Raw genomic sequence first — 111,188 nt, 5'->3', positions numbered from 1 at the left:
TACTCGACGCCGGAGGTGCGCACAGCCCCTTCGACCGCCAGCACGAGGAACGGCAGCGCCACAAAGGTCTGCGCGAGCACGACGGCCGGCGTACTGAAGGAGATCCCGAGACCGCCGAACCACCCCGCCCGCCCGAACAGGTAGAGCAGGGCGACACCGCCGACCATCGGCGGCAGCACGAGCGGCACCGTGACCGCGGCCCGCAGCACGGCGGCCAGGCGGGGCCCGGAGCGGGCGATCGTCAACGCCAGCGGCACACCGATCACGATGCACAGCAGAGTGGCGACGAGGCCGGTGCCGAGCGACAAGAGCAGAGCCGAGCGCGCGGACTCCGACGTCACGTCGGTGATGAAGGTCGACCACTCGACACGGGCGACGAGCGCCGCGAGCGGGAGGATGAGGAACGCGAGACCGATCAGGGCGGGGATGGCCAGGGCACGCGGCGCGTATCCGTGTGAAGCGGCCGCAGTCACGGCGCTCCGAAGCCGAAGTCGGCCAGGATGCTCTGGCCATCATCCGACAGCACGAACCCGACGAACGCGTCGGCGGCCGCAGAGTTCGATGCCTCCGACAGCGTCGCGATCGGATAGTGGTTGACGACCTTGTCGGCACCGTCGGGCACGATCACCTCGACATCGTCGCGACCGACGTCGTCGGTGGCGTAGACGAGGCCCGCATCCGCCTCACCGGCTGCGACCTTGGTGAGCACGGCGGTGACGTTCTGCTCGAGGCTCGCGGCGTCGACCGCGACGCCGGCGTTCGAGAGCAGCGTCGCCGAGGCGGCGCCGCACGGCACCTCGGGGGCGCACAGCACGGTGGTGACGTCGGCCAGATCAGCGAGGGTCTCGACGCCACCCGGATTGCCCGTGGGAACGGCGATCACGAGCGTGTTGGAGGCGAACAGGGTCGGGTCGACCGCGGCATCCTCGAGCTTGTCCATGTTCGCCTCGTCGGCCGAGGCGAAGACGTCGGCCGGAGCGCCCTCGCGCAGCTGGGTGACCAGCGTCGACGATCCGTCGTAGACGCCGCTGAACGTCACATCGGGGTTCTCGTCGGTGAAGGCCGCACCGATCTCGTCGAAGGCGCCCGACAGCGATGCGGCGGCGTACACCGTGAGCTCGCCGCTGACGGCACTCTCCGGTGCATCTCCCGAGCTGGCAGGGGCCGGGGCTTCGGCGGTGCACCCTGTGAGGGCGAGAGCGGCGGCGGCCAGGACGACCGCGACGGTGCGACGCAGGGCGCGATTCATGTCAGCCCTTCGGCACTTCGACGACGACGTTGGTCGCCTTGACGGATGCGGTGGCGAGCGAGCCGACCTCCAGGTTCAGCTCGCGGGCGGCCTCGGCCGACATGAGCGAGACGACGCGGTGGGGTCCGGACTGCAGGTCGACCTGTGCCATGACTCCGTCGATCTGCACGCGCGTCACGATGCCGACGAAGCGGTTGCGGGCGCTCGAGAGAGCATGATCCGACGCCTGCGCCTCCTCGGCGAGCTCCACAGCGCGGGCGGCGAGAGCGTCACCGGGGATCTCGGCCGGGACGGCATCCGTCGTCGGTAGCAGGCCCTGATCGATCCAGCGCCGCACCGTGTCATCGCTCACTCCGAGCAGCTGTGCTGCGCGGGCGATCCGAAAGCTCTGCATGGGTGAACACTACCGCAGACGCGGATGCTGAAACACTAAATCACCGCATTCGCGGAAGCAACGCGCTCGCGCGGCATCCGTTCGCTGCGAACTCCGGACGAATACCCTCGCGCCCGCCGCAATCGCTCACCCCGGGCATAGCCTGGTGCAATGCAGCCGCTCGTCGCTCCCGCGCCCGCCCTCGACCCGGCCGAACTCGTCCGCACCGCCAGGCACGCGGTGCTCACGGGCATCGGAGAGGAGGGGCAGCGCCGTCTCGCCGCGGCCCACGTCACCGTGGTCGGCGCCGGCGGCATCGGCTCCCCCGTGCTCCTCGCACTGGCCGCGGCAGGAATCGGCAGCATCACGGTGATCGACGACGACGTCGTGGAGCTGACCAATCTGCAGCGCCAGCTCGCCCACCGTGTCGAGGACATCGGCCGCCCCAAGACCGTTTCGGCGGCGCGCGCGATCAGCGCACTGTCACCGGGTGCGGAGGTCGTGACGGCCTCCGAGCGACTCGACTCCGAGAACGCCGAGCGCCTGTTCGCCGGGGCCGACATCGTGGTCGACACGAGCGACTCCTTCGCGACCCGCCGCGACGTCGCCGCTGCGACCGAGAGCCTCGGCATCCCGCTCGTGTGGGGTGCCGTGCAGGAGTGGCACGCGCAGGCCACCGTGTTCTGGTCGAATCCCCCCGAAGGCCACACGCCCGTGGTGCTCACCGATCTCTTCCCGCTCGGCACCGAGGGCGAGCCGCCCAGCTGCGCGCAGGTCGGCGTGCTCGGGGCCCTGTGCGTGCAGGTGGGCGGGATGCTGGCGGGCGAGGTCGTGAAGCTCATCACCGGCGCGGGCGAGCCGCTGCTCGGCCGGCTCGCGATGATCGACTCCCTCACCTCGAGACAGCACGAGATCGCCATCCGTTCGGCGGTGTCGGCATGAGCGCCGCGGGCGGCGGCCGCCGATCCGTCGAGGATCAGCTCGCGCGGGTGCTGGATGCCGTACGCGCACTGCCCGCCGAGGCACGGGCGATCCGGGACGCGGCCCAGCGCACGCTCGCAGAGCCTGCGACGGCGGCGCACGACATCCCGCTCTTCGACAACTCCGCGATGGACGGCTTCGCCGTGCGAGCGGCGGATGTCGTCTCGGCATCCGACGAGAGCCCTGTCGCGCTCCGCGTCGTCGCAGATCTGCCCGCCGGGGTGTCGGACGACCCGGCACTCGGAGTCGGCGAGGCGGCACGCATCATGACCGGCTCGCCCGCCCCGACTGCGGCGGACGCGATCGTGCCTTTCGAGGACACCGTCGGCGGTCTCGCCGATTCGCTGGGCGAGGTGCGGGTGCTGCGCGCTCCGTCGACCGCAGGAGCGTTCATCCGCCGTCGCGGCGCCGACCTGCGCGCCGGTGACGCAGTGGTGCTCGCCGGCGAGCGCCTCGGAGCGTTCCAGCTGTCCGCTGCCGTCGCCGCCGGGGTCGAGAGCGTGACGGTGACACGCGCACCCCGGGTGGCCGTCGTATCGACCGGCAGTGAGCTGCTCGAGCCGGGTGAGCCGGCAGCGCGCGGCCGCATCCCCGATTCCAACGGTCCGCTGCTCGAGCTCCTCGTCGCCGATGCCGACGCCGAGGTCGTGCTCGTTGCCCGCGTCGCGGATGACGCCGATGCCGTGCGCACCGTCACGGCGACCGCCGTAGAACGCGGCGCTGACGTGATCGTGTTCACCGGCGGTGTGAGCGCCGGTGCATACGAACCCGTGCGCGGCGCGTTCGACGGACAGGGCGAGGTCGAGTTTGCGAGCGTCGCGATGCAGCCGGGCAAGCCGCAGGCGTTCGGCGTGCTCGACGCCGGCACTCTGGTGTTCGGTCTTCCCGGAAACCCCGTGAGCGTGGCGGTGTCGTTCGAGGTGTTCGTGCGCCCCGCGCTGCTGGCGCTGCAGGGTCGCTCCGAGATCCACCGCCCGCGCGCATCCTTCACCGCGGATGCCGCGTGGACCACCCCGCCGGGACGCCGTCAGTACCTGCCCGCCGTCGTCGACCTCGTGAACAGGACCGTGCGCCCGGCGACCTCGGGCGGCTCGGGATCGCACCTGGCCGGCGGACTCGCCCGCGCCCACGCGTTCGCCGTCGTGCCCGCTGAGGTCGAGGCCGTCGCCGTGGGCGATGCGATCGATGTCATGCTGGTCGGATGAGCTTCACGCATCTCGATTCGGCCGGCCACGCCCACATGGTCGATGTGACCGGCAAGCAGCCGACGGTCCGCACCGCCACCGCGCGCGGATTCGTGCGCTGCGGCACCGAAGTCATCGCTGCCCTGCGCGACGGCACCGCACCCAAGGGCGACGTGCTCGCGGTCGCCCGCATCGCCGGCATCCAGGCGGCCAAGTCGACACCCGCTCTGCTGCCCCTCGCCCACGTGATCGGCGTGCACCGCGCGTCGGTCGAGCTCGACATCGTCGACGACGGCGTGCACGTCGAGGCGACCGTGGGCACCGCCGACCGCACGGGCGTCGAGATGGAGGCCCTCACAGCGGTCTCGGTGAGCGCCCTCGCGATCGTCGACATGATCAAGGGCCTCGACCGCTCGGTCGTGATCGAAGACGTGCGCATCGTCGCGAAGTCGGGTGGGCGCTCGGGCGACTGGGTGCGCGAGGGAGAGACGTTGTGACCACCCGCGTCCGCTATTTCGCTGCGGCCGCCGAGGCCGCGGGCACCGACGCCGAGGACCGCGGCGAGCACTCGCTCGAGCAGCTGCGCGCCGCCGTCGTCGTCGACCATCCGGCGCTCGCCGACATCCTTCCGCGGTGCGCGGTCATGGTCGACGGTGTGCGCAGCGATGACGACCGTCCGCTCGACGACGCCCAGCTGATCGACGTGCTTCCCCCGTTCGCCGGGGGATAGGGCGCAGGCGAAGCGATGCCCGCGGGGCGTGCGCTTCGTGCGGCCGATCTGCGCGTCAGAAGGACGCGGATGCCGAAAACGGCCGTCAGAAGCGCGAATGGCCGCGTGAAGCAGCCGCGACTCGACTCAGCCGCCGATGCCCTTCCACGAGGTCGAGCCGTCCGACTCGACCTGGCGCTTCCACACCGGCAGCGACGTCTTGATGTCCTCGATGACCGCGCGGCACACCTCGAAGGCCTCAGCACGATGCTCTGCCGCGACCGCGATGACCACGGCCGCATCCCCGACGTCGAGGCGACCGATGCGGTGGCTCACGGCGACCACGACCCTGGCGTCGCCGACGGCATCCGCTGCCGCCTCCTCGGCGATGCGTCGCAGCGTCGGCTCCGCATCGGGGTGCGAGCTGTATTCGAGCCCGACCACCGGGGTCGTCGCATCGGGGTCGTTGTCGCGCACGCGCCCGATGAAGGTCGTGACCCCGCCCAGGGCCGGGTCGTCCACCGCAGCGAGATGCGCGTCGACGTCGAGCTTCTCCTCCGAGATCGCTGCGATCCGCACCTCGTTCACGAGTGATCACCGCCCTCGACCTGGTCGACGACGTGTCTGGCGACGGTGAGCACGACGGGAACACCGGATGCCACGGCCCGGGGCGACCCGGGAAGATTCACCACGAGCGATCCGGCCGGGTCGACGATGCCCGCCACGCCACGAGAGAGCACGGACAGCGGGGTGTCGGCGAGGCCGCTGCGGCGCAGTTCCTCGGCGATGCCGGGCACCTCGCGGGTGATCACCCGACGGGTGCCCTCCGGCGTCTCATCGCGCGGACTGACGCCGGTCCCCCCGGTCGTCACGATCAGCCTCACGCCGCGGGCCACCGCTCGGCGCAGCGCATCAGCGACCGAGGTGGCGCCGTCGGCGATGACCTCGGCATCCGGGCAGTGCCACCCGGCATCCCGCAGCAGCCCGACCGCGATCGGCCCTCCCCTGTCTTCGCGTTCACCCGCGAAGGATCGATCCGAGACAGTGATCACGCAGGCGGGGAGCGACGTCATGGCTCCCACACTAGGGCGAGACCCGGGGTCGCGCACCGGCATCAGGCGACGCGGATCAGCGACCGCTGCCACCCCGACGAACCGTTCGGCGCGATCGGCGCCCGCTCTTCGATCTGCAGGTCGCCGTTCTTGTTGATGGCTCGCACGGCCACGTAGTGCGTGCCCGGCGTGGCATCCCACTCCATGAACCACTGCACCCAGGTGTCCTCGTTGATCGGTGCCGACAGCGTCGCCGGCATCCAGTCGCCCTCATCGATGCGCACCTCGACCCGCTCGATGCCGACCGACTGCGCCCACGCGACGCCCGCGATCGGGATGCGGCCGGCCTTGACCGCCTCGCCGACCTTGGGAGTGTCGACGCGCGAGGCGAACTTGATCGGCGCCTCGGCGCTGTATCCGCGCGGGGTCCAGTAGGCCTCGTCCTTGTCGAACGTCGTCACCTTGAGCTCGGTCAGCCACTTCGTCGCCGAGACGTAGCCGTAGAGACCGGGAACGACCATGCGCACCGGGAACCCGTGCTCGATCGGCAGCGGCTCGCCGTTCATGCCCACCGCGAGGATCGCATCGAGGTTGTCGTCGGTCAGCGCCGACAGCGGCGTGCTCGCGGTGTATCCGTCGACGCTCTTCGACAGCACCATGTCGGCTCCGGACTTCACCCCTGCCTTCTTGAGAACATCGCGCAGCGGGACGCCGAGCCACTTCGCATTGCCGACGAGGTCGCCGCCCACCTCGTTCGAGACGCAGGTGAGGGTTATCGCATACTCGTCGAGCCCCATGTCGAGGATGTCCTGGAAGCTCATCTCGACGCGCTGATCGACCATGCCGTCGATCACGAGACGCCAGGTGCTGGGGTCGATCGTGGGCACGGTCAGCGCGGTGTCGACGCGGTAGAAGTCCTTGTTCGGGGTGAACAGCTTGCTCAGGCCCGGGATGTCGAGCTCGGCGCCCTTCGGCACCGTGACCGTCGACTTCGGCGCCGGGAGCTTCAGCGCCTCCCGGATCGACGCCACGGAGGCGACCGTCATGCTCACCGTGCGCGACGCGATGCCGACGACGACCGCCGAGACGCTCGCGATCCCGGCGAGGATGAAGAACTGCCGACGCCCCAGATCCTTCGGGGGCTGCGCGGCATCCTGGCCCACCGTCCCGGTGCCGGTCGCGGCGAGACCCTCGCCCTTGCGGTCGGTCATCACGGCGGGAACCGCCGAGGCCCTCCACGTCTTCAGACGGCGGATCAGGAGCACCATCAGGATCGACCCTGCGATGGTGCCGAGCACGGGAGGGAGGAAGGCGAGGGGCGTGACTCCCGCCCTCGTCACGATCGCCGCGGTGGAGAGCGCGCCCGCGACCACCAGGGCGATCACGCCGAGCGGGGGACGGAGCAGCTGAAGGATTCCGGCGATCGCCGACGCGATCACCACCGCGAGACCGAGACCGACCAGCAGCGCGATCTTGTCGTACTCGCCGAAGGTCGCGATCGCGAATTCCTTGAAGGGCTGGGGCACGATGTCGATCACGAAACCGCCGACCGCGAGGATCGGGCTCGCTGAGCGCGCGAAGATCAGCGCGAACAGCTCTGCGGTGGCCAGGAAGACGGCACCGCTGATCACACCCGAGAGTGCTGCCCAGAGGATGAATCGTCTGCCCTTGCTGCGCTGTGGGTCTTTGCTGCGCTGTGCCATGATCTGCTCCTTCGCACCGCCGACGGTGTGGTCAGCGGTTGTTCGGAGCGAAGGCGCGAACGGATGGTCGCGAGCGCCGGCGCGTCAGAGATGCCGCGCGGTGATGGTGTCGCGGTCCTGCAGCTGGCGCAGAGTGCGCAGGCACCGGGAGCACAGGATCTCGACGCGACGCGGGTGGTTCTCCCCGCAGACGCAGTCGACCGTGACGCGCCACTTGGCCTTGCATCCGCAGGCGGCATAGGCCTCGTCGTCGCCGTGGTCGCACTCGCACAGCTGGCGTCCTCGGTCGAGACCGGGGAGCTCGACGAGGGTGCGCTCGAGGTCGGCGACCGGGGGCTGCTGCGTTTTCACCACCTGCCGATGTTCCCAGGGGTGCGCGGCTGCGCGCAACACGGTAGCGCGGGCACCACACCGCGGTCCTCGCGTGCGCCGCCGTGCACGATTCAGCACGAAAGCCGCGCGAACGGCCAGAACACCCCCAGAACCGGCCCATTCGATGCGCTCATGCTGAATTGTGAACGAACCGCCTGCGCACCCATCGCGCGGGCGGCGTGTCAGACCTGCACGACGTGCGGCGGGGGCGGCGGCGCGAGCTGGCGCTGCGGCACCCCGTGTGCCTCGCGGTGCAGGCGCTCCATGCGGCTGTCGAGCTCGGCTGCGGCCTCGGCCGCGTCGGTCAGGCTCTCGACGAGGTGCGAGGGCACCTGATTCGAGAACTTGTAATAGATCTTGTGCTCGAGGCTGGCCCAGAAGTCCATCGCGATCGTGCGGAACTGCACCTCGACCGGCACTGACAGAGCTCCGGTCGACAGGAACACCGGCACCTCGATGATCGCGTGCAGGCTCTTGTACCCGTTGTCCTTGGGGTTCGCGATGTAGTCCTTGACCGTGACGACGGTCACGTCGTCCTGAGCAGTCAGCAGGTCGAACAGGCGATACACGTCGGCGACGAAGCTGCAGGTCACACGCACGCCGGCGATGTCGGTGATCTCCGAGCGGATGCGCGCGAAGTCCGGCTCGGCGATGCCCTTGCGGGCGATCTTCTCGACGATGCTGTCGGGAGTCTTCAACCGGCTCTTCACGTGCTCGATCGGGTTGTAGGCGTGATGGTGGGTGAACTCGTCACGCAGGATCGAGATCTTCGTCTCCACCTCCCGCATCCCGAACTCGTACTCGCGCAGGAAGCGCTGGAACTCATCGCGGAGCTCCCGAGTCTGCTGGATCGCATCGTCGGTGAGCTGAAGGGACGTCATGCATCCGACGTTACGCGTTCGTGATCGGCGCAGGCTGTGCATCGCCGATGAGAAATTCGGTCCGGCGCGGTCTTGACGATGTCGGAGGCCGGGTCTACAACGGACGACATGGCTACCGCAGGCGAGAAGTGGACAGAGGCGTACGTCGAGGCGTGGCGATCGAACGACCCGCAGCAGATCGCGGCGCTCTTCAGCGAAGACGCGATCTACCTCACGAGCCCCGACGCCGAGCCGCGGGTCGGTCGGGCCGACATCGTCGCCGGCTGGCTCGAGGACCTCGACGATCCGGGTACGTGGTCGTTCGAGTGGTGGATCGTCCGCGAGGATGACGACTTCGTGGCGATCGAGGGGCGCACGCAGTACCCGTCTGAAAGGGACTATCTCAATCTCTGGATCGTCCGACTGGATGCCGAGGGCCGGGCGACCGCGTTCACCGAGTGGTACATGCCGCGCCCTCATTCCGAGTGACCGCCTCGGCCGCGTGAGGATTCCGTTAGGGACACCGGGGCACCCGTAGGGATTCCGTGAGGAACGCGTGAGGAAGCCGTTCGCGGGCGTAATGTCGCCCGACGTGTCAGATGAAACCCGGGACAACCTCGACGCTCCTCCTCGCGTGAAGCGCATCCTCATCGGCGACCCGCTGACGAGCGCACAGGTCGACGATCAGCTGCTCCCGAAGAAGATGGCGTTGCCGATCTTCGCGTCGGACGCCCTGAGCTCGGTCGCCTACGCGCCGCAGGAGCTCGTGATGATCCTCCTCATCGGCGGACTGACGTTCCTGTCGTTCACGCCGCTCGTCGCGGTCGCGGTCGTCGTGCTGCTGATCGTCGTCGTGCTCAGCTACCGGCAGCTCATCAAGGCCTACCCCTCGGGCGGCGGCGACTACGAGGTCGCCTCGAAGAACCTCGGCGAGATCCCCGGCGTCATCGTCGCGGCCGCGCTGCTGGTCGACTACGTGCTGACGGTCGCCGTGTCGGTGGCATCCGGCGTCGACAACATCATCTCGGCGGTGCCGGGCCTCGATCCGCTGCGCGTCGAGCTGGCGGTCGGATTCGTGATCCTCATCATCCTGGTGAACCTGCGAGGAGTGCGCGAGGCCTCGCTCGTCTTCGCGATCCCGACCTACGTGTTCATCGCCTCCGTCGGCTTCATGATCGTGACCGGGCTGTTCCGCACCTTCCTCGGCGATGCGCCGGTCGCCTCGAGCGCCGAGTTCGCCGTGCACTCCGAAGACCTCGGCCAGGCCGCGGTGATCCTTCTGATCCTGCGGGCGTTCTCGAGCGGATGCTCGGCCCTCACCGGCGTCGAGGCGGTGTCGAACGGCGTGCCCGCCTTCCGCACCCCGAAGGTCCGCAACGCCCAGACCACGCTCGTGCTGATGGGTTCCATCGCCGCGTGCCTGTTCGCCGGGCTCACCGCCCTGGCCCTGATCACCGGCGTGCACTACGCCGAGAACCCGTGCGACCTGATCGGCTTCGACTGCTCGAACCCGCAGCCGAGCCTGATGGCGCAGATCGCGTCTGCGACGTTCGGCGGCGGCAGCATCCTGTTCTTCATCATCCAGGCGGCGACCGCCTGCGTGCTGCTGCTGGCGGCCAACACCGCCTTCAACGGATTCCCGCTGCTTGGCTCGGTGCTCGCCCGTGACGGCTACGCCCCCAAGTCGCTGAACACCCGCGGCGACCGCCTCGTGTTCTCGAACGGCATGATCGTGCTGGGGATCGCGGCGATCATCGTGCTCGTGGTGTTCCAGGCGAAGCTCACCACGCTGATCCAGCTCTACATCATCGGCGTCTTCGTGTCGTTCTCGCTCGGGCAGATCGGCATGGTCCGGCACTGGCGCCGCGTGCTGCGCGGGCCGCTCGAGACGACTCCCGGGTCGGGCGTCGACGGCGCCTCGGCATCCGACCGCCGCTCGGCGAAGATCGGGCTGGTCATCAACTCGGTGGGCGCCGCGATGACGGTGGCGGTGCTGCTGATCGTGACGATCACGAAGTTCACGCACGGCGCCTACCTGGTGTTCTTCGCGATCCCGGTGCTGGCGTTCCTGATGATGGGCGTGAAGCGGTACTACCGCGACGTCGAGCATGAGATCGCGATCGACGACACGACGAAGTTCGGCGCGACCGGCGACCTGGCGATCGTGCTCGTCAACCGCCTGCAGAAGCCCGTGATCAAGGCCATCGACTATGCGATCGCCGCCAAGCACGGCAAGACTCTGGCGGTGCACGTCGCCGTCGCATCCGACGATGCCGCGCAGCTGCAGAAGGACTGGGCAGACCACCTGGTGCCGATCCCGCTGGTGATCGTCGAGTCGCCGTTCCGGTCGTTCGCACAGCCGGTGACGCAGTTCATCAAGCAGTACCGCGAGAAGCACGGCTCGTCCGTGGTCACGGTCTATCTGCCGCAGTACATCGTGGGGCACTGGTGGGAGACGTTCCTGCACAACCGCCGCTCCCGCCGCCTGGCCAACCAGCTGATGCTCGTGCACGGGGTCTCGATCACGCTCGTGCCGTGGCTGCTCGACTCGTCGGAGCTGATCTACGGCCGACGCTCGCGCCCGCTGCCGGGGCAGGAGCGCGCAGGGAGACCGGTCGTCGTGAACGGCCGCCGCGCGCACCGCCCCGAGGGTCCGCCCGAGAGCTGACGCCGGTCAGGATGCCGCGAGCACACCGCCGAGGATCTCCGCCGCCTCGGGGAATCGCGTCGGGTCGGCGTTCGCGTAGTTGAGTCGCACATAGGCTCCGGAGGGCTCCGCGGGGAACCATTCGGATCCGGGAGAGATGATGAGGCCGCGGGTCTCGCATCCTCGGACCACGCCGACGACATCGGTGCCCTCCGGAAGCCGCACCCAGAGGTTGAGGCCACCGGCCGGCACCGTCTCGACCGTCGCGGTCGGGGCGTGCTCGGCGAGGCTCGCGAGCAGCAGATCGCGTCGCGCCCTCAAGTGGTCGCGGAAGCCACGCAGGTGGCTCTTCCACGCCGGCTGGGTCACGACGTCGAGCGCGGCAGCCTGCAGCAGCCCGCTCACGTACATCGACTCGGCGGCACGGTCGGCGAGGATGCGCTCGCGCGCCGGGCCCCGCACGATCACCGCGGCGATCCGCAGTGCGGGCGAGACGCTCTTGGTCAGCGAACGGAGATAGACGACATGGCCGTCATCGTCCATCGCCGCGACCGGACGCGGATCGCCGTCGATGGCCAGATCGTGCGCCCAGTCGTCTTCGATGAGGAAGGCACCGTGCCGCCGCACGCTCTCGAGAACGGCGAGGCCGGTCGACGCGGGCCACCTGGCGCCCGTCGGGTTGGCGAATGTGGGCTGCGCGTAGAACGCACGAGCGCCGGTCTCGACGAACGCCCGCTCGACGGCATCCGGATCGGGCCCGTCCGGCCCCGACGGGATCGGCACGAGCACCACCCCGGCCTGCTCGGCGGCGAGAAGAGCACCCCAGTAGGTGGGCGATTCGATCAGCAGAGGCTGCCCGGCCCCGACCACGGCTCGGAAGATGGAGCTCAGCCCGCTCTGACTTCCGGCGATCACGAGCGCATCCCTGGCGGATGCCGGTGTGACGTCTGCGGGGGCGGATGCCGCGAGCTCGGCCGCGAACCAGGCCTGCAGCTCCGGCATCCCGGCGGCGGGCGAGCGAGTGAGCGCTGACGAGGTGCGTGCCGCACGGGTGATCGCCTGACGGACCAGCCGCTCGGGAAGCAGGTCGACCGCCGGATACCCCGAATGCATGCCGATCGCGTCGGGAGCGACAGTCCGCTGCGTCGAGGTGAGCCCGGCGAGTCGCGCGGGAGGAGCACCGAGCGCAGATGTCTGCCAGCCGTAGTCGGCGGGGCGCGGCGTCTTCTGCGCGCGCACGAACGTCCCCGCGCCTGGTCGAGATTCGATCAGGCCCAGCCGGGCGAGGCGTCCCATCGCCTTCTGCACCGTCACAGGGCTCGCTCCGTACTGCGCGACGAGCGCTCGATTCGAGGGAACCCGAGACCCCGGAGGCGCCGCCTCGATCCACCGACGCAGTTCTCCTACGATCCGGTCACTGCTATCCTGACTCATGAAAGAACAGAGTAGCGTTATCACTCCTGCTCGCACAGCGCTATCCCGTGCGGGCCTCTGGTGGGGCCTCCTCGGCGTCGCCGCCTTCTCGTTCACCCTCCCCTTCACCCGCATCGCGGTCGGCGGCCTCTCGCCGCTGTTCATCGGATCAGGCCGCGCGGTCGTCGCTGCAGCACTCGCCGCCATCGCACTGGCGGCCACACGTCAGCATCCGCCGACCAGGGTGCAATGGTGGCGACTCGCGATCGTGGCCGGTGGTGTCGTCGCCGGGTTCCCCCTCTTGACGTCGTTCGCCATGACCGCCGCACCGGCGAGCCACGGCGCCGTGGTGATCGGCCTGCTCCCCGCAGCGACGGCCGTCATCGTCGTGCTCCGCACGCGCGAACGGCCGGGACGTGCGTTCTGGTGGTTCGCCGCACTCGGCGCCATCACGGCGGTGGTCTTCGCGTCACTGCAGAACGGGGATCTCGGCGCACTCCACTGGGCCGATCTGCTGCTGTTCGCCGCGGTGCTCGCTGCGGCTGTCGGCTATGCGGAGGGCGGCCTGCTGGCTCGGGAGCTCGGAGCCTGGCAGACCGTGTCGTGGGCGCTCGTGCTCGCCGCGCCGCTGATGCTCGTGCTGACCCTGGCCTCGGCGGTCGCCGACCCGCCGACGGCATCGCCGGTGCAGTGGCTCGCCCTCGCCTACCTCGGCGTGGTGAGCATGTTCCTCGGATTCTTCGCCTGGTACCGCGGGCTCGCGATCGGGCCCATGGCCCCGGTGAGCCAGATCCAATTGGTCCAACCCGTGATGAGCATCGCGTGGGCCGCGCTGCTTCTTCATGAGCAGATCGGATGGCCCACCGCGCTCGGCGGCCTGGCCGTCATCGTGTGCGCCGCGCTCGCGGTGCGCACCCGACTGATCCATCCCCGACCCACCACCCGCCCCCTGAACGAGGAGTTCTGATGCGCCACACACCCCGTTACCTGATGACCGACCCGCTCGAGGTGAAGCGCCTGATCCGCGGCAACCCGTGGGCGACCTTCGTGTCCCCCGCGAGCACAGGGCTGGTCGCTTCGCATTACCCCGCGCTGCTGATCGAAGACGAACACGAGATCGTGATCGCGAGCCACTTCGGTCGCCCCGACGAGCAGCTGCATGAACTGGGCGCGCACGAGGTGCTCGTGATCATCCAGGGCCCCCACGACTACGTGTCGCCCAGCCTCTACGCGCCGGGAGACCTGGTGCCGACCTGGAACCACGTCACTGCCCACCTCTACGGCACTCCCGAGATCCTCACCGAGGAGGAGAACTACGCCATGCTCGCGCAGCTCACCGACCACTTCGAGAAGGGAATGCCGCACGGGCGCAGCCTGTCGGAGGATGAGGCCGGCACCCGGCGAGCGGCGAAGGGAACCGTCGGGCTGAGGATGCGTGTCGACCGGTTCGACGCGCGCGCCAAGCTGAGCCAGAACAAGTCTCCCGAGGTGCGAGACACCATCACCGGGCGGTTCGACGTGACGAACGCGGCACTCGCGGCCGAGATGCGTCGAGTGTCCGGCCAGGCCCCTCAATAGGCTGGGGCGATGACCGATTCGCCGCACACCGACGTCTGGCCCGTCCGCACCGAGCGGCTGCAGATCCGGCCGATGACGGCACTCGACGTCGACGCCATGTGGGAGTGGCGTCGACGGCCGGAGGTGAACCGGTGGCTCGGACTCGCGCCGGCCACACTCGAGGAGTTCCGCGAGCGGTATCTCGACCCCGGCCGGCTCACGTCGATGTACCTCGTCGAGCTGATCACGGAGAACGACGGGCCCACGCCGATCGGCGACATCATGATCAGGATCGGTGACGGCTGGGCGCAGCTCGAGGTCGCTGATCAGGCGAGGGGCGTCGAGGCCGAGCTCGGCTGGGTGCTCGACCCCGCGCACACCGGTCGCGGCTATGCGACCGAGGCCATCCGCGCCGTGATCGACGTCTGCTTCGGTCCGCTGGGGCTGCGCCGGGTGCACGCCGGATGCTTCGCCGACAACGAGCCCTCGTGGCGTCTGATGGAGCGGCTCGGCATGCGCCGGGAGGAGTTCAGCCGCAAGACCGCTCTGCACCGGTCCGGCGAGTGGCTCGACGGGCTCAACTATGGCATCCTCGCGGAGGAGTGGACACCGACGCGTCAGAGTTCTGTGACCCCGTCGACCACGAACGTGTAGAGGTCTCTCACCAGATCCGTCGCTTCGAGGCGGTCGCGATCGCGCGCTGCGGCGACGAGCGCGTCGACGACCGATCGGAGCATGGCGGGGTTGCGGGGCCGGCTGAGCGAGCGGATGCCGAGCACCAGCGCCGTGCGCTTCGACGCGTGCAGGGCGCTGAGGTGTCGGTTGCGCGAGAACACCGCGAGCAGGTCGAGCAGTTCCCACAGCCCCTCCGCTCCGATGACCTGATCGCTCTCGTCCGACGCCCAGAGTTCGCGGACGGTCGCTGCCCGCTCGGCGAGATCGGCGATCTGCGCCTCGGTCGCCTCCGCGATGCCGAGGTCGGCCGCCGCGATCGACAGGCCGGAGCACTCAGCGGCGACAGCGACGAACCACGCGGGGGTCGGCGTCACGACGACCGACGCCCTGTTCAGACGGTGCTCGATCAGATGCATCGCTTCAAGGGTGCCGAGGGCTGATCGCACGGTCGCCGCGGCGACGGTGAGCCGCTGTGCGAGGGCGGTGACCGATAAGGGATCGCCGGGCGCCAGTTCGCCCGACTCGATCGAGTGCGCGAGCGAGTCGACGACGGCATCCGCGCGGGAGGTGATGACGGGCGTTGGCTGCTCGACCCCTCCCAGCAGTCGCGTGGAGTTCAGCCTGTCGATCCGCCGGTCGGGCATGTCAGTCCCCGGGTAAGAGGACGGCGGGCGTCGAGCCGGCGGAGACGGAGGCGGATGCCGCGGCGAGCGCCGCCGCCGCGCGGAGAGGTTCGATCGTCGATCTCAGGAACAGCGGTTCGATGAGGTCTCGTACCCCGACCCCGTCGCGCCGATCGAGCAGGGCACGCAGCTGATCGAGGGCCGCCCGCATGTAGTCGACGAGTTCGTCGGGCACGCGTTGCGCGGGCACGGTTCGGGTGAGGTGCAGCACCAGTTGACCGTCCAGGATGTCGATCATCGTCTGGTTGTGGGCGTTGAGCACGATCTCGCCCCACAGCGCGTACCAGAGGCTGAGCCCCTCGCGACTCGAGGTTCCCGCGAGCTCGGCCACCAGGAGTCCGTCGATCCTCTCGTGCAGAGAGGCGACCTGCTCGTCGGTGTAGGTCGGCACTGCTCTGACGGCGCAGTATCCGATCATGGCGACGGCGGTCTCGACACGTTCCGCCTGTGCCTCGAGGTCGACCGGCGCGACGCGTGTGAACCGGTTGGTGCTGACCTCGATGAGTCCGAGGTCGGCGAGACGGTTGAGAGCCTCGCGGATGGGCGTGCGGGAGACGCCGTATTCGGCCTGCAAGTCCTGGTCGCGAATCTCTTCGAGGGGTTGCATGCGCCCAGAGATGATCTCTTCGGCGAGCGTGGCGAAGACCTGGTCGCGGATCAGCTGCCGCGGCCGGATCGGCAGAGATGCGCTGATGTCGCCCACGGGCACACTTTATGCCGGTGTCATGCCGACGCACCATACATCAGGCACTGAAGTTTCACCGGATCCGACGGCATGTGCGTAGCGTGTGGAGTAGGGCAGCGACCCTCACCCGGCACACACTCCCCATGTCGTGCCGCGGACCTCCCCCAGATCCCGTGACGCGAGTCGCTGCCCTTTTCCCTCCCCTGCGGCCGGGATCGGGATGCCGGTCTCAACCTGCGACGAAGGCGAGCACGAGCGTGGCGACCAGCACCGTCGGCACGGCGACGATCGCTCCCCAGAGCATCAGGCTGCCCCAGCGGATCTCGACGCCCAGCGACACCACTCTGTGGTGCCAGAGCAGCGTGGCGAGCGATGCCCACGGGGTGATCAGCGGGCCGAGGTTCACGCCGATCAGCAGCGCCATGAGCGCGACCGGATCGCCGGCTGTGGGTTCGAGGATCAGGTAGGCGGGCAGGTTGTTGACCCCGTTCGCGGCGAGCGCGCCCGCCGCAGAGAGACGCAGCAGTTCTGCGGGCGCGTGGCCACTGGTCGCGAGAACCGACAGGAAGTCGAGGATGCCGTTCGCGTGCGCGGTCTCGACCACGACGAACAGGGCCGCCGCCAGGCCGATCGCTTGCCATGGCACGAGCGAGAGTCGCAGCACATGGCGACGCCGGATGCCGAACACGACGATGAGCACGAGCGCTGCGACCGTCGCGGGGATCCACACGTCATGGGTCACTGCGAGCAGCGGCATCAGGAGCAGCAGGATGCCGGACGCCGCCCAGAAGAGCACTCGGTCGGAAGGGTCACCGCCTGTCGGCGCCCGATAGGCACCGAAGAGCGTCCGTCGGTGTCGCAGCGTGAGGACCACGACGGGCACGAGCACCCCGACGAGGGTCGGCGCCCAGCTCAGCGCGAGGAACGCGAGCGGGTCGTCGCCGATCGACCGCGCCGCGAGCAGGTTGGTGAGGTTCGAGACGGGCAGTGCGAGGGATGCCGTGTTCGCCAGCCACACGGTGACGAGGGCGAACGGCAGCGGGGGGATGCCGACGCTCTGCGCGAGCACGACCACGACCGGCGTCACGATCACCGCCGTGGTGTCGAGCGACAGGAACACCGTGCTGATAACGGCGAGTACCACGACGGACAACCAGAGCAGGATGACGCGCCCCTGCCCCCAGCGCGCGAGGCGCTGCGCGACGACGTCGAACACCGCAGCATCCCGCGCCAGCTCGGCGACGATGGTGATCGCGATGACGAACCCGAGCACGGGCGCGATGCGTGCACCGAGCGCCCCGGCATCCGCGGGTGGCAAGACGCCCGTGACGATGCAGACGAGTGCGACGGCGATGAGCGCCAGGACGATGATCGTCCCCGCTCCCAGCCGCCGTCGCGTCGCACTCACTCGCTGAGTGTAGATCCGGGAGGGGTGTGGTCCTCAGTCCTCGTCCCAGGGGAGCTTGACCACCGGCAGGATGTAGACCCGCCCCATCACGGCGGTCGGATGCTTCGCCATGAAGCTCGCCGCCTCGTCGATCGACTCGGCGGTGACGATGTCGTAGCCGGCGAACCATTCCTTGAACTCCGGGAACGGGCCGTCGGTGACGAGCACCTTGCCGTCTCGCACCGCCACCGACTTGGCTTGGTCCGCCCCCGCGACGGGTGCGCCCTCGCCCAGGCTGCCGGCCGCCCTGCCCTCATCCGCCCAGTCTTCGAGAAGGCGCTGATCCTCTCCCTGCGGCATCGTGCCGCCGGTCGGGTCGGTCATGTGGATCACGAGGTACTTGTTGCTCATCTGCTCTCTCCATTCGTCGTGCGCCCGGGCTCCCCGGGTGCGAGGGGCGCCGCGAGCTCGTCGCGGCGTCGGGTCAGGTGGATGATCTCCGCGGTGTTGTCGGCGAGGGCGATCGCGCGCTCGTAGGCAGCCCGAGCATCGTCCGGCCGGTCCGCAGCGCGCAGCAGCTCTGCGCGCGTCACGTGGAAGGCATGGAACTGATCCAGCGCATCGCGCAGCGTCTCCACGATCAGCAGTGCTCGTTCGGGCGAGTCCCGCTCTGCGACGGCGACCGCCCTGCTGAGGGTCACGACCGGGCTGGAATCGATCCGCTCGAGCTGCTCGTAGAGTCCGACGATGCGCGCCCAATCGGTGTGCTCGGCATCCGTCGCCCGCACATGCACCGCGTTGATCTCGGCCAGCAGTCGGTGACGACCGGGGGCCGCGGTGGGTGGCTCGTCGAGCAGTGCGAGGCCTCGACCGATGAGCTCGTGGTCCCACGCGCCACGGTCCTGTTCGTCCAGGCGCACCAGCTCGCCGCCGTCGGTGACGCGTGCCGCGGCGCGCGCCTCGCTGAGCAGCATCAACGCCAGCAGACCCGTGACCTCCTCGTCGGCGGGGAGCAGCTCGCGGAGCAGTCCGGCGAGCCGGATCGCCTCGCCCGTCAGCTCGCGACGCAGTGCGGGCACTCCGGCCCCGGACGCGAAATACCCTTCGTTGAAGATCAGATAGAGCACTGCGAGCACTCCGTCGATCCGGATGCGGAGGTCGTCGGCAGCCGGCATCCGATACGGGATCCGGTCGGTCTTGATCTTCGCCTTGGCTCGGGTGATGCGCTGCCGCACCGCAGATTCCTGGATGAGGAAGGCCCGGGCGATCTCCTCGACGGTGAGCCCGCCCACGATCCGCAGGGTCAGGGCGACGCGCGCTTCGAGTGACAGCGCCGGATGGCAGCAGGTGAAGAGCAGACGGAGGCGATCGTCATCGATGACGCCCGTCGGCTCCGGCGGTTCGGGATCGTGCAGCATGAGAGCCTCCCGATGCTTGGCATCGCGGAACGACTCCCGGCGGAGCCGATCGATGGCCTTGCGGTAGGCCGTGGTGGTGATCCAGCCAGCGGGATTGGGCGGCACGCCCTCGTTCGGCCACCGCTCAGCGGCCGACGCGAACGCCTCAGCAGCCATCTCCTCGGCGAGGTCGAGATCACCGCATCGTCGGGTGAGACCTCCCACGATGCGCGCCCACTCGTCGCGATAGACCTGCGCGACGTGCTCTGCGACGTCGGTGTTCACCGAGAACCCTCGATTCGATTCCGGCGCCGCGTCACCTGTGGTCTCTCCGTCCGCTCGATCGAGCAGGTCGCGCTCCGATCCTGCCGTCAGGACGATCATCCCGGTTCCCCGCTTCCGCCGGAAGAGATGCGCGCCCAGAGGCGGCGAGCGCGCACACGGAGGGAAGGGCGCCGGATCAGACCAGGATGCTCGAGCGCCGTCCGACGTCGCACGATCTGCTCCTCGGCGTGCTCAGCCTCGAGCCGGTAGACGAGGTTCGCCACCATCGGGTCGTTGTACACAGTCACCACCGCACCTCTCGCGTCTCTCGCGTCTGAGGCCCCCCGATCGGGGACCTCCTACCCGAACCACGAACGACGAACGACGGATGCGACAACGCGTCGCGAGAAAGTCGGATCGACACCGAGATGTGAGCAAGTCGCATGCATCCCGCACGGCCCCGTAGGCAAAGCGTGAGGATCGCCATATGCCGGTCCGCACGGGAGTTGTATCGAGTCTCGTGCTCGACATCATCTACATCGCGCTGACTCTCGCGCTGTTCGCCCTCGTCTCTCTTGTCGCGAAGGGGGTGGAACGACTGTGATCGTCTTTGAGATCATCGCCGCCGCCCTCGCCGTGGCCGCCGTCGTCTACCTCGTGGTGGCTCTCGTCGCCCCGGAGAAGTTCTGATGGGCGCCGGCGCCGACCTCTGGTTCGGCATCCTGCAGGCCGCGGTCCTCATCATCGCCCTCGTGCTGCTGTATCGCCCGGTGGGCGACTACATGGCGCACGTCTTCAGCACCCCGCGCGACCTGAAAGCCGAGCGCGGCCTGTACCGACTGATCGGCGTCGACCCGGCATCCGAGCAGACCTGGCGGGCCTATGCCCGCAGCGTGCTCGCGTTCTCGGTCGTCGGCCTGCTGCTCGTCTACGGGCTGCAGCGACTGCAGGGCTTCCTGCCCGAGTCGCTGGGACTCCCCGCGGTTCCCGAGGGCCTCGCCTTCAACACCGCGGCCTCGTTCGTCGCGAACACCAACTGGCAGTCGTACTCGCCCGAGCAGACCATGGGCTACACGGTGCAGCTCGCGGGCCTGACGGTGCAGAACTTCGTCTCGGCAGCGGTCGGCCTGGCCGTGGCCGTCGCGCTGATCCGCGGCCTCTCGCGCCGCGGATCGACCACGATCGGCAACTTCTGGGTCGATCTGATTCGCGGGCTCGGACGCATCCTGCTGCCGATCGCTCTGATCGCCGCCATCGCCCTGATCGCGGGCGGCGTGGTGCAGAACTTCGCCGGGTTCACGGATGTGACGACGGTCTCGGGTGGCACGCAGACCATCCCCGGCGGACCGGTCGCCTCACAGGAGGCCATCAAGCTCCTCGGCACGAACGGCGGCGGCTTCTTCAACGCCAACTCGGCGCATCCGTTCGAGAACCCGACCGGCTGGACCAGCCTGCTGCAGATCCTGCTGATCCTCGTGATCCCGTTCTCACTCCCCCGCACGTTCGGTCGCATGATCGGCGACAACCGCCAGGGCTACGCGATCGCCGCCGTGATGGGAACGATCTTCCTGGTCTCGACCTTCGCCCTCTCCGCCCTCGAGCTGGCCGGCCGCGGCAGCGCTCCGGAACTCGCGGGTGCGGCGATGGAGGGCAAGGAGGTGCGCTTCGGCATCCTCGGCTCGACCCTCTTCGGCAGCGCCAGCACCCTGACCTCGACCGGTGCCGTCAACTCGATGCACGACTCGTACACGGCACTCGGCGGCATGATGCCGATGCTCAACATGATGCTCGGCGAGGTCGCCCCCGGCGGCGTCGGCTCTGGTCTCTACGGCATGCTCGTGCTCGCGATCATCGCGGTGTTCGTCGGCGGACTGCTCGTCGGCCGCACCCCCGAGTACCTCGGCAAGCGCATCGGCCCGAAGGAGATCAAGCTCGCGAGCCTCTACATCCTCGTGACGCCCACCCTCGTTCTTGTCGGCACGGCCCTGAGCTTCGCGATCCCCGGCATCCGCGCCGACGTCGAGGCGACCAGCATCCTCAACCCCGGCGTGCACGGCATGAGCGAGGTGCTCTACGCCTTCACCTCGGCGTCGAACAACAACGGCTCCGCCTTCGCCGGCCTCACCGCGAACACCCCGTGGTTCAACACCGCACTGGGCATCGCGATGCTGCTCGGCCGGTTCCTTCCGATCGTGCTCGTGCTGGCCCTGGCCGGATCCTTCGCCGCACAGCAGCGCGTGCCCGAGAACACCGGAACCCTGCCCACGCACCGACCGCAGTTCGTCGGCCTCCTCACCGCCGTCACGGTCATCATCACGGCACTCACCTACTTCCCCGTGCTCGCACTGGGCCCCCTCGCTGAAGGACTCGTCTGACATGACCCTCACCACCACGCCCTCGGAACAGCAGGATGCTCCGGCATCCGCCCCGACCGCACCGCCCCGCTCATTCGGCTGGGCACAGCTGACGCAGGCCCTGCCCGGCGCCCTGCGCAAGCTCAACCCCGCGTCGCTCGTGCGCAACCCCGTGATGCTCCTCGTCTGGGTCGGTGCCGCATTCACGACCGTGCTCGCGATCGCCGAGCCGTTCCTCGGCGGCCCGGCCGACTCCGGCGGAACACCCGTGCCCGCCCCCTTCACCTGGGGCATCGCGATCTGGCTGTGGCTGACCGTGCTGTTCGCCAACGTCGCCGAGTCCGTGGCCGAGGGCCGCGGCAAGGCCCAGGCCGCGAGTCTGCGCAAGACCCGCACCAGCACGATGGCCCGGCGCGTTGTGCGGTACGAAGCGACAGCGGATTCCACAGCAGAGCGCACCGACACGGTCGACGTCTCATCGGCCGAGCTGCAGCGCGACGACATCGTGATCGTCACGGCGGGCGAGCTGATCCCCGGCGATGGCGACATCGTGGCGGGCATCGCGACCGTCGACGAATCGGCCATCACCGGCGAGAGCGCCCCGGTCATCCGCGAATCCGGCGGTGACCGCAGCGCTGTCACCGGAGGCACCCGCGTGCTGTCGGATCGCATCGTCGTGCGCATCACCTCGAAGCCCGGCGAGACGTTCGTCGACCGCATGATCGCGCTCGTCGAGGGCGCCAGCCGTCAGCGCACACCCAACGAGATCGCGCTCAACATCCTGCTCGCGAGTCTGTCGATCGTGTTCGTCGTGGTCGTGCTCGCCCTCAACCCGATCGCGTCGTATGCCGCATCGCCCGTCAGCATCCCGGTGCTGATCGCCCTGCTCGTGTGCCTGATCCCGACCACGATCGGCGCCCTGCTCTCGGCCATCGGCATCGCCGGCATGGACCGTCTCGTGCAGCGCAACGTGCTCGCGATGTCGGGCCGCGCGGTCGAGGCGGCAGGAGACGTCACCACCCTGCTTCTCGACAAGACCGGCACCATCACCTACGGCAACCGCCGCGCCCACGAGGTGCTTCGCCTCGGCGGCGTCGACCCCGACGAGCTGCTGCGTGTCGCTGCCCTCTCATCCCTCGCCGACCCCACGCCCGAGGGCGCCTCGATCGTCGAGCTGGCGCTGAGCCGCGGCATCCGGGTCGACGAGCCGGCGGATGCCGTGGTCGTGCCGTTCACCGCGCAGACCCGCATGTCGGGACTGGACCTCGCCGACGGGACGCAGATCCGCAAGGGCGCAGGGTCGGCCATCGACGCCTGGCTCGGGCTCGACACGGATGCCGAACTCGCCGGCCTCGTCGACGGCGTCGCCTCGAGCGGCGGCACCCCGCTGGTGGTCGCCGTGAAGCGTCCGGCGGGATCCGGCGAGGTGCTCGGCGTCGTGCACCTCAAGGACATCGTGAAAGACGGCCTGCGCGAGCGGTTCGAGGAGCTGCGCAGCATGGGCATCCGCACGGTCATGATCACGGGCGACAACCCGCTGACCGCCGCGGCCATCGCGAAGGAGGCGGGCGTCGACGACTTCCTCGCCGAGGCGACACCCGAGCAGAAGCTCGAGCTGATCAAGCGTGAGCAGGAGGGCGGGCGACTCGTCGCCATGACGGGCGACGGCACGAACGACGCCCCCGCTCTCGCCCAGGCCGACGTCGGCGTCGCGATGAACACGGGAACGTCGGCCGCGAAGGAGGCCGGCAACATGGTCGACCTCGACTCGGACCCGACCAAGCTCATCGACATCGTGCGCATCGGCAAGCAGCTGCTCATCACTCGCGGCGCGCTCACGACCTTCTCGCTCGCGAACGACATCGCCAAGTACTTCGCCATCATCCCGGCGATGTTCATGGGGGTGTTCCCGGGCCTCGCGGCGCTCAACATCATGCAGCTGCACTCGCCGGCATCCGCCGTGACCAGCGCGATCATCTTCAACGCGATCGTGATCGTCTTCCTCATCCCGCTCGCGCTGCGCGGGGTGAAGTACCGCCCGGCGAGCGCCTCGCAGATCCTGCAGCGCAACCTGCTCGTCTACGGCCTCGGCGGAGTGATCGCACCGTTCATCGGCATCAAGCTGATCGACCTCGTCATCACCCTCATCCCCGGCTTCTGACCGGCGTCCGTCTTCGTCCTTCTCTCATCGAAAGGCACTCCATGTCCTCCTCCCGCACCGTCGCCCGCACCACCGGCGTCGCCATCCGCGCGATGCTCGTGCTCACCCTCGTGCTCGGCGTCGGCTACACGCTCGTCGTCACCGGCATCGGTCAGCTGCTGCTGCCGTTCCAGGCGAACGGCTCGCCGCTGGGCGACGACAAGGGCAGCTCGCTGATCGGTCAGTCCTTCACGGATGCCGACGGCGACGCGCTGCCCGAGTACTTCCAGGCGCGTCCGTCGGCCGCCGGTGACGGCTACGACGGGGCCGCGTCCGGCGGCAGCAACCTGGGACCGGAGAACCCCGACCTCGTCGCGGCGATCGACGAGCGCCAGGCGGCCATCGCCGAGCGCGAGGGTGTGAGCACGGATGCCGTGCCGGCCGACGCTGTGACGGCATCCGGATCCGGCCTCGACCCGCACATCAGCGTCGCGTACGCGCTGCTGCAGGTGCCGCGGGTGGCGGGCGAGCGCGACCTGCCCGCGCAGCAGGTGCGCGACCTCGTGGAGTCTAGGATTCAAGGGCGGGATCTGGGATTCCTCGGCGAAGAACGCATCAACGTCGCCGAACTCAATCTCGCGCTCGATGAGCAGGAGGGCTGATGACGGCAGAGCGGATGCCGCGGCGCGGCCGACTCCGCGTGCTGCTCGGCGCAGCCCCCGGTGTCGGCAAGACCTTCGAGATGCTGGTCGAAGGGCGTCGGCTGCTCGACGAGGGCCGCGACGTCGTGATCGCGATCGTCGAGACGCATGAGCGCGCGGCGACCGCCGCGCAGACCATCGGCATCCCCGAGGTCCCCCGTCGCACCGATCTGCACCGGGGCGTGCCGCTCAGCGAGATGGACCTGGATGCCGTTCTCGCACGCCGACCCGAGATCGCGCTGGTCGACGAACTCGCGCACACCAACACCCCCGGCTCGCAGAACCCGAAGCGCTGGCAGGACGTCGGTGCGCTGCTCGACGCGGGTATCGACGTCGTCACGACGGTGAACGTGCAGCACATCGAGTCGCTGAACGCGGTGGTCGAGAAGATCACCGGCATCGCGCAGCAGGAGACGATCCCGGATGCCGTGGTGCGCGCCGCCGACGAGATCGAGGTCGTCGACCTGGCGCCGCAGTCGCTGCGCGACCGTCTCTCCGCCGGACTCGTCTATCCGGCGGAGCGGATCGACGCGGCCCTGTCCAACTACTTCCGTCTGGGCAACCTCACGGCTCTGCGTGAACTCGCGCTCCTGTGGCTCGCCGACGAGGTCGACAGCGCGCTGCGCAGCTACCGGGCCGACCACGGCATCGAGGGCACCTGGCAGGCGCGCGAGCGCGTGGTCGTCGCCCTCACCGGCGGACCCGAGGGCGAGACGCTGCTGCGCCGAGGGGCCCGCATCGCCGCACGCTCGGCCGGCGGCGAACTGCTCGCCGTACATGTGGCTGCGCAGGACGGACTGCGCGATGAGACCCCCGGCGCCCTCGCCGCGCAGCGGTCGCTCGTCGAATCCCTCGGCGGCAGCTTCCACCAGATCATCGGCGACGACATCCCCGGCACGCTCGTCGAGTTCGCCCACGGGGCGGATGCCACTCAGCTCGTGATCGGTGTCAGCCGGCGTGGGCGTCTCGCGGCGGCGCTGACGGGACCGGGCATCGGCTCGGAGGTCATCCGCCGCTCCGGCGACATCGACGTGCACATCGTCACCCACGCCGCCGCGGGCGGCCGCGTCGCACTCCCCCGCATCACCGGCGGCGCCCTCGGCTGGCGACGTCAAGCGCTCGGGTTCGCACTGGCGCTCGTCGTCGGCCCGCTGCTCTCGTGGGCGATGTTCGCGTTCCGCAGCCCCGAGTCCATCACGGTCGAAGTGCTCGCCTTCCAGCTGCTCGTCGTGATCGTGGCCCTGGTGGGAGGCGTGCGGCCTGCCGTCTTCGCGGCGGTGCTGTCGGGCATCACCCTCGACTTCCTGTTCGTCGCCCCGCTCTTCACCATCACGATCGCGCACCCGCTGCACGTGCTCGCCCTCGCGCTGTACGTGACCATCGCCATCCTCGTCAGCATCATCGTCGACCAGGCCGCCCGACGAGCCCGCACCGCCCAGCGCGCCGCCGCTGAGGCAGAGCTGCTCGCGGCCGTGGCCGGCAACGTGCTGCGCGGCGACAACGCGGTGCTCGCCCTCGTCAGCCGCACGCGCGAGGCGTTCGGACTCACCGGCGTCCGCCTGCTCACCGCCGACGGCGAGGTGCTCGCCAGCGACGGCGAACCCGTGCCCGACGGACGCGCCACGACCATCCCGGTCGGTGCCGGAGGATCGGCACCCGCCGTGCTCGAGCTGCACGGCGAACCCCTCGACACCCCCGCCCGACGCCTGCTCGACGCGATCGTCGCGCAGCTGGCGGCGGCCATCGAGCACACCGACCTGCGTGCCACGGCGCGCGAGGTCGCTGCCCTCGCCGAGACCGACCAGGTGCGCAGCGCCCTGCTCTCGGCGGTCAGCCACGACCTGCGCCGCCCTCTGGCCTCGGCCGTCGCCGCGATCGGCGGACTCCGCGGGGCGCACGCGCTGTCGGCATCCGATCGGGAAGAGCTGCTCGCGACGGCCGACGAGAGCCTCGCGACCCTGTCGTCGCTCGTGACCGACCTGCTCGACGTCAGCCGGGTGCAGGCCGGAGTGCTCGCCGTCTCGACCATGCGGCTCGATGTCGCCGGCCCCGTGCTCGCTGCCGTCGACGAACTCGGCCTCGGGCCGTCGGATGTCGAGCTCGCGCTCGATGCCCGGCTGCCCGCCGTCTCGGCCGATCCGGTGCTGCTGCAGCGAGTGCTCGTCAACGTCATCGCGAACGCCCACCGTCACGCGCCCGCCGACAGCCGGGTGATCGTCTCGACGAGCACGATCGGCGACCACGCCGAGATCCGCATCATCGACCGCGGTGCCGGCGTTCCCGCCGAGAAGCGCGACGAGATCTTCCAGCCGTTCCAGCGCCTCGGCGACACCGACAACACCACCGGCCTCGGCCTCGGCCTCGCCCTCTCGCGCGGATTCGCCGAGGGCATGGGCGGTACCCTGACACCCGAGGACACCCCCGGCGGTGGACTCACCATGGTCATCTCGCTGCCCCTCGCAGCAGAGCCCGACATCATGCAGGAGGAGACGGAGTGAAGCTCCTCATCGCCGACGACGACCCGCAGATGGTGCGCGCACTGCGCATCACCCTCGCCGCCCACGGGTACGAGGTGGTGGTCGCCCCCGACGGCGCGGCCGCCGTAGCCGTCGCCGCACAGACTCACCCCGACCTCATCATGCTCGACCTCGGCATGCCGCGGCTCGACGGCATCGAGGTGATCCAGGCGCTGCGCGGCTGGACGACCGTGCCGATCATCGTCGTGTCGGGTCGCACCGGGTCCGCCGACAAGGTCGAGGCCCTGGATGCCGGAGCCGACGACTTCGTCACCAAGCCCTTCCAGGTCGACGAGCTGCTCGCGCGGCTGCGGGCGCTGTCTCGTCGGGCGGTGCCCGCGGGCGGGGAATCCACCGTCGGATTCGGCGATGTGGTGGTCGACCTCGCGACGAAGACGGTCACCCGGGCGGGTGCGCGCGTGCACCTGACACCGACCGAATGGCGCATGCTCGAGCACCTGGCCCGGCATCCCGGAGCCCTGGTCACCCGGCAGGATCTGCTCAAGGAGATCTGGGGCAGCAAACAGGTCTCCGATTCGGGTTACCTGCGGCTGTACATGTCGCAGTTGCGCAAGAAGCTCGAGGCCGAGCCCAGCGCGCCCGTGCATCTGCTCACCGAGTCGGGCATGGGCTACCGGCTCGTCCTCTGAGACCTCTGCCATTCTCGTCATTCTCGGTTCACAACTCAGCATGAGCTGCTGTCAACCGACGGAATCGGCGGGTTCACCTCGTCGCACGCACGATCTGTGCTGAGTTGTGAACGCCGACCGAGCGCAGAGTCAGAGGGCGATGTCGGCGCGAGGGCGGCGCAGCACTCCCCAGACACCCGCGGCGACGAGGGCGACCGCGACGACGATCGCGGCGATCGCGGTCACGGTGCTCTCGGGTTCGCCGGTCAGACGACCGACGGCGAGCCATCCGAGACCCCATGCGGTCGCGAGGGCAGGGGCGATGCGCTTGGTGACGAGGGCGCTGGCAACCCCGATCACGAGCACGACCACGAGCACGGCGACCGCCCAGATCTCGGCCTGATCAGCCCAGCTCTCGGGCGCGATCTGCGTGAGCCAGGCAGTGGTGTTCGCGACCGTCGCGATGGTGACCCAGCCGAAGTGCAGGCCGTTCGCGCCGTCGACGACGATGCGCTCGGGCCAGGTGCGGGCACGGCTGCGGCCGAGGATCACGATGACGCGGGCGAGGGTCGCGAGCAGCAGGGCGATCACGATGACCGTCAGCGGCAGCGACAGGAACTGCGCCGTCACGAGCCAGAGCCCGTTGAGGATCATCGACGCGGCGATCCATCCGCCGACAGCTCGCTGGCGCTCATCCGCCCGCTGCGCCGGAAGCGCCTGCCACACCGTGTAGGCGATGAGGCCGATGTAGATCAGCGACCAGATCGAGAAGGCGGGGCCGGCCGGCGCGAGGTATGAGCCCTGCGCCGAGAGCGCTCCATCCTGCAGCTCGCTGACCGAGGTTCCGCCGAAGGCACCGGATCCGACGGCCGCTGCGATGAGCATGAAGGTGGCCGAGGCGATGATGATCGTCTGGCGGGCGATGTCCTGCGTCCGGGAGTCCATGCTCGCAACATACGCGCGCGAGGGCGCAAACGCACCAGCCTTGACACCGGGATGCATAAACGCTAGCCAAGCTAGCTAAATCCGCTCTCCCGTTGCGGTCAGGCGGCGACGGCGGCGTCGATCAGCACTTCGGCGGCGTTGCGCGCCTGCACGGCGACCTGCGGGTCGGCGGCGATCGCCGCGGTGCTCTGCGCACCCTCGGCGAGGATCGACAGCTGCGCGGCGAGGGATGCCGGCGCTCCGGCCGCCACGACGAGGTCGGCCATGTACGCCTGGAACGACGCCTTGTGATCGCGCACGATCTCGGCCACCTCGGGATTCGTGCCACCGAGCTCGCCGAACGCGTTGATGAACGCGCAGCCGCGGAAGTCGTCAGTGCAGAACCAGTCCTCGAGATATCCGTAGACAGCGAGCAGGCGTTCACGGGGGTCTGCCCCGGCATCCGCCACGGCTCCCGTGAGTCCCGATTCCCACTCTCGGTGCTTGCGCGCGAGGACGGCCGTGACGATGTCGGTCTTGGATGGGAACAGGGCATAGAGGCGACGCAGCGACACGCCGGCCGCAGCCCGCAGCTCATCCATGCCGACGGCCGCGTATCCCTTGCGGTAGTAGAGCTCGTCGGCCGCCGCGAGGATCTGTTCACGCACTGTGTCGTCGGTCATCACCCCAGTGTACTTGACATGAGAACGAGCGTTCTCTACAGTGAAAACATCAGCGAGAACGACCGTTCTCACCGGACCGAAAAGGATCAGGACCATGGGCTACATCACCGTCGGAAACGAGAACAGCACCCCGATCGAGCTCTACTACGAAGACCAGGGATCGGGTCAGCCCGTCGTCCTGATCCACGGGTACCCGCTGAACGGCCACAGCTGGGAGCGCCAGACCCGTGAGCTGCTCGCTCAGGGCTACCGCGTCATCACCTACGACCGCCGCGGTTTCGGCCAGTCCTCGAAGGTCGGCACCGGATACGACTACGACACCTTCGCCGCAGACCTCAACACCGTGCTCGAGACCCTCGACCTGCGCGACGTCGTGCTCGTCGGCTTCTCGATGGGCACCGGAGAGCTCGCCCGCTATGTCGGCACCTACGGTCACGAGCGGGTCGCCAAGCTCGCCTTCCTCGCCTCGCTCGAGCCGTTCCTCGTGCAGCGCGATGACAACCCCGAGGGCGTGCCGCAGGAGGTCTTCGACGGCATCGAGGCTGCAGCCAAGGGCGACCGCTACGCGTGGTTCACCGACTTCTACAACAACTTCTACAACCTCGACGAGAACCTCGGCAGCCGCATCAGCCAGCAGGTCGTCGACGCCAACTGGAACCTCTCGGTCACCAGCGCCCCGGTCGCGGCCTACGCGGTCGTCCCGAGCTGGATCGAGGACTTCCGCGGCGACGTCGACGCCGTGCGCGACGCCGGCAAGCCCACCCTGATCCTGCACGGCACGAAGGACAACATCCTTCCGATCGACGCCACCGCCCGCCGGTTCCACCAGGCCGTGCCCGCCGCGACCTACGTCGAGGTCGAGGGCGCACCCCACGGTCTGCTCTGGACCCACGCCGACGAGGTCAACGCCGCGCTGAAGGACTTCCTCAGCAAGTAGTCCGCGAACGGCCCGAGAGCCCGGCATCCGCCTCAGGATGTCGGGCTCTCGGACGTGTTGACGTCAGCGCTTGACCGCCACCGTGAGCGTCTTGCTCTGGGTGCTCCCGGCCGCGTTCACGAACTCGACACGGTAGGTGTGCTTCCCCACCGCGCGATCAGCGACCGGCACCGTCACCCGCTGCGCGGCGGGGCTGTTCGCGACCATGTCGCCCTCGGAGATCAGCATGCCGTCCTCATACAGGCGATACGAGGTCGCATTGGTGCCCCACCACATGTCGGCGGCGAGAGTGTATGAGCCGTCGCCGTCCCAGTTGTCGGCCGAGAGCACGGGCGTGCCGGGCGCGGCATCCTTCACCGTCACCGTCACGGTCTTCACCGCCGTCACACCGCGCGAATTGACCAGCTCGCCACTGTAGACGTACGAGCCATTCGTCTTGCCGGTCACGGCGATCTGCGCGCTCTGCGCGGAGGTTCCCCCGAAGGTGAGCGGCACGGTCTTGATCAGCACACCGTTCTCGAACACCCGCAGCTTCGTGGCGTTCTGCCCCCACCACAGGTTCATGGTGAGCGTGAAGTCGCCGTCGAGCAGCCCCGTATCGTGACCGTTGTCGTGCGACAGCACTCCGCGAGCGGGCGCGGTGGTCGCCGCATCCTGAAGCAGGAGCGCGTCGACTGCGGCAGCCAGTGCGTCCAGCGCCCCCGTGACCGCTGACGCACTCGGACTCGCGGCAGCCAGCACGATGTCGGCGCGAGCGACCGCTCCGGGCAACGCGACGGTCGACGACTCGACATAGGCATCGAGGTTGAGAGCCGCGGCCGCATCGCGCCGCTCTCGCAGCTGCGAGGTGTCGGCACCGGGCACCGGTTCGCGCACGAGTTCGAGATCGTCGATCGTCCCCCACGCCCCCGCCGGAAGCATCGCGGAGACCCGCACGACAGCCGTGCCGTCAGCGCCCACCTGCAGCGCTTCGGTCGTCGGCGTCGACCACACCCGCCAGCCGTCGAAGCCGAACGCCGCAGCGGCGCCGGCGACGGACGCAGACGACAGCGACAGCGACGCACGCCCGTCGGCACCCTCCCCGTCGCCCTGCAGCGATGCCCGTGCGACATACGACCCCGCGGGCAGTCCGGAGACCGTCTGCGAGAGATCGAACGAGTATCCGGCACCCGCATAGAAGTGCGCCGAGTGCGTGCCGCTCCGAGGGTCCTCCCACGCGCGCAGCGTGAGTCCCGATCCGGTGACGCTCCACATGCTCGTGTCCGCGTCCTCGAATCCGGGGTTGCGCAGGTAGTTGCGCGCCGAGACGGTGACGGTGGCCGACGCCGCTAAGCCGGCATCCGTCGCGCCCGAGATCACGTACTCGCCGGCGCCCTCGATGAATCCGGCCGCCGACGACCAGGTGACGGGCTGCTGCTCCGACGACCCGTCGTTGTAGAGCACCGTGACCTCGTCGGGCAGCTCGACGGCATCGCCCTCGGTCACCTGCAGCGCGACCGCCTGCACCGACTCGACGGCCCGCGGGGCCTGGGCGCCGGTGCGCACGTACGAGAAGATGTTCAGCGCATCGGATGCCGTGCCGTCGAAGCCGAACAGCGCCTGGTTGTCCCACGCCGATCCGCCGAACCAGTGCCCCGCGTCCTCGGGCTCGTACTCGCCGGCGAAGCTCGACGCCCAGCCCGATCCGTCGCGCTCCCACAGCGTTCTGTTCTGCTCGAGCTGTGCGGGCGGACCCACCGGCAGCCATGCGGGCTCCCAGTAGTAGACGCCGAGCCCCGCCTCACCCACGTCGGCGACGGCCTGCACGACCGCGCGCACGGCATCGGCCTGACCCTGCACGCTCACCGGGTACTGCGTCGCCTCGGACGCCAGGTCGACGACGTTGCCGTGACCGTCTCCGTCGTCGAGCGTGAACGCCCACGAGGTCTCGGCGACCATGACCTTCTTGCCGTAGGTCTCGGCGACATGCGAGAGCACGGCCGTGAGGTTCTCGGGAGTCCCGTGCCAGAACGGGTAGTACGACGACGCGAACACGTCGTAGTCGACGTCGCGGCGCTCGAGCTGCGCGGCGACGTCGGCGTAGAACCCGGCGCGCTCGGGGTTGGTGAAGTGCAGGGCGACGAGCGTGTCCGGCGCCTCGGCCCGCACGGCGGCGGAACCGGCCGAGAACACCTTCGCCATGTCATCCCAGCCGCGCACTCCGGCGACTCCGCCGTTCGTCTCATTGCCGACCTGCACCATGCGGAGATCGACACCCGCATCGACCAGGCGACGCACCGCATCGCGCGTGAAGGCACCCACCTCGGTCGCCACCTGGTCGGCGGTCATCCCCTCCCACGCCTTGGGCGCCTGCTGCTTCGCGGGGTCGGCCCAGAAGTCGGAGTAGTGGAAGTCGACGAGCACGCCGAGGCCGGCATCCGTCGCTCGCTGCGAGATCTCGATCGCCCGATCGACGTCGACATCGCCCCCGCCGTAGCCGTTGCCGTTCGCGTCGAACGGGTCGTTCCAGACGCGCACGCGGACGTCGGTGACCCCGGCGTCCGCGAGGATCTCGAACAGGTCGCCCGGCGCGCCCTGGGCGTCGCGGAACACCACCCCCGACTCCTCGAGCGACAGCACCGACGAGACGTCGACGCCGCCGATGAAGTCGTCCGGCAGGTTCTCGACCCGGGGGACGGTGATGGTGGCATCCACCGGCCCGTCGACCGAGACAGCCGCAGGCGCGAGAGCGGATGCCGCCGGCGAGGCGGCCGACGCCGGCAGCGCGACGCCGATCAGGGCGACGGCGGTGACCGTGGCCAGGGCGGTGGAGAGAAGGGAACGCGTGCGACGGTGCATGACGGCCTTTCGAGCGGTGGAGGTGCGGATCAGCCCTTGACGGATCCCTGGGTGAGCCCGCCCACGATGTACTTCTGCAGCGAGAAGAACAGCGCGAGCACGGGCACGGCGGCGACCACGACGCCGGCGGCGAAGAGCCCCCAGCGTGAGGTCAGCTGGTTCGAGACCCACTGGTACATGCCGACGGCGAGGGTCCAGTTGTCCTCGGACGTGAGGATGATCTTCGACAGGATGAAGTCGCCGAACGCCGCGAGGAACGCGAGCAGGGCGACGACCGCGAGGATCGGCACGACCAGCGGCATGATGAGCCGCCAGAAGATCTGCGCGTGGCTGGCCCCGTCGATCTTCGCCGACTCGTCGATCTCGACGGGGATCGTGTTGAAGAACCCGTACATCAGGAAGGTGTTCGCGCCGAGCGCGCCACCGAGGTACACGCAGATCAGGGCGATCTTCGAGTTGATGCCGAGCGCCGGCACGACGTCGCCGATCGTCTGCAGCATCAGGAAGATCGCGATGAACGCGAGCGCCTGCGGGAACATCTGCAGCACGAGCAGGGTGGTGAGGCTGGCGCGTCGTCCGCTGAACCGGAACCGGGAGAACGCGTACGCGCCGCAGGCGCCCATGAGCACCGAGCCGACTGCGGTGACACCGCCGATCAGCAGGGTGTTGCCGAACCAGACCCAGTAGCGGGATTCACCCAGAGCGATGTAGTTCGCCGGGTCGAACGCGCTGAACAGCGCACTGGATGCCGCAAGGCTGCCGTTCGGGTTGAGCGAGGCCGAGAGGACGTAGACGAGCGGGAACGCGGCGAAGAACAGCACGCCGGCGGCGAGGATGTACTTCCAGCCGACCTCGCCCCACCATCGACGCCGACGTGCACCCGCGCGCGCGGCCTCGGCATCCTTCGATGAACCGGTCACGATGACTCTGGTCTCACTCATCACTGGTACTCCTCGAGCTTGCGGGTCTGTCGGAAGCTCAGCGCTGAGATGAGACCGACCACGATGAAGGCGATGATCGACAGCGCACTCGCGAGGCCGTAGTCGGCCGCACCACCCGAGACGCCTGAGACGTCGTAGATGGCCGAGACGAGGATGTCGGTCGAACCCAGTGCGTAGGGCGCTCCGGCGATCGCCGGCCCGCCGTTGTTGAAGGTGTAGATGACGGTGAAGTTGTTGAACGCCACCGCGAACGAGGCGATCAGCAGCGGAGCGGTCGAGACGAGCAGCAGCGGCAGCACGATGGCGCGGAAGCGCTGCAGCTTGTTGGCCCCGTCGATCTCGGCGGCCTCGAGCGTCTCGCCGGGGAGCGACTGCAGGGCTCCGGTGCAGACGAGGAACCAGTAGGGGTAGCTCAGCCAGACGTTGACGAAGATCACCGCCGCCCGGGTCAGCCACGGGTCGCCGAGCCAGTTGATCTGCGACCCGAAGAAGAACAGGTCGTTGATGACGCCGAACTCGGCGTTGAACATGCCGCGGAACAGCAGCGCGGCCATGAACGCGGGAAACGCGTAGGGCAGGATGAACAGCGCTCGCAGGAATCGGCGGCCCTTGACCCGCGGGTCGTTGTAGACGATCGCGAGGCCGAGCCCCACGGCGAAGCTGAGGACGACCGAGAGGATCGCGAACGCGAAGGTCCAGACGGTCACGCTCAGCAGAGTGCCCGCGAGATTCGCGTCGGTGAAGAGCTTCAGGAAGTTGGCGAAGCCGACGTTGACCGACCAGCCCGTCGGCAGCGCCGTGCCGTCCTCGGCCACGAACGCGCCGAGTTCTGTGGCGGTGTAGACCGTGCCCGACTGCGTGTCCGTGATGGTCTGCGCCTCGGCATCCCACACGAGCGTCGGTTCGTACACCGAGCCGGTCGAGCCCTCCCGTGTGCGGATGGAGCCGTCGTTCGGGTCGTCCGACACGGGCACCCTGAGGTCCTTGATGGTCGCGCCGAGTGCCGGATCGGTCAGCACGGTCGCCCTCGGGACGACCTCCCACCCGGGCACCTCGCTGGGGGCGCCGGTCGCGCCGATCTCGGCACCGGATGCGGTGGTCAGCGGCTCGGTGGCCGAGCCGACCTGCACGTCGCCGTCGTCATCGACGATCGCGAAGCCGAGCTCTGCGCCGCGCTGCACGATCGACAGCGGGTAGTCGGACGAGCCCTCGATGCGGCGCTCGCCCTGGATCAGTGCGGCCTCGACCGCCTGCTCCTGGGTGCCGACGTGACCGGTGCCGTAGTTCGTGAAGGCGATGTAGGCCGTGTAGCCGAAGATGAAGATCTGGAAGACGAGCAGGAAGATCAGCCCGGGCAGCAGGTACTTCAGCGGCAGCGCCCTGCGGGTGAAGTACACCCAGTCGGCGATGATCACCAGCAGCACGACGACGCCGAGCACGATCCACGACTCGGCGCTCCAGGCCGAGATGGCCGTCATGATGCCGAAGGCGTTGACCAGCGCCATGAGCGCGAGCTTGATGAGGAAGCCCCAGCCGAGGCCGCGGAAGCGGCGGGCATGGGACTCGCGCGAGGGCTTCACCACGGGAGTGGGCGCCTCGGCGGGCGGTGCCTGGATCGTCATGTGTGCGTCCTGTCTGAGGATCGCAGGACGGGGAGGGGTTCGGGCCCCTCCCCGTCCGGCGGGGTCAGCCGGCGAGGGTCGTCTCGAGGTCGGCGACCATGGTGTTCCACGTCGACACCGGGTCGGCGCCGTTGATGATCTGCGCCTGCGCGGCGTTCCACAGGTCCCAGACGGAGCCCATCTCGGGGATCGACGGCATCGGGACGCCGGTCTGCGCCGAGGCCACGAATCCGGCCGTGATCGGGTCGGACGACACCTCTTCGGCGAGCGTGGTCCACGCCGGGATGCGCGGGTCGGCCTCGTACAGCGCGCGCTGCGCGTCTTCGGTGCTGAGGTAGTTCACGAGGAACTCCTGCGCGAGCAGCGCGTTCTTGCTCTTGCTCGAGAGGTAGAAGCCCTGCACGCCGACGAACGGCGCAGCGGTCTCGCCACCCGCAGACGGGATCGGGTTCACGGCGACGTTGACGCCCTCGAACGCGCTGATGGCCCACGGGCCCTGGATCGTGTACGGGGCCTTGCCCGACGCGAACAGCTCGTTGTTGATGTCGTAGTCGACCGTGGTCGAGATGTAGCCGGTGCCGTTCGACCCGTTGGCTCCGAGCCACGTGGCGAACGCCTCGCCGGGCGCGCCGCCCATGCCGACCTCGCTCGTGTACGAGCCGGTGTCGTCCTGCACGAAGACGGGGGCGCCGAACGAGGTCTGCAGTCCGTACATCGTGTATCCGTCGCCGGTCTCGCCACCCGTGTTGATGACGAACGGGCGCTCGGTGCCGGCGGCGACGCCCTTGGCGATCATGTCGTCCCAGCTGGCGGGAGCCTCCGCGCCGACCAGGTCGACGTTCTGCACGAGGGCGATGGTCTCGAGCGAGTACGGCATCGCATACAGCTGACCGTCGTACGTCATGGCGTCGAGCGCGACCTGCTCGAACTCCGACGCCTTGTCGCCCAGGTCGATCGTGTCGACGACACCGGCCGCGACGAGCGCGCCGAGCCAGTCGTGGGCGCCGACCGTGATGTCGGGGCCCTCTCCGGTCGGGACCTGTGCGATGAAGTCGTTGCGGAGGTCCTCGAAGTTCTTCTGCACGAGGGTGACCTTCGCGCCGGTCTCCTCCTCGAACGCCTCTGCGGCGGCGGTGATCGCGGCTTCGCGCTCGGCGTCCGTCCAGATGACGAGTTCCGCGCCGTCGCCGGATGCGGCGTCGTCGCCGCCTTCGGGTGCGCCGGCGGAGCAGCCCGCGAGGACCACGGCCGCGGCCAGAGCGAGTGCGCCGACTCCGATGTGCTTGCGCATGCGTTTTCCTATCTGTCGTGGCCGACGATGCGCTGCGCGTCATCGCGACCGGTGAGTGGGTGGTGCTGGGTGAAGCGGGTGGTGCGGGGTGAAGCGGTTCGTGCGGTTCGTGCGGTCAGTGGGAGGTGCGGATGACGGCGACGCCGCCCGCCGCGATGGTCAGGGCGCCCGAGACCTCGGCGCCGCTGAGGAGCTCGATGCCCGAGGCATCGAGCTCGACGTCGTCGTCACGGTGGTTCACGGCGATCCGGTAGACCGCGTCGGCGCCGTGACGCGTGATGACCTCGAGGCCGTCGGCGACACCCGACGGGGTGATGTCGGCATCCGCGTAGACCTCGTGGAGAAGGGCGCGCATGCCCGCGGCATCCAGACGGGTGCCGACGTACCAGCCGGTCCCCGCGCCATGCGCGTTGCGGGTGATCGCCGGCTCGCCCTCGCCGGGTCCGCCCGAGAAGTTCGCGACGACCTCGGCGCCTTCGAGCGCGATGTCCTCCTGCCAGACGTCGGCGACGATGCCCTCGTGGTCGACCCAGTCGAGGCCGTGGCTCTCGCCCTCGCGCAGCGGCAGGAACTCCTCGACCGTGAGGCCGAGCGCCTCGCGCAACGGCGCGACGAAGCCACCGGCGTGCACGGCGTCGTTCTCGTCGACGATCGCAGAGAAGAACGACACGAGCAGGGTGCCGCCGTCGTTGACGTAGGCGGTGAGGTTGGCGGCATCCGCCGTGCTCAGCAGGTACTGCGCCGGAGCGACGACCAGGCGGTAGCCCGAGAGGTCCTGGCCGGGCAGGGCGAAGTCGACCGTGATGCCGTCACGCCAGAGCTGCTCGTAGAAGCGGCGCACCTGGGCGGCGTGCGTGACGTCTTCGGACGGGCGCCACTCGAGGTCCTGCGCCCAGAACGATTCGAAGTCCCAGAGGATCGCGACGTCGGCCTTCACGACGCTGCCCTGCACCTCGTCGAGGCGGCCGAGTGCTGCACCCAGATCGACGACCTCGCGGAATACCCGCGACTCGGTGCCGGCGTGCGGCAGCATCGCCGAGTGGAACTTCTCCGCACCGGAGCGCCCGGCGCGCCACTGGAAGAACAGGATGCCGTCGGCCCCGCGACCGAGGTGCGTGAGCGAGTTGCGCTTCATCTCTCCCCGGCGCTTCGCGATGTTGCGCGGCTGCCAGTTCACGGCCGAGGTCGAGTGCTCCATGAGGATCCACGGCTTGCCGCCGCCCACCGAGCGGCTGAGGTCGGCGGCGATCGCCAGGCCGATGTGAGCGTCTTCATCGGCGGCCCACAGGTAGTGGTCGTCCGAGACGATGTCGACCTCGCGACCCCACGCCCAGAGGTCCGTGGTCCAGCTCTGGTTCGCCATGAAGTTGGTCGTGATCGGCTGGTCGGCGTGCGCGCGGATCGCGTCGCGCTCGGCGATGAAGCACGCGCGCAGCTGGTGATCGGTGAAGCGCGCGAAGTCCAGGCGCTGGGCGGGGTTCACGACGCTCGGGGCGATGGCCGGGGCGCCGACGTGCTCCCATGCCGAGTAGTGCTGGCCCCAGAAGGCGGTGCCCCACGCGCTGTTCAGTGCGTCGAGCGAGCCGTACTTCTCCTGGAGCCAGAGCCGGAAGGCGGCGACCGCGTTGGGCGAATAGTCCTCGCCGACGGGAACGCCGTACTCGTTGTGCACGTGCCACAGCACGACGGAAGGATGCTGTGCGTAACGCGCCGCGAGAGCATCCGCGATCCGCACGATCGCCTCGCGGTAGGCCGGCGACGAGTGCGAGGCCATGCCGCGCGAGCCGAAGCCCATCGTGCGGCCCTCGCGGTCGATGACGTGCGCGTCGGGGTTGCTCGCGAAGAACCAGGCGGGCGGCGATGCCGTCGGAGTGCCGAGGTCGACCCTGATGTCGTTCTCGTGCAGGAGGTCGAGCAGCTCGTCGAGCCAGGCGAAGTCGAACTCGCCCTCGGAGACCTCGATGAGCGCCCACGAGAAGATGCCAACACTGACCAGGTTCACCCCGGCCTCGCGCATCAGGATGACGTCTTCGCGCCACGTCTCGGGCGACCACTGCTCGGGGTTGTAGTCGCCGCCGTAGGCGATTCCGCGCAGGTCGGGCCAGGCGTGGGGCGAGGTCATCGGCACTCCATCGGGTCGGTGTGGTCGTGGTGCGGGTCCCGACGTGCTGTCGCTCATTCGACTGGGACCGGTCTCAGGTTGTCACGGGGACATGACTGGGACCGGTCTCAGTTCTACCCCAGGTTCGGCGTCGACCACAACCGCCGTTACCGAACTGAGACCGGTCCCAGGTTGGACTACCGCTGGACGGGATGCTGTGGGTAGAGTCACAGGCGATGAGTGATGTCAGCGCGAAGCGCAAGCCGACGATCCGCCAGATCGCGGCGCAGGCGGGGGTGTCCCGCAGCACGGTCTCGCGAGTGATCAACGGCGGGCACTGGGTGTCCCCCGACGCCAGGCAGGCCGTCGAAGAGGCGATCCTCGCCACCGGCTACACCGCCAACCACCATGCCCGCAGCCTCGCCACCGGCCGCGCCGGATCACTCGCCTTCCTCCTGACCGAGCCGCAGCAGCTGCTGTTCGACGATCCGACCTTCGCGCTGCTGCTGCGCGGGGCCGCCGAAGCGCTCGCCCAGCGGGCCATGACCCTCGTGCTGCTCGTCGCCGGAACCCCCGCCGAGCGCGAGAGCGTCGCCCAGTTCCTCAGCGCGGGACACGTCGACGGCGTCATGCTGATCTCGTCGCACGAGTCCGACCCGCTGCTCGATCAGCTGATCGAGGTCGGCATCCCGACTGTGTGCTGCGGCGTGCCGCTCGGGCACGAACGCGAGCTCTCGACGATCTCCGTCGACGAGATCGCCTCCGCCCGCACCATGGCCGCGCACCTCGTGACGCAGGGACACCGCCGCATCGGCATGATCGCCGGCCCTGACGACACCCCCGGTGGCCGCTATCGCCTGGTCGGATTCCGCGAAGAGCTCGGCGACCGCTACGACGAATCGCTGGTCGAGCGCGGCGACTACTCGTACGAGTCAGGACTCGCCGCCATGACGCGGATGCTCGAGCACGACGTCGACGCGGTGTTCGCGGCATCCGACCGGATGGCGGCCGGAGCCATCGCCGCCGCCCGCCGCGCAGGGCGCCGCGTGCCCGAGGACATCGCGATCGCCGGCTTCGACGACTCAGGCCTCGCCGCGACGCACGAGCCCCCGATCACGACCATGCGCCAGCCGTGGGATCAGATCAGCGCGAAGATGGTCGCCGTGCTGCTCGAGGTCATCGCCGGGGCATCCCCCCGCTCGGTCATCCTCGACACCGAGCTCGTGGTGCGCGCGACCGCGTAGGCGGCATTCGCTGCCGCTCCCGCTCCCGCTCCCACTCGCGCTCCCGCTCGTGCGCGCGCTGCGAAGGTGATCTCCCGCATCGAAGGGCCGAAGGCCGCGTGAGGTCCTTCGCTGCGCGAGATCTCCTTCGGTGCGTGCGACGGCTGATGACAGGACGCGTCGACGAGGTCTCGCTCGCCCCCTACGACCGGTCGAGCACCTCGCGGAGCGTGGCGGCGAATGCCTCGGGCTGCCCGGCATAGCCGAACTCGCCACCCATGAAGCCGCCGTGGTGACTGGGGAAGACCGTCGCCTGCTGTCCGAGCTTCTCGGCCAGGGCGAGCGCGGTGCGGCCGGTGTAGCCCTTCAGCGACTCCTCCCCGACAGCGACGACGATCCGAGTCGGGGATGCCTTCAGCGCTTCGAGATCCGGCTCGTAGAGCGGCACCGCCCACGAGAGTTCGGACAGCAGTGGATCATCCCGCGAGCCGTCGTCCTCCGTCGGCATCCCGAATGCCGCGGGGTCGGGGGCCGGCTGGGCGAGGAACTCCTCGGTGACCTCTCCCTCCCACGACGTCATCGCGACGAACGCCGCCATTCCGGCACCCCATCCTCGCTCCTGATATGCCCGGGTATAAGCGATTCGCGCTCGATGCACCGCTTCGGCATCAGGCAGCACGCTGTCGATCGGCGGCTCGTGGGCGACCAGAGTCACCACGTCCTGAGGGTGCGCAGTGACCAGAGCGAGTGCGCTCACGGCTCCACCGCTGCTCGCGAACATGTCGACAGGGCCTGCACCGAGCGCCTCGATGATCGCGTGGACGTCCTCGGCCTGGACATCGGGCTCGTTCGCGACTCCGCCGTCCTTGCGCACGCTGCGGCCCAACCCGCGTGGGTCGTAGGTCACGACGGTGCGATCGCCGAACAGCTTCACCTGCGCCTGGAAGCCGCTCGCATCCATCGGCTGGCCGATCATCATCAACGGAGGGCGGCCATCCTTCGTCGGGAGTGGCCCCTGCACGTCGTAGACGAGGTCGACGTCCGGGAGCTCGAGGGTGTGCTGCGTCATCGGGTGGCCTCCTCGGCGTCGAACGATTCCACTGGGATGCTACGGCGCGGCATCCGCTGGCGCCAGCGCTTCGACACTTCTTCGTGACAGCCGACCGCACCCCGTCTCAGCCGACCGCATCCCGTATCAGCCGACCGCACCCCATATCAGCCGACCGCATCCCGTGTCAGCCGACCGCACCCCGTCTCAGCCGACCGCATCCCGTGAAGGAGATCTCGCTCGGCGAAGGATCGGATGCCGGATCCGCTCCTTCGTTGGGAGAGATCTCCTGCGATGCGCGAGCGCCAACGCGAACGAGAGCGCCACCGCCACCGCCAACGCCAACGCGAACGCGAGCGCCAACGCGAACGAGAGCGGCCCCCGAACCGCCCGGCCTCAGCCGCGCATGGCGACGCCGCGTCGCCAATAGCCCATGAAGGCGACCTGCGAGCGGTCGATGCCGAGATCCTTGACCAGGTGGCGGCGCAGTGTCGTGACGACGCCGCTTTCGCCGGCGATCCAGAAGTAGCGCTCCGCGGGAGCATCCGCCTCCGCGATCTCCTCGCCGAGACCCGAGTAGTCGGGGGTCTCCCAGAGCAGGGCCTCCGTGTCGATGTCCTTCACGTCGATCTCGTCGGCGGCATCCGCATCTCCGAGGTACTGGAGCACGGCGGGAATCAGCCGCACACCGTGGGGCTCACCCGCATCGCGAGGCAGCCAGTGCACCTCGACCCCGGCGGGTGCGTCGATCCGCAGGACGTCGGCCGGCGACGGCACCTCGATGAACGCGCAGCCTCGAAGGTCGCTCGGGGCGTCTTCGAGGATGCGCGCGATCGCGGGAGCCGCCGTCTCGTCACCGGCGAGGACGACCGACGTCGCGGTGCCCGGCTCGTACTCGGCACCGCCGTGTGACGCCGCGGCGACGCCTCGACGTGGTCCGACGATGAAGAGCTCCTTGCCGACCGCCGCCGCATCGGCCCAGCGCGACGCCGGGCCCGTGAGTCCGGGCGCCAGGTGCAGCACGAAATCGACATCGAGCTCGGTGCCCGCATCCGTCGCCCGCAGGTCACGCACCGAGTAGGTGCGCATGGATCCGCGGTCCTCCTCGCGGACGGCGAGGAAGGAACCCCACCAGTCGTCGGTCTCGCGATCGAGATCGGGGAGGATGCCGGATGCCGGCGGGAACACGATCTTGATCCGGGAGTCGAAGACGTCACCCGGCGTGCCGAACTCGAGAAGATCGTCGCCGCCGAACGTGATCCGCACGAAGTTCGGCGACACCCGTTCGACCCCGCGCACCTCGGCGCGAGCGAGCACGTAGGTGGGGCGTTCGGTCGTGGTCTCAGCGGACATGATGCCTTCCGATCGGGGTGACCATCGGCTTCCCGGAGACCGGGTCGATGGTGATCTGGTTCGCGAGGTCGAAGACCTCTTCGACGAGCTGGGCGGTCACGACATCCTGCGGAGCGCCGGTGGCGTGCACCCTGCCCTCCTTCATCGCGACGAGCTCGTCGGAATACCTCGCGGCGAGGTTGAGGTCATGCAGCACCATCACGATCGTGGTGCCGCGCGAGACGCTGAGGTCGGTGAGCAGATCGAGGACCTCGACCTGGTGAGCGACGTCGAGGAACGTGGTCGGCTCATCGAGCAGCAGGATGTCGGTCTCCTGCGCGAGCGCCATGGCGATCCACACGCGCTGACGCTGGCCGCCCGAGAGCTCGTCGACGCTGCGGTCGGCGAGCTCCGTGGTGCCGGTGGCGGCCAGAGCATCCGCGACGACCTCGTAGTCGTGAGCGCTCCAGCGAGCCAGCATCTTCTGATGCGGATGCCGACCGCGGCCGACGAGATCCGCGACGGCGATGCCCTCGGGAGCGACGGGCGACTGTGGCAGGAGGCCGAGGATGCGCGCGACCTCCTTGGTGGGGCGCGCGTGCACAGACTTGCCGTCGAGCACGACCTGACCCGCCGTCGGCGAGAGCAGACGCGCGAGCGAACGCAGCAGGGTCGACTTGCCGCATCCGTTCGCGCCGACGATCGTGGTGATCCTGCCCGGCGCGATCGAGAGGTCGAGGCCGTCGATGATCGTCCGGTCGCCGTAGGCGAGAGTGACGGACTCCGCCGTCAGAGTGTGCGCCTCGGTCATAGGGAGCCTCCCGAGCGGTTCGTGCGGATGAGCAGGTAGATGAGGTACGGAGCGCCGAGCACGCCGGTGATCACGCCGACCGGGTAGCGCTCGCCGAACGCGAACTGACCGATCAGGTCGCCTCCGAGCACGAGCACAGCGCCGATGAATGCGCTGGGGACGAGCAGGTTCGCTCCGGGCCCCGTGATGCGGGCCGCGATCGGACCCGCCATGAACGCCACGAACGCGATGGGGCCGGTCGCGGCGGTGGCGAACGCCAGCAGTGCGACTGCGCCGAGGATGAAGAGCAGACGAGTCGTGTTGACCCGCACCCCGAGACCGGATGCCGAATCGTCGCCGAGCTGCATCGCCCCGAGCGCCCTGCCCTGCAGGATCAGCAGCGGCACGATGATGACGGCGGCGATCGCGAGCGGCATCACGCGTTCCCACGAGGCGTTGTTCAGGCTTCCGGTGAGCCACTGCATCGCGGTCTGGATGTCCCAGTTCGCCGCCCTCGACAGCATGTACGAGATGATGCTCTGCAGCATCGCCGCGACACCGATGCCGATCAGGATCAGTCGAGTGCCCGCGAAGCCGTTCTTGATCGACAGCAGGTAGATGACTCCTGCCGTGACGATCGCACCGCCGAGCGCGAGCAGCGAGACGATCGGCCCGTTGAGCGACAGCACGATGATGCCGAACACCGCTGCGGCGCCGGCGCCGTTCGAGATGCCGATGATGTCGGGCGAGGCGAGCGGGTTGCGCAGCAGCGTCTGGAACGAGACGCCGGCGATGCCGAACGCGAAACCCGCGAGGATCGCGAGCACCGCGCGGGGCAGGCGCAGCTCGCCGACGGTGAACGACGCCCCCGGCACGGTCTCGCCGAGGATCACGCGGATCACCTCGTCGAGCGGATAGAACGTGTTGCCGATCATGAGCGCCACGGCGAACAGCACGAGCAGCAGCGCACCGAGCACGATCGTGGCCGTGGCGTGGCGGCGGTGGCGCGAACGGCGGCCCGCGACGAGCGCGGCGACCTCGTCGCGGGTGCGGTCGGATGCTGCGGGAGTGTGGGCGGCAGCCCGGTCGATGGTGCTCACAGTTCACGCACCTTCTGACGACGGACGATCCAGATGAAGAACGGGGCGCCGATGATGGCGGTGATGATGCCGACCTGGATCTCCTCCGAGGTCGGCGCGATGACGCGGCCGACGATGTCGCTCGCGAGCAGCAGGGCGGCGCCGGCCATGGCCGAGAACGGCAGCAGCCAGCGGTGGTCGGTGCCGATCAGCATTCGGCAGACATGCGGGATCACGAGACCGACGAATCCGATGGGCCCGGCGATCGCTGTGGCTGCTCCGGCGAGGATCACGGCGCCGACCGCCGACATGAGGCGCGTGCGGAAGACGTGCTCGCCGAGCCCCTTCGCCATGTCGTCGCCGAGAGCGAGGGAGTTCATGCCCCGGGCGCTGGCGAAGCAGATCAGTGCGCCGAGCGCGAGCACCGGGGCGGTGATCGCGATGCGCGGCCACTCGGCACCGCCCACTCCGCCGATCTGCCACGACTGGAACGCCTGCAGCAGGTCGACGCGCGGCAGCATGACGGCGCTGATGAGCGAGGCGAAGGCGGCCGAGGTGGCGGCACCGGCGAGAGCGAGCTTGAGGGGCGTGGCACCGCCGCGTCCGAGCGAGCCGACGGTGTAGACGAACGCCGCGGCCAGGGCGGCGCCGATGATCGCGAGCGCCATCTGGCTGTAGGCGTCGGTGAGACCGAGGAAGGCGAGGCCGAAGACGACGGCGAGCGAAGCGCCGTTCGAGACGCCGAGGATGCCGGGGTCGGCGATCGGGTTGCGGGTGACCGCCTGCATCGTCGCGCCGGAGAGTGCGAGCGCTGCACCGACGAGGATCGCGAGCACCGTGCGCGGAAGGCGCTTGATGATCGCCGCCTGGGCGAGGGTGTCATCCTGCCCGGCGAGGGCGGCGAAGATGTCGTCGATGCTCACGGAGCGCACGCCGAAGCAGATCGACAGGATGCAGAGCACGAACAGCACTCCCAGGCCGACGAGCAGCCAGAGCGTGCGCGCCCATGCCGGGCGTCGCAGATCTGCGATGCCCGGCAGGGGAACGGTGACAGCGGTCACGGGAATTCAGTGTGCGAAGGTGACGCCGACGGTCACTTCGCGGCGAGCGGTGCTGCCAGCAGGCCGAGGTAGTCGGACAGGCCCCACTGGATCGACAGCGGCGACGGGTTCGCCGACGCCGCGATCGGGGTGGAGTCGGGCAGGATTACGATGTTGCCGGCGGCGATCGCGGGGATCTTCGACAGCAGCGGGTCGGCCTGCATGGTGGCGATGAGCGAGTCGTCGCCGTAGGTCACGAAGACATCGACGTCGTCGAAGGTGTCAGCCTCTTCGGAGCTCACCGAGAGGTAGAACTCCTTGCTGTCTGCGTTCTCCTCGACGATCGACGGAAGCGGAAGACCCAGGTCGTCGTGCAGGTAGCCGGGGCGCGTGTCGATTGCGGTGTAGTAGCCGACCTGGCTCAGGTCGCTCGGGTCGACGTACGCGAACAGCACCTTCTTGTCCTTGAGGGCGCTGTTCTCCTCGAGGGCGGCCTCGGCGTCGGCGTGCAGCTCTTCGTTGAGGGCGTCGCCCTCCTCCTCGAGGCCGAGCGCCTTCGAGTTCATCTCGATCATGTCGTCGACCGGGGTGCCCCAGGCGACCTCGGGGTAGGCGACGACCGGCGCGATCTTCGAGAGCTGGTCGTACTCCTCCTGCGTCAGACCGGAGTACGCCGCGAGGATGACGTCGGGCTGCGTGTCGGCGACGGCCTCGTAGTCGATGCCGTCGGACTCGTCGAACAGCACGGGTTCTTCGCCGCCGAGCTCGTCGAGCTTGTCCTCGACCCAGGGCAGGATGCCGTTGTCGTCGTCGTCGCCCCACGTGGCCTTGCTCATGCCGACCGGGACGATGCCGAGAGCGAGGGGAACCTCGTGGTTCGCCCACGCGATCGTCGCGACGCGCTCGGGCTTCTCCTCGATCGTGGTCTCGCCGAACACGTGCTCGATCGTGACGGGGAAGGCACCGTCATCGGCGGGGTTGCCGCCGGCGGAGTCGGAGTTCGAGTCGGTCGATGACGTCGCGCAGGCCGTGAGGCCGACGGCCAGAGCCGCGGCGACACCGGCGGCGATGAGACGAGAGGTGCGCACAGGCGTTCCCTTCGGGTTGGGATGAGGGGGTGCGGCGCGGAGGGGCGCCAAGGCTTTGGTAAGCCTGGCCTAATCTAACAGAAAGTTAGGCAAGCCTCATCTTGGGTCCCTGGCCCGGGCGTCATCCTCGCCTCTCGCGCGGGGTCGACATCGCACCGCACCGCCCGATGCGGGGGGGGGGCACGGGCACGGGCAGAAAACACCCGGACATGCAGAAAGCCGGCCGGATCCGTGAGGATCCGACCGGCTTCAGGAAGCCTATGCGCGCTCAGAGAGCGCGGATGTTCGCAGCCTGCATGCCCTTGGGGCCACGCTCAGCGTCGAATTCGACCTTCTGGTTCTCACGAAGCTCCTTGAAACCGGAGCCGGTGATTGCCGAGTAGTGGGCGAAGAGGTCGTCCGTGCCGTCATCGGGAGCGATGAAGCCGAAGCCCTTTTCCGCGTTGAACCATTTCACAGTGCCAGTGGCCATGTGTTTTCTACTTTCTGTTTTCAAACGGCCGCTTGCGCGGCCCGCGCCGTGACGGAACGTCCGACATACGCGCCTGCTCAACGTACCACGGCAGGCTGACCGGTGTCCCGGAAGTTCGGATTCTTCTGAAGAACAGCCGCCTCGGTGCGGGTGCTCACCCCGAGTTTGCGCAGCACGGCCGACACGTGGACGCTCACCGTCTTGACGCTGATGAAGAGCCGCTCCCCGATCTGGCGGTTGCTCAGACCCTCGGCGATCAGCTCGAGCACCTGCCGCTCGCGGGCGGTGAGCGGGTCGGCATCCGGTTCGACGCCGGCGGTGCCGGATGCCGCAGTGCCGGATGCGGTGCCGGATGCTGCGGCGAGGCCAGCCGCCGCTTGGAAACCACCGACGATCCGCCCCAGGGGAACGTGGCCGAGGCGCTCCGCCTGGCGCATCGCGGCCGAGAGCACGGCGCTCGCCTCCCCTCGGTCTCCTGCGTCGACGAGTGCGCGAGCGAGAGCCAGACGCGTGGTCACCGCGAAGGTCACGGGCACATCGCGGTCGTCTGCGTGCTCGACCGCCTGGCGCAGGGCTGCGACGGACGGGAAGAGGAATGCCTCGAGGATCGTCTCCCACCTGTCGCCTCGCAGCTGCGGAGGTTGGGCGCGCCACGCGTCGCGCACGTCCGCGACCGCCGCCTCGACCTCGACGCCGGATGCCCGCAGCTCGGCGATGAACCATGCCGCCTCGAGCAGCAGTCGACGCTGATGCAGGGACACCGGCCCCTGATCGGCGAGCATCGCCCTGACCTCACCGAGAGCACCCGCGAGGTCGCCCCGCCCCTCGGCGACGGCCACGCGCATCATGACCTCGTCGTACCAGATCTGACGTTCGACCCGACCGGTCTCCTCGAATGCGGGGTGCCACTCGCGAAGGATCTCGGCCGCCTCCTCGTGCCTGCCTCGCCAGGAGAGCACCCGCACGCGCGTCATCGTGGAGTACATGTGCGAGATGCGCAGAGTCCGCTGAGCGAGCTCGCGCGCCAGCATCCCCTCGACCCGTTCGATCTCGCCCATCTCGAGCAGTGGCACGGCCATGTTCTGCGTCATCAGCGCGCCCGTGGTGCGCTCGACGCCGAAAGCGCGCGCGGGCGCGAGCCCCTCTTCAGCGACCCTGACGGCATCGCGATAGCGCCCCAGCAGGCCGAGCAGATCCGAATAGTTGACCCGGTATCTCATCTCGGCGTTCGTGCCTTTGGCGAGTTGCAGGGCGAGCGCGTACTCGCGGTGCCCCGCGTCGAGGTCGCCGAGGTGCGCGCGGGCTCCGCCCCGGACATTCGCGGCGATCGACGCCTCGTCGTCCGACCCGGCGCGCGCGGCCCGCTCGCCCGCCTCCGCCGCCAACGCGATCGCCTCGTCGAGTCGCCCCGAGATCATGTAGCGACTGGCGAGCTGGTTCAGCACCGAGGCGCGCAGCCGGTCGTCGTCGACGCCCGCCTCGAGGATCTCGAGCGCCTGCTGCAGCAGCGGGACCGCCCCGGCGCGGCCGAGGTTCATCGTGTAGTACGCCTTGTCGCGCAGCAGCCGGGCGTGCATGCGGGGGTCGACCGTCGTCGGATCGACCTCGGCGAGCGCGAGGTCGACCACGGCGAGCGCCCGTTCTCCGTCTCCCGCGTTGCGCAGCACGGAACCGAGAGTGCGCAGCACCTCGAGGCGCGCCACACCCACGACGGCCTCGGCATCCGGCACCTGGATCCACAGGTCGAGGGCGAGCTCGCCGAAGCGGGCAGCGCTCGCGAAGGCGAACCGCGACTTGGCGTCGGCCATCGCGGTGACGGCCGCGGCGAGCGCTCGCCGGTCGTCTTGCGCGAGCTGCCAGTGATAGGCGAGCGCGGCGGAGTCGGCGGTTTCGGCCCCTGAGCAGTTCTCCTCGAGCGCCTCGGCATACGCCCGGTGCAGCCGCGCTCTCTCGCCCGGGAGCAGATCGTCGTGCACGGCTTCGCGCAGCAGCGCATGCCGGAACCGGTAGTCGTCGTCGACCACGACGAGGATGCCGCTGAGCGTCGCCTCGCGGATCGCCTCGTCGAGGCGGGCTTCGGGCAGACCCGCGAGGCGGGTGACGAGCGGGTGGGTCAGCGGACGCTCGGCTCCCGAGACGACCTGCACCACCCGCCGGGCGTCATCGCTGAGACGGTCGAATCGGGCGAGCAGCAGGTCGCGCAGACTGCCGGGCAGGGGACCGGTCGAGCACCCGGCGAGCTCTTCGACGAAGAAGGGCACGCCCTCGGCTCGATCGTGGATGCGATCGAGCGCCGCGTCTGTCACGGGCTGCCCGGTGAGCGATTCGACGAGCGCACGGACAGCCGAGGTGTCGAGCCGATCGATCGCGACTCTCTCGAGCAGACGCGCGCGGGTGGACTCGCCGATGAAGCGGCTCACGGCATCGCCGCGTCGCACGTCGTCGGAGCGGCAGGTCAGGATCAGGAGGATGCGGCCGTGCCCGAGGGTGCGCAGCAGGAAGGAGAGCAGCGCCAGGGTCGACTCGTCAGCCCAGTGCAGGTCTTCGACGACGAGCACCTGCGGCGCGTGTTCGGCGGCCGCCTCGATGAGCGCCGCGATCGCATCGCGCAGGCGGTCAGGGCTGGTCTGCGATCGCTCGGTGGGGTTGAGCTCCGGCAGCAGCATGCCCAGCGCCTCGACGCCGACGCCGATCTCCTCCCGCACCCGGTCGGCACCCATGCTCGCGACGATCGACCGGAGGATGCCGGCGAGCGGCCCGAAGGGCGTGCGCGACGCCCCGAGATCGAGGCACCAGCCGACATGCACGTCTGCGCGGTTCGCCACCTCGGCGCTGAACTCGCGCAGCAGTCGCGACTTGCCGATGCCCGCCTCGCCCTCGATGAGCGCGGCCACCGGGACCCCGTCGACCGCTCGCCGGAACAGCTCGCGGATGGTCGCGAGCTCGGTCTCTCGGCCGACCATCGCGGCGCTGGGAGCGGACGGGGGCATGAATTCATCGTGCCACTCCCCTCCGACATCCGGCGTCGCGCTGCCGTCTGCCCGCAGCGGAGCGACGATCACCGGGCGGGTGCCGGTTCGCGGCCCGCGGATGCGCGGCGCTCGGGCTGCCGTGCAGCATCCGTCGCCGCGTCGCGCGATGCGTCGGTCGTGTGCAGCAGCCGGCCGGCCAGACGCCGGACCGGGCCGGGCTGTCTGCGGACCAGCTGATCGCTGCGCTCCTCGATGACGCGACGGCGTTCTGCCGCGCGAGCGAGCTGCTCCTGGTCGAACTCGGTCGATCTGTAGGCGAGATACGGGTGCTCGAACATGACATCTCCTCGGTGTGCGATGTCCTCAGAATCCGCTCTGAGTCACCCCGACGACATCGGGAGGATGCCCTATCTTCCGTTCGTGAGTTCCCTAGTCGACGCCGGGCGTGCCGTCCTCCGGGCAGCGAAAGAGGTCCGAGCGGTGATGGGGGCACCACCGCTCGGACCTCAGCTCAGGGGTCGATCAGGCGTCGACGTCGCCGCGCCACGCACCGGTCTCGGTGCCGCGCTTCTCCATGAACTCCTTGAAGTTCTGGAGATCCTTCTTCACCGCGTGCGAGCCCGCGCCCACGAGCGAGCCGACCTTCTCGAGAAGCCCCTCGGGCTCCCAGTCGATCTGCACGGTCACGCGGGTCGTGAGGTCTTCGAGCTTGTGGAACGTCACGACGCCCGCATGCTCGGTCTCACCGCCGATGCTGTTCCACGCGACTCGCTCGTCGGGGTGCTGCTCGGTGATCTCCGCGTCGAACTCGCGCGTCGCGCCGCCGACGTTCACCTTCCAGCGGGTGTGGGTGTCGTCCAGCTGGACGATCGACTCCACCTCATCGAGGAACTGCGGGAAGCTCTCGAACTGCGTCCACTGGTTGTACGCCACGTCGATGGGAACGTGTACGTCGATGGTCTCGATGATCTGCACCATGTGATGCTCCTCACTGTTCGTCGGTCGTGTCATCCCATTCAGCGGCGTTCGACGACTCTTGGCGACGGGGTTGACATCTCCCCTGACGGCACTCGCTAGCCGAGTAGCGTTGCAGGCATGCGCATCCACGCCGCGATCCGCGCCTCGAAGCGCTCACCCCTGCTGCAGGTGGTGAAGTCCGCCGCGGCGACGATCGCCGCATGGATGCTCGCGGGATGGGTGGTTCCGGGACAGCTCCCCGTCTTCGCCGCGATCGCCGCTCTGCTCGTCGTGCAGCCCAGCGTCAACCAGTCGCTGTCGAAGGCGCTCGAACGCAGCATCGGCGTGATCGTCGGCGTGGTGATCGCGGTGGCCCTGGGCCTTCTCCTGGGGTCACCGAGCTGGATCGTGCTGCTCGCCATCGTGGTGGCCATGCTCGTCGCGTGGGCCTTCCGGGCGACGCCCGGCACCGGCAACCAGGTGGCCATCTCGGCGATGCTCGTGCTCGCGCTGGGCTCGACTCCCGACTATGCGATCGCGCGCATCTTCGAGACCCTGATCGGCGTGGTCATCGGCATCGTCGTGAACGCCCTGATCGTGCCGCCCGTGCTGGTCGCCCCGGCCCGACGCGATCTCGGGCTGCTGGGCAGCGAGCTCGCCTCGAGCCTCGACCGACTAGCCGATGCGCTGCCCGAACCCCAGACTCCCGCCACGCTGCATCAGCTCATGCTCGAAGCCAGACTGCTGCGCCCGATGAAGGACGCGGCAGAGGCATCCATCGCTGCGGGTGAGGAATCCCTCACTCTGAACCCGCGCCGGTCGACGCACCGTGAAGAGCTCGTCGAGATGCGCGCACTGCTCGAACGGCTGACGCCCATCGTGACGCAGACCATCGGGATGACGCGCGCCTACTTCGACCACTACGACGACTCCATCGGTGAGGAGCCGGCCGTCACGGCCATCGCGGAGCAGCTGCGGCGCGCAGGACACGATGTGCGACTGGCTGTGCAGATCGCCGACGTGTCCCCGGAGCCCGAGACACTGACCTCGGCGATCCCGGCACTGACCGCGCCTCTCGTCATCCGGCCGCCCTCGTCGACGCACTGGATCCTCATCGGGTCGCTGATGGAGGACCTCAGGCGCATCCGCGCGGAACTCGTCGACGAGGAATGACAGGGCGACGCGGCGGCGCCGGTCAGTCCTGCTCGGGGTCGTCGGCGAGCACGTCGCCGTCGTCGTCGTCGCTCTCGTCGCCCGAGCCGGAGGGGACGACCGTCGGCGGCTCTCCCTTGTTGTCCTCGGCGCCGAGGTTGTCGTTCTCCTCGGGGCCGGGCGACGGCTCCGTGCTGATGTCGTTGCGGTCGGTGCTGATGTCGTCGCTGTCGCGAGTCATGGCATTTTCCCTTCGTCGGAGTTCGATCTCCTGCGAGGTTAGGGCCGCATGCCCGCAGAAAGCCCGGGCCTTGACAAGCGCTCCGGGCCTACCCTGGTGACATGTCCGACATGACCGTTCCCGAGGCTCTGGCCGAGCTCGCCGCCCTCGAGGATCCGAAGATGCGCGCCGCGAACGAGAAGCGCGGCGACGACCACGGCATCAATCTCAGCCGCATGCGCACCCTCGCGAAGCGCATCAAGACAGACCAGCCCCTGGCGAAAGAGCTGTGGGCGACCGGCGACACCGCCGCCCGGCTGCTGGCGCTGCTGATCTGCACGCCGCGCGCGTTCACCGCCGACGAGCTCGACGCGATGCTGCGACAGACTCAGGCCCCCAAGGTCAACGACTGGTTCGTGAACTACGTCGCGAAGAAGACCCCCCTCGCGGAGGAGCTGCGGCTGCGCTGGTTCGACGACTCCGACCCGACCGTCGCCGCGGCCGCATGGTCGCTCACGACGGTGCGCGTCGCGAAGGATGCCGAGGGCCTCGACCTCGATCACCTGCTCGATCTGATCGAGCGCGATCTGCAGAACGCGCCCTCGCGGTTGCAGTGGGCGATGAACGAGACGCTCGCCAACATCGGCATCTTCCACCCGGAGCTGCGGTCCAGGGCGCTCGAGATCGGTGAGCGCCTGCAGGTGCTCGCCGACTACCCCACCGCGCCCGGCTGCACCTCGCCGTTCGCGCCGATCTGGATCGGCGAGATCGTGCGGCGGCGCGAGGGCTGAGACCCGACGCGAGGGCTGATCCCCGCATCCGGCGACTCAGCCCTGCGTCCCGCGACTCAGCCCTGCGTCCGTCAGCGAGCGCTGCCGACTGCGGCCCGCGGTGCCGTCAGCATCGCTTCGACGTCGGTGAACTCCTTCTCGATGTCGTCGTTGCGCGTGTAGGTGACGAGGCTCACCACGACGGCCGCGACGAACGCGAACACGAACGCGGGGAGCAGCTCGTACAGGTCGGTGTCCAGGGCCTTCCAGACGAACACCGTGACCGCTCCGACGAACATGCCCGCGAGAGCACCCCAGTTCGTGAGCTTGCGCCAGAACAGGCTGAGCAGGATGATCGGGCCGAACGCGGCACCGAATCCTGCCCAGGCGAACGACACGAGCCCGAGGATCGAGTCGTTCGGCGTGATCGCGAGGATGATCGCGATGATCGCGACGACGAGCACCGCCAGGCGGCCCAGCAGCACCAGCCGCTTGTCGGACGGCGGGGTCTTGCGCACCACCTTGTAGAGGTCCTCGACCAGCGCAGACGAGCACACGACCAGCTGGCTCGACACGGTGCTCATGATCGCCGCGAGCACGGCCGCCAGCACGAGTCCGGCGACGAACGGATGCAGCAGCGTCTGCGACATCAGCAGCACCACGGTCTCGGGGTTGTCGAGGGTGATGCCCTGCTGCGCCATGTAGGCGATGCCGACGAGGCCCGAGATGATCGCGCCGAACATCGAGACGACCATCCAGGAGATGCCGATGCGACGCGCGCTCTTCGCCTCCTGCGGCGAGCGCAGCGCCATGAAGCGCACGATGATGTGCGGCTGCCCGAAGTACCCGAGGCCCCACGCCAGGGCCGAGGCGATGGCGAGGAAGGTGCCGCCGGTGACGGCCCCTCCGCCGAGCAGCGACAGGAATCCCTCTCCGGCGTTCTCGGTGATGAGCGTCGACGTCTCCTCGAGTCCGCCGATCGCGATGACGGCGGCGACCGGCACGACGATCAGCGCGATCACCATCATCAGCCCCTGCACGACGTCGGTGAGGGAGGCCCCGAGGAATCCGCCGAAGAGCGTGTACAGCAGCGTGATGCCGCCGACCAGCAGCATCCCGAACAGGTAGTCGCCGTTGAACGAGCTCTCGAAGAAGACGCCGGCGGCGACCATGCCCGACGAGATGTACAGCGTGAAGAACACCAGGATGATGAGCCCCGAGACGATGCGCAGCGACCGGCTGGTGTCGCGGAGCCGGTTCTCGAAGAAGCTCGGGATCGTGATCGAGTTGCGCGACACCTCGGTGTAGGCGCGAAGCCGTGGGGCCACCAGCAGCCAGTTGAGGTAGGCGCCGATCGTCAGCCCGATCGCGATCCAGGCCTCGATCAGTCCAGCGGCGTAGATCGCGCCGGGAAGGCCCATCACGAGCCAGCCCGACATGTCGGCCGCACCGGCGCTGATCGCGGCGACCCACGACGGCAGGTTGCGTCCGCCGAGCATGTAGTCCTCGTGGTCGGAGGTGCGCTTGTAGGCGAAGTATCCGATGAGCAGCATGCCGGCGAAGTACAGCCCGAGCGCCCCGTACAAGAAGATCTGATCGGACATCGTCGTCCCTTTTCCGCGGTGCCGATCACCGCTCGGTACCGATGATCTCAAGGCGGACGCTGTGGTCCGGGCGCGCCACGCAGAGACCGCTGGTTACGCTGAAGCCATGAGCACGCACATCGCCGCACAGCCCGGTCAGATCGCCCCCGTCGTCCTGTTCCCCGGCGATCCGCTGCGGGCGAAGTGGATCGCCGAGACCTTCCTCGACGACGCCGAGCTGTACTCCGAGACCCGCGGGATGCTGGGCTTCACCGGCACCTGGGAGGGCCACCGCGTCTCGGTGCAGGGTTCGGGCATGGGTCAGCCGTCGATGGCCATCTATGCGACCGAGCTGTTCGAGGAGTACGACGTGCAGACGATCGTGCGCGTCGGATCGTGCGGGGCGCTGACCGAGAAGCTGCAGGTGAGGGACATCATCATCGCGAACGGCGCCTGCACCGATTCGGGCATCAACAGGGTGCGCTTCCACGGACTCGACTACGCACCTGTCGCGGACTTCGGACTGCTGCGCGCGGCGGTCGAGGCGAGCGAGGCCGAGCCCCTGGACTCGGCCGTCCACGTCGGTCTGCTGTTCTCGAGCGACCAGTTCTACAGCACCCGACCCGAGCTGACCGAGCCGTTCGTGCAGCACGGCGCGCTCGGTGTCGAGATGGAGGCCGCGGGGCTGTACACCCTCGCCGCGTACCACGGGCGTCGCGCTCTGGCCATCTGCACGGTGTCGGATCACATCGTCACCGGCGAGCAGACCACCGCTCAGGAGCGCGAGCAGACCTTCGGCGACATGATCCGCATCGCGCTGCGCGCCGCGACGTCCGTCTGAGGCGTTGCGGGCCGGCCGGCGCGCTCGCTCGCTCGCTCGCTCGCAGCGAAGGAGATCTCACGCTTCGAAGGACCGCATCCAGCATCCGCTCCTGCACAGCACGTGTTCCCCTTCGCAGGAGGTGCCCTGCCGGAGGTGGGATGATCGACAGACCATGCCTGCGATCCTCGACCACACGACGCTGACCGACGGATCCGATGCGGATGCCGTCTACACGGCGTTCGTCGAATGGGCCGAGTCGACCGGCATCAGCCTCTACCCCGCCCAGGACGAGGCGGTCATCGAGATCGTCTCCGGCAACAACCTGATCCTGTCGACGCCCACCGGCACCGGCAAGTCGCTCGTCGCGGTCGGCGCGCATTTCGCCGCGCTGGTCGAGGGGCGCCGCTCGTTCTACACCGCCCCGATCAAGGCGCTCGTGAGCGAGAAGTTCTTCTCCCTCGTCGACGTCTTCGGCGCCTCGAACGTCGGCATGATCACGGGCGACTCCTCGGTCAACCCGGATGCCCCGATCATCTGCTGCACGGCCGAGATCCTCGCGAACCTCGCACTGCGCCAGGGCACGGATGCCGCGGTGCATCAGGTAGTCATGGACGAGTTCCATTTCTATGCCGACCCCGACCGCGGGTGGGCCTGGCAGGTACCGCTGCTCGAGCTGCCGCAGGCGCAGTTCATCCTCATGTCGGCCACCCTGGGCGACGTGTCGCAGCTGTCGAGCGACCTCACCCGCAGGACGGGCCGTGACACGGCATCCGTCACTGGCGTCGAGCGCCCGGTTCCGCTGCACTACTTCTATGAGACGACGCCGATCCACGAGACGATCGACGACCTGCTGGGCACGGGCCAGGCGCCGATCTACGTCGTGCACTTCTCGCAGGCCGCTGCGATGGAGCGGGCCCAGGCGCTGTCGAGCACGAAGGTCGCCACGCGCGAGCAGCGCGACGAGATCGCGGCCCTGATCGGCGGTTTCCGCTTCACGACCGCCTTCGGCAAGACCCTCTCCCGCTTCCTCCGCGCGGGCATCGGCGTGCACCATGCCGGGATGCTCCCGAAGTATCGACGTCTGGTCGAGCAGCTCGCCCAGCGAGGTCTGCTGCGCGTGATCTGCGGCACCGACACGCTCGGCGTCGGCATCAACGTGCCGATCCGCACGGTGCTGCTGACCGCTCTGACCAAGTTCGACGGCACCCGGATGCGGCAGCTCAGCGCCCGCGAGTTCCACCAGATCGCCGGGCGGGCGGGCCGCGCGGGCTTCGACACGGCCGGCACCGTCGTCGCCCAGGCTCCGGAGCGCGAGAGCGAGAACGTCGCCGCGATCAAGAAGGCCGGCGACGACCCGAAGAAGAAGCGCAAGATCGTGCGTAAGAAGGCTCCCGATGGCTTCGTCTCGTGGGGCGAGCCGTCGTTCCGCAAGCTGATCGATGCCGAGCCCGAGACCCTCACCTCGCACATGCAGATCACGAGCGCCATGATGCTCAACGTGATCGGGCGCGGCGGCGACGTCTTCGGCAACATGCGCGCACTCGTCTACGACAACCACGAACCTCGCAAACGACAGCGCGAACTCGCTCTGCGCGCCATCGGCATCTACCGCACGCTGCTCGAATCGGGCGTCGTCGAGCAGACGGCCGACGGCGAGATCCGCCTGACCGTCGATCTGCAGCCGAACTTCGCCCTGAACCAGCCGCTGTCTCCGTTCGCTCTCGCCGCCTTCGAACTGCTCGACCGCGACCCGGCTGCCGGCACCGGAACCGGGTCGTACGCCCTGGACATGATCTCGATCGTCGAGTCGACGCTCGATGATCCGCGGGCGATCCTCGGACAGCAGGAGTTCCTGGCACGGGGCGAGGCTGTCGCCGTCATGAAGCGCGAGGGCATCGAGTACGACGAGCGCATGGAGCTGCTCGAGGAGATCACATATCCGAAGCCTCTCGACGAGCTGCTGACCGCCGCATTCGAGACGTTCAGCGCCGCGCAGCCGTGGATCCGCGACTTCGAGCTGCATCCGAAATCCGTCGTCCGCGACATGTACGAGCGAGCCATGTCGTTCGGGGAATATGTCGCGTACTACAAGATCGCGCGGTCGGAGGGCGTCGTGCTGCGCTACCTCTCCGACGCCTATCGGGCGGCCTCGCAGACCATCCCCGAAGAGGCGAAGGACGAGGATCTCCGCGACCTGATCGAGTGGTTGGGCGAGCTGGTGCGCCAGGTGGATTCGAGCCTGCTCGACGAGTGGGAGGAGCTGGTCAACGGCGTGCTCCACGGCCCGGACGACGAGCCGATCGTTCCGCCGGCGCCGAAGAGACTGACATCGAACGTCCGCGCCTTCCGCACTCTCGTGCGCAACGAGCTGTTCCGTCGGGTGCAGCTGGCCGCCCGCGAGGACGTCGCCGCCCTCGCCGAACTCGACCCGACCTTCGGTGCCGACGCCTGGTCGGATGCGCTCGACGGATACTTCGCCGATCACGACGAGATCCTCACGGGCGCGAACGCCCGCAGTTCTCAGCTGCTGCTCCTGACCGAGGGTGCGACGGAGTGGACCGTCCGTCAGATCCTCGACGACCCGGCAGGCGACCACGACTGGGGCATCTCGGCCACCGTCGACCTCGCCGCCTCCGACGAAGAGGGCGCGGCCGTGGTCACGGTGACGGGCGTCGACCGCCTCTAGGCGACCCGCTCGAGGCCGGCCCTCCGGCGCGCACCGTCACCGCCTGGCACCTCAGCGGCTCGCACGAGGCGCGACACGAGGTCGACGTACGACACATCGGCCGCCGCGAACATGCGCGGCGCCTGCGAGGCCGCGGTGAGCCCCGGCATCGTGTTGACCTCGTTCAGCACCGGGCCCTCGGCGGTGAGGAAGAAGTCCATCCTGGCGACCCCGGCGCATCCGAGGGCGTCGAACATGGTCAGTGCCGCACGCGTGAGCGAGGTCGACTCGGCCGTCGACAGCTGCACGGGCACGGTGAATCGCGCGCTGCCGTCATACTTCGTGGCGGTGTCGAAGAGGCCGGCGGCGTGGATCTCGAGCGGCGGCGCCGCCCAGCGGACGCCACCGGCTTCGCGCAGGACGGCGACATCGATCTCCCTCCCCTGCACGACCTCTTCGATGAGGATGCGCCGGTCGAACCGCGCCGCCTCGCGGAGCGCCGGCCCCAGTTCATGCTCTCCCCGCACGAGCGAGACGCCGTAGCTCGAACCGGCCGACACCGGCTTCACCACCACGGGCCCCTCGAACTCGGCATCGCCGCAGTCCGCCGCATCGACGACGCGTCCCCGTGCCGTGCGCAGCCCTGCCGCTTCGGCGACGAGCTTGGTGGCCCACTTGTCCATGCCGATGGCGCCGGCCCGCGGACCCGATCCGACCACGCGCACCCCTGCGAGACCGCACAGTGCCGCGAGTGCTCCGTCCTCCCCCAGGGGTCCATGCACGGCGGGGAATACGACGTCGCAGTCGGCGAGGAGCGGCATCGCGAGAGCGAGGGATCCGGCGGCGGTGGCACCCTCCGAGACGCCCGCCACCTCCCACACGCCCTGCCGCGAGATCGTCACCGTGCTCACGTCGTATCCCCCGAGCCGCAGGGCCTCTGCGACCGCTGCCGCAGAGGCGAGCGACACCTCGTGCTCGGCGTTCTGCCCTCCCCCGATCACCAGTACTCTCATGCGATGGCCCTCTCGACGCGGGAGCCGATGCCCGTCACGACGGTGTGCGGGATGCTCCCCGCCCACCGCGCCCACTCCTGCATACTCGGCACCGCGCCCCCCTCGGGTCCGAAGACCACGACCGAGGTGCCCCTCGGCATCGAGACGTCACCCGTGTCGATCACGATCTGATCCATCGACACACGACCGACGATCGGGCACCGGATGCCGTCGACCGCCACCCCTGCGCCCGCACCGAGCTCCCGCGGGATGCCGTCGGCATACCCGACCCCGATCACGCTCAGATGCGAGGTGCGCGTCGTCACATATGCGCCGCCGTAGCCGATCGCGGTGCCCGCCGGCACGACACTGCTGTGCACGACCGATGCCGTCAGCCGCGCCGCCCCCTGCAGCGGCACCGTCTCCGACGGATCGATGCCGACGAGCCCGGCGCCGACCCTGACCATGTCGAAGTGCGTGGCGGCATCCGTCAGCGTCCCGGACGTCGCCGCGAGATGCACGAGCAGAGGACCGAATCCGGCGCGCAGCACGGCATCCCTCGCCTGTCGCATCCGGAGCACGGCGGGCGCGTTCTTCGCCGGGTCGGCGGCGTCGGCGTCTGGCAGGTGCCCCATCACCCCGACGACGTCGATGCGTGCACGACCCGAGTCGCGGCCCGTGCGAGCCACCCGCAGCAGCTCTGCCCAGTCCTCGAGCGGTACCCCGCCCCGCGACATGCCCGTGTCCATGTGCAGATGCACGCGAACGCACCCGTTCGGCAGCGCCGACGCATCCGCGATCAGCTGCCGCAGCTCCTCGACCGAGCCGACAGCCAGATCGACGCGATCCGCGACGACCTGCGCGACGTCGACCCCGGCGGGGTTGAGCCAGGCGAGGACCGGCACCTCGATCCCCGCCGCACGCAGCGGGGCGGCATCCTCGGCATCCGTGATCCCGAGCCACTCGGCTCCGGCCCCGATCGCCGCGAGAGCGACGGTCACGGCGCCGAGGCCGTAGCCGTCGGCCTTGACGACCGCCATGATGCGGGCGTCCGTGGCCGATCGGATCCGCTCGACGTTCGCTCCGATCGCGTCAGGGATCGTGTGCAGTGTCGGCGGATGAACGCGCGAGAGGGTGAGGCGTGGAGTGGTGAGCGCCGTGGTCATCGCTGCGTCCTGGGATCGGTGGTCGGGTCGTCGTACATCAGCGGGCACCCGTTCGCCGGGGCCGCCGGCCGCAGCTCGAAGTGCCAGCGCTCATTCGCGTAGATCTGGCAGAGGCCGAAGTCCGCGCCGTGGCGTGCCAGCCAGTCCTGAGCGGCGAGAGGGCCGAGGTCGACCGCGTCTCCCGATACGTGCTCGGAGTTCTCGGGGGTGGCGACCCAGCGCGCGGCCTCCTCTTCGGAGCCGTACTCGACGACCGCATCCTGACGCAGCACCTGCTGGTAGTCGGCCGACCGCCAGCCGCTGTTCACATGCATCCGCACGCCGTCGTGCTCGGCAGCGGATGCGGCAGCGCGCACGGCGGCGAGCAGGTCGGAGTCGAGATTCGTCACGGCGGGCGTGTCGTCGAACACCGAGACGGCGCCCTCCTCGCGGATCATCCCGTCCGCCTCGCTGAGGGACGACGGCGCGACGGTCGGCACGACGGATGCCGACGCCAGAGACTGCTGACCGATCAGCACGACCGAGACCGTGAGAGCGACGGCGAGCAGGGCGGCACCGACGATCGCGGTGAGGCGTCGCCGTGAGGAGGTGGAGCGAGTGTTCATGTCCTCAGTCAAGAAGGACGCGTGTTGCGACGACGTATGCGATTTCTCATATGCTCCCGATATGTCCGGGTGCGTAAGCTCTGAGCACATGGGAGCTGTGTCGTGCGTGTGCTGATCGTCGAGGACGAGCCCTATCTCGCGGAGGCTGTGCGAGACGGCCTGAGGCTCGAGGCGATCGCGGCGGACATCGCCGGCGACGGCGACACGGCCCTCGAGCTGCTCAGCATCAACTCCTACGATCTCGCGGTACTCGACCGCGACATCCCCGGTCCGTCGGGAGACGACGTGGCGAGGTCGATCGTGGCCTCGGGCAGCGGCATCCCGATCCTCATGCTCACCGCGGCCGACCGCCTCGACGACAAGGAGTCGGGTTTCGAGATCGGCGCCGACGACTATCTCACCAAGCCCTTCGAGCTGCGCGAGCTCGTGCTGCGCCTGCGGGCGCTCGACCGTCGTCGCCACCGCGCCAGGCCGCCCGTGCTCGAAGTCGCAGGGCTGCGTCTCGACCCGTTCCGCCGCGAGGTCTTCCGCGACGGCAAGTACGTGGCCCTGACGCGCAAGCAGTTCGCGGTGCTCGAGGTGCTCGTCGATGCGGGCGGCGGAGTCGTGAGCGCCGAGCAGCTGCTCGAGCGCGCGTGGGATGAGAACGCCGACCCGTTCACGAACGCCGTGCGCATCACGGTCTCGTCGCTGCGCAAGCGACTGGGCGAGCCGTGGCTGATCCTCACCGTCCCCGGCGTCGGCTACCGCATCGGAACGGATGCCGATGGCTGATCCCGTTCGGCCCGTGAGGCGCCGAGGCATGAGCGCCCGCTGGAAGCTCACGCTGAGCTATGCGGGCGTCGTGGTCGTGTCAGGCATCGGTCTGCTCGCGGCCGTCGCCGTATACCTGCTGCGGTATGTACCGGATGCCGCGATCATCGCCGACCGCTTCGTGCCGAACCGCTCGGACCTGATCCGCGCATTCATTCCGGCTGCGATCGTGATGATGCTCGTGCTGCTCGCGATCGGAATCGGCGGCGGATGGATCATCGCCGGACGGATGCTGGCCCCCCTCGACCGCATCGGACGGGCCGCGCAGCTCGCCGCGCAGGGGTCGCTGTCGCACCGGGTCGCCCTCGAGGGACCGCGCGACGAGTTCCGTGATCTGGCCGATGTCTTCGACTCGATGCTCGAGCAGCTCGAGGCGCACATGGGCGAGCAGCAGCGGTTCGCCGCCAACGCCTCGCACGAGCTGCGTACCCCGCTCGCGATCTCGCAGGCGATGCTGGAGGTCGCCCGCAACGACCCCGACCGCGACGTCGACGCGCTGATCGACCGACTGCACGAGGTCAATGCGCGCGCGATCGAGCTGACCGAGGCCCTGCTGATGCTGAGCCGTGCCGAGCGCCGCGCGTTCACCCGCGAGCCGGTCGACCTGTCACTGCTCGCCGAGGAGTCGACCGAGACGCTCCTGCCGTCGGCCGAGCGACGTGGTGTGTCCATCGACGTCGGCGGTGACACCGCGAACGTGCTCGGATCCCCCGCCCTGCTCCAGCAGCTGATCACGAACCTGGTGCACAACGCGATCGTTCACAACCTGCCCGCAGGCGGCACGGTCATCGTGCGGACGCATGTTCTGCCGCAGGCGGTGGCGTTGGTGGTCGAGAACACGGGCGACGTGCTGCCCGCCCATCTCGTCGCCACGCTCGCGGAACCGTTCCAGAGAGGTGCCGACCGCACGCGCGGCGAGGATCACGGCGGTGTCGGCCTGGGCCTCGCCATCGTGCAGCGCATCGCCCAGGCGCATGACGGATCCCTCGTGCTCACCGCTCGGCACGGCGGGGGTCTGAACGTGACGGTGTGGCTGCCGCATCCGTTCCCCCGGCCCCTCGCCTGAGGCGGCGGTCGGTCGTCCGGAGGTCCGGGACCTGCCCGGAGGTCCGGGTCCTGCCCGGAGGTCCGGGTCTTTGTGTCGTCTGCAGGACCGAGGCACGGATGCAGGACCAGAAACCGTGTTCTGACCCCGCATCCGTGCCCTGATCCTGCAGACGGGACGCCTGGAGGGGCGGGACCAGACGGGATGCCTGGAGGGGCGGGACCGCTCAGGATGCCGGGTCAGGCGACCTGGTCGCCCCGCAGTGCGGCGAGCTCGCGGCCGTACGTGCGCGCCGACTCCTCGGCGTTCTCCTTGAGCTCGCGGGCGGTGTCGGCGAAGGCGTCGAGAGCGGGGTTCACACCGACCAGGGTGAACGGACGCTCGACGATGCGCAGGTCGAGTCCCCAGACGTCCTCGAGCACGCGCCGCAGCCATCCGGTGGAGTGGTCCCAGCCCTCCTTGGGCGTTCCGGGGGCGTAGTTGCCCCCGAGCACGGTGACGAGGGTCGCCGGCTTGCCGCGCAATGCGGTGCCCTGCGGGTCGATGCGCGGGTCGGTGTAGGCCAGGTCGAACCAGGTCTTGAAGTGCTGCGAGACGCCGTAGTTGTAGAGCGGCACGGCGAAGAGCAGCGCGTCGGCGCCGATCAGCTCGTCGGCGAAGGTGGTGGCGAGGGCGCGCGCTGCGCGCTGAGCGTCGGTGCGCTCGGCGTCGTCGACGAATCCGCCGGTCACGGCATCCGCCCATGCCGTCGCGGGCACGGGGTCGGCGACGAGGTCGCGGCGGGTGACCGTGGAGTCCGGGTGCGAGGCGGTCCACTCGGCTTCGACGAGGTCGGCGAGCGAACGGCTGGCGGACGACGCGGGCAGGATGCTGGCATCCAGGCGGAACAGGGACATGAGAAGTGCCTTTCGTTTTTCGTAGTCACTCTGTTTTTCTTAGCGACTCGCGTTAACGTAGCACCGGTATGATGGGCGCATGGCCGAGATCGACGAAGAGCGTCACGTCTGCGACGCCGCCGTCACACTGGCCTTCAGCGTGCTCGGCAAGCGCTGGAACGGCATGATCGTCTCGTCGCTCGGCGGCGGTCCTTCGACGTTCGTCGCGCTGCGCCGCGGGGTGTCCGGCATCAGCGACACCGTGCTCTCCGACCGGCTGGCAGAGCTCGCCGAGGCCGGGCTCGTGGCCCGCGCGGTCGACGCCGGTCCGCCTGTCACGGTCTCGTACTCATTGACCGACAGCGGACGTGGGCTGCTGCCCATCCTCGATCAGCTCGGCACCTGGGCGTCCGAGAACCTCGAGATCCGCGCGCACTGACCGTCGCGCGCGGCCCAGGGTGGCGACCAGCACACCGTTCGCAGGACCGAAGCACGGACGCAGGACCAGATTCCCCGTCCCCTCCTGCAGACGGGATCTCACCCTGCAGACGGCACAGGTCCGGCGGTGCAGTCACGGCAGCCCGCAGCTCAGAGGCCGCCGACTCACCAGGGGCTGGGCTCGTAGTCCTTCAGGAACACGCCGTGGATGTCTTCGCCGGCCTCGCCGCGCACGATCGGGTCGTACACGCGGGCCGCTCCGTCGACGAGGTCGAGTGGGGCGTGGAAGCCCTCCTCGGCCAGGCGCACCTTGGTGAAGTGGGGGCGCTCGTCGGTGATCCAACCGGTGTCGACGGCGGTCATGAGGATGCCGTCGGTCTCGAGCATCTCGCCGGCGCTCGTGCGCGTCAGCATGTTCAGCGCCGCCTTGGCCATGTTCGTGTGCGGGTGACCGGGCCCCTTGTACCGGCGCGAGAACTGCCCCTCCATCGCCGAGACGTTGACCACGTACTTGCGGTTCGCCGACGAGGCCGCCATCGAGGCGCGCAGGCGACTGATCAACAGGAACGGCGCCGTCGTGTTGGCCAGCTGCACCTCGAGCATCTCGAGCGGATCGACCTGATCGATCGACTGCACCCAGCTGTTCGTGCGGTTGACGTCGGGCACGAGTCCGCCCGCGTCGATGGCGGTGCCGTCGGCGTGCTTCTCGAGCGACGACGATCCGGGGGCCATCGCGAGTCGTGCGAGGTCTTCGGCCGTCAGCGCCTGGCCGCCCTGCTCGGCGACGGTGCCGCCGAGCGCCGCGACGGACAGCAGCGGATGCGCATCGACCGAAGCCTGCAGCGCCTGCGGATGCGGATCGGCGGTGTGCCCGAACGTCTCCATCTCGGGCAGCGGTCCGTCGGGAAGCGGCTGCAGCTCGGCATCCGCCAGGAGAGAGTATGACCCCGGTGAGCGGCGCACGGTCTGCGCGGCGTTGTTGATCAGGATGTCGAGCGGTCCCTGAGCCGCGACCGAGTCGGCGAGGCCGATCACCTGAGCGGGGTCGCGCAGGTCGATGCCGACCACGCGCAGGCGGTGCAGCCAGTCGCCCGAGTCGGGCAGCGCCGAGAACCGACGAACCGCATCGCGGGGGAATCGTGTCGTGATCGTCGTGTGCGCGCCGTCGCGCAGCAGTCGCAGGGCGATGTGCATGCCGATCTTCGCGCGGCCGCCGGTGAGCAGCGCGCGCTTGCCGGTCAGATCGGTGCGGGCGTTTCGCTTGCCGTGACTGAAGCGGGCGCAGTCCGGGCAGAGCTGGTGATAGAACGCATCGACCACCGTGTAGGGCTGCTTGCAGATGTAGCAGTTGCGCGGCTTGAGCAGCTCGCCGGCGATCGGGGCGTCGACGACGCTGGTCGCGAGGTCGTGGCCGCGGGTCTCGTCGTCGATGCGGTCGGGGGCGCCGGTCGCCGTGCGGGCGACGACGGCCTTGTCGGCGTCGGCGATCGCGTCGCGGATCTCCTTGCGACGCACGCGCTTGACCGCCTTGAACATCGCCGCCGTCGCATGACGCACGGCCACGAAGTCGGGGTGCTCGTTGTCGATCTGGTGCAGCTCCGACAGGACTCGCAGGGTGGTGGCGAGATCCTCGGGGTCGATACCGGCACCCAGGTCGGAGGCGGCGTCGGGTGCATCGGTCATTGTGCCGATTTTACGCGACTTCTCGGGGTGTCTTCCTGGGAGCGCGGGCGGGGTGCCGGGGCTCGACCTCCACAACTCCGGAGACGCGCGCACCACCGGGTTCGCGCTCCCCGGAACGGCGCACAACGGGGAACGAGAGCCACGTGGATCTCCGGAGTTGTGGAGCGGTACCTCGCGCCGGTCAGTGGCCGGCGGCGCCGACCACGACGAACTCGCCGGGCACGACGTCGAGCGTCGCCTCGGCCGCGACCTCGCCGGTGTGCAGATCGATGGCGACGATGCGGTTCTCTGCCGGCTCGGTCACGTAGGCGACGTCGCCGACCACGCGGAGTCCCGGGTGCGGCTGCTGCCACTCGTCGGGGCTCTCCCACGGCTCGATGACATCCCACGAGTCGACCACCGCGCCGGTCTCGTCGAGCACGTTCAGGGTGCCGTCGGATGCGAGCACGATGATGTTGTCGTGCCCGTCGCGGCCGACTCCGCGCCACGTGTACTCGACGCCCTCCGGGAGGTCGACCACCGACAGACTCTGCGCGTCGGTGTCGACGAGCGCGAGCTGCGACAGCAGGTAGCCCTCCTGATCGGGGTCGGACTTGTAGTCCAGGGCGGCGATCGCACTCGTCTCGGTCACGTACGCGTTGCCCGAGCGACCGAAGTCGTCAGGCGCCTCGAGCTTGGTGAACGCTCCGTCGGCGAACACCAGCACGCCGTCTTCGCAGCCGAACACGATGGTCTCGCCCTTGAGCGCGCCTTCGCCGTGCACCCCGGGGCACTGCTCGTTGCGGGCGAGCTCGCCGCCGCCCTCGGCGAGCAGGCGGGCGCCGCTGCGCGACTCCGACGTGCCGATGGTCGACAGCAGCGTGCCGTCGGACAGCTCGATCGCGACTCCGTGATGAGCGGCCTCCGATGCGACGGTCCGCGAGTCCGGCAGCGTGCCGGTGCCGACGGCATCCGTGTCGAAGAGCGTCACGTCTCCGGTGCCGTCGTCGAACAGAGCGGTGCGCCCGGCATGCGGGGTGGCGTGGCCCGGGGTGACGGCGTCGAAGATCTCGCCGGTGAACTCCACGGTGTCCGAGGCGAGGCCGGTGTCGAGCACGTGGAATCCGTCGGCCGCGGTGACGAAGACGTGTCCGTCGTGGTCGCCGGCCGGGTTGACGCGCAGGAAGCCGTCCAGCTCGGCGGAGTCGACGGTCTCGAGGGTCTCGCCGTCGAGCACGGTGATGCCGCCGTCATAGGCGATGGCGACTCTGGTGTCGCCTTCGTGGTCCGACGAAGACTCGGGCTCTCCGGATGCCGAGGGCGCGGCGGTCGCGCATCCGGCGAGCGCGACCACGGCGAGCGTGGCGATCGCGCCGGCCGCGAGGCGGCTGCGGGCGGGTCGATGCATGGGTGTCTCCTTCTTCTGGGGGGGGTGCGCGGGTGCGCGTGACGACGGATGCCGCCGATGAGTCCGGTGTCAGCCGACGAGCTGGAGGTACTGCGGATCGAGGCCGTCGAAAGTGCGGGTGACGGTGCCGTCGCCGTGGTCGATCTCGTGCACCGCGCGTGTGGCCGGGTCGGAGACGTACGCGTGATCGGCGTCGATGACGAGGTGCACGAGTTCGCGCAGGGCAGGGTCCGCGACGGATGCGGCGAGCAGGGCGCTCGTCCGGACGAGTTCCGAGCCGTCGGCGGCCAGCACTCGCACGGTGCCGTCCGCCGCGATCACGACGGTGCGGCTGTCGTCGTCGCCGATGGCCACGGCGCGCAGCAGCGGGGTGTCCGTGGCGAGCAGCATCCATTCGCGGGCTCGGGAGTCGAGCAGCCAGGCGCCTCTGTCGCCGGCGACGCCTGCGAGATCCGGTCGGTCCGCGCGTCCGGCGAGAACCGGTGCCGCGACGGCGCCCGCGGGGTAGGGGATCGACTCGGCGACGAGCGCACCGCCGACTTCGCGGGTCACGAGCACGGCACCGGCGTCGCACGCGAAGACGGCGCCGACACGGGTGAGGTCGACGTCGGTCGCGTTCGTGCAGGGCACGGCGATGCCGGTCGCGGTGCCTTCCGCGTCGAGGATCTCAATCGTCTCGTCGGTGGCGGCGAGGAGGCGCCCGGAGAACGGGATGACGGGTCCGGCCGGGTCGACGGGGAGGGTGAGATGAGGCGCGTCGTCGAGATCGGCGAGCTTCTCGTGGTCGATGAGGGCGACGTCGCTGCCGAAGCGGATGGCGGTCGCACTGTCACCGACTCGGATGTCGACAGGGCCCTCTCCGTCGATGGTTCCGAGCACCCCCGCGTCGCCGAAGAAGGAGTGCGAGTGGTCGCCGTGCGGCACCGTCCAGCGGCCGGAGTCGATCACGTCGACGACCGTGCGGTCTCCCTCGACATGGGTCACGTGGGCGAAGCGGCCGACGCCGAGCACGGCATCCGCATCCGCGCCCCCCTCTGCGAGCGTCGAGCGTTCTTCGGTCTCGAGGTCGAGCAGGGTCAGCTCGCCGTCCGCGTCGGCGACGACGAGCGCGCGAGCCGGCGATGCGACCTCGGCCGCTCCTCCGCCGTCGACCCCGTCGTTCGGCGGAATGCTCGCGCTCGATGCAGGAGCCGGGGCATCGGATGCTGCGCACGAGGTCACCGTCAGGGTGGCCGCGAGCAATGACACGAACAGGAGAGTGCGGCCGGCGCGGGGAGAGGGGGTCACAGGAGCCCACTTTATTGATAACGATTCTCAGTATCAAGTCGGGGTCATTTCCCGTCATCGTCGTGTCGTTCCGACACCGTCCGTGTGCGCCGGCTCGGTGACACATGCTTCCCTCGGCCAGAGGCCCGGAATCCGGCCGATGCAGGCGCATCCGGCCGACCGAGGCGCACGTGCGGCGACTCCGCACGGCCCCGCCAGCCCTCGCCCGAACGTCGGACCCCCGGCGTAGGGTCTGAACATGAGCAGCCACACCGAGATCCCCGGAGTCGTCCCGTCCTATCTGCTCGCGCGCCTGGCCGAGTCGGGCCGCTATCCCCGTGCGGCCGCCGCCGCACGGCAGACGTTGACGGCGGGCAGACCGCCGTTCCGTGCGCGCATCGATCTGTCGATCGACGAGAACGGAGACCTGGTCGCCGAGCTGTCGGACGCGCCGAACCGCACGATCAGCGACGCCGGCAACACCCAGAACCTCCCCGGGGCGATCGTCCGCGCCGAAGACGACGAGCCGGTGGCCGACACGTCGGTCAACGAAGCGTTCGACGGACTCGGGGCGACGTTCGAGATGCTGCTCTCCGCCTTCGGGCGCAACTCGCTCAACGACGCCGGCGCCCCTCTCGACGCCACCGTGCACTACGGGATCGACTACGACAACGCCTTCTGGGACGGCGAGCGCATGGTGTTCGGCGACGGCGACGGCGAGGTGTTCGTCGGCTTCACCTCATCGACCACGGTGATCGGCCACGAACTCGCGCACGGCGTGGTGCAGTACACCGCGAACCTCGAGTACCAGGGTCAGCCCGGCGCGCTGAACGAGTCGATCGCCGATGTCTTCGGCGCGCTCACCGAGCAGTACCTCCTCGGGCAGACCGCCGCAGATGCCACCTGGCTCATCGGGGCGGAGATCTTCACGGATGCCGTGCAGGGCAGTGCACTGCGGTCGATGATCGCCCCGGGCACGGCCTACGACGACGACGAGCTCGGCAAAGACCCGCAGCCCGATCACATGAGCGGATTCGTGCGCACGACAGAAGACAACGGCGGCGTGCACATCAACTCGGGCATCCCCAACCGGGCCTTCGCCCTCTTCGCGATCGACCTCGGCGGCAACGCCTGGGAGACCGCCGGAACGGTCTGGTACCGCGCGCTCACCGGCGGCCTGTCGAGCACTGCGAGTTTCACGGAGTTCGCCGACGCGACCCTCGCCGCGGCATCCGCCATCGACGACGCGACCGCCGCAGCCGCTCGACGTGCGTGGGCGACCGTGGGAGTCTATGAGGATGAGCGAGTCCCCAGAGTCGAGTGACGCGCCGGTCGTCATCGCGGTGGTGCGGACGGGCGGCATCGCCGGCATCCGTCGCAAGTGGCGGGTGGAACCAGACCCGACCGAGACGCACCACTGGATCGCGATGATCGACAGCTGCCCGTGGGATGCCGACAGCGATGCCGATTCTGGCGCAGACCGCTTCGTGTGGCTGATCCGCGTGCGCACACCGTCGGAGGAACGCGAACGCGAGCTCCCCGACTCCGCACTCGACGGGCCGTGGCGAGAACTCGTCGATGCGGTGCGCGAGGCCGCGGCCTGACCGAACGATCCACAGACGACGAGAGGCACAACCCCGTGACGACCGAAGAGGCCGCCCGACTGCTGCAGCTGGCCCGAGACGCCTACGACCGCGCTGACGCGTTGCTGCACCTCAACGTCGAGGTCAGCCGACTCACCGGCGAGGCCTCGACCTGGGGATCCGCGCAGAACGGATTCATGAGCGATGAAAGCATCGGCTATTTCCTGAGCGAGGTCGAACGCGTGGGCTGGCGGCTCGATCACACGGGGTACACGTTCGTCGAGTCGGGGGCGACCACCTCGGCGCGCATGCTCAGCACCGGCACCGGCGTCGTCAATCACGGCGCTGTCGAGGGGTACTTCACTTTCCGTCGGCGCCAGCCGGCCGAGGCCTGACCCGATCAATCCGGTGTGAATCCGGCCGCCCCATCGCGAGGCGGGTCGAGAATGGGACCCATGGGACTTTTCCAGCAGCGCTCCGATGACGAAGAGAATCAGTGGACTCTGCCCTCCGAGCCGCTCGAGCGGTCGGAGACCGAGGTGCTCGACGCCGCGCCGGCGGTCGACCCGCTGGCCATAGGACTCGGCCTCGGTGCCGGCGCATCGATCAGCTCCGTCGCCTTCCCCGTCGCCCCGCCCGCTCCCGCGGCGTTCTCGATCGAAGATCGCGAGCCCGAAGACCGCGAGCCCGAAGGCTGACCCGCCTTCTCAGTCCGCGAGCTGCGGGGCACCCAGGTCGACTCGCGTCCGGGGAAGTGCCTCGGGATGCTCACGCTGCAGCCAGCCGATCATCTTCTCCCGTACCTCGCAGCGCAGTGTCCACTGATCGCCCGAGTCCTTGGCCGACATCACCAGGCGCACCGTGACGTAACCGCCCTGAGCCTCCGTCACCGCGGAGTCGTAGGAACGGCCGTCCCAGGCGGGTGACGCCTCGACGATGCGCTGGAACTCCTGCCGCAGCTCATCCATCGGCACTCGCCAGTCGAGATCGAGGTAGACCGTGCCGAGGATCTTGTCGGAACGTCGCGTCCAGGTCTCGATCGGTGTCGTCGTGAAGTAGCTGCACGGAATGACCAGGCGGCGCTCGTCCCAGATGTAGACGACCACGTAGGACAGGTTGATCTCGCCGACCCGCCCCCATTCGCCTTCGACGACGACCACGTCGCCGACTCGGATCGCATCGGTGAAAGCGACCTGCACCCCTGCGATGAGGTTGCCGAGGATCGACTGCGCAGCGAGTCCGGCGATGATGCTGACGATGCCGGCCGAGGCCAGCAGGCTCGTGCCGACGGCCCTCATCTCGGGGAAGCTGAAGAGCACGGCGCCCAGAGACAGCACGGCGATCGTGACCAGAACGAGCCGGTGGATGACGAGCAGCTGCGTGCGACGGCGGCGGGCTTCCGGACCGACGAGCAGCGTCTCCTCTCTGGCCATCAATCGCTCGAAGCCGAATGAGATCGATGCGCCGAGCAACCACGAGCCGGTGAGGATCGTGGCGATCAGGAACAGCCGGGACACCACCGGCCACCATTCCTGTGTCGCCGGCTCTGAGATCGCACCCGCGATCCAGATCGCGACCACAGCGGTCGTCGCGATCATCGCGTTGCGCACGCGTCTGGCGAGATCGCGCACCCATGGCACACGACGGCTGATCAGCGAGGCGGCAAGCGCCAGCACCGCGAGTGCGGCGGCAGAGATCACCGTGAGGATGGCGATCGACGCGGCGGTGCCGACCCAGGAATCCCAGGAGAAGTCGGTAGGCATCGATCCACACTATGTCCCGCGGCGGGCGGAGGCGAACGCACGTAGCCGCGCAAGGAGTGTCGCCGCGCGCGGCTACGGTTGAGGAATGACGATCACCGCCGCCGCAGACGGCTCCGCCCTGGGCAACCCCGGCCCGAACGGCTGGGCCTGGTACATCGACGACGCCAACTGGGCCGCGGGCGGCTCCCCGCACGGCACGAACAACCAGGGTGAGCTGCGGGCCGTGCTCGAACTGCTGCAGGCGACGGCCGGCATCTCCGAGAAGCTGATGATCGAGTGCGACAGCCGCTACGTGATCGATTCGGTGACCAAGTGGATGCCGGGATGGAAGCGCAAGGGCTGGCGCAAGTCGGACGGCGGGCCCGTGCTCAACCGCGACCTGCTCGAGGGCATCGACGAGGCGATCCGCGGGCGCGACGTCGAGTTCTCGTGGGTCAAGGGCCACGCCGGCCACCCCCTGAACGAGGCGGCCGACGAGCGCGCGAACGCCGCGGCGAAGGCCTACCAGGCACAGCAGGAGCCGCGCCGCGGGCCCGGGTTCACCATGGCGACGGATGCCGGGGCCGCTGCCGCAGCATCCGCCCCGATCGCCGCCGCAGCGACACGCGGCGAGCAGGATGCTGCGGCATCCCCGGCCGTCGCGACGTCTCTCGCCGAACCCCTGTGGGCCGAGCCATCGGACCTGCTCGACAGCCTCTATGCGCCGGTCGACGATCCGATCGAGGTGCGACTCGCATTGTCGAGCGACGAGCATGCCCGCCTGCGCGATCGCGCCGAGGCACAGGGCGTCACGCTCGAAGAGGCGCTCCGCCGCCTGATCTGACGGCCCTCACCCCTGAGGGCCCCGCGTACACTCGCACCATGGCGAAGAATGTCGCACGCACCATCGGCCGGGTCTTCCTGGGTTCCTCGCTCGTCTTCGCGGGCGTCTCGCATCTGACGTTCGCGCGCGAGGAGTTCCAGGCGCAGGTGCCGGAGTGGGTGCCCATCGACCCGGACGTGACCGTGCTCGCCTCCGGTGTCGTCGAGATCGGACTCGGCACCGCGCTGCTCGTCGCGCGCAAGCACCGCGGACTGGTCGGCGTGATCACCGCGCTGTTCTTCGTCGCGGTCTTCCCCGGCAACATCGCGCAGTGGACGCACCACCGCGACGGCTTCGGCCTCGACACCGACATGAAGCGATTCGTGCGCCTGTTCTTCCAGCCCGTGCTGATCGCCCTGGCCATCTGGTCGACGCGCCGCCCGCGCCGCGACGCGGCCGGCTCCGCTCCCGCCGCTCCATAACTCCGAAGCTCTGCACCGGAACGGCGGAAGACCGGCCGTTCCCCGAGGGATGCGACCGGCCGTCCGGAGTCGTGGAGCTCAGACCGCGAGCAGCTCCCGCTCGAGGCGGGCGTACGAGGTCTCCATGCCGTCGGCCATGCCGGTGGCGAGGATCATGTCGCGCGTCTCCTTGTCGGGGTACTCGATGTAGAGCGTGATGAGCGTCGCCCCGTCCTCTTCGTAGAGGTTCAGGTCGTTCAGCGTCTCGACCGGCATCCCGATCATCCGCTCGGTCTGCACCGACCGCCGCGGTGCGTCGATCAGCAGCGCCTCGCCCTCGAATCCGAACGGCTGCCCCTCGGTGTCGCCCACGGGCGCCCACGAGTTGCGATAGGTCTGACCGACCTCGGTGGCAACCACGCACTCGGTCATCTCCCACCCGTCGGGTCCGAGCAGCCACTGCTTCATGAGCTCGGGGTCGTTGTGCGCACGCCAGACCAGTTCGCGCGGTCCCTCGACGAGACGCGTGATGCGCACGTGGGTGTCGTCGAGCAGCTCGACCTGCGTGCCCTTGCCCTGCGCGTAGTCGCGCAGATCCTGCAGCACGGCGTCGAGCTGGCTCATCGCCAGCTTCAGACCCTCGATCTGGCCCATCTCGACGACCTGCTCGATCGCCTCGACCGAGTCGAAGTGACTGGTCGTGACCATGCGGGTGCCGTCGGCGGTGGACTCGAACGCGAACGACATCCGCTGCGCGGGGAAGCCGTCGAGAGGATTGCCCTCATCGTCGACGAACGAGTCGAGCACCTCGAAGCTGTGCGGGGCATCGATCGAGAGGAACTCCCACGACCCCGACGACTTCTCGCCGCGCGGCCCGCTCATCGAGTACTGCGCACGTCCGCCGACCGTGTGGTCCCAGGCGGTGAAGGTGGCCGGCCATCCGGGAGGGCCCCAGAAGCGCTCGAGCTGGCGCGGGTCGCTGTATGCGGCCCAGACCCGCTCGATCGGCGCCGCGAAATCGGCGACGACGGTCATGGTGAGGTTGTCGGCATCGGTGGTGACATCCGTGACGGGCATGTCAGTCTCCTTCTTCGGTTCGTGGAACATCGGTGGTGTCGGTCGTATCGGTGCGGGATGCCGGCGTCTCGGCCAGCAGCTCGTCGAGCCGGGCGATGCGCGACCGCCACAGCTCTTCGTATCGGGCGAGGAGCGCCCTGGCGCGGGCGATCATCTCGGGGTTCGCGCGGACGAGCCGCTCGCGTCCCTCGGCGCGCTTGACGATGAGATTCGCCGCTTCGAGCACGGCCACGTGCTTCTGCACCGCGGCGAACGACATCTCGTATTCGGAGGCGAGGGTCGAGACGGACTGCTCCCGCTCGATCGTCCGACGCAGGATGTCGCGTCGGGTCGACGTCGCCAATGCGTGGAACACACGGTCGACCTCCGCTTCGCTCAGTTCTCTTTGTGCAACCATTTGGTTGTACGTTAGACCCGGGCAAGAGCGGATGTCAAGGGTTCTTGTGACTTGCGGCTTTAGATCGGACTAGATGCTTTACATCGGACTACCCGAGGCTGAGCCGGACTGAGTCCGATCTAAAGCAGAGTGCTGGGGGCCGCCTCCCTTCGGAGTGGCAATGAAGCCAGCTGCGGTCGCGAGGAAAGTCAGATCGTCAGGCCGACTCATGCAGGACGACGGTCAAAACGCGCGCACATCCAGACCCCGAATACGGATGGTTGGCGGTCGGCAGAACCTGCGCCGAAACCCATACACCACCCGTTTCGGCGCCCTAACGTTTCGGCAGGGGGTTACGGCGGGGCGACGCTCGGCGTGTCGCACTTCCCCAGCACCACCACGGGTGCCCGGCCGCAAACGATCGTTTTCGGTGGTAGCCCGGGCACGACATCAACAGCGAAGTCGAGGATGATTGAGTCGTGGAGATTGAGCTGCTTTATATCGCCGGTTGCCCCAGCTGGGTTGAGGCTGGCCGTCGTGTTTCTGAGGCGCTACGAGAAACAGGCCACGACGAATCGGAGGTTCACTACCGACTCATCCGGACGGAGGAGGACGCGGGCGCAGTCTCGTTCGCGGGCTCCCCCACGATCACCCTGGATGGCAACGATCTCTTTCCGGGGTCGGGGCGAAGCAATGACCTCGCCTGCCGTATTTACAGCACCCCTGCTGGGCTGGCCGGGATGCCAACGGTTGAACAGATTCGAGAGGCGCTCTCCGCTCATGGCGACTGACGAGGACGTTGCGTGCACGTGCTGCGGGCGACATCTGCCACGCAAGAAGCTGCACGCACTCGGAGACGATCGCGCTTTCATCTGTCGACGATGCGGCTGGTGGGTGGCTCTGCGCCTACATCGCGACCGCCCGCCTGCCTAAGCGTGAACTCACTCAACGGCTGCCCACGGCGATCGCGCCGATGTAGAGGGCGAGTTGATGGGTGTCCCACCACCGCACAACGGATCTCACTCGGTGCTCTCATCCCCGGCGCGGATCATGAAAACTGCTCCGGTGATCGCTGCGGCGAAGATTACGATGTCGGCGATGTTGCCGATGAACCAGTTTCCGTAGGCGAGGAAGTCCACGACGTGACCACGGGCGAATCCGGGGTCCCGGAAAAGGCGGTCGCCTGCGTGTGAGGCGGAAGCGCCGCCGAGCGCGCCGATGACGATCGCCCATCTCACGCGTTGCACTCGGAACGCGAACACGATCGCTGTGACCGTGGCGGCGACAGCGAGCAGCGCGAACACCCAGGTGAAGCCTTCCCCGAAGGAGAATGCCGCTCCGGGGTTATAGGCGAGCTGCAAACCCAGCAGGTCACCGATCAGCGGGATGCGCTCACGGTCGGTGAGGGTCGCTTCGGCCCACACCTTGGTTCCCTGATCGATCAGCACGACGACCACGGCGATCAAGAGCGCTCCACCAGTGAGCTGCCGCCGCCGGGTCGACGACAGCTTGCGCGCAGCGGGCGGATGAGCCTCTGACTGGGAGGAGGTCATGCGAGCACCTCGATCAGACGGACGATGACCCCAGATTCGATCAGGATGAACAGGCCCAGGCCGATGAACACGGCCGGTACGAGCCAGTGCTCGACGCGCTCCAGCCCCTCGGTAACAGCCTTGTTGGTGCCGATCAGCCGGCCGGCCGCGCACCAGACCGCGACGAGGATGAGGAACACGACGATCATGATCGCGACGTCGACTGGGGTGCTGGTGCGGAAGATTGGCGTGTAGAGGGAGATATTGTCGGCCCCGTTGGCGATCGTGATCCCTGCGACGCCCCATAGTCCGACCGCGGTGATCTTGGAGTCGTCGTCGTCATTGTCGCCGTTGCGGCGCAAGCCGCGAATGAGCGTCCACACGCCGATGCCGAGCGGGATCAGACCCAGGAACCCGACCCATTCGTCCGGAACGATCGTGAGCCCGAGCGCGGCTATCACACTGATCACGACCAGGGTGATGAACCCGAGATACTGGCCTGCGATGATCTGCCACGGGCGGGGTTTCCCTCGACTGGAGGCGAGGAACAGCACGGTGAGCACGACGATGTCGTCGATGTTCGTCGCCGCAAAAAGGCCGATCGCTGAACCGATGGTGGCGAGCATCAGCTTTCCAGTCGTGGCGTGCGGGCGGCACGCAGGCCGTTGAGGATCACGATGACCTCCGCGACCTCGTGGACCAGGACGACAGCCGCGAGCCCCAGGACGCCGAAGAGCGCGAGCGGGAGCAGGGCGGTGATGATCAGCAGCGACAGGATGATGTTCTGGTTGATGATCCGTCGACCGCGCCGGGCGTGATCGAACGCCCGCGGGATGAGGCGCAGATCATGGCCGGTGAAGGCCACGTCGGCGGATTCGATCGCTGCGTCGGAGCCTGTCGCGCCCATCGCGATGCCGACGTCTGCGCTAGCGAGGGCCGGGGCATCGTTGATGCCGTCGCCGATCATCGCGACCGGTCCTGCCTTCGACAGTTCTGCGATCGCGGTCGCCTTGTCCTCCGGGCGCAGCTCCGCTCGCACGGCGCTGATCCCGGCCTGCGCAGCCAGAGCACGAGCGGTCCGGGCGTTGTCGCCGGTGAGCATCGTCACGCCGACGCCCTGGCCGGTGAGTGTCCGGACTACGTCAGAGACTTCAGGGCGCAGCTCGTCACGGACGCCGATCGCGGCGACCGGTGACCCGTCGCGGTGCACGATGACGACGGTCATGCCCTGCTCTTCCAGCGTTGCGACCCGCTCGACGAGGTCGCCGGCGTCCAGCCAGCGGGGACTGCCGACGGTGATTCTCGATCCGTCGACGGTGCCGTCAATACCGTGGCCGGCCTGCTCGGTCACATCTGCAGCTGCCGGTGTCCCCGAGGCTGCGGCGGTGATTGCTGAGGCAAGAGGATGTGTGCTGTGCTGCTCCAGGGCAGCCGCGCACGCCAACGCCTGGACCTCGGTTACACCGTTCGTGGTGAGCACGGCGGTGACCACGGGCTCGTTGCGGGTGAGGGTTCCGGTCTTGTCGACGGCGACGTGCCGGACCGTCCCGAAGCGCTCGAAAACGGCGCCGGACTTGATGATCACACCGAACTTGCTCGCCGCACCGATCGCAGCGACGACCGTCAGCGGCACCGAGATCGCCAGCGCACACGGGGAGGCCGCGACGAGCACGACGAGCGCGCGGGTGATCCACACCTCGGGGTCGCCCAGCAGCGAACCGATGATCGCGACAAGCGCTGCGAGGATCAGCACGCCGGGCACCAGCGGGCGGGCGATCCTGTCCGCGAGACGAGCACGCTCGCCCTTCTCGGTCTGTGCTTTCTCTACCAGTTCGACGATCGTGGTGAGCGAGTTGTCGGTGCCCGCAGCCGTCGTTTCGACCTCCAGCGCGCCGGCGCTGTTGATCGCGCCGGCCGACACAACATCGCCAGGCTGGACCTCGACCGGGATCGACTCCCCAGTGATCGCCGAGGTGTCCAGGCTGGAGCGACCGGAGCGGACGATCCCATCCGTTGCGATCCGCTCGCCCGGGCGGACCACCATGACCTGACCGACCATAAGCTCTCTCGCTTGCACCTGCACAGCGTTGCCGCCCTGCAGCACGGTCGCTGTTTCCGGGACGAGCTTCAGGAGCGCCCGTAGCCCCCCGCGGGCCCGGTCCATCGCCTTGTCTTCGAGCGCCTCAGCGATCGAGTACAGGAACGCCAGAGCCGCGGCCTCCTCGACGTATCCGAGGACGACTGCACCGATGGCGCTGATGGTCATCAGCAGTCCGATGCCGAGCTTGCCCTTGAACAGCTTTCGTATCGCGCCAGGCGTGAACGTCGACGCACCCAGCAGCAGACCGGCCCAGAACAGCACGAGCGCCGGAATCTCGAGGCCGGACCACTCGAGGATCAGGCCGACGAGGAACGCAACGCCGGAAAGGACCGGCACCATGATCCCGCGGTCCCTCCACCACGGCCGCTCAGCCTCTTCGTGTTCCTCTCCCGCCGGGGCGGCGGACTCGTGCTCGCAGCCGCACGCCGCGCTCACGCGTCAGCCCCTGCTCCGCAGCAGCCCGGCACCGTGCAGGCCGAGTCCACACACGGCGCGTGCTCGTCCACAGCCAGCGTCACATCCACAAGCGCGAGGAGGGCCGCGGCGAGATGAGGGTCGGCGATCTCGTAGCGGGTTTGCCGGCCCTCAGGCTCGGCGACAACGATCCCGCAGTCACGCAGGCAGGTGAGATGGTTCGACACGTTGGAGCGCGTCAGCTCCAGCTCACGGGACAGGACTGCGGGGTAGCTCGGGCCACCGAGCAGAGTCATGAGAATCCGAGAACGCGTAGGATCAGCCATGGCGCGGCCGAGCCGGTTCATGACGTCGAGACGAGAAGCAATGGTCAGCATAAGCTGAACTATACAGTCTCCGCTGACCTATTTCCTATGCGGTCAAGCCAATGCCCTCAGGGCATGGTCTTCGAGCCCGAAAGAACGCTGCCGCCCAGAATGCACAGGCGAGCTCGACGCGTCTCTGACATGAGCCGTCTTCTGGTTCCGGACGCGCTCCGCGGGTTCGCGATTGTCGCGATGCTCATCGCGCACGCTGCTCCGTTCGTGCCGAACGCACCGTGGGCGGTGCAATTCGTCACGGCGAACTTCAGTAGTGTCGCGTCGCCGCTCTTCGCACTCGTCATGGGCATGTCGGCGGAGCTTGTGTGGAGACGCGGCGGCGCTGCGGGGGTGACGTTGCTGCAACAGGCTCTGCGTGGCCTGTTCCTCATCGTCCTGGGTGTGTGGATGGCCACGTGGGGCTCCTGGCTGGCGGTCATCCTGAGCTATCTCGGGCTGCTCATCATCCTCGGCGCGCCCCTTCTACTCCTGCGCAGCTCGGTCGTGATCGCCGCGACAGCGGTCCTTGTCCTGGCCAGTCAGCCATTGCTGAGCGTCGCACGCACCTGGATTTGGGTCTACACCGCGCCGCCGCCCGTGCGTGAGGTCACGACCTGGATGTTCCTGGGCCCTCAGTATCGGGTGGTCAACCTGTTGCCGGTGTTCCTCATCGGTGCCCTGTTGATCCGTCACGGCTTGAAACGCGATCGCTTGTTGTGGATCATGGCGGCTGTGGCGCTGTTGGCGTATCTTGCCTGGGGTTTCGGGCAGCGCTTCGGCACGGTGTTATCGGGGGACTACCTGGACTCTCTGAGGGATATTGGCTTGGTGTTCGCCGTCTACGTCTGCGTTGTGCTGGGGGCTACGGTGAGGCGGGAGCATGCAGAGCGTTTTTGGGGTGCTGTCTTTGTTCCCCTGTGCGCGTGCGGTCAGGTGGCGTTGTCCCTGTACTTGCTGCACGGCGGTCTCATCGCACTCTGGAGTAACGCGTATGGCCGCCCTGCCGAGAACTTCTACTTGGGATGGCTGGTGATCGTTCCGGGCATGATCGGGGCGGGTTGGGTGTGGTGGCGGTTTGTTGGAACTGGTCCAGTTGATGGGTGATGGGCTGGCTCAGCGGACGACGTCCCAAGGCTTTCTCGCTTCGCCCGTAGAACGGGCGCGTGGCTCACGGGTTCGCAAGAAGACTTGATTGGTGGGGCTGGTATCATCCTGAGGTCATGGTCGTCCACGGTCGCGCTCACAAATGCGTTAGCCGAGCCGACGAGTTCCTGATAACGAAGATCATTACAGCCCTCGGGCTGGCGCTTCTTCTCGTTGTCGGAGCATGGCCGGGCGGCCATCGTGACGTGACAGATACGACTCCGTATCTGAGCACGACATCCTCGTCGTCACTAGGGACGCCTTCTGTCGGCCAGGACTCCGCTGGTTCCGGTGAAAGCGTTGTCGGCGCGACCGCCGAACAATTCGTGACCGGGGATACCGCAAACGACATCGTGATCGGTGTTGCCGGGTGCCTCTTGGGTATCATCTGCTGCTTCTTGGTGCTCATCGTCACGCGGACCTTCCGCCGGCACGTCCCCGGTTCTCACATTCGCGAACGTTTGCCGCGCGCACCATCACTGGCGGCCATGACGGGGCGCCTGTTCGCATTGCCTCCTTCTCTCACACAGCTTTCTCTGTCGCGGACCTGACTCTGGCGGCGCCATCTCTTCGATGGCGCTCCACTGGTCGCCCTCGTTCGTTGTGTGTGTTTGGAGTGTCTATGAAATCTTCCGTGAAAGCGGTACTTGTCACCGTTGCTCTCGCCGTGGTGTTGCTGGTCGTCGCGCTGGTCTTCGTCCTTGTCAATCAGAATCGAGCTGCCGCACCCGAGACGGGGACCGCTGACGGTCCACAGGTCGTCCGTGAGAACTCGCATGTCCTCGATGACGGAGGGGAAGGGGCGGTGACGGTTGTCGAATTCCTCGATTTCGAGTGCGAGGCCTGCGGTGCGTTTTATCCCCTCGTCGAGGATCTCCGCGGCAAGTTCGATGGCGAGATCACGTACGTGATCCGCTACTTCCCGCTGCCTGGTCACCTCAACTCGAAGAACGCCGCAATCGCTGCCGAAGCCGCAGCGCAGCAGGGGCGGCTGGAAGACATGTATCACCGCCTGTTCGAGACGCAGCCTCAATGGGGTGAGGCTCAAGAGTCTCGTGCGGACCTGTTCCGGGGGTTTGCGGAGGAACTCGGATTGGACATGGCCGCGTTCGATGATGCGGTCGCTGATCCGGCGACAGCAGAACGGGTCCAGTTCGATCTCGACGAGGGTGAGCAGCTCGGTGTCAGCAGTACCCCCTCGTTCTTCATCGATGGAGAGCCTGTCGTGCTGGAAACGTGGACCGACCTGGAGGACAGCATTGAAGCCGCGGTGAACGGTGCTGAATGATGGCGCGTTCGCTATCGCACCGTCGCGTCATCATCGTTGGCGCCGGGCATTCCGGATTGGCGACAGCCGCCGCGCTCAGGTCCTCCGGGCTTGAGCCACAGAAAGACTTCGTGATCATCGATTCTGCACCCCCCGGTCAACGAAGCTGGGCCACACGGTGGCAGTCGATGAAACTGCGCAGTGCGGCACGCCACAGTGTCGTCCGCGGGTTCCCTTTCCCGGGCGATGAAGATCGTCATCCGAGTGCGGATGAGATGTCCGACTATCTGTCTTCGGTGGAGAAAGCCATCGGTGTGAAGACCGTGTGGAGCACACGAGCTCTTGGAGTCAACCGGTTGGGCGACGGATCCACGCTGCATCTGTCGACCTCCGCCGGGGAAGTGCAAACACGAAATGTGGTCTGTGCAACGGGAGCTGCCGCCGTGCCGCGCATACCGGGGTGGCGCCAGGAACTGGCAGTGCCCGGTGTTGTGCTGCATTCCAGCCAGTACCTCGACCCCGCGCAGATACCCCCCGGCCGCGTGTTGATCGTTGGCGGCGGATACAGCGGAGTGGAGATTGCTGAAGAACTCACGTCCTCCCACGACGTCACCCTCGCGACTCGAGCGGAACCACCACGGGCATCAGAGCGGCCCATCTGGTCAAGGCTGCGACGTAAGGGTCCGATGTCCGAGGCACGCCCCCGCGCAGCTTCGACAGACGTCACTCATGCCGCCGCCGTAACGGGGGTCAACGGAGACACCGTGATGTTCGCCGATGGGGCGTCCATGAAGCCGCAATCCCTGATCCTCGCGACCGGGTACGAGCCGGCAGACGGATGGCTGCCCGATTCGGAGCCCCCCGGGCAGCCATTACACGTCAGTGCACGCATCCCCGGACTGTTCACTGTTGGCATGCCGCGATACTCCCGGGCGGACGCTGACACCCTCGCTGGGGCGAGCCGTGAAGCGGCGACCGTCGCCCGGCTAATCGTCGGACGGCCATAAAGGAGCACCATGACAGAAACAGGGCACAGTCACGGTATCGGTGACGCCACTCCCCGCAATCGCCTGGTCATCGCGTTCGCGATCACCTCCTCGGTCTTCATCATCGAAGTAGTCGGGGCAATCATCACAGGCAGCCTCGCACTGCTCGTTGATGCGGCGCACATGCTCACCGATGTCGTCGGGTTGGCGATGGCCGTCACCGCTGCGCATCTGATGAACCGTCCCCCGACTCCCAAGTACACCTTCGGTCTTCAACGCACTGAGGTGCTCGGTGCACTCGCTCAAGCAGCTCTGCTGCTCGGAGTGGGCATCTTCGCGCTCGTGGAAGGCGTACGTCGGCTGTTCGAGCCCCCGGAGATCGCTTCGGGAAGTCTGCTGTTCTTCGGCATCGTCGGTCTCGTCGCCAACATCGCCTCCATGCTCGTATTGTTCAGCGGCCGCGGGCGCAATCTCAACATGCGCGCCGCGTTCCTCGAGGTCGTCAACGATGCCCTCGGTTCCGTCGGCGTCATCGCCAGCGCCATCCTCATCGCCGTTTTCGGTTGGTATCAGGCGGACGCTGTCGCGGGCGTCTTAATCGCGCTACTCATCATTCCCCGCACCCTCATCCTGTTGCGAGCATCCGGCCGGGTCCTGTTGGAGTCCACACCTGCCGGTCTCGACCTCGAGGATGTTCGCCGCCACATCCTTGCCCTTCCGCACGTGGTCGCGGTGCACGACCTCCACGCGACCCAGGTCTCGACCGACCTCCCCACGCTCACCGCCCATGTTGTGGTCGATGACACCGTCACGATGGAAGCTTCCGCCGAACTGCTGGCATCACTTCAGCAATGCGTCAGCGAACATTTCGCCGTGAGCATCGAACACTCCACCTTCCAGATTGAACCCGAATCCCACCCCGGAGAGCACGACACCCATGCATAAACGCCTCTCGGCACGCACCACTGCCGTCCTCACCACCCTGTTGTTGTCGGCATCCGTCGTACTTGGGGCTGCATCTCCGGCCGCCGCTCATGACGACTTCGTTTCGTCGTACCCCACCGCCGACTCGACCATCAACGGATCCCCCGACGAGATCTCTCTGATGTTCACCGGAACCCTCACCGGTGGTGACGACGCAACGGTCGTCGAGGTTATCGATGAAAGCGGAGCAAACGTCGCCGTCGACCCGCCGACGGTGAGCGGTGACTCGATCACCCAACACCTCTCCCCGGACGCCGCAACCGGCATCTTCACCGTCCGCTGGAAGACCGTCTCCGCCGACGGACACCCGATCAGCGGAGAGTATGTCTACACCGTCACGCCCGCGATGGCCACGGAACCCAGCACTCCGACCACAAGCCCCACCCCTGAAACCTCCCCAACCGAGGAGCCGGAACCGGCCCGACCCGCGCAAACATACGGTGGCACGGCATCCGGCGGCGGCGCTTTCGAACTGCTGCCCCTGTTCTTCCTCTCGGGTCTAGCACTGATTCTGGGGATCGGCGTTGTGGGAGTGGTTATGGCCGGGCGCCAGCGTCACCAGCGCGACCGCGCACAGGCCGCCAAGGATGCCGCAGCTACGGAGAACGACGCCGATGCGTGATCGAGTCCGCCGGTCGGCCGTGATGCTCATCGTCGCCGCCATCGTCATCCTGATCGATCAAGGCACCAAGACTCTTGCTCTGAACACGTTGCGGCAAGATGCGCGTATACCGCTGATCGGTGACTGGCTCGGTCTTCAACTGGCCTTCAACCCCGGGGCGATCTTCTCGCTCGGGGAAGGTTCCACATGGGTCATCACCGTCATCGGGGTCGCTGTCACCGCGGTCCTCATCGGTGCCGCCATCCGAGCCCGGAACGTCTGGTCGGCGGTTGGTTTCGGTTTCATCGTGGGCGGTGCGATCGGAAACCTCATCGATCGCTTATTCTCGCCGCCCGCGTTCGGGATCGGGCACGTCACCGACTTCCTCGCCTACGGGAACCTGTTCATCGGCAACCTCGCCGATGTCGCTCTCGGCATCGGTGCCGTATTCCTCATCGTCGCGGGTCTGCGCACAAGCCGTCGCCGGCCAGACCCCGCGTCCCGCCCCGATCCCGTCGACCCTGTACCCGCCGAAGAAACGGTTCACCCATGAGTCCCAAAGAACGCGTCCCCTCCACTTACCAGCGGAATGCCCTGGCCCCCAGCCTCGTCGCCGCCGCGATCCTGTTCCTGGCCCCGGCGCTCTTCCAGGCGAACTGGGCACCGCTCGTCCTCTTCATCGCCTCGATTTTCGGGCTGATCGTCGGGTGGTTTGCGCTGCAGGCACGCCACTGGTGGTGGATCCCGGTTTTCCTCGCGATCGCCGTGCTCTGGAATCCGGTGATGCCGTTCCCCTTCTCCGGTGTCGTGTGGACCACAGCACAGCCCGTCGCGGCCGTGGTCTTCTTGGCAGCGGGTGCGACGATCAAGGTGATCCGGAAGTGAGCGGCGTGAGCTTCGCGTCACGACCATGCGTGTGAGCGGCGAGATCCCGGACAGTCCCCCGTCACTGCAGACGTTCCTCGCACCGGCCGACATTCCTCTTCCGGTGCTACCCATCGTCGCGGGGATCCTCGCTGCGCTTTATCTCGTCGGAGCGATCCGATTGTGGACGCACGGGCGTCGTTGGCCCGTGTGGCGGACGGTCAGCTTCCTTCTCGGGTGCGTTCTCCTCGCGGCGGTCACTGGCCTGGGCGTTGAAACGTATGGCCAGGCGCTGGTGTCCGTTTTCATGTTCCAGCAGCTCACTCTGATGATGATGGTGCCGCCGCTACTGGTCCTCGGCTCACCCGGAACCCTTCTTCTGCGAGCAACACCGCATCACGGAGCGGGACGGGTAGTCCTCACAGCGGCCCACAGTGCTCTTCGAAGCCCGGCCGCGAGATGGGTACTTAGCCCGTGGGCCACTGTGCCGCTCTACCTGTTCGCGTTCTACGGCATCTACCTTGCGGGTGCTGCCGATTCCATCCTCACTCTCCCCACGGGTCACGTCGCGCTCGAGGTCGGATTCCTCCTCGCCGGCATGCTGTTCACCATCCCCATCTTGTCCTCCGATCCTCTGCCGGTCAGGTTGGGTCACGGTGCCCGTGCGCTGGATGTGTTTGCTGAAGCCGCGCTCCACGCATTCTTCGGGGTGTTCCTCATGATGGCCAGCACGATCCTGGTCGGCTCGTTCGTCGCCCCCACAGAGGCGCTAGGCATCGATCCCCTCGCTGACCAGCAGCTAGCCGGTGCTCTGGCCTGGTCCTACGGCGAAGCCCCGACCGTGCTGATGTTGATCTACGTGATGCATCGTTGGTTCCGCAGCGACACCGCTCGTGCTGCCGCGGCGGACCGGTACGCCGACGTGCATGGGAACGCCGACCTCGACACGTACAACGCCTATCTGAAAAATCTGAGCTCTCATGACCGTGACCGCTGACCCGTTGGTGGGACCCCCCATTTTCGTTCGATCGAGGCGCGGCAACCCCAGAGAGCACAACGCGCGCCTGCCTGTTGCGGTGCCGTTTTCCGTAGCGATCATCGCGGCCGCCGTCGCAGGAGGAATACTGGATTTCGCCTACCCCGCATACGGGTGGTGGCCCGCAGCATTCGTGAGCGTAACCATCGGGCTGTGGACGCTCCGCGGACGTTCTCTACCCGGGGCGTTCCTGATCTCCCTCGTCTACGGCGCGGCCTTCTACTTCACCCACTTGGCATGGGTGTCACGGTTTCTGGGGCCTATCCCGTGGGTCGCGCTGGCTGGCTTGGAAGCTCTGCTGTTCGGTGCCGGCGGCGTGCTGATCGCACTCGCCTATCGAGCCACCACCCGGACCGGATACGGGTACCGCGCGATTACCCCTCTGCTGGTCGCCGGGGTGTGGGTGCTGCGAGAAACGCTGATGGGTAGCACGCCGTACACCGGGTTCCCATGGGCGCGCGTCGGTTTCAGTCTCGCCGAGAGCCCGCTCGCGGAGGCCGCATCCTGGGTTGGGACCACCGGGCTGTCCTTCCTGACAGTCCTGGTCTGCGCGAGCGTTGTGGAAGCCCTCATCCTCCGCCGATGGGAGCCAGCAGCAGCAGCGGCGGTCATCGTCGTTGCCGCGATAGCCGTCCCTCTGTTCCCGACTGAGCAAGCGGGAATGTTGCGCGTCGGATGGGTGCAGGGCAACGGTCCCAGCGGCTACTTCGACACCAAAACAACAGGTGACATCCTGCGCGCGCAGGAAGAAGCGACCGCTCCTCTTCTGGACCGTGAGATGGACCTTCTCGTCTGGCCAGAAGGGGCCGTCGACGCCGATCCCCTGCGCGATGTCGCCGTCGCGGGCCGCCTTGATCGACTCGTGCAGGGTGCCGGCGCTCCGGCACTGGTGAATGCGGCGACCACCCGCGGAGCCGACACGTTCAACACCTCGATGCTGTGGACCAGCGCCGGGCCGCAGCAGCTCCACGACAAGGCCAACCCCGTCCCTTTCGGCGAATACGTCCCGGACCGTTGGTTCTACGAAGCCATCGCCCCCGACCTCATCGGATTGATACAACGCGAGTACACGCCCGGCTCCAACACACCCCTCATGAACGTTGGCGATGTGCCCATCGGTCTGGCCATCTGTTTCGACGTCATCTACAACGACGTCATCCACCAAAGCGCGGCCTCTGGTGCGCAGATGTTCGTGTTTCAAACCAACAACGCGGACTTCAGAGGCACCGACGAGAACCTCCAACAGCTGGCCATCGCCCGTATGCGCGCGCTCGAAACAGGGAGAACTGCCGTCAACGTCTCCACCACCGGGACCAGTCAAGTCATCGGCCGCGATGGAAAAGTGTTGGCTCAGGTTGCGGTGGACACGACCGCGGCGAAGATCACCGAGGTCCCCCTCCGCACCGGCACGACCCTCGCCGTCGTGCTGATGCCGTGGCTCGGCTGGACACTCAGTATCGGAAGCGTACTCGCGCTGCTCGTCGTGTCGATCCGACAGCGGCGGTCGGATGCTCACTCCCAGGAAGACGGATGGATGAAGTTGTGAAACTCAAGATTCTGACCTCTGTCGCGGCACTCTGCGCACTGTTTCTACTCAGCAGCTGCGCACCCACCGTCCACCTCGAGCCCGCAGCAAACGCGAATGACCCGCTGTGCGCAGAGGTCACCGTACGACTACCGGACTCGATAGGCGACCAGGATCGCGTCTGGACGGACGCTCAGGCCACCGCAGCATGGGGCACCCCCAGCAGCGTGCTCCTCACCTGCGGGTCGGAGCCCCCGGCCCCCACCACGCTGCAATGTGTCAGCTTGGGTGGCGTCGATTGGATCGTCGACGAGGAGGACACCCCGAATCTGCGGCTCACAACCTACGGCCGAGAGCCAGCTGCCCAGGTGTACGTGGACACCACCACCCTGTCGGCAGACGCGGTTCTTGAATCTCTCGCCGGGGCGATCCAGCAGCTCCCCAAGACCGGTGAATGCACGGCACCTGTGACCGAAGACCCAGACGTCGTAGGCGATGAGACGGGAGATACCGCTCCATGAATCCCGTTGTTCTCCGGATTGTTGGTCCGACGATTCTCGTTGTCGCCGCACTCATCGCTGCGGTGGTCGGGCTCGCGATCGGTGGAGGAGCTGCACCAAGACTCACCAATGACCCTGGAGCGCTCGTGCGATGGGGACTCCCGGCCGCGAAGCTGATCGTCAATCTTTCCGGTGCGGCAATGCTCGGGCCCCTGGTGCTGGCGGTGTTCGCTCTCCCCTCAGGGGGGAAACCGTTCACCGTCGCGCTCGATATCGCCTCCGCCGGCGCCGCGACCCTCACCATCTCAAGCGGGGTGGTGGCTTTCCTCACCTTCCTGTCGTCGTTCAATCCGCAAGTGAGCCTGAACGCCGAGTTCGGTGCGCAATTGGGCCGCTTTCTTCTCGACACGGAGCTGGGACGATCATGGCTTATCAGCGTGATCCTCGCCTCGGTCGTGACAGTCCTCGCATTCGCTGTTCGCAGCAATGGGGCGGTGCTGTTCACGACCGTGCTCGCGATCATCAGCCTGATACCCATGGCCACCCAGGGTCATTCGGGTGAGCTCGCCAACCACGATCCCGCGGTCATGTCCCTCGTCCTGCACGTCATTTCAGCAGCGATATGGCTCGGCGGTCTCATCCTGCTCGTCGCCGCGCGACCCATCAGCTCTCCGCATGAACTTGAGAACCTGCTCCGCCGGTACTCGACGGTGGCACTCTTCGCGTTCATCGGCGTCGCCGTCTCGGGATTCGCGCGGGCGCTCACTGCCCTCGGCCGGTGGGAAGACGTGGCCTCACCGTACGGCATCATCCTCTTCACAAAGATCGGCGCGCTTTTGGTCATGGGCGTCCTCGGTGCCGCCTACCGCCGCCGACTCATCGCAAAGGCCAACGAGGGCCGTGGCGCCTTCTGGATGATCGTGAGCGTCGAACTCGGCTTCATGGGTGTCGCGAGCGGTGCCGCCGCCGCCCTCGCCCGCACCGCCGCCCCCGCCGATACGATCACGCCGCCGCAAAACACCGCCGCGGAGATCCTCACCGACGCACCCGTCCCGATCGAACTCACCCTGCAGAGATGGTTCACGGCGTGGAGCCCCGACCTCCTCTGGGTGCTCGTCGCCAGTTTCGGAATCGTCCTCTACCTCGTCGGCGTCCGACGCGCACGGCGCCGCGGGAATCCGTGGCCAGCCAGGCGGACGATCAGCTGGATTGCGGGGATGGGGGCGCTTCTGTGGACGATCAGTGGCCCGCTCGCCGCCTACGACGACTCGCTCATCAGTATGCGGTTCCTCTCCTTCGCTCTCCTCAGCCTCGCCATCCCATTGCTCCTCGTCTTCGCGGCGCCGATCACGCTCGCAACCTTGGTCATCTATGCACGGGACGATGGAAGCCGAGGACCGCGCGAATGGCTTCTCTGGGTCGCCCACAGCCCGCTGGCACGGTTCGCTCTGCGCCCCGTCGTCGCCGCGTCCCTGTTCGCTACATCGCTGTGGTTCATCCACTACTCCGACCTGTTCCGATGGTCGCTCTACGACCAGCTCGGAGGGGAATGGATGATCAGCCAACTCCTCGTCACCGGGTGCCTCTTCGTACGATCGCTCTCCCTTCACGCGTCCACGACGCCCGAGGGGCGGTGGCGTGTGACCTCACTCACTGCGCTCACAGGCCTTGCCGCCTTCTTCGGCATCGCCACTAGCACGCGCTCCGACCTCATCGTCGCCGAGTGGTTTGGCGCCATGGGGCGGACGTGGGGTCCCACCCCCCTCCAGGATCAGGCCCTCGCCGGAGGCGTCACCTTGATGATCGCGGGAACGCTCGCAATCCTCACCGGCTTCTCCGTCCTCCACACGAAACGCAACAACCGACCTGCCGGTAGCACCCCCGTGCCCGCCGTACGAAAGGATCCACGCCTGTGACCTCCACCCACCGCACTCGCTGGTTCGCCCGCACCCTTCTTGCTCTCATCGCACTGGGAATCGTGGCCGCACCGGCCCCCGCAGCTCTCGCGCACGACAATCTCCTGGACACCGTGCCGGGGGCAGACGAAACCGTCACCCGACTTGACGATGTCGCTCTCACATTCAGCGGGGAACTCATTGACTTCAGCCAAGCCAGCTTCGCCCAAGTGCAAGGACCCGACGGCCTCTTCTACGAATCCAGCTGCTCCACCATCGATCGCAACATCCTCACCACCCCAGTCGCACTCGGAGAAGCGGGCCTCTACACCGTGCTATGGAACGCCGTCTCCAGCGACGGTCACCCCATATCCGAGAGCTTCGCGTTCACATACGCTCCCAGCGGGAGCGAGCCAGGGCTGGGATGGGACAAACCAGCATGCGGGAACGAACAATCACGGATCCAACCGGCAAAGGCGTCGCCCTCCGCCGCGCCAACCACCGAATCTCCAGCAGCGGACACCCCTCCCCCGGCGGCATCCGCAGGCGAGAACGAGGTGGCTTCGATCGCGATCCCGCTCATCATCGCCGTGGCTGTCACAGGTGCCGCGGTGATCACGGCCACCGTTGTCGTACGGCAAGTGAAGAAGAAAAAGCACAACAGGTTGAGCGCCGACGTCCATACGGATACGAAAGCGTGAGCTTCGTGTCAGGGCAGGCGAACTCAAGTTCGATGCGTCAGATATGGGCCACAGATCAGAGATCACGGGCGAGTCGGCGCGACTTCGACCCCCACGAACGGACGATAGACCAGACGACGGGCAACGCGAGCATGGCCAATCTGCGCGCCCATGGCAGCAGAATCCACGAAACCGAGCTCAAGGAGAGGGCACAGTGAACGAACGAAGCTTCTCTGCGGCCACGGAAGCGACTGAAGAATGCGGGTGTGCACCCACGCCCGCCGAACGTGACTCGTTCTGGAAGCTGAGTGTTACTCGACGTGGCGCTTTCGGGCTCGGCGCCCTCGGCGTCGCCGCATTCGCTGCTTTCGGTATCGGCTCCGGCGTCTCAGCCGCGTACGCTGCGTCCTACCCGAGCTGGGACGATGTGCAACGCGCCAAGAACAACGAAGCCGCCAAAGCGTCCGAGATCACTCGGATCGAAGGGCTGATCCAATCTCTGACGCAAAAGGTCGCCGAGACTCAGGCTGCCGCCGATACAGCCTCCGACGCGTTCTATGCGGCGCAGCAGGAATACTTCGCTGCGATCACGGAAGCGGACAGCCTGCAGGCGCAGGCGGACGAACAATCAGCGATTGCCGAAACCTCTGCGCGCAGGGCCGGTCAAGTTGCGGCACAGCTGTACCGCAACGGTGGAGACGATTCAGCACTTCAACTGTTCTTCTCCGGTTCCGCGGCCAACGCCGATGAGCTCCTGTCCCGCCTGGGCACCATGGACAAGCTGCTCGAGTACAACCGATCGGTCTACGATGACGCAATCTCGGCGCGCAATACCGCCCAATCCCTGACCGATCAGGCGAAGGTCGCCCGCGACGAACGGGACCGACTGCAGCAGGTCGCAGAGCAGAAGATGATTGCCGCACAAGAAGCGGCCGACGCCGCACAGGCCGCGCTCGACGAGCAAGCCGCGAACCTCGAGACGATGCAGGCGCAGCTCGCCGCGCTGAAAGACACCACCACGCAGACGGTCGCCGGCTATCAGGCGGGTGTGGCCGCCCGCGAGGCAGAAGAGAGAGCCCGTCGCGAACGCGAAGCCGCCGAAGCCGCAGCCAACGGAGGCGGCAATGGTGGCGGCGGAGGCTCCGCCGGAAGTGGCGGTTGGGTCCGGCCCCACGGAGGCGGCCGCAGCTCAAGCTACGGTCCTCGGACCCCGATCTGTGGCTCGCAGGGCTGCTCCTCGAGCTACCACTACGGCGCGGACATGGCCAACGGCTGCGGTGCCGCGATCTACGCCGCCAACTCCGGAACCGTGGACTACGCCGGCGCCAACGGTAACTACGGCAACTACGTCCGAATCCAACACGGCGGAGGCGTCAGCACCGGCTACGCCCACATCAAACCAGGAGGCATCGTCGTCGGTCGAGGCCAATGGGTCAACTCCGGCCAGGTCATCGCTTACGCAGGTGACACTGGACGCTCCTTCGGCTGCCATCTGCATTTCGAGGTCTACATCAATGGTGGTTACACCAACCCCGTCCGATTCATGGAAGACCGCGGCGTCTATATCTAAAGCTCCGACACGGGATTACGAAGTGGTGCCGTCGACACGAGCAGTCGGGTAGAGAGGGCTGCTCCAGTCGTCACTCGCGACATCCTTGCTAGGGATCTCAAAGAGGGAGGATGACGCTGCCCATCACCGCCGTCAGCCGCGACATGATGTCGGTCCACAGCCCTGTCACCATCAGGAGGCCGAGGACGATCAGCAGTATGCCGCCGCAGACGTTCACCACTCGGATGTGACGACGGAGGAACTCGGCTGTCTTCGCCGCCCAACCGAACCCGAATGCGACCAACAGGAACGGGATGCCGAGGCCGAGCGAATACGCGAGGCCGAGGAAGCCGGCCCGGACAGGGTCGCCAGCATTGAACGAAAGCGCGATGATCGCGGCAAGCGTCGGACCCATGCACGGTGCCCAGCCGATACCGAGTGCCACTCCAAGTAGCGGCGCCCCTGCGATTCCGGCCCGGGAGCCGACGTGGAAGCGAACCTCCCGCTGGGCGAAACTGAACAACCCGAGAAAGACGAGCCCCATCAGGATGATGACGACTCCGAGGATGCGTGTGACTAGGTCGCCCCAGCGTAGGAAGAACACGCCGGCCGTGCCGCCCAGCGCGGTGATGAGAACGAAGACGACGCTGAATCCGAGGATGAACAGCAGTACGCCGACTACGAGCTGACGGCGCTGGGGCGCGACTGCATTCGTCGCGCCACCCTTCGAGCCCGGCGCGACCGCCCCACCAAGGAAGCCGAGGTAGCCGGGGACCAGCGGGAGTACGCAGGGCGACAGGAACGACACGAGACCGGCGAGCATCGCGACGGGGACTGCGAGCCAGAGCGCACCGGACCCGATGATGGTGTCGGCGTTCATGGTGTCTCCGCCAGAGCGTCCTTGACGAGCGTCGAGAGGATCGAGGTGCCGTCGATGGGTCCGATGATGCGGGCGGCGACGCGTCCCTGTTTGTCGAGCACGAGAGTCGTTGGTGTCGCCTGGATCGGCACCACCTCGGAGAAAGCGAGTTTCGCCTCGGCCGTGTTCACGTCGATCAGGCTCGGGTAGGTGATGCCAAACTCGTCGGAGAAAGCCTGGGCAGTGTCAGCCTGGTCGCGGGTATTGATGCCGATGAAAGCTACATCCTCGCCGCCGTACTCGCGCCAGACGCTCTCGAGATCCTTCGCCTCCACGCGGCACGGCGCGCACCCCGCGTACCAGAAGTTGACCACCGTGACCTTGCCGGCGTTGTCGGCACTGTCGAAATCATCGCCAGTTTCAGTAACGCCGCTGAAGACGACTGGTTCGCTCCGCTCGGCCACCGGGATCTCGACAATCGCGCCGTCGGCGGCCACATACCCGGTGTTCTCACCCTTAAGGAAGGAATCGCTGACCGGATCCGGCGCGCACCCGGTCAGCCCGATCACGGACACAGCGAGCATGGCCCCGACCGCGCCACGAACGGCACGAAAGCGGGGTCTTCGACGCATATTTCGAACCTTACACAGATCACCTATGCGTCACCTTTGCCTCGGACACTTCCCGACCGGGAATAGACTCGCATGCATTGTGTTATATACCCCTAGGGGGTATCTTTTTGGGAGTGAACGGCTACGAGAGCAACAAGGCTGATCTGCGTAAGCGGTTGAGCCGGGTAGAGGGTCAGGTGCGAGGTATCGCACGAATGGTTGATGAGGACAAGTACTGCATCGATATCTTGACGCAGGTGTCTGCGGCGACGAAGGCCCTCGAGACGGTGGCGTTGTCGCTACTCAGTGACCATCTCGCTCATTGTGTCGCTCAGGCAAGTGCTGAGGGAGGCGAGGTGGCTGCGGCGAAGGTCCGCGAGGCCAACGAAGCGATCGCTCGTCTCGTCCGTTCATAACTACTACGTCTGTCTACTCGAAGGAGCACATCATGACTGATCGCATCGAACTCGGCTTGAAGGACGCGAATGCGGGGTGCGCATGCTGCGCTGCCCCTTCATCCGTTGGCGCATCCGCGCCTGTCGCGGCCCCGGTCTCGGCCGAGATCTTGGTTGCGGGGATGACATGCTCGCATTGCGCCTCCAGCGTCAGCGATGAGCTGAACGCCATCGATGGTGTCGACGGTGTCACGGTCGACCTGAATGCCGGCGGGGCATCCCGCGTGATTGTCCACAGCGCCGCCCCTATCGATCCCACGGCTGTACGGGCTGCGGTTGAAGAGGCCGGCTACACCCTCGCGACCTCCCCGATCTGAGTCGCTATCCGTTTGCGCCCGGCTGATCCGGGTGCATCCGAGCAAGGAGTTTCCGATGAGCCAGCATGACCAGCACCACGAACACACTGCGCATCAGGATCACGGCAGCGTGCCGACAACGGAGCATGACCACACGGCGATGAGCCACGACCACGGTGCTCCCCCAGAGCACGCTGGTCACACGAGCCGCGGCGGTCACGGCGGTCACGGCGGTCACGGCGGTCACGGCGATCATGTCGGTCAGTTCCGGCGGTTGTTCTGGATCATGCTGGTCCTCGCGGCCCCTGTGGTTGGGTTCTCGATGATGTTCTCGATGCTGCTCGGGTACCCATTGCCCGACGCCGCGTGGGTGGGTTGGGTGTCCCCGGTTCTCGGGACCGTGATGTATGTGTGGGGCGGGGCCCCGTTCCTCACGGGTGCCGTGAGCGAGCTCCGTGCACGCAAGCCCGGGATGATGCTGCTGATCGCCCTTGCGATCACCGTGGCATTCCTGGCGTCCTGGGGTGCGAGCCTCGGCATGCTGCACCACGAGTTGGATTTCTGGTGGGAGCTGGCGCTGCTGATCGTGATCATGCTGCTTGGTCACTGGATCGAGATGCGCTCGCTCGCGCAGACGACATCGGCCTTGGATTCCTTAGCGGCGTTGCTGCCTGACGAGGCAGAAAAGGTCGACGGCGATACGACCGTAACGGTCGCGCCCTCGGACTTGCAGGTAGGCGATGTCGTGGTCGTGCGTCCGGGCGGGCGGGTCCCCGCCGATGGGCGCATCGTTCAGGGATCGGCCAGCATGGACGAGTCGATGATCACCGGAGAATCCCGGCCGGTGCGCCGCAGCGATGGCGACCCGGTCATTGCCGGTACCGTCGCCACGGATTCCGGAGTGCGGGTGGAGATCACGGCCATCGGTGAGGACACCGCTCTCGCGGGGATTCAGAAGCTGGTCACCGAGGCGCAGAGTTCGTCGTCTCGGGCGCAGCGGCTCGCGGACAAGGCCGCAGGGTGGCTGTTCTGGTTCGCGCTCGGCGCCGCAGCGATCACCGCGATCGTCTGGACGGTTGTTGGCCTACCCGACGCCGCCGTCATCCGCACCATCACGGTGCTGGTGATCGCCTGCCCGCACGCGCTGGGCCTGGCGATCCCGCTGGTCGTGTCGATCGCGACCGAGCGCGCCGCCCGCGGGGGCGTGCTCATCAAGGATCGTCTCGCGCTGGAGAGCATGCGCACCGTCGACACTGTTCTGTTCGACAAGACGGGCACGCTCACCAAGGGCACCCCCGCGGTGACCGCCATCAACCCCGTCACGGGGACCGACGCCGATCAGCTGTTGGCGTGGGCGGCCGCGGCGGAAGCAGACTCCGAGCACCCCCTCGCCCGCGCGATCGTCAACGCGGCAAAAGAGAAGACGCTCACCGTTCCACGCTCAACCGACTTCGAGTCATCCCCCGCTGTCGGGGTGCGTGCCCGCGTTGACGGACGTGTCGTGCAGGTCGGTGGCCCGTACATGCTCGAGCAGGAGAATGCGCAGGAGCTGCCCGTTGCTGACGAGTGGCGGAACGAGGGTGCGATCATCCTTCACGTGCTCGTCCACGGTCAGGTTGTGGGCGCGCTGCGTCTGGCGGATGAGATCCGCTCGGAGTCGCGCCATGCGGTCGACGCGCTCCATGAGCGCAGTGTGCAGGTGGTCATGATCACCGGTGATGCGGACGCGGTCGCCGCCTCCGTGGCGGGCGAACTCGGCATCGACCGGTACTTCGCCGGGGTACGCCCCGAGGACAAAGCGTCGAAGGTGAAAGAGCTTCAGGGCGAAGGTCGAAAGGTCGCCATGGTTGGTGACGGGGTGAACGATGCCCCCGCGCTGGCGCAGGCGGACGTCGGTATTGCGATCGGGGCGGGAACCGATGTCGCAATTGCGTCTGCGGGGGTCATCCTCGCCAGCGACGACCCCCGGTCGGTGATCTCCGTGATTGAGCTGTCGCGGGCCAGTTACCGGAAGATGAAACAGAACCTCTGGTGGGCCGCCGGGTACAACCTTCTCTCGGTGCCGTTGGCTGCCGGTGCGCTCGCCCCCGTCGGGTTCGTGTTGCCGATGTCGGTCGGTGCAGTGTTGATGTCACTATCCACGATCGTTGTCGCGCTGAATGCGCAGTTGCTGCGACGGCTGAACCTCAGCCCGGACGCCGTCGTCGACAAGTAGGCGCATGGGCGGCGGCGACGTACCCTGGAAGAAAGGGAGGTGGGACAGTGTTGACGACGATCGCACGGCGCGTGCATGACCAGCGCACCCTCACCCGCACCCTCCTGACCGTCGTCGCCGTCGCCTTTTCCGTGATCTTCGGGCTTCTGGCGATGCACTCGATGAACACGCACACCATGCCCTCCGGGCACAGCGAAACCATCGCGGTCGCACCCGCGCATGCCGACGCTCACCCCGCACACGCCTCAGGCGAAGCTGCAGCGATGGATGAGACGGGCTGTGCGACGTGCTCTGACGATCACGGCATGTCGTGGATGGCCTGCGTTCTCGCGCTCCTCATCGCCGTAGTGCTGGTCACCCGGCCGCCCGCCTGGTGGCGCTCACTCACCGAAACCCCTGGTCCGCTCCTTTCACGTTTTGCGCTTCGCGGCGCGCTGTACCCGCTGCGGCCGCCGTCTCTCACCGTTCTCTGCATCAGTCGCACCTGATGGCTGGCATGCCCGTTCTATGGGCAACGCCCCCTCGCCCAGCCTGTCTCGCTGGGCACCATCATCGACTCTTGGAGAGAACCATCATGAAGACCCGTTTTGCGGCGACCGCCGCACTCACTCTCACTGCTGTGCTCGCCCTTGCCGGCTGCGCTGGAAACACCTCCGGCGGAGGCGATATGCCCGGCATGAATCACGAGAGCAGCAGCTCCGCCCCGGCGTCGGCGGACGCCAATGACGCCGACATCATGTTCGCCAGCATGATGAAGGAGCACCACGCTCAGGCCATCGAGATGTCTGACATGCTCCTCAGCAAGGACGGCGTCAACGAGCGCGTCGCCGCCCTCGCGGAAGAGATCAAGGCAGCGCAGGGCCCCGAAATCCAGAAGATGGAGCAGTGGCTCGAAGAGTGGGGCGCTGATACCTCCAACATGGAAGGCATGGACCACGGCGGCGGCATGATGTCCGACGACGACATGCAGGCCCTCGAAGATGCCACCGGGGCGGACGCCAGCCGTCTGTTCCTCGAGCAGATGATCGAGCACCACCAGGGTGCCGTCGAAATGGCCCAAGACGAAGTCGACAACGGCCAGAACAGTGACGCGGTCGCCCTGGCCGAGACGATCATCGAGGCACAGACCACGGAGATCGCCACGATGAAAGACCTCCTCGACACACTCTGATCTACCTTCGGGGGTGCGGCGCTCGCCCGCACCCCCGAACTGGCCTTCTCGCAGTAACCCACGCCACCGCGCTGGTGCCATGTCGCGACTCTCATTCGCGTACCGCTCGCGCACCTGCATGCATTTCTTCACGTCGGAGTCTCATGAACCGCCACTCGCCCCTACCCGCTTTCGCGATCGCTCTCGCAGCCGTCGCCCTCACCGGCTGCGCCGTGCCGCAGGCCTCCGGCACCAACGCGGTCCCCCCCGTTATCCAACACATTCACGGTGTTGCCGCTGACCCCCGCGGTGAGGACCTCTTCATAGCCACCCACGGAGGACTCTTCACCCTCACTCCTGAAGGTGCGATCGCCGGTCCCATCGGAGGCCACGATTTCGATGCGATGGGCTTTACCGTCCTCGACGACGCCCTCTTCGCATCCGGCCACCCGGGCACACAGACACCCGCAGAGCTCGGCTCCCCGAACCTAGGTGTCATTCGTAGTGACGACTTCGGCGAATCGTGGTCACCGATCGCCCTCACTGGCAGTACGGACTTCCATGTCCTCACCGCCGGACCAGACGGCACTCTCTACGGGATCGCCTCCGATGGCGTCGATCTGCTCATCAGCACTGACGACGGTCTCGAATGGACCCGCGGCGCAACACTTGCCGCGGCAGACCTCGCCGCCACCGGCGACGGTCTCTACGCCGCCGCGGAAGAAGGACTGCTCCTCAGCACCGACAACGGCGCCACCTTCACCCCCGTCGCCGACGCCCCGCTGCTCTACACACTCGACGCCAAACCCAATGGCTCGCTCGCAGGAGTCGGAACCGACGGTGCCCTCTGGTCACAGAACACCGAAGGAACATGGCAACGCCTCGACCCGCTTCAAGGGGCCGCTCAGGCCTTCACCGCGATCGATGACGAACGCTTCATCGTTGTCGACGACCGCGGCATCGTCCAGATCACAGCCGACGACACAACCATCCTCGCCCCCGCCCGGTAGAGAAGGCCACCACCAGAACGGCCACCCATGGTCCCCCGCCGCAATCCCTTCCGACGCATATCCGTCTTCATCGCGTGCGCCACAGTCCTCGCCCTGCTTCTCGCCCTTGCGAGCTTCTACCTCATCGGAGCCATATTCAGATGACCCGCCACCTGCACCCAGCTCGGCACCGTCCACGAGCACACGTTCCCACGCGCACCAGCCACATGTCCCCACAGCGGCGTCACGATCGCCTCGTACGTATCGGGGCCTTCCTTCTCCTGGCCGCCGTCGCACTGATCGCAACTCATCTCCTCATCGACACAACCGTTCCAGACCAACGGTCACTCTGGGCATACACGCTCGGAAGCTACGAAACAGCGTTCATCCTCGCGATCGTCGGACTGGCGCTCGTGCTGCGTGAACCCCCGGGAGGCGCGGATGAATCTCAATGACTACTGGACCAACGCCTTTTGGTCCGTCATCCCCACGATCGCCGTCGTCGCAGCATTCTGGTTCGTCCTGCGGTCCATCATCAGAGCCGACCGCAACGAACGAAAAGCACACGCCAAGATCGAGCAACAACTCCGCGCGGAACGAAACCATCCTCGCCAACTCGCATCGGCGGACGACGAGCGAGACCCGCTACCTGAACGCCGGAAACGTCTGCCGAAAGCAGATACCGGCGAACGTTAACGGCGGGCGCACGATGACGGGCGACGCGAACTCGCCGGAAACGATCGTTTTCGGCGGGTCGTCTGCTGCACGCTCCCTCCTGCTGTGCTCACTCGCGTCTTCAGCGGGAGATTTTGGAAAGCGGAGATGGGTCCGAGGCCTCGCTTGCGGCACCACCAGTAGAACCGAATGCGAAACCACGCCGCAAACGATCGTGTACGGCGGGCGGCACCGAACCGTGAGGTTGCTCAACATTTTCTTGCGAGAGGCGAGGGGAAGTCTGCAATGTCGGACATATGAGGGATCGTGGTGACTATGAGCTGACCAGGATCGTGAGGGAACGCTATGACCGGTAACGACGAGCCCGAAGGGCATTCGTCCCCCGATGGCGTTCCTACTCTCATCGCGTGGGCAACGGATCAGGCCTGGCTGGCCGAGGCAGACCGCGATCGCGCCGAGGAACGTTTCGACCGGCTCGCTGGAGACCGCGAACTCGCGACCGCACTCCAGGCCAGCGGATACCGTGGCCGGAACTACGATCTGTTCGCGAATGAGATCGCGAAGTACGGGTGGGCTGTCATCCGCGGGTGGATCTACAAAGGGCAGATTCGTGGCGAGGTGAAGCGAAAAGGCTTCGGCGCACTGGAGCCTGAGCCCCGCCCGGGCTCGATGATCGAAGAGGCCGAGAGCCTGGCGGATGAGACGATCGTGCTCGCCCTCACCGCGTTCCGAGACAAGGTGCTCGTCCCGGGCAAGTGGGACCCCGCCAAGGGAGCTTCCCTGCGCACGTTCTTCGTGGGCCAGTGCCTTCTGCAGTTCAGCAACGTCTACAAGCGTTGGCGTCGAGAAGAGCTGCGTTCATATGCGGAGCCGCAGGCTCCGCCGCCCGCAGCGGCCTGGGCCGACGACTTCGAGGAGGGTCCGTCGACGTCGGCTGCTCCCGACGCGAGCGAGGCGGCGCACATCAAGGACGAGCTGCGTCGTGCATTCGGGAGCATCAAGGACGAGCGTGTCCGCTCAGCCTTTTATCTGAACGTGACGCATGGCTTCACGCACGCGGAGATCGGCGAGAAGCTTGGCATGACCGCGAAAGCGGTGGAGTCGGCGATCGCGCGCGCACGTCAGCAAGTACGACAGAACCGGGAGTCCGCATGAGCAGTGAATTTCGAGGCAAGATCGAGCGCTCGTCCTTCGGGACCCAGAACGCGAAGGCGGCACGCCGAACCGTTTCCGCCAACAAAGCGCAGTCGCTCGTCTCGCGATCGATGACGGGCAAGACTCAATCGAAGCAGTTGAGAGGCCGCGAGGGGAAGTGACCAGCGGCGGACATATACCGAGATGTCGGGATCACAACGGAAAAGAGCCGCCCCGCGGTAACGGGACGGCTCACAAGCCCTGAGAAGGTCAGGTCTCATCCAGAGCACTGACTGTACCGGAGTTGGCAGCCGCAGACTAGCGGCGCTCCATCTCATGGCACCCCGGCACCAATCAGTGAAGGAGTTCCCATGGGAACCGTTCGTCGCTCTGCATCCACCGGTCGTTTCGTCTCCAAGGCCGCTGCGGCCCGCTGGCCCGGAAAGACCACCACCGAACGTGTCGGTTCCGGCACGAGCAACTCGACCACGGTGCACCGCTCCGCGTCGTCGGGCCGGTTCGTCACCGAATCGACCGCCAACCGCAACCCGGGCGGCACGATCAGCCAGCGCGTCTAATCGAACCTGAGGGCCTGCACGTGCACACGTGCAGGCCCTCGTTGTGTAAGTCGAGGGCCTCCAGAACCCCGTCGGTGGCGGTCAGTAGTTCACCTTGTCGATGACGAGGTTCCCGTCGAGCATCTCGTGCGGGACGGGTCCTGCACTGGGGGAGCGGGATGGTCAGTCTCACGAGGTCGGGGTCCGCAACGGTCTCCGCGGACGCCAAGGCGTGAGCGCCCGGGACGGCAACGCCGACCGGCATCTCAATGTCTGCCGCAGCGCCGGAGCCGGCAATGTTCACCGGAAGCCGGCGGCGAGTACTGTTCACCCGAAGGCTAGTGGGGGAGCTTTCCCCTCGTTCGTTCAAGTCTGGCCTTGCGTTGCCTAGACCTTGCGACGGAAGCCGGTGGAGTCCCGAGTGACATCGGGCGACCAACGATGCGGTTCTCGCTTCACGTCGGGCCACTCGAGATCAGATCGAACGATATCCGGTCCGCGCCGGTGTGTCGGAAGCCCGTCGAAGCCGACCGGGCTGATCCTGGGCGCAGGCGACGAAGATGTGCCTACCGGCACTCCGCCTCCCTCCGGGAGTGATGATGAAGCCAGCTGAGATCGCACGGATGATCGCTCGTCGACGGTTCTCGAAAGAGTCGGAGCTGCACTGGGTGCCGCGTGATCATCGTTCGGAGACTGGCTATGCGAACAACACCTCGTTCGCACCGGTCGACCGAAGTCTCGGCCGTTTGGATTGGTCTGTCATCGACCCCATGAAGGTTCGAGTATCGAAGGGCGCCAGCCACTTCTTCACAGGATCTGAGTACTTCTGGAGTCGCACCCGCAGCCACGTGTGGTGTGAGTCTCAGTTCGAGCGCGACGAGTTGATGTGGCTCGATTTTGCCGGACAGGTCGAAAGGGTGTGGTCGCAGCCGTTTGGCGTGGTGTTCGGCGTCCGCTCACCGATGGCCGGTCATTGGCACGTGCCGGATTTCTTGTTGCAGATGTCGGACGGCTCCTACGCCGTCCGAGATGTGAAGCCGAAGGAACGCATCGACGAGTCCGTGCAACTGCAGTTCGATGAAACCGCACGGCTGTCGGCAACGCTCGGCTGGCACTACGAGGTGCTCTCCGGTCACAGCGTCCATGCGACTCGCGTGGTCGAATGGTTGTCGGCGTCGCGTCATGACCGTTGCAGGCCGTCGGCGGACATCGAGGACAAGATCCTCGACGCAGCTACTCAGGGCAAAACACGCCGGGAGTTGTGTGAGCTGGCGTCTCCAGATTGCCCGCTTCTAGCGTGCGCATGGGTTGACAACCTCGCCTGGCGCAGACTTCTCGCGCTCGACTTGTCGTCCGTATTCAATAGCAACACGCTACTGACTACCGCACATCGGGAGAGAACGGACGCGATCAGTGTCCGATGAACGCAAACTGAAGCTCGGAGACTCTTTCGAGATTGACGGCGAGAGCTGGGTCTGGGTCCACATCATTCCTGGCCTGGAGGTGAAGCTCCGCTCTGAACACGCGCCCGATCGACACCTGATCATGTCCGTAGACGAGTTCCTGCTCCAGGCCGGAACAGCCCAACGGGATCGCAGCGTATCTCTTCGACCGGACGGGGATGCATGGCCGACCGACGTATGCGATATGGAAGCCCATCTCCTTGAGGCGTTCACGGGCAGGCCGATGGATCCGTTGGCCTCCGCTTCTCGGGCACAATACGACCCTGCGCTGACAACTCAGAACGCACGCGTTGACGCGAAGCTGCTCGAGCTAAAAGGCACGTCACTTGGGCGAGCGCGCAGCACCTTTCACCTCCTGTGGAAGACGTACCAGCAAGACGGTGCAGCCGGGCTGAATGCCCGCATGCATCGCAAGGGCGAGCAGCGACTCTCCATCAGCCGGGCAGATGCACGGCTGGTGACGATCATCGATCGATTCCTCGATCGCCAAACGGACAAGTCGACGAGCAGCAAACGCCGGTGCGCTGTCTTGCTGAGGCGAGAGCTCGAGACCACTTACCCGGGCGATCCTCTATGCGAGATCAAGGCTCGCACCCTCCAGGGCTACATCAACGAGCGGGCGGCCGGCCGTTACAGCTTCGACAAAGCGACCACCCGGCGAAACACCGATAACAGCCCCAAGCGTCAGTACTACTCCGGGGCTGCCTATCAACTTGGGGAGCGATGCGAGATCGATTCAACGAAACTCGACGTTCTCGTCTGGGATGAGAACAGTGAGTTCCGGCCGACACTCACCGTGCTTCTCGATGTCGCAAGCCGGGTACCGCTCGCTTGGGCGATTCACGCGGACAGCCCTGGCGGATTCGACCATGCACTCCTGCTCGCCCGGGCTGTCATCGGGCGCAAAGCCGTACCTGGTTCGGGAGCAGCCACCCTCGCGGGATCAGCCACGTTGCCTTCTGACCTGATGAAGCAGGTGAACCCCTACCTCACTGACGATTCTCTGGCCCTCCCGTGGATCTTCCCGCGATCGATCACTATCGACGGCGGAGCAGATTTTCGGTCCCGCACGTTCAGAGATGCCTGCAGCGCGTACGGAATCCACAGGGAACTTGCCCCCTCCAGAACGCCGACGGTAAAGCCACACGTAGAGCGCAACTTCGGCACCCTCTCGACAGACTTCGCCGCATGGCTGGCCGGTTTCGTGGGGAACTCCGTCGCCCATCGGGCCGCCAAAGACGACCCCACCCTCACCCTGGATTCGCTTCGCCTCATCCTCGACAGCTGGATAACGAACATCTACCTGAACAGGCCTCACCGTGGCTTGAAGTCGACGAGCTCCCCAGGGCGCATCTTCACCCCGAATCAGATGTACACCGAACTGTTCGCTGTAGGACCCGGCGTCCCGGTGCCTTTCGGAGTTGAGGAGTACCTCGCGCTCTTGCCCACGGAACGGCGCATGATCGGTCGTGCAGGGATCGAACTCCACAATCGCCGCTACGACTCATCCCACCTGGAAGATCTCCGCAATCGCTCCCTCACGGGCGCTGAACCGGGATCCGCGAAAGCCAGGAAATTCCCAGTGAGCTTCGACCCCTACAACGCCAATGCCGTCTGGGTGCGTCACCCAGAAACCGGTGTGTGGATCGAGTGCTGGGACATCGCTCTGCGGGAGAAGACAGCACCGATGGTCGCCGAGATCGACATGAAACTCCTTGCCCGATACCCCGACGCCGCAATCGACGATCCCGACCGCCGCCGCGAGTGGATCGACCACGTCGAAAGTCGCGAACGAGGAGACAAACGGAAGCGCACCCAGCACAAACGGGAGCAACAGCGCCTCAAGGTCGAAGCGCAACGTGAACCAGGCCCCTCGACAACGACACCGATCCCACTACGGCAATGGGCCAAACCCGTCGACATCAGCACCATCGATTGGACATCCCCCGACATAGATCTCGCGCAAGCAGAGGAGCTTGATTCATGAAGATCACCCCACTCGTCCTCCACCATGACCGCAAGACCAGCCTTGCAGGGCTTCGAGAAGCATTCGACGCCGAGCCCGCATCCCCGCCGAAGATCACCTTCCGTCAGTACAGAGATCTGGACAGTGAAGCTCGAGAGCTATACGACCAAGCTCGCGAAGACTTTCTCCGGCTGACGCTGAGGGTGAAGACACGCGAGCAAGCGGTCTGCGCTCGCATTCTGGAGGACCTCATCCGGATCAACCCTCGGCTGAAGAACTCGCGGCGCGGGCTGATGATATCCGCGCCGATGTTCTCCGGCAAGACAGAGCTCGCTCTCCTGTTGGCTCGATCCGTAGAACGCAGACACGCAGCCCAACACCCCGACTACCTCAGAGACGGAGACGCACCGGTCGTCTGGGTGGAGATGACCGAACACTCGACCGGAAAAGCTCTCCTTGCCCAGATCGTGGAGTTTCTCGCCCCCACCATCGTTCTCCCCAAACAGATCGCCACCGACAGGCTGAGGAAGCTTGCCGTCGAGGCCCTCCACCGTCACGGCACGAAGCTGCTCGTGATTGACGAAGCGCACAAGCTCGGCGGGACTGAACCCTCCAGTGTCATCAAAGCCCTCCAGAACGAGTCTTGTGCGACCGTCGTCCTGGTTGGAATCAATCTCGACCAAGCATTCAAGACGGGCGACGGCCTGCAAGTCAGCGCACGATGTGACTTCGTCACACTCGACAAGATCGACCCCGCCGTCCAAGAGGACTTCGAACAATGGATCAAATGGGTCGCCACCTTCGACAGCTTCCTACCACTATGCGGGCACGCCCACGGCCTTCTCACCCGCAACGCCGGCACGCTAGTCCACGCCGCCGACGGGAAACTCGCCGTTCTCGCGATGATCGTGGACCGCCTAGTCGCGTCCATCTTGCGCGACGAATCGCGCACCTCGGAGACCGTAACCCGCGAGCGACTCTTCGGGGTTCTCGACACTCTCCGGCGCACCACGCTCAACACACACAACGTCACCCTTGACGACTTGGTGGACGCCGCATGATCAGCACGCAGGCGTGGGCGAAACGACCCAAGTGGCATCATCTTGAGACGCCACGCTCCTACGCGCAGCGGCAATGCCACGCCGCAGGAGTGCCGTTCGATTTCGCCGAGAGGGCGCTGACCAGCCGAGCGCAACCGAACATCCACCGCGTCTGGATCGACGATGAAGCGGCCGCTCGGACGGTCGAGGCGACGGCAGGGCGCCCGGCCGGTCATTACCTCCGCATGAAACGTCTAGCGCAACCGGACTCCACACGGGCCTATCCGCAGCGCTTCCTGTGCCGCCTATGCAGTGCCGGGGAGACGATCGAGCAGATTCCCCACGATCGGGAAAACTTCTGTCTCCGACACCCGGGGCAGATGGTGTGGGTCGGTCCCGGAACGGAACTCGATACCCAGGTGATCGTTCCCTTCGATCCCACGCTTCGGAACGCGGAACTCTCCTTCCGTCGACTCGTCGCTACTGGTCGAGTCACCACGCAACTGCACAGTCAAGTGTGGGCCATGGTGCGCGACAACGACATGCTCTCCGCCCAGAACGGAGAGACCGGGCAGGATCCGTCCTTGATGAGCGCGGTACGCGAGATCGATCGCCGCGCACATCTGTACCGCGCGACGGTGCGCGTTCTGCAGATCTTGTCCAATCGTTCGCACTGCGCACGATGGCGCACTCAGCCGGCGGCAGATCTACGACTCGACATCAACGCAACGTTGGGCATCGCCAACAGCGACATCCTCGTCGAACGGGTGGTTCTCTGGCTCCGACCCCTCCGCCGCCACACCATCCCCACGAAGTTCCGCCCCCTGGAACCCGCCCTCGACACCGTCGACGTCCCCCGCATCCTCGACGCCACCGCCAACTACCCGCTATGGATCCTCCGACACCCGAAAGCCATCTCCGAATGGGACTGGGATCGCAACCCGCCCACCCGAGACCCCTGGTCGGGAGTAGATGTCTCCCACAAAGCCTGGTGGTTGTGCGAAGAGGGGCACTCCTGGGAAGCAAGCCCCCACGTGCGAGGCTTTGCCGAAACGAACTGCTCATACTGCATCGGCATGGACTTCTGGCCTGGACATACCGACCTCGGCACCCTGCGGCCAGACATCGCCGCGGAATGGGACACCACCCCAGGAGTCAACCGCGGGGGCCCCCATCACGTCAGCGTCACCTCCGCACGGAAAATTAACTGGCGGTGTGCGGCTCGACAGCACACCTGGCCTGCCCAGGTGCGCTCCCGCACCACGCTAAAAAGCGGCTGCCCCTATTGCGCCGGCAGCCGGGCGATACCGGGTGAAACAGACTTAGTCACTCTTCACCCCGGCCTCGCAGCAGAGTGGGACTACCAACGCAACGACAGTTCCATCACACCGGAGACAGTCACCCCCGGATCAGACCGTGTGGTCTGGTGGCGCGGCCCCTGCGACCATAGCTGGGACGCGGCTGTCGGCGACCGTTGCTCAGGACACGGGTGTCCGTACTGCTCCAACCAACGCACCCTCGCTGGTTTCAACGACCTCGCCACCACCCACCCTCAACTCGCCGAACAGTGGGACCACGTGAACTCCAAGACTCCTTGCGAGGTCACCGCGGGTTCGGATTTCCCCGCAGTATGGCGTTGCGCGCTGGGTCACAGGTGGGAACTCCCCGTCTGGGGCCGTACGAAGGACAAGACGGGCTGCCCCGTGTGCGCGAATCGCGTCGTCTTGGCAGGATTCAATGACTTGGGAACTCTCGACCCTCACTTGGCTTCGGAATGGGACCACAAAGCAGGCGCGAACGACCGGACACCGTCCGAAGTGACCGTCAGCAGCCAATACGAAGCCCGATGGCGCTGCGTGAAGGGTCACACCTGGCCAGCGACAGTCGCCAACCGACACGCTGGCTCAGGTTGCCCCTCATGCTCCGGCCGCGTTGCCATCCCTGGTACAACCGACCTCGCAACGCTTCGGCCAGACATCGCCGCTCAATGGGATCCCAGCAACGACTGCTCACCGAATCAGGTCACAGTCTCATCCCACGTGAAGGTGTCATGGAACTGCCATCGCAACCACTCGTGGCCGGCGACAGTCAAGAATCGGACGTGCGGCCACGGCTGCCCCTACTGCGCAGGAAAGCTGCCCATCCCTGGCGAGAACGACCTTGCGACTCTGCGCCCCGACCTCGCCAAGCAATGGGACCCAGCGAACGCCCTCTCTCCTACCGAGGTCACCGTCGGGTCGGGTCGAAAAGTCATGTGGATCTGTGCGTGCGGATACTCGTGGCCGTCCACGATTCAGACCAGAACCCGCAGACCTCACGCCCACTGCCCCGAATGTCGCAAGTAGTAACAGGACCCGATGCGAACCTCGTCTGGGGTTTTACTCGTGGCGCTGAGTCCTCCTCGCATCCAGCGCTAGCTCTCTGTTTGGCGCTGACGCTGACACGAGCGAATCGGGAGTGATCGAGAGACTCGAGCTCCCGATTCGATCACTGACGAAAGCATCCCGGATCGGCGAGCACATTCCCCTCGTTAGACGAGTTCGCTCACCAGCTGCTCGATTCGCGCCTTGATGTCGTCACGGATGGGACGCACGGCGTCGATGCCCTGGCCGGCCGGGTCGTCGAGCTTCCAGTCCTCGTAGCGCTTGCCGGGGAAGAACGGGCAGGCGTCACCGCATCCCATCGTGATCACGACGTCAGAGGCCTGCACCGCCTCGGTGGTGAGGACCTTGGGCTGCTCGGCGGTGATGTCGATACCAAGTTCCTGCATCGCGTCGACGGCGGTGGGGTTGATCTGATCCGCAGGCATGGACCCGGCCGAGCGCACTTCGATACGGTCGCCAGCGATCTCGCGGAGGAACCCGGCCGCCATCTGCGACCGTCCGGCATTGTGAACGCAGACGAAGAGGACGGACGGCTTGACGGTGGTGTCAGTCATGTTTGCTCCTGAATGGGCGGTAGAGGGGTTAGCGGAGAAGGTCGTCGACGAGAACATGGACGCGTGCGGCGATATCGTCACGGATCGCTTCGACGCCTTCGCGAGACGCGAGAGCGGGGTCACCCACCGCCCAGTCGTCGTACCGAACGCCGGGGATGATCGGGCAAACGTCCCCGCAGCCCATCGTGACGACCACATCTGCCGCGCGCACCGCGTCGTCGGTGAGCGGCTTGGGATACCGATCGGCGGCAATGTCACCTTCGATGTCCGTGAGCAATGATCGCACATGGGGGTGGATGACGTCCGCGGGATTCGACCCTGCGGAGCGCGCAACGACCTTGCCGCCGCTGATCTGATTCACGAGTGCTGCGGCGAGCTGGGAGCGTCCGGCGTTCGCGACGCACACAAACAGCACCTGCGGGACGGAAGAGACGCGGTCTCTGGTGAGGTCAGCGAGGCGCTGCCGGGCGAACCTCTCGGTCAAGGGGATCAATGCAGAGGTGACGCGAGCAGTGCGGGCAAGGGACGTGTACGACTCGCGGACGATGGTGAGCACCACGTCCGCGTCAACCTCCGGAATCTCGGCGGCGAGCTCATCGGCAAGATGAGTCACGCGCGCGTCGAAGTCGGGTCGAGTGCTCGCATCCGTGTGCTCAACGCTCCACGGCTCACTCACGGTCGCAGGTGCGAACGAGTCCAGGAGAGCGGTGACCGCGCCTCGGCGGTTCGGGTTGATGCGGTACCAGACCCAGGTGCCACGCCGCTCGGAGACGAGGACATCCACGTCTTTGAGGACTTTCAGGTGGTGCGACACGGTGGGCTGGGAGACGTCGGCCAGTTCGGCCAGGTCGCACACGCACGATTCTCCGCGGGGATCGGAGGCGATGGCCGACAGCATGCGCAGCCTGAGCGGGTCGGACAGCGCTTTTAGCGTCGCTGCGACCGAGGTGGCAGCGTCGATGCCGATCGCGTGGGTGGCGACGGGACTGCAGGTGTCGCCGGTGGTCGTCAGTGTGACGTTCATGGCTACATCCTTTCAGCGGTGTACGGGTTGGTGTGGAACCAGCGTCGGGCCGCCCACAGGGAGACGTAAACGAGTCCGACGAGCACGGGGACCTCGATCAGTGGGCCGACGACGCCGGCGAGGGCCTGACCGGAGGTGGCCCCGAAGGTGCCGATGGCGACGGCGATGGCGAGTTCGAAGTTGTTGCCCGCGGCCGTGAACGCCAGCGTGGAGGATCGGGCGTATCCGAGCCCGAGCGCCTTCCCGGTGAACAGTCCGATGAACCACATCACGGCGAAGTACGCCAACAGCGGGAGGGCGATACGGGCCACATCCCACGGCCGGTTGGTGACCTGCTCGCCCTGCAGGGCGAACAGCAACACAATCGTGAACAGCAGGCCGTACAGCGCCCACGGTCCGATCTTGGGAAGGAACTTCTCTTCGTACCAGTCGCGGCCCTTCGCACGCTCCCCGATCAGGCGGGAGGCGAAGCCGGCGATCAGGGGGATGCCGAGGAAGACGAGGACATTGAGGGCGATCTGCCAGACCGAGATCTCCAGTCCCTGCGAGTCCAGTCCGAGCCATCCGGGGAGCACGGTGAGGTAGAACCAACCGAGCAGGGAGAAGGCGATGACCTGGAACACGGAGTTGATGGCGACAAGGACGGCGGCGGCTTCCCGATCGCCGCAGGCGAGATCGTTCCAGATGACGACCATCGCGATGCAGCGGGCCAGGCCCACGATGATGAGGCCGGTGCGGTACTCGGGGAGATCCGGAAGGAACGCCCAGGCGAGGGCGAACATCAGTGCCGGTCCGACGACCCAGTTCAGAGCGAGTGAGGAGATGAGTAGCTTCTTGTCGCCGGTGACAGCGGCGACTTTGTCGTAGCGGACCTTCGCGAGGACCGGGTACATCATCACCAGCAGGCCGAGAGCGATCGGCACAGAGATGCCGCCAACCTCAATGTGTGCGAGGAGGTCGGAGACGCCAGGGATGAAGCGGCCGACGAGGATTCCGGCGACCATAGCCAGTCCGATCCACAGCGGCAACCATCGGTCAAGGGTCGACAGGCGGCGGGTCGTCGTTGTGGGGGTGGGTGCGGTTGCGGTGCTCATGCGAGGAGCGCCTCCATCTTCTCTGCGATTACGGGCTTGGCGTGGGCGCCGATGAGCATGTCAACGCGCGCACCCTGGTTGTAGAAGACCAGCGTGGGGATCGAGGTGACGCCGATGGCGGTCACCGTGGCCGGGTTCTGGTCGGCGTCGAGCTTCACGATCTTGACCCGCCCGTCGTACTCGACGGCGAGCTGGTTCAGAAGCGGTGCGATCTGCTTACACGGACCGCACCAGGTGGCCCAGATGTCCACCACGACGGGGATCTCGGAGTCGGTGACTTCGTTGTGGAATGTGGCGTCGGTGACCACGATCGGGACACTCATGCGAGGACCTCCTGGGCATCGAATGCGGGCGCGGTGTCCGTGAGGGCCGCGAGGTAGTGCTGGGCGTCCTGGGCGGCCGCGCAGCCCGTACCGGCTGCGGTGATGGCCTGCCGGTAGGTGTGATCGACCAGGTCGCCGGCGGCGAAGACGCCGTCGAGGGTGGTGCGGGTGGACGGGTGGACGACCCGCACATACCCGTCGGCGTCGGTGTCGACGGAGCCCGCGACGAGCTCGGAGCGCGGGTCGTGCCCGATGGCGACGAAGACCCCTGTCACGGAGAGTTCGCGTTCCGCCCCGGAGACCGTGTCGCGCAGCGTGACCGCCTCGACCTTGTCCGTCCCGAGGATGCCGGCCACTTCGCTGTTCCAGGCGACGTCGATCTTCGGGTGCTCGAGCACCCGCTGCGCCATGATCTGTGAGGCGCGGAACGTGTCGCGGCGGTGCACCACGGTGACCTTCGACGCGAACCGGGTGAGGAACAGAGCTTCCTCCATCGCCGAATCGCCACCGCCGACCACGACGATCTCCTGGTCGCGGAAGAAGAAGCCG

At 67.5% G+C, this 111,188-nt stretch carries 113 protein-coding genes (2 of these 113 only partly in view); 58 read left to right on the top strand and 55 right to left on the bottom strand.

Annotated features, from left to right (window positions below; all coding sequences use genetic code 11):
* The 3 genes in view from modB to ACIPV5_RS04360 are tightly spaced (at most 1 nt apart) and all read right to left on the bottom strand, a layout consistent with a single transcriptional unit that may run on beyond the window.
* Window positions 1-473 carry the 5' portion of a molybdate ABC transporter permease subunit gene (gene modB, locus ACIPV5_RS04370; protein ID WP_072590601.1) on the bottom strand. 316 nt of this gene lie to the left of the window's left edge, so only the first 473 of its 789 coding nucleotides appear in the window; its start codon is at window positions 471-473; its stop codon lies off the left edge, out of view.
* On the bottom strand, window positions 470-1,249 hold the full coding sequence (modA, locus tag ACIPV5_RS04365; RefSeq protein WP_400339972.1) for a molybdate ABC transporter substrate-binding protein: 780 nt from the start codon (window positions 1,247-1,249) through the stop codon (window positions 470-472). Before modA ends, modB begins: the two co-directional genes overlap by 4 nt.
* Window position 1,250: 1 nt before the next feature.
* Window positions 1,251-1,643 carry a molybdopterin-binding protein gene (locus ACIPV5_RS04360; protein ID WP_056276411.1) on the bottom strand — a complete coding sequence of 131 codons (393 nt, stop codon included), beginning with the start codon at window positions 1,641-1,643 and terminating at the stop codon, window positions 1,251-1,253.
* Between the two features lie 150 nt (window positions 1,644-1,793).
* On the opposite strand from ACIPV5_RS04360, the gene ACIPV5_RS04355 reads away from it, so the two are divergent.
* Genes ACIPV5_RS04355 through ACIPV5_RS04340 form a run of 4 tightly spaced genes read left to right on the top strand, consistent with a single transcriptional unit; the run spans window position 1,794 to window position 4,517 of the window.
* Window positions 1,794-2,564 (top strand): HesA/MoeB/ThiF family protein, encoded by a 771-nt coding sequence (locus tag ACIPV5_RS04355; protein ID WP_053098560.1) that lies wholly within the window; start codon window positions 1,794-1,796, stop codon window positions 2,562-2,564.
* Window positions 2,561-3,808 (top strand): gephyrin-like molybdotransferase Glp, encoded by a 1,248-nt coding sequence (gene glp, locus ACIPV5_RS04350; RefSeq protein WP_400339969.1) that lies wholly within the window; start codon window positions 2,561-2,563, stop codon window positions 3,806-3,808. The genes ACIPV5_RS04355 and glp overlap by 4 nt, the downstream gene beginning before the upstream one ends.
* Window positions 3,805-4,284 (top strand): cyclic pyranopterin monophosphate synthase MoaC, encoded by a 480-nt coding sequence (gene moaC, locus ACIPV5_RS04345; RefSeq protein ID WP_363519296.1) that lies wholly within the window; start codon window positions 3,805-3,807, stop codon window positions 4,282-4,284. The genes glp and moaC overlap by 4 nt, the downstream gene beginning before the upstream one ends.
* The gene (locus ACIPV5_RS04340) at window positions 4,281-4,517 is read left to right on the top strand and encodes a MoaD/ThiS family protein (RefSeq protein WP_187248955.1); all 237 of its coding nucleotides are present in this window, start codon (window positions 4,281-4,283) and stop codon (window positions 4,515-4,517) included. The genes moaC and ACIPV5_RS04340 overlap by 4 nt, the downstream gene beginning before the upstream one ends.
* 126 nt (window positions 4,518-4,643) lie before the next feature.
* Here ACIPV5_RS04340 and ACIPV5_RS04335 read toward each other — a convergent pair whose 3' ends face one another.
* The 5 genes from ACIPV5_RS04335 to ACIPV5_RS04315 form a co-directional block, all read right to left on the bottom strand.
* Window positions 4,644-5,084: a molybdenum cofactor biosynthesis protein MoaE gene (locus ACIPV5_RS04335; protein WP_072590597.1), complete on the bottom strand. Its 441-nt coding sequence runs from the start codon at window positions 5,082-5,084 to the stop codon at window positions 4,644-4,646.
* On the bottom strand, window positions 5,081-5,569 hold the full coding sequence (locus tag ACIPV5_RS04330; RefSeq protein WP_285363782.1) for a MogA/MoaB family molybdenum cofactor biosynthesis protein: 489 nt from the start codon (window positions 5,567-5,569) through the stop codon (window positions 5,081-5,083). Before ACIPV5_RS04330 ends, ACIPV5_RS04335 begins: the two co-directional genes overlap by 4 nt.
* 41 nt (window positions 5,570-5,610) lie before the next feature.
* Entirely contained in the window at window positions 5,611-7,251 is a 1,641-nt protein-coding gene (locus tag ACIPV5_RS04325; protein ID WP_400339964.1) for a molybdopterin-dependent oxidoreductase, read from the bottom strand.
* An 84-nt stretch (window positions 7,252-7,335) separates the two neighbouring features.
* Window positions 7,336-7,605, bottom strand: coding sequence for a hypothetical protein (locus tag ACIPV5_RS04320; protein ID WP_400339962.1), 270 nt, complete (start codon window positions 7,603-7,605; stop codon window positions 7,336-7,338).
* 200 nt (window positions 7,606-7,805) lie between these two features.
* Window positions 7,806-8,504, bottom strand: coding sequence for a GTP pyrophosphokinase family protein (locus tag ACIPV5_RS04315; protein WP_400339960.1), 699 nt, complete (start codon window positions 8,502-8,504; stop codon window positions 7,806-7,808).
* Window positions 8,505-8,612: 108 nt separating this feature from the next.
* Here ACIPV5_RS04315 and ACIPV5_RS04310 point away from each other — a divergent pair, with 108 nt between their 5' ends.
* Both ACIPV5_RS04310 and ACIPV5_RS04305 read left to right on the top strand, forming a co-directional pair.
* Complete coding sequence (locus tag ACIPV5_RS04310) at window positions 8,613-8,972, top strand: nuclear transport factor 2 family protein (protein WP_056276387.1); 360 nt, start codon at window positions 8,613-8,615, stop codon at window positions 8,970-8,972.
* A 91-nt stretch (window positions 8,973-9,063) separates the two neighbouring features.
* A complete protein-coding gene (locus ACIPV5_RS04305; RefSeq protein WP_053098550.1) occupies window positions 9,064-11,151 on the top strand; it encodes an APC family permease in 2,088 nt (695 codons plus the stop codon).
* Between the two features lie 6 nt (window positions 11,152-11,157).
* On the opposite strand, the gene ACIPV5_RS04300 is transcribed toward ACIPV5_RS04305, so the two are convergent.
* A complete protein-coding gene (locus ACIPV5_RS04300; RefSeq protein ID WP_400339958.1) occupies window positions 11,158-12,564 on the bottom strand; it encodes a PLP-dependent aminotransferase family protein in 1,407 nt (468 codons plus the stop codon).
* On the opposite strand from ACIPV5_RS04300, the gene ACIPV5_RS04295 reads away from it, so the two are divergent.
* The 3 genes from ACIPV5_RS04295 to ACIPV5_RS04285 are packed head-to-tail and all read left to right on the top strand — an operon-like array spanning window position 12,563 to window position 14,754.
* Window positions 12,563-13,510, top strand: a complete 948-nt coding sequence (locus ACIPV5_RS04295; RefSeq protein ID WP_400339956.1) for a DMT family transporter — start codon at window positions 12,563-12,565, stop codon at window positions 13,508-13,510. The two genes, ACIPV5_RS04300 and ACIPV5_RS04295, sit on opposite strands and share 2 nt — an antisense overlap.
* Window positions 13,510-14,121 carry an FMN-binding negative transcriptional regulator gene (locus ACIPV5_RS04290; RefSeq protein ID WP_400339954.1) on the top strand — a complete coding sequence of 204 codons (612 nt, stop codon included), beginning with the start codon at window positions 13,510-13,512 and terminating at the stop codon, window positions 14,119-14,121. The genes ACIPV5_RS04295 and ACIPV5_RS04290 overlap by 1 nt, the downstream gene beginning before the upstream one ends.
* A gap of 9 nt (window positions 14,122-14,130) precedes the next feature.
* Complete coding sequence (locus ACIPV5_RS04285) at window positions 14,131-14,754, top strand: GNAT family N-acetyltransferase (RefSeq protein WP_400339951.1); 624 nt, start codon at window positions 14,131-14,133, stop codon at window positions 14,752-14,754.
* Here ACIPV5_RS04285 and ACIPV5_RS04280 read toward each other — a convergent pair.
* The 6 genes from ACIPV5_RS04280 to ACIPV5_RS04255 all read right to left on the bottom strand — a co-directional run bounded on the left by ACIPV5_RS04280 (window position 14,718) and on the right by ACIPV5_RS04255 (window position 19,499).
* Window positions 14,718-15,419 (bottom strand): GntR family transcriptional regulator, encoded by a 702-nt coding sequence (locus tag ACIPV5_RS04280; RefSeq protein ID WP_400339948.1) that lies wholly within the window; start codon window positions 15,417-15,419, stop codon window positions 14,718-14,720. The genes ACIPV5_RS04285 and ACIPV5_RS04280 overlap by 37 nt on opposite strands.
* Before the next feature lies 1 nt (window position 15,420).
* Entirely contained in the window at window positions 15,421-16,161 is a 741-nt protein-coding gene (locus tag ACIPV5_RS04275) for a GntR family transcriptional regulator (protein WP_072590588.1), read from the bottom strand.
* Window positions 16,162-16,372: 211 nt separating this feature from the next.
* Window positions 16,373-17,551, bottom strand: coding sequence for an SLC13 family permease (locus tag ACIPV5_RS04270; RefSeq protein ID WP_400339944.1), 1,179 nt, complete (start codon window positions 17,549-17,551; stop codon window positions 16,373-16,375).
* 33 nt (window positions 17,552-17,584) lie between these two features.
* Window positions 17,585-17,941 (bottom strand): YciI family protein, encoded by a 357-nt coding sequence (locus ACIPV5_RS04265; RefSeq protein WP_053098543.1) that lies wholly within the window; start codon window positions 17,939-17,941, stop codon window positions 17,585-17,587.
* A complete protein-coding gene (locus tag ACIPV5_RS04260; RefSeq protein ID WP_400339941.1) occupies window positions 17,938-19,311 on the bottom strand; it encodes an RNA polymerase sigma factor in 1,374 nt (457 codons plus the stop codon). Before ACIPV5_RS04260 ends, ACIPV5_RS04265 begins: the two co-directional genes overlap by 4 nt.
* Complete coding sequence (locus tag ACIPV5_RS04255) at window positions 19,308-19,499, bottom strand: hypothetical protein (protein ID WP_150115145.1); 192 nt, start codon at window positions 19,497-19,499, stop codon at window positions 19,308-19,310. The genes ACIPV5_RS04260 and ACIPV5_RS04255 overlap by 4 nt, the downstream gene beginning before the upstream one ends.
* A gap of 292 nt (window positions 19,500-19,791) precedes the next feature.
* Between ACIPV5_RS04255 and ACIPV5_RS04250 the strand changes: the two genes are divergently transcribed.
* From ACIPV5_RS04250 to ACIPV5_RS04225, 6 genes are read left to right on the top strand one after another with little or no spacing between them, the layout of a single operon-like run.
* Window positions 19,792-19,881, top strand: a complete 90-nt coding sequence (locus tag ACIPV5_RS04250; protein ID WP_056276367.1) for a potassium-transporting ATPase subunit F — start codon at window positions 19,792-19,794, stop codon at window positions 19,879-19,881.
* Window positions 19,881-21,566, top strand: coding sequence for a potassium-transporting ATPase subunit KdpA (kdpA, locus tag ACIPV5_RS04245; protein WP_400339937.1), 1,686 nt, complete (start codon window positions 19,881-19,883; stop codon window positions 21,564-21,566). The genes ACIPV5_RS04250 and kdpA overlap by 1 nt, the downstream gene beginning before the upstream one ends.
* A 1-nt stretch (window position 21,567) precedes the next feature.
* Window positions 21,568-23,706: a potassium-transporting ATPase subunit KdpB gene (kdpB, locus tag ACIPV5_RS04240; RefSeq protein WP_400339934.1), complete on the top strand. Its 2,139-nt coding sequence runs from the start codon at window positions 21,568-21,570 to the stop codon at window positions 23,704-23,706.
* A 41-nt stretch (window positions 23,707-23,747) separates the two neighbouring features.
* Window positions 23,748-24,347 carry a potassium-transporting ATPase subunit KdpC gene (kdpC, locus tag ACIPV5_RS04235; protein ID WP_400339932.1) on the top strand — a complete coding sequence of 200 codons (600 nt, stop codon included), beginning with the start codon at window positions 23,748-23,750 and terminating at the stop codon, window positions 24,345-24,347.
* A 14-nt stretch (window positions 24,348-24,361) separates the two neighbouring features.
* The gene (locus ACIPV5_RS04230) at window positions 24,362-26,884 is read left to right on the top strand and encodes an ATP-binding protein (protein WP_072592186.1); all 2,523 of its coding nucleotides are present in this window, start codon (window positions 24,362-24,364) and stop codon (window positions 26,882-26,884) included.
* A complete protein-coding gene (locus ACIPV5_RS04225; protein ID WP_400339930.1) occupies window positions 26,881-27,552 on the top strand; it encodes a response regulator in 672 nt (223 codons plus the stop codon). Before ACIPV5_RS04230 ends, ACIPV5_RS04225 begins: the two co-directional genes overlap by 4 nt.
* A 129-nt stretch (window positions 27,553-27,681) precedes the next feature.
* On the opposite strand, the gene ACIPV5_RS04220 is transcribed toward ACIPV5_RS04225, so the two are convergent.
* Together ACIPV5_RS04220 and ACIPV5_RS04215 are read right to left on the bottom strand one after the other, a co-directional pair.
* A complete protein-coding gene (locus tag ACIPV5_RS04220) occupies window positions 27,682-28,476 on the bottom strand; it encodes a TspO/MBR family protein (RefSeq protein ID WP_320489601.1) in 795 nt (264 codons plus the stop codon).
* 98 nt (window positions 28,477-28,574) lie between these two features.
* On the bottom strand, window positions 28,575-29,138 hold the full coding sequence (locus tag ACIPV5_RS04215; RefSeq protein ID WP_056277669.1) for a TetR/AcrR family transcriptional regulator: 564 nt from the start codon (window positions 29,136-29,138) through the stop codon (window positions 28,575-28,577).
* Between the two features lie 94 nt (window positions 29,139-29,232).
* On the opposite strand from ACIPV5_RS04215, the gene ACIPV5_RS04210 reads away from it, so the two are divergent.
* Window positions 29,233-30,075, top strand: coding sequence for an alpha/beta fold hydrolase (locus ACIPV5_RS04210; protein WP_056276350.1), 843 nt, complete (start codon window positions 29,233-29,235; stop codon window positions 30,073-30,075).
* 63 nt (window positions 30,076-30,138) lie between these two features.
* Here ACIPV5_RS04210 and ACIPV5_RS04205 read toward each other — a convergent pair whose 3' ends face one another.
* From ACIPV5_RS04205 to ACIPV5_RS04185, 5 genes are all read right to left on the bottom strand, one after another.
* A complete protein-coding gene (locus ACIPV5_RS04205) occupies window positions 30,139-32,913 on the bottom strand; it encodes a glycosyl hydrolase 53 family protein (RefSeq protein ID WP_400339927.1) in 2,775 nt (924 codons plus the stop codon).
* A 29-nt stretch (window positions 32,914-32,942) separates the two neighbouring features.
* Window positions 32,943-33,854 (bottom strand): sugar ABC transporter permease, encoded by a 912-nt coding sequence (locus tag ACIPV5_RS04200; protein ID WP_053098533.1) that lies wholly within the window; start codon window positions 33,852-33,854, stop codon window positions 32,943-32,945.
* A complete protein-coding gene (locus ACIPV5_RS04195; RefSeq protein WP_072590577.1) occupies window positions 33,854-35,476 on the bottom strand; it encodes an ABC transporter permease subunit in 1,623 nt (540 codons plus the stop codon). Before ACIPV5_RS04195 ends, ACIPV5_RS04200 begins: the two co-directional genes overlap by 1 nt.
* 64 nt (window positions 35,477-35,540) lie before the next feature.
* Complete coding sequence (locus ACIPV5_RS04190) at window positions 35,541-36,767, bottom strand: extracellular solute-binding protein (protein WP_400339924.1); 1,227 nt, start codon at window positions 36,765-36,767, stop codon at window positions 35,541-35,543.
* Window positions 36,768-36,882: 115 nt separating this feature from the next.
* Window positions 36,883-38,889, bottom strand: coding sequence for a beta-galactosidase (locus ACIPV5_RS04185; protein ID WP_056276337.1), 2,007 nt, complete (start codon window positions 38,887-38,889; stop codon window positions 36,883-36,885).
* Window positions 38,890-39,104: 215 nt separating this feature from the next.
* Here ACIPV5_RS04185 and ACIPV5_RS04180 point away from each other — a divergent pair, with 215 nt between their 5' ends.
* A complete protein-coding gene (locus ACIPV5_RS04180; RefSeq protein ID WP_400339921.1) occupies window positions 39,105-40,112 on the top strand; it encodes a LacI family DNA-binding transcriptional regulator in 1,008 nt (335 codons plus the stop codon).
* Window positions 40,113-40,293: 181 nt separating this feature from the next.
* On the opposite strand, the gene ACIPV5_RS04175 is transcribed toward ACIPV5_RS04180, so the two are convergent.
* From ACIPV5_RS04175 to ACIPV5_RS04130, 10 genes are all read right to left on the bottom strand, one after another.
* Window positions 40,294-41,160 (bottom strand): alpha/beta fold hydrolase, encoded by an 867-nt coding sequence (locus tag ACIPV5_RS04175; protein ID WP_400339918.1) that lies wholly within the window; start codon window positions 41,158-41,160, stop codon window positions 40,294-40,296.
* A 375-nt stretch (window positions 41,161-41,535) separates the two neighbouring features.
* Window positions 41,536-42,492, bottom strand: coding sequence for a siderophore-interacting protein (locus ACIPV5_RS04170; RefSeq protein WP_400339916.1), 957 nt, complete (start codon window positions 42,490-42,492; stop codon window positions 41,536-41,538).
* On the bottom strand, window positions 42,482-43,282 hold the full coding sequence (locus ACIPV5_RS04165; RefSeq protein ID WP_400339914.1) for an ABC transporter ATP-binding protein: 801 nt from the start codon (window positions 43,280-43,282) through the stop codon (window positions 42,482-42,484). The genes ACIPV5_RS04170 and ACIPV5_RS04165 overlap by 11 nt, the downstream gene beginning before the upstream one ends.
* Window positions 43,279-44,361, bottom strand: coding sequence for a FecCD family ABC transporter permease (locus ACIPV5_RS04160; RefSeq protein WP_400339911.1), 1,083 nt, complete (start codon window positions 44,359-44,361; stop codon window positions 43,279-43,281). The genes ACIPV5_RS04165 and ACIPV5_RS04160 overlap by 4 nt, the downstream gene beginning before the upstream one ends.
* Window positions 44,358-45,401 carry a FecCD family ABC transporter permease gene (locus tag ACIPV5_RS04155; protein WP_400339909.1) on the bottom strand — a complete coding sequence of 348 codons (1,044 nt, stop codon included), beginning with the start codon at window positions 45,399-45,401 and terminating at the stop codon, window positions 44,358-44,360. The genes ACIPV5_RS04160 and ACIPV5_RS04155 overlap by 4 nt, the downstream gene beginning before the upstream one ends.
* Window positions 45,402-45,433: 32 nt before the next feature.
* Window positions 45,434-46,468: an iron-siderophore ABC transporter substrate-binding protein gene (locus ACIPV5_RS04150; RefSeq protein WP_400339906.1), complete on the bottom strand. Its 1,035-nt coding sequence runs from the start codon at window positions 46,466-46,468 to the stop codon at window positions 45,434-45,436.
* Window positions 46,469-46,736: 268 nt separating this feature from the next.
* Window positions 46,737-46,940, bottom strand: coding sequence for a cold-shock protein (locus ACIPV5_RS04145; RefSeq protein WP_042538190.1), 204 nt, complete (start codon window positions 46,938-46,940; stop codon window positions 46,737-46,739).
* A gap of 77 nt (window positions 46,941-47,017) precedes the next feature.
* The gene (locus ACIPV5_RS04140; RefSeq protein WP_400339902.1) at window positions 47,018-49,930 is read right to left on the bottom strand and encodes an AAA family ATPase; all 2,913 of its coding nucleotides are present in this window, start codon (window positions 49,928-49,930) and stop codon (window positions 47,018-47,020) included.
* Between the two features lie 68 nt (window positions 49,931-49,998).
* Entirely contained in the window at window positions 49,999-50,250 is a 252-nt protein-coding gene (locus tag ACIPV5_RS04135) for a hypothetical protein (protein ID WP_053098524.1), read from the bottom strand.
* A 184-nt stretch (window positions 50,251-50,434) separates the two neighbouring features.
* The gene (locus ACIPV5_RS04130; protein WP_053098523.1) at window positions 50,435-50,890 is read right to left on the bottom strand and encodes an SRPBCC family protein; all 456 of its coding nucleotides are present in this window, start codon (window positions 50,888-50,890) and stop codon (window positions 50,435-50,437) included.
* Window positions 50,891-51,007: 117 nt separating this feature from the next.
* On the opposite strand from ACIPV5_RS04130, the gene ACIPV5_RS04125 reads away from it, so the two are divergent.
* Window positions 51,008-52,042 (top strand): aromatic acid exporter family protein, encoded by a 1,035-nt coding sequence (locus ACIPV5_RS04125; RefSeq protein ID WP_053098522.1) that lies wholly within the window; start codon window positions 51,008-51,010, stop codon window positions 52,040-52,042.
* A gap of 22 nt (window positions 52,043-52,064) precedes the next feature.
* Here the strand turns inward: ACIPV5_RS04125 and ACIPV5_RS04120 are convergent, their stop codons facing one another.
* Entirely contained in the window at window positions 52,065-52,262 is a 198-nt protein-coding gene (locus ACIPV5_RS04120) for a hypothetical protein (RefSeq protein ID WP_053098521.1), read from the bottom strand.
* Window positions 52,263-52,363: 101 nt separating this feature from the next.
* Here ACIPV5_RS04120 and ACIPV5_RS04115 point away from each other — a divergent pair, with 101 nt between their 5' ends.
* Window positions 52,364-53,032: a DNA alkylation repair protein gene (locus tag ACIPV5_RS04115; RefSeq protein WP_053098520.1), complete on the top strand. Its 669-nt coding sequence runs from the start codon at window positions 52,364-52,366 to the stop codon at window positions 53,030-53,032.
* 71 nt (window positions 53,033-53,103) lie between these two features.
* Here the strand turns inward: ACIPV5_RS04115 and putP are convergent, their stop codons facing one another.
* Window positions 53,104-54,615: a sodium/proline symporter PutP gene (putP, locus tag ACIPV5_RS04110; protein ID WP_400339897.1), complete on the bottom strand. Its 1,512-nt coding sequence runs from the start codon at window positions 54,613-54,615 to the stop codon at window positions 53,104-53,106.
* Window positions 54,616-54,721: 106 nt separating this feature from the next.
* Here putP and deoD point away from each other — a divergent pair, with 106 nt between their 5' ends.
* Window positions 54,722-55,435 (top strand): purine-nucleoside phosphorylase, encoded by a 714-nt coding sequence (gene deoD, locus ACIPV5_RS04105; protein WP_053098518.1) that lies wholly within the window; start codon window positions 54,722-54,724, stop codon window positions 55,433-55,435.
* Window positions 55,436-55,589: 154 nt separating this feature from the next.
* Window positions 55,590-58,103 (top strand): DEAD/DEAH box helicase, encoded by a 2,514-nt coding sequence (locus ACIPV5_RS04100; RefSeq protein ID WP_400339896.1) that lies wholly within the window; start codon window positions 55,590-55,592, stop codon window positions 58,101-58,103.
* On the opposite strand, the gene ACIPV5_RS04095 is transcribed toward ACIPV5_RS04100, so the two are convergent.
* Genes ACIPV5_RS04095 through ACIPV5_RS04085 form a run of 3 tightly spaced genes read right to left on the bottom strand, consistent with a single transcriptional unit; the run spans window position 58,100 to window position 60,845 of the window.
* Entirely contained in the window at window positions 58,100-59,095 is a 996-nt protein-coding gene (locus ACIPV5_RS04095) for a D-alanine--D-alanine ligase (protein WP_400339893.1), read from the bottom strand. The genes ACIPV5_RS04100 and ACIPV5_RS04095 overlap by 4 nt on opposite strands.
* Entirely contained in the window at window positions 59,092-60,240 is a 1,149-nt protein-coding gene (alr, locus tag ACIPV5_RS04090; RefSeq protein WP_400339890.1) for an alanine racemase, read from the bottom strand. Before alr ends, ACIPV5_RS04095 begins: the two co-directional genes overlap by 4 nt.
* Window positions 60,237-60,845 carry a M15 family metallopeptidase gene (locus tag ACIPV5_RS04085; protein ID WP_056276300.1) on the bottom strand — a complete coding sequence of 203 codons (609 nt, stop codon included), beginning with the start codon at window positions 60,843-60,845 and terminating at the stop codon, window positions 60,237-60,239. Before ACIPV5_RS04085 ends, alr begins: the two co-directional genes overlap by 4 nt.
* A gap of 102 nt (window positions 60,846-60,947) precedes the next feature.
* Here ACIPV5_RS04085 and ACIPV5_RS04080 point away from each other — a divergent pair, with 102 nt between their 5' ends.
* Window positions 60,948-61,619, top strand: coding sequence for a response regulator transcription factor (locus ACIPV5_RS04080; RefSeq protein ID WP_053098514.1), 672 nt, complete (start codon window positions 60,948-60,950; stop codon window positions 61,617-61,619).
* A gap of 28 nt (window positions 61,620-61,647) precedes the next feature.
* The gene (locus ACIPV5_RS04075; RefSeq protein WP_053098513.1) at window positions 61,648-62,724 is read left to right on the top strand and encodes a HAMP domain-containing sensor histidine kinase; all 1,077 of its coding nucleotides are present in this window, start codon (window positions 61,648-61,650) and stop codon (window positions 62,722-62,724) included.
* A gap of 218 nt (window positions 62,725-62,942) precedes the next feature.
* On the opposite strand, the gene ACIPV5_RS04070 is transcribed toward ACIPV5_RS04075, so the two are convergent.
* Window positions 62,943-63,599: an FMN-dependent NADH-azoreductase gene (locus ACIPV5_RS04070; protein ID WP_400339885.1), complete on the bottom strand. Its 657-nt coding sequence runs from the start codon at window positions 63,597-63,599 to the stop codon at window positions 62,943-62,945.
* A 79-nt stretch (window positions 63,600-63,678) separates the two neighbouring features.
* Here ACIPV5_RS04070 and ACIPV5_RS04065 point away from each other — a divergent pair, with 79 nt between their 5' ends.
* Complete coding sequence (locus tag ACIPV5_RS04065; RefSeq protein WP_053098511.1) at window positions 63,679-64,017, top strand: helix-turn-helix domain-containing protein; 339 nt, start codon at window positions 63,679-63,681, stop codon at window positions 64,015-64,017.
* Between the two features lie 164 nt (window positions 64,018-64,181).
* Here ACIPV5_RS04065 and ACIPV5_RS04060 read toward each other — a convergent pair whose 3' ends face one another.
* From ACIPV5_RS04060 to ACIPV5_RS04050, 3 genes are all read right to left on the bottom strand, one after another.
* Window positions 64,182-65,699 (bottom strand): SDR family NAD(P)-dependent oxidoreductase, encoded by a 1,518-nt coding sequence (locus tag ACIPV5_RS04060; protein ID WP_187248985.1) that lies wholly within the window; start codon window positions 65,697-65,699, stop codon window positions 64,182-64,184.
* A gap of 181 nt (window positions 65,700-65,880) precedes the next feature.
* Window positions 65,881-67,086: a hypothetical protein gene (locus ACIPV5_RS04055; RefSeq protein ID WP_400339881.1), complete on the bottom strand. Its 1,206-nt coding sequence runs from the start codon at window positions 67,084-67,086 to the stop codon at window positions 65,881-65,883.
* 69 nt (window positions 67,087-67,155) lie between these two features.
* On the bottom strand, window positions 67,156-68,373 hold the full coding sequence (locus ACIPV5_RS04050; RefSeq protein ID WP_400339878.1) for a hypothetical protein: 1,218 nt from the start codon (window positions 68,371-68,373) through the stop codon (window positions 67,156-67,158).
* Window positions 68,374-68,611: 238 nt separating this feature from the next.
* On the opposite strand from ACIPV5_RS04050, the gene ACIPV5_RS04045 reads away from it, so the two are divergent.
* From ACIPV5_RS04045 to ACIPV5_RS04030, 4 genes are read left to right on the top strand one after another with little or no spacing between them, the layout of a single operon-like run.
* Entirely contained in the window at window positions 68,612-69,676 is a 1,065-nt protein-coding gene (locus ACIPV5_RS04045; RefSeq protein ID WP_187248988.1) for a M4 family metallopeptidase, read from the top strand.
* Entirely contained in the window at window positions 69,651-69,956 is a 306-nt protein-coding gene (locus tag ACIPV5_RS04040) for a protealysin inhibitor emfourin (RefSeq protein WP_053098506.1), read from the top strand. Before ACIPV5_RS04045 ends, ACIPV5_RS04040 begins: the two co-directional genes overlap by 26 nt.
* A gap of 35 nt (window positions 69,957-69,991) precedes the next feature.
* Entirely contained in the window at window positions 69,992-70,330 is a 339-nt protein-coding gene (locus tag ACIPV5_RS04035) for a hypothetical protein (protein WP_400339874.1), read from the top strand.
* Between the two features lie 60 nt (window positions 70,331-70,390).
* Window positions 70,391-70,633 (top strand): hypothetical protein, encoded by a 243-nt coding sequence (locus ACIPV5_RS04030; protein WP_053098504.1) that lies wholly within the window; start codon window positions 70,391-70,393, stop codon window positions 70,631-70,633.
* Between the two features lie 9 nt (window positions 70,634-70,642).
* On the opposite strand, the gene ACIPV5_RS04025 is transcribed toward ACIPV5_RS04030, so the two are convergent.
* Window positions 70,643-71,698 (bottom strand): mechanosensitive ion channel family protein, encoded by a 1,056-nt coding sequence (locus ACIPV5_RS04025; protein WP_056276280.1) that lies wholly within the window; start codon window positions 71,696-71,698, stop codon window positions 70,643-70,645.
* An 85-nt stretch (window positions 71,699-71,783) separates the two neighbouring features.
* On the opposite strand from ACIPV5_RS04025, the gene ACIPV5_RS04020 reads away from it, so the two are divergent.
* Window positions 71,784-72,521 carry a ribonuclease H gene (locus ACIPV5_RS04020; RefSeq protein WP_053098502.1) on the top strand — a complete coding sequence of 246 codons (738 nt, stop codon included), beginning with the start codon at window positions 71,784-71,786 and terminating at the stop codon, window positions 72,519-72,521.
* 38 nt (window positions 72,522-72,559) lie between these two features.
* Window positions 72,560-72,982 (top strand): DoxX family membrane protein, encoded by a 423-nt coding sequence (locus ACIPV5_RS04015; protein ID WP_053098501.1) that lies wholly within the window; start codon window positions 72,560-72,562, stop codon window positions 72,980-72,982.
* A gap of 78 nt (window positions 72,983-73,060) precedes the next feature.
* Here the strand turns inward: ACIPV5_RS04015 and ACIPV5_RS04010 are convergent, their stop codons facing one another.
* On the bottom strand, window positions 73,061-74,038 hold the full coding sequence (locus ACIPV5_RS04010) for an SRPBCC family protein (RefSeq protein ID WP_072590556.1): 978 nt from the start codon (window positions 74,036-74,038) through the stop codon (window positions 73,061-73,063).
* A gap of 1 nt (window position 74,039) precedes the next feature.
* Entirely contained in the window at window positions 74,040-74,435 is a 396-nt protein-coding gene (locus tag ACIPV5_RS04005; RefSeq protein WP_053098499.1) for a helix-turn-helix transcriptional regulator, read from the bottom strand.
* Between the two features lie 458 nt (window positions 74,436-74,893).
* Here ACIPV5_RS04005 and ACIPV5_RS04000 point away from each other — a divergent pair, with 458 nt between their 5' ends.
* Complete coding sequence (locus ACIPV5_RS04000; protein WP_029153956.1) at window positions 74,894-75,205, top strand: hypothetical protein; 312 nt, start codon at window positions 74,894-74,896, stop codon at window positions 75,203-75,205.
* Window positions 75,206-75,433: 228 nt separating this feature from the next.
* On the opposite strand, the gene ACIPV5_RS03995 is transcribed toward ACIPV5_RS04000, so the two are convergent.
* From ACIPV5_RS03995 to ACIPV5_RS03980, 4 genes are read right to left on the bottom strand one after another with little or no spacing between them, the layout of a single operon-like run.
* Entirely contained in the window at window positions 75,434-75,967 is a 534-nt protein-coding gene (locus tag ACIPV5_RS03995; protein ID WP_029264099.1) for a signal peptidase II, read from the bottom strand.
* Window positions 75,964-76,572, bottom strand: a complete 609-nt coding sequence (locus ACIPV5_RS03990) for a cadmium resistance transporter (protein WP_017201915.1) — start codon at window positions 76,570-76,572, stop codon at window positions 75,964-75,966. The genes ACIPV5_RS03995 and ACIPV5_RS03990 overlap by 4 nt, the downstream gene beginning before the upstream one ends.
* Entirely contained in the window at window positions 76,572-78,482 is a 1,911-nt protein-coding gene (locus ACIPV5_RS03985; RefSeq protein ID WP_400339865.1) for a heavy metal translocating P-type ATPase, read from the bottom strand. Before ACIPV5_RS03985 ends, ACIPV5_RS03990 begins: the two co-directional genes overlap by 1 nt.
* Window positions 78,479-78,838 (bottom strand): helix-turn-helix transcriptional regulator, encoded by a 360-nt coding sequence (locus tag ACIPV5_RS03980; RefSeq protein WP_017201917.1) that lies wholly within the window; start codon window positions 78,836-78,838, stop codon window positions 78,479-78,481. The genes ACIPV5_RS03985 and ACIPV5_RS03980 overlap by 4 nt, the downstream gene beginning before the upstream one ends.
* A 129-nt stretch (window positions 78,839-78,967) precedes the next feature.
* Between ACIPV5_RS03980 and ACIPV5_RS03975 the strand changes: the two genes are divergently transcribed.
* From ACIPV5_RS03975 to ACIPV5_RS03910, 14 genes are all read left to right on the top strand, one after another.
* Window positions 78,968-79,924, top strand: a complete 957-nt coding sequence (locus tag ACIPV5_RS03975) for an acyltransferase family protein (RefSeq protein WP_017201918.1) — start codon at window positions 78,968-78,970, stop codon at window positions 79,922-79,924.
* Between the two features lie 116 nt (window positions 79,925-80,040).
* Complete coding sequence (locus ACIPV5_RS03970) at window positions 80,041-80,514, top strand: hypothetical protein (protein ID WP_136025676.1); 474 nt, start codon at window positions 80,041-80,043, stop codon at window positions 80,512-80,514.
* A gap of 71 nt (window positions 80,515-80,585) precedes the next feature.
* The gene (locus tag ACIPV5_RS03965; protein WP_017201919.1) at window positions 80,586-81,251 is read left to right on the top strand and encodes a thioredoxin domain-containing protein; all 666 of its coding nucleotides are present in this window, start codon (window positions 80,586-80,588) and stop codon (window positions 81,249-81,251) included.
* Window positions 81,248-82,237, top strand: a complete 990-nt coding sequence (locus ACIPV5_RS03960; protein ID WP_333494180.1) for an NAD(P)/FAD-dependent oxidoreductase — start codon at window positions 81,248-81,250, stop codon at window positions 82,235-82,237. Before ACIPV5_RS03965 ends, ACIPV5_RS03960 begins: the two co-directional genes overlap by 4 nt.
* Window positions 82,238-82,246: 9 nt before the next feature.
* A complete protein-coding gene (locus ACIPV5_RS03955; protein ID WP_017201921.1) occupies window positions 82,247-83,161 on the top strand; it encodes a cation diffusion facilitator family transporter in 915 nt (304 codons plus the stop codon).
* Window positions 83,118-83,822, top strand: coding sequence for a copper resistance CopC family protein (locus ACIPV5_RS03950; protein WP_136025674.1), 705 nt, complete (start codon window positions 83,118-83,120; stop codon window positions 83,820-83,822). The genes ACIPV5_RS03955 and ACIPV5_RS03950 overlap by 44 nt, the downstream gene beginning before the upstream one ends.
* Complete coding sequence (gene lspA, locus ACIPV5_RS03945) at window positions 83,788-84,354, top strand: signal peptidase II (protein WP_168380813.1); 567 nt, start codon at window positions 83,788-83,790, stop codon at window positions 84,352-84,354. Before ACIPV5_RS03950 ends, lspA begins: the two co-directional genes overlap by 35 nt.
* Complete coding sequence (locus tag ACIPV5_RS03940; RefSeq protein WP_017201924.1) at window positions 84,351-84,686, top strand: DUF6804 family protein; 336 nt, start codon at window positions 84,351-84,353, stop codon at window positions 84,684-84,686. The genes lspA and ACIPV5_RS03940 overlap by 4 nt, the downstream gene beginning before the upstream one ends.
* A 25-nt stretch (window positions 84,687-84,711) precedes the next feature.
* Complete coding sequence (locus ACIPV5_RS03935) at window positions 84,712-85,662, top strand: cytochrome c oxidase assembly protein (protein WP_017201925.1); 951 nt, start codon at window positions 84,712-84,714, stop codon at window positions 85,660-85,662.
* Entirely contained in the window at window positions 85,646-87,247 is a 1,602-nt protein-coding gene (gene lnt, locus ACIPV5_RS03930) for an apolipoprotein N-acyltransferase (protein WP_197021087.1), read from the top strand. The genes ACIPV5_RS03935 and lnt overlap by 17 nt, the downstream gene beginning before the upstream one ends.
* Window positions 87,232-87,747 carry a DUF3515 family protein gene (locus tag ACIPV5_RS03925; protein ID WP_036304312.1) on the top strand — a complete coding sequence of 172 codons (516 nt, stop codon included), beginning with the start codon at window positions 87,232-87,234 and terminating at the stop codon, window positions 87,745-87,747. The genes lnt and ACIPV5_RS03925 overlap by 16 nt, the downstream gene beginning before the upstream one ends.
* Window positions 87,744-89,642 carry a cytochrome c oxidase assembly protein gene (locus tag ACIPV5_RS03920; RefSeq protein WP_400339856.1) on the top strand — a complete coding sequence of 633 codons (1,899 nt, stop codon included), beginning with the start codon at window positions 87,744-87,746 and terminating at the stop codon, window positions 89,640-89,642. The genes ACIPV5_RS03925 and ACIPV5_RS03920 overlap by 4 nt, the downstream gene beginning before the upstream one ends.
* Complete coding sequence (locus tag ACIPV5_RS03915) at window positions 89,639-90,322, top strand: copper resistance CopC family protein (RefSeq protein WP_051662385.1); 684 nt, start codon at window positions 89,639-89,641, stop codon at window positions 90,320-90,322. The genes ACIPV5_RS03920 and ACIPV5_RS03915 overlap by 4 nt, the downstream gene beginning before the upstream one ends.
* Window positions 90,323-90,515: 193 nt before the next feature.
* On the top strand, window positions 90,516-91,871 hold the full coding sequence (locus ACIPV5_RS03910; RefSeq protein ID WP_029264090.1) for a M23 family metallopeptidase: 1,356 nt from the start codon (window positions 90,516-90,518) through the stop codon (window positions 91,869-91,871).
* Between the two features lie 97 nt (window positions 91,872-91,968).
* Here the strand turns inward: ACIPV5_RS03910 and ACIPV5_RS03905 are convergent, their stop codons facing one another.
* Both ACIPV5_RS03905 and ACIPV5_RS03900 read right to left on the bottom strand, forming a co-directional pair.
* The gene (locus tag ACIPV5_RS03905; protein WP_029264089.1) at window positions 91,969-92,730 is read right to left on the bottom strand and encodes a cytochrome c biogenesis CcdA family protein; all 762 of its coding nucleotides are present in this window, start codon (window positions 92,728-92,730) and stop codon (window positions 91,969-91,971) included.
* Window positions 92,727-93,293 carry a TlpA disulfide reductase family protein gene (locus ACIPV5_RS03900; RefSeq protein WP_029273828.1) on the bottom strand — a complete coding sequence of 189 codons (567 nt, stop codon included), beginning with the start codon at window positions 93,291-93,293 and terminating at the stop codon, window positions 92,727-92,729. The genes ACIPV5_RS03905 and ACIPV5_RS03900 overlap by 4 nt, the downstream gene beginning before the upstream one ends.
* A 161-nt stretch (window positions 93,294-93,454) precedes the next feature.
* On the opposite strand from ACIPV5_RS03900, the gene ACIPV5_RS03895 reads away from it, so the two are divergent.
* The 13 genes from ACIPV5_RS03895 to ACIPV5_RS03835 all read left to right on the top strand — a co-directional run bounded on the left by ACIPV5_RS03895 (window position 93,455) and on the right by ACIPV5_RS03835 (window position 107,605).
* The gene (locus tag ACIPV5_RS03895; RefSeq protein WP_026049679.1) at window positions 93,455-93,736 is read left to right on the top strand and encodes a metal-sensitive transcriptional regulator; all 282 of its coding nucleotides are present in this window, start codon (window positions 93,455-93,457) and stop codon (window positions 93,734-93,736) included.
* Window positions 93,737-93,768: 32 nt separating this feature from the next.
* Window positions 93,769-94,092 carry a heavy-metal-associated domain-containing protein gene (locus tag ACIPV5_RS03890; RefSeq protein ID WP_400339851.1) on the top strand — a complete coding sequence of 108 codons (324 nt, stop codon included), beginning with the start codon at window positions 93,769-93,771 and terminating at the stop codon, window positions 94,090-94,092.
* Between the two features lie 55 nt (window positions 94,093-94,147).
* A complete protein-coding gene (locus tag ACIPV5_RS03885; RefSeq protein WP_400339848.1) occupies window positions 94,148-96,286 on the top strand; it encodes a heavy metal translocating P-type ATPase in 2,139 nt (712 codons plus the stop codon).
* Window positions 96,287-96,333: 47 nt separating this feature from the next.
* Window positions 96,334-96,774, top strand: a complete 441-nt coding sequence (locus ACIPV5_RS03880) for a DUF6153 family protein (RefSeq protein WP_042538298.1) — start codon at window positions 96,334-96,336, stop codon at window positions 96,772-96,774.
* An 86-nt stretch (window positions 96,775-96,860) separates the two neighbouring features.
* A complete protein-coding gene (locus ACIPV5_RS03875; RefSeq protein WP_026049681.1) occupies window positions 96,861-97,457 on the top strand; it encodes a DUF305 domain-containing protein in 597 nt (198 codons plus the stop codon).
* Window positions 97,458-97,669: 212 nt separating this feature from the next.
* The gene (locus ACIPV5_RS03870) at window positions 97,670-98,446 is read left to right on the top strand and encodes a F510_1955 family glycosylhydrolase (RefSeq protein WP_231481712.1); all 777 of its coding nucleotides are present in this window, start codon (window positions 97,670-97,672) and stop codon (window positions 98,444-98,446) included.
* 420 nt (window positions 98,447-98,866) lie between these two features.
* Window positions 98,867-99,121, top strand: coding sequence for a hypothetical protein (locus tag ACIPV5_RS03865; protein ID WP_081859903.1), 255 nt, complete (start codon window positions 98,867-98,869; stop codon window positions 99,119-99,121).
* 324 nt (window positions 99,122-99,445) lie between these two features.
* A complete protein-coding gene (locus tag ACIPV5_RS03860) occupies window positions 99,446-100,255 on the top strand; it encodes an RNA polymerase sigma factor (RefSeq protein WP_029264083.1) in 810 nt (269 codons plus the stop codon).
* Window positions 100,256-100,605: 350 nt separating this feature from the next.
* Entirely contained in the window at window positions 100,606-100,812 is a 207-nt protein-coding gene (locus ACIPV5_RS03855; RefSeq protein ID WP_017201940.1) for a hypothetical protein, read from the top strand.
* Between the two features lie 578 nt (window positions 100,813-101,390).
* The gene (locus tag ACIPV5_RS03850) at window positions 101,391-102,215 is read left to right on the top strand and encodes a TnsA-like heteromeric transposase endonuclease subunit (protein WP_164479518.1); all 825 of its coding nucleotides are present in this window, start codon (window positions 101,391-101,393) and stop codon (window positions 102,213-102,215) included.
* Complete coding sequence (locus ACIPV5_RS03845; RefSeq protein WP_400339842.1) at window positions 102,205-104,241, top strand: Mu transposase C-terminal domain-containing protein; 2,037 nt, start codon at window positions 102,205-102,207, stop codon at window positions 104,239-104,241. Before ACIPV5_RS03850 ends, ACIPV5_RS03845 begins: the two co-directional genes overlap by 11 nt.
* A complete protein-coding gene (locus ACIPV5_RS03840; protein ID WP_017201943.1) occupies window positions 104,238-105,281 on the top strand; it encodes a TniB family NTP-binding protein in 1,044 nt (347 codons plus the stop codon). The genes ACIPV5_RS03845 and ACIPV5_RS03840 overlap by 4 nt, the downstream gene beginning before the upstream one ends.
* Window positions 105,278-107,605 carry a zinc-ribbon domain-containing protein gene (locus tag ACIPV5_RS03835; RefSeq protein WP_366627393.1) on the top strand — a complete coding sequence of 776 codons (2,328 nt, stop codon included), beginning with the start codon at window positions 105,278-105,280 and terminating at the stop codon, window positions 107,603-107,605. Before ACIPV5_RS03840 ends, ACIPV5_RS03835 begins: the two co-directional genes overlap by 4 nt.
* A 185-nt stretch (window positions 107,606-107,790) precedes the next feature.
* Here ACIPV5_RS03835 and ACIPV5_RS03830 read toward each other — a convergent pair whose 3' ends face one another.
* The 5 genes in view from ACIPV5_RS03830 to trxB are tightly spaced (at most 28 nt apart) and all read right to left on the bottom strand, a layout consistent with a single transcriptional unit that may run on beyond the window.
* Window positions 107,791-108,198 (bottom strand): arsenate reductase ArsC, encoded by a 408-nt coding sequence (locus ACIPV5_RS03830; RefSeq protein WP_400339838.1) that lies wholly within the window; start codon window positions 108,196-108,198, stop codon window positions 107,791-107,793.
* A gap of 28 nt (window positions 108,199-108,226) precedes the next feature.
* Window positions 108,227-109,222 carry a metalloregulator ArsR/SmtB family transcription factor gene (locus tag ACIPV5_RS03825; protein ID WP_017201946.1) on the bottom strand — a complete coding sequence of 332 codons (996 nt, stop codon included), beginning with the start codon at window positions 109,220-109,222 and terminating at the stop codon, window positions 108,227-108,229.
* A 2-nt stretch (window positions 109,223-109,224) separates the two neighbouring features.
* A complete protein-coding gene (gene arsB, locus ACIPV5_RS03820; RefSeq protein WP_026049682.1) occupies window positions 109,225-110,316 on the bottom strand; it encodes an ACR3 family arsenite efflux transporter in 1,092 nt (363 codons plus the stop codon).
* Complete coding sequence (gene trxA / locus ACIPV5_RS03815; protein ID WP_061015350.1) at window positions 110,313-110,639, bottom strand: thioredoxin; 327 nt, start codon at window positions 110,637-110,639, stop codon at window positions 110,313-110,315. Before trxA ends, arsB begins: the two co-directional genes overlap by 4 nt.
* On the bottom strand, window positions 110,636-111,188 hold the 3' portion of the coding sequence (trxB, locus tag ACIPV5_RS03810) for a thioredoxin-disulfide reductase (protein ID WP_061015351.1). It continues 422 nt past the right edge of the window; the window shows 553 of its 975 coding nt (coding positions 423-975); its start codon lies off the right edge, out of view; it ends in the stop codon at window positions 110,636-110,638. The genes trxA and trxB overlap by 4 nt, the downstream gene beginning before the upstream one ends.

The sequence above is a fragment of the Microbacterium sp. NPDC090014 genome (assembly GCF_044748285.1).
Classification (GTDB): Bacteria; Actinomycetota; Actinomycetes; order Actinomycetales; family Microbacteriaceae; genus Microbacterium.
This window is presented reverse-complemented; position numbering and strand designations above follow the sequence as displayed.

What these genes read in the sequence shown, in the direction of transcription:
- ACIPV5_RS04300 (WP_400339958.1), bottom strand. Translation starts at nt 12,564, where the DNA reads ATGAGTCAGGATAGCAGTGACCGGATCGTAGGAGAACTGCGTCGGTGG.
- ACIPV5_RS04115 (WP_053098520.1), top strand. Translation starts at nt 52,364, where the DNA reads ATGTCCGACATGACCGTTCCCGAGGCTCTGGCCGAGCTCGCCGCCCTC.
- ACIPV5_RS04305 (WP_053098550.1), top strand. Translation starts at nt 9,064, where the DNA reads ATGTCGCCCGACGTGTCAGATGAAACCCGGGACAACCTCGACGCTCCT.
- modA (WP_400339972.1), bottom strand. Translation starts at nt 1,249, where the DNA reads ATGAATCGCGCCCTGCGTCGCACCGTCGCGGTCGTCCTGGCCGCCGCC.
- ACIPV5_RS04180 (WP_400339921.1), top strand. Translation starts at nt 39,105, where the DNA reads ATGAGTGATGTCAGCGCGAAGCGCAAGCCGACGATCCGCCAGATCGCG.
- ACIPV5_RS03890 (WP_400339851.1), top strand. Translation starts at nt 93,769, where the DNA reads ATGACTGATCGCATCGAACTCGGCTTGAAGGACGCGAATGCGGGGTGC.
- ACIPV5_RS04045 (WP_187248988.1), top strand. Translation starts at nt 68,612, where the DNA reads ATGAGCAGCCACACCGAGATCCCCGGAGTCGTCCCGTCCTATCTGCTC.
- ACIPV5_RS04005 (WP_053098499.1), bottom strand. Translation starts at nt 74,435, where the DNA reads ATGGTTGCACAAAGAGAACTGAGCGAAGCGGAGGTCGACCGTGTGTTC.
- ACIPV5_RS04355 (WP_053098560.1), top strand. Translation starts at nt 1,794, where the DNA reads ATGCAGCCGCTCGTCGCTCCCGCGCCCGCCCTCGACCCGGCCGAACTC.
- glp (WP_400339969.1), top strand. Translation starts at nt 2,561, where the DNA reads ATGAGCGCCGCGGGCGGCGGCCGCCGATCCGTCGAGGATCAGCTCGCG.
- ACIPV5_RS04070 (WP_400339885.1), bottom strand. Translation starts at nt 63,599, where the DNA reads ATGTCCCTGTTCCGCCTGGATGCCAGCATCCTGCCCGCGTCGTCCGCC.
- lnt (WP_197021087.1), top strand. Translation starts at nt 85,646, where the DNA reads ATGACCGTGACCGCTGACCCGTTGGTGGGACCCCCCATTTTCGTTCGA.
- ACIPV5_RS04025 (WP_056276280.1), bottom strand. Translation starts at nt 71,698, where the DNA reads ATGCCTACCGACTTCTCCTGGGATTCCTGGGTCGGCACCGCCGCGTCG.
- ACIPV5_RS04120 (WP_053098521.1), bottom strand. Translation starts at nt 52,262, where the DNA reads ATGACTCGCGACAGCGACGACATCAGCACCGACCGCAACGACATCAGC.
- ACIPV5_RS03855 (WP_017201940.1), top strand. Translation starts at nt 100,606, where the DNA reads ATGGGAACCGTTCGTCGCTCTGCATCCACCGGTCGTTTCGTCTCCAAG.
- ACIPV5_RS04165 (WP_400339914.1), bottom strand. Translation starts at nt 43,282, where the DNA reads ATGACCGAGGCGCACACTCTGACGGCGGAGTCCGTCACTCTCGCCTAC.
- ACIPV5_RS04095 (WP_400339893.1), bottom strand. Translation starts at nt 59,095, where the DNA reads ATGAGAGTACTGGTGATCGGGGGAGGGCAGAACGCCGAGCACGAGGTG.
- ACIPV5_RS04030 (WP_053098504.1), top strand. Translation starts at nt 70,391, where the DNA reads ATGGGACTTTTCCAGCAGCGCTCCGATGACGAAGAGAATCAGTGGACT.
- ACIPV5_RS04360 (WP_056276411.1), bottom strand. Translation starts at nt 1,643, where the DNA reads ATGCAGAGCTTTCGGATCGCCCGCGCAGCACAGCTGCTCGGAGTGAGC.
- ACIPV5_RS04130 (WP_053098523.1), bottom strand. Translation starts at nt 50,890, where the DNA reads ATGGTGCAGATCATCGAGACCATCGACGTACACGTTCCCATCGACGTG.
- ACIPV5_RS03955 (WP_017201921.1), top strand. Translation starts at nt 82,247, where the DNA reads ATGACAGAAACAGGGCACAGTCACGGTATCGGTGACGCCACTCCCCGC.
- alr (WP_400339890.1), bottom strand. Translation starts at nt 60,240, where the DNA reads ATGACCACGGCGCTCACCACTCCACGCCTCACCCTCTCGCGCGTTCAT.
- ACIPV5_RS03885 (WP_400339848.1), top strand. Translation starts at nt 94,148, where the DNA reads ATGAGCCAGCATGACCAGCACCACGAACACACTGCGCATCAGGATCAC.
- ACIPV5_RS03990 (WP_017201915.1), bottom strand. Translation starts at nt 76,572, where the DNA reads ATGCTCGCCACCATCGGTTCAGCGATCGGCCTTTTTGCGGCGACGAAC.
- kdpA (WP_400339937.1), top strand. Translation starts at nt 19,881, where the DNA reads ATGGGCGCCGGCGCCGACCTCTGGTTCGGCATCCTGCAGGCCGCGGTC.
- ACIPV5_RS04280 (WP_400339948.1), bottom strand. Translation starts at nt 15,419, where the DNA reads ATGCCCGACCGGCGGATCGACAGGCTGAACTCCACGCGACTGCTGGGA.
- ACIPV5_RS03995 (WP_029264099.1), bottom strand. Translation starts at nt 75,967, where the DNA reads ATGACCTCCTCCCAGTCAGAGGCTCATCCGCCCGCTGCGCGCAAGCTG.
- ACIPV5_RS04175 (WP_400339918.1), bottom strand. Translation starts at nt 41,160, where the DNA reads ATGACGCAGCACACCCTCGAGCTCCCGGACGTCGACCTCGTCTACGAC.
- ACIPV5_RS03940 (WP_017201924.1), top strand. Translation starts at nt 84,351, where the DNA reads ATGAGTCCCAAAGAACGCGTCCCCTCCACTTACCAGCGGAATGCCCTG.
- ACIPV5_RS04020 (WP_053098502.1), top strand. Translation starts at nt 71,784, where the DNA reads ATGACGATCACCGCCGCCGCAGACGGCTCCGCCCTGGGCAACCCCGGC.
- ACIPV5_RS04075 (WP_053098513.1), top strand. Translation starts at nt 61,648, where the DNA reads ATGAGCGCCCGCTGGAAGCTCACGCTGAGCTATGCGGGCGTCGTGGTC.
- ACIPV5_RS04015 (WP_053098501.1), top strand. Translation starts at nt 72,560, where the DNA reads ATGGCGAAGAATGTCGCACGCACCATCGGCCGGGTCTTCCTGGGTTCC.
- ACIPV5_RS03840 (WP_017201943.1), top strand. Translation starts at nt 104,238, where the DNA reads ATGAAGATCACCCCACTCGTCCTCCACCATGACCGCAAGACCAGCCTT.
- kdpB (WP_400339934.1), top strand. Translation starts at nt 21,568, where the DNA reads ATGACCCTCACCACCACGCCCTCGGAACAGCAGGATGCTCCGGCATCC.
- ACIPV5_RS03830 (WP_400339838.1), bottom strand. Translation starts at nt 108,198, where the DNA reads ATGACTGACACCACCGTCAAGCCGTCCGTCCTCTTCGTCTGCGTTCAC.
- ACIPV5_RS03925 (WP_036304312.1), top strand. Translation starts at nt 87,232, where the DNA reads ATGGATGAAGTTGTGAAACTCAAGATTCTGACCTCTGTCGCGGCACTC.
- ACIPV5_RS04290 (WP_400339954.1), top strand. Translation starts at nt 13,510, where the DNA reads ATGCGCCACACACCCCGTTACCTGATGACCGACCCGCTCGAGGTGAAG.
- ACIPV5_RS04205 (WP_400339927.1), bottom strand. Translation starts at nt 32,913, where the DNA reads ATGCACCGTCGCACGCGTTCCCTTCTCTCCACCGCCCTGGCCACGGTC.
- ACIPV5_RS04220 (WP_320489601.1), bottom strand. Translation starts at nt 28,476, where the DNA reads ATGGACTCCCGGACGCAGGACATCGCCCGCCAGACGATCATCATCGCC.
- ACIPV5_RS04200 (WP_053098533.1), bottom strand. Translation starts at nt 33,854, where the DNA reads ATGAGTGAGACCAGAGTCATCGTGACCGGTTCATCGAAGGATGCCGAG.
- ACIPV5_RS03975 (WP_017201918.1), top strand. Translation starts at nt 78,968, where the DNA reads ATGAGCCGTCTTCTGGTTCCGGACGCGCTCCGCGGGTTCGCGATTGTC.
- ACIPV5_RS04330 (WP_285363782.1), bottom strand. Translation starts at nt 5,569, where the DNA reads ATGACGTCGCTCCCCGCCTGCGTGATCACTGTCTCGGATCGATCCTTC.
- ACIPV5_RS04010 (WP_072590556.1), bottom strand. Translation starts at nt 74,038, where the DNA reads ATGCCCGTCACGGATGTCACCACCGATGCCGACAACCTCACCATGACC.
- ACIPV5_RS03865 (WP_081859903.1), top strand. Translation starts at nt 98,867, where the DNA reads ATGAATCTCAATGACTACTGGACCAACGCCTTTTGGTCCGTCATCCCC.
- ACIPV5_RS04260 (WP_400339941.1), bottom strand. Translation starts at nt 19,311, where the DNA reads ATGATCGTCCTGACGGCAGGATCGGAGCGCGACCTGCTCGATCGAGCG.
- ACIPV5_RS03965 (WP_017201919.1), top strand. Translation starts at nt 80,586, where the DNA reads ATGAAATCTTCCGTGAAAGCGGTACTTGTCACCGTTGCTCTCGCCGTG.
- putP (WP_400339897.1), bottom strand. Translation starts at nt 54,615, where the DNA reads ATGTCCGATCAGATCTTCTTGTACGGGGCGCTCGGGCTGTACTTCGCC.
- ACIPV5_RS03825 (WP_017201946.1), bottom strand. Translation starts at nt 109,222, where the DNA reads ATGAACGTCACACTGACGACCACCGGCGACACCTGCAGTCCCGTCGCC.
- ACIPV5_RS04085 (WP_056276300.1), bottom strand. Translation starts at nt 60,845, where the DNA reads ATGAACACTCGCTCCACCTCCTCACGGCGACGCCTCACCGCGATCGTC.
- moaC (WP_363519296.1), top strand. Translation starts at nt 3,805, where the DNA reads ATGAGCTTCACGCATCTCGATTCGGCCGGCCACGCCCACATGGTCGAT.
- ACIPV5_RS04190 (WP_400339924.1), bottom strand. Translation starts at nt 36,767, where the DNA reads ATGCGCAAGCACATCGGAGTCGGCGCACTCGCTCTGGCCGCGGCCGTG.
- ACIPV5_RS03935 (WP_017201925.1), top strand. Translation starts at nt 84,712, where the DNA reads ATGCGTGTGAGCGGCGAGATCCCGGACAGTCCCCCGTCACTGCAGACG.
- arsB (WP_026049682.1), bottom strand. Translation starts at nt 110,316, where the DNA reads ATGAGCACCGCAACCGCACCCACCCCCACAACGACGACCCGCCGCCTG.
- ACIPV5_RS04040 (WP_053098506.1), top strand. Translation starts at nt 69,651, where the DNA reads ATGAGCGAGTCCCCAGAGTCGAGTGACGCGCCGGTCGTCATCGCGGTG.
- lspA (WP_168380813.1), top strand. Translation starts at nt 83,788, where the DNA reads ATGCCGCAGCTACGGAGAACGACGCCGATGCGTGATCGAGTCCGCCGG.
- ACIPV5_RS04325 (WP_400339964.1), bottom strand. Translation starts at nt 7,251, where the DNA reads ATGGCACAGCGCAGCAAAGACCCACAGCGCAGCAAGGGCAGACGATTC.
- ACIPV5_RS03980 (WP_017201917.1), bottom strand. Translation starts at nt 78,838, where the DNA reads ATGCTGACCATTGCTTCTCGTCTCGACGTCATGAACCGGCTCGGCCGC.
- ACIPV5_RS04135 (WP_053098524.1), bottom strand. Translation starts at nt 50,250, where the DNA reads ATGTTCGAGCACCCGTATCTCGCCTACAGATCGACCGAGTTCGACCAG.
- ACIPV5_RS04065 (WP_053098511.1), top strand. Translation starts at nt 63,679, where the DNA reads ATGGCCGAGATCGACGAAGAGCGTCACGTCTGCGACGCCGCCGTCACA.
- ACIPV5_RS03970 (WP_136025676.1), top strand. Translation starts at nt 80,041, where the DNA reads ATGGTCGTCCACGGTCGCGCTCACAAATGCGTTAGCCGAGCCGACGAG.
- ACIPV5_RS04215 (WP_056277669.1), bottom strand. Translation starts at nt 29,138, where the DNA reads ATGACCGACGACACAGTGCGTGAACAGATCCTCGCGGCGGCCGACGAG.
- ACIPV5_RS03875 (WP_026049681.1), top strand. Translation starts at nt 96,861, where the DNA reads ATGAAGACCCGTTTTGCGGCGACCGCCGCACTCACTCTCACTGCTGTG.
- ACIPV5_RS03960 (WP_333494180.1), top strand. Translation starts at nt 81,248, where the DNA reads ATGATGGCGCGTTCGCTATCGCACCGTCGCGTCATCATCGTTGGCGCC.
- ACIPV5_RS04195 (WP_072590577.1), bottom strand. Translation starts at nt 35,476, where the DNA reads ATGACGATCCAGGCACCGCCCGCCGAGGCGCCCACTCCCGTGGTGAAG.
- ACIPV5_RS03905 (WP_029264089.1), bottom strand. Translation starts at nt 92,730, where the DNA reads ATGAACGCCGACACCATCATCGGGTCCGGTGCGCTCTGGCTCGCAGTC.
- ACIPV5_RS04100 (WP_400339896.1), top strand. Translation starts at nt 55,590, where the DNA reads ATGCCTGCGATCCTCGACCACACGACGCTGACCGACGGATCCGATGCG.
- ACIPV5_RS04230 (WP_072592186.1), top strand. Translation starts at nt 24,362, where the DNA reads ATGCCGCGGCGCGGCCGACTCCGCGTGCTGCTCGGCGCAGCCCCCGGT.
- kdpC (WP_400339932.1), top strand. Translation starts at nt 23,748, where the DNA reads ATGTCCTCCTCCCGCACCGTCGCCCGCACCACCGGCGTCGCCATCCGC.
- ACIPV5_RS04060 (WP_187248985.1), bottom strand. Translation starts at nt 65,699, where the DNA reads ATGACCGATGCACCCGACGCCGCCTCCGACCTGGGTGCCGGTATCGAC.
- ACIPV5_RS04140 (WP_400339902.1), bottom strand. Translation starts at nt 49,930, where the DNA reads ATGCCCCCGTCCGCTCCCAGCGCCGCGATGGTCGGCCGAGAGACCGAG.
- ACIPV5_RS03850 (WP_164479518.1), top strand. Translation starts at nt 101,391, where the DNA reads ATGAAGCCAGCTGAGATCGCACGGATGATCGCTCGTCGACGGTTCTCG.
- deoD (WP_053098518.1), top strand. Translation starts at nt 54,722, where the DNA reads ATGAGCACGCACATCGCCGCACAGCCCGGTCAGATCGCCCCCGTCGTC.
- ACIPV5_RS03860 (WP_029264083.1), top strand. Translation starts at nt 99,446, where the DNA reads ATGACCGGTAACGACGAGCCCGAAGGGCATTCGTCCCCCGATGGCGTT.
- ACIPV5_RS04145 (WP_042538190.1), bottom strand. Translation starts at nt 46,940, where the DNA reads ATGGCCACTGGCACTGTGAAATGGTTCAACGCGGAAAAGGGCTTCGGC.
- ACIPV5_RS04055 (WP_400339881.1), bottom strand. Translation starts at nt 67,086, where the DNA reads ATGCATCGACCCGCCCGCAGCCGCCTCGCGGCCGGCGCGATCGCCACG.
- ACIPV5_RS04310 (WP_056276387.1), top strand. Translation starts at nt 8,613, where the DNA reads ATGGCTACCGCAGGCGAGAAGTGGACAGAGGCGTACGTCGAGGCGTGG.
- ACIPV5_RS04170 (WP_400339916.1), bottom strand. Translation starts at nt 42,492, where the DNA reads ATGTCCGCTGAGACCACGACCGAACGCCCCACCTACGTGCTCGCTCGC.
- trxA (WP_061015350.1), bottom strand. Translation starts at nt 110,639, where the DNA reads ATGAGTGTCCCGATCGTGGTCACCGACGCCACATTCCACAACGAAGTC.
- ACIPV5_RS04265 (WP_053098543.1), bottom strand. Translation starts at nt 17,941, where the DNA reads ATGAGCAACAAGTACCTCGTGATCCACATGACCGACCCGACCGGCGGC.
- ACIPV5_RS04125 (WP_053098522.1), top strand. Translation starts at nt 51,008, where the DNA reads ATGCGCATCCACGCCGCGATCCGCGCCTCGAAGCGCTCACCCCTGCTG.
- ACIPV5_RS04285 (WP_400339951.1), top strand. Translation starts at nt 14,131, where the DNA reads ATGACCGATTCGCCGCACACCGACGTCTGGCCCGTCCGCACCGAGCGG.
- ACIPV5_RS04295 (WP_400339956.1), top strand. Translation starts at nt 12,563, where the DNA reads ATGAAAGAACAGAGTAGCGTTATCACTCCTGCTCGCACAGCGCTATCC.
- ACIPV5_RS04315 (WP_400339960.1), bottom strand. Translation starts at nt 8,504, where the DNA reads ATGACGTCCCTTCAGCTCACCGACGATGCGATCCAGCAGACTCGGGAG.
- ACIPV5_RS04185 (WP_056276337.1), bottom strand. Translation starts at nt 38,889, where the DNA reads ATGACCTCGCCCCACGCCTGGCCCGACCTGCGCGGAATCGCCTACGGC.
- ACIPV5_RS03920 (WP_400339856.1), top strand. Translation starts at nt 87,744, where the DNA reads ATGAATCCCGTTGTTCTCCGGATTGTTGGTCCGACGATTCTCGTTGTC.
- ACIPV5_RS03900 (WP_029273828.1), bottom strand. Translation starts at nt 93,293, where the DNA reads ATGCTCGCTGTGTCCGTGATCGGGCTGACCGGGTGCGCGCCGGATCCG.
- ACIPV5_RS04210 (WP_056276350.1), top strand. Translation starts at nt 29,233, where the DNA reads ATGGGCTACATCACCGTCGGAAACGAGAACAGCACCCCGATCGAGCTC.
- ACIPV5_RS03835 (WP_366627393.1), top strand. Translation starts at nt 105,278, where the DNA reads ATGATCAGCACGCAGGCGTGGGCGAAACGACCCAAGTGGCATCATCTT.